This window comes from Streptomyces mobaraensis, from assembly GCF_020099395.1.
Lineage (GTDB): Bacteria > Actinomycetota > Actinomycetes > Streptomycetales > Streptomycetaceae > Streptomyces.
In genome coordinates this window covers 6451716-6563276 of the sequence record NZ_CP083590.1, presented here as the reverse complement: position 1 = coordinate 6563276, position 111561 = coordinate 6451716, and the positions used below count along the sequence as shown (strand labels likewise).

The window sequence follows — 111561 nt, the reverse complement described above, 5'->3', positions numbered from 1 at the left end:
GGCCTGACGGGAGACGGACCGGCCGGCCTGACGGAGGCACGCTCGCCGGCCGGTCTGAGGGCAGACGCGGGCCGGCCGACCCGGCAGGGACACGCGCACCGGCCGGACCGACGGAAGACGCCGACCAACCGGCCGGCCCGACAGCGGCACGCGCACCGGCCGGCCTGCCGGGCGGGGGTGCCGGCCTGACGGGCGGGGGCGCCCGGCTGCCGGGCACCCCCGCCCGTACCCGCTACCGGTTGACGTCCGCCGGGCAGAGCCGCCGCGGCTTCGCGTCGCCCTTCAGCTTGGCGTCCACACAGCCGCCCGGCAGCCCCTGGTACGCCGCCGTGCCGAAGTTGGCCGTCACGGTGAGGACGCCGTCGCCGAAGACCGTCCGCTGGACCGTGCGGTCGCCGGTGAGCGTACGGAAGTCGGTCAGCGCCTCCGTGCCCGCCGCCTTGTGCAGCGGCGAGAAGTACTTCTGCAGTGCGGCGAGTTCGGCGCCCCGCTCCTTGATGGACGGGCCGTCGAGGACGAAGTTGAGCGGGGTGTTGTAGAGCATGGCGAGCAGGGCCCGCGTCGTCTTCTGCTTCGGGAGCTTGTCGTAAGGGATCTCCCAGCGCTCGGTGTTGACGAGGGAGTCGTGCAGGGCGGTCTCGTACAGGGGGACGCGGTACGCGGGGTCGTACATCGCCTTGGCGACGTCGGCGGGGAGTTCGGCGGGCTTGAAGAAGATGCCGGGGGCCTTGGCGGGGGTGTAGCCGCCCCACTTCTCCTTGTCACGCTCGGCCTTCCACAGCCCGTCGGCCACCGGGGTGCCGGAGCCGTGGTCGAAGGCGAGGACGCCGTTGGCCCAGGCGCCGGCGGACTCGGAGCCGAGGACGAGGCGGTCGTGGCCGGCGATCCGTCCCATCCGGGCCAGCCGGTTGGCGCGGTCGCGGGCCTTGGTCATCGGGTGGGCCGGGCTGTGGTCGCGGAACAGCTCCCCGGCCGCGTCCACGTCGAGGAAGTAGCTGTCGGCGCCGTTCTTCGTCATGGCGCGGGTGCGGTCGGCGAGGTAGTGCTTGCCCGGCTCGGCCTTCTCGAACGCCTCCGAGCTGAGGTAGCAGCCGCGGTCGTGGAAGCCGGGCTCGGGCTTGCCGTCGGCGCCCCGGACGCAGAAGTCGGGGTAGACGGTGCCGGGCCAGACGGAGGTGGGGGCGTCGGAGGTCTTCGGGTCCTGGCCGTTGGCGAACGAGTCGTAGGGGCCGACGAGGTAGCCCGCCTCCTTGGCGGCGGCGACCGCCTTGGCGTCCATCGGCGTGTCGTCGGCGTCGTAGCCGAGCCACATCCGGTCCACGCCGAGGGCGCGCAGCGCGCGGACACCGTCGGCGGTGCGGGCCTGGCCCCAGGTGTAGGCGTGGAAGGCGCCCAGCAGCTTCTTGGTGGCGGGCAGGGCCTGTGCCTTGCGGCGGAGGCTGCCGAGCTGCCCGTGTTCGGCGAGCCAGGCGCGGTACTCGCGGGCGGGGGCGACCGGGGAGCCGTCGGTGAGGGCGAAGGCGACGGTGTACTCGGTGGTGGCCGCGCCGCGCGAGAAGCGGTGGGCGGCGGCGGTCCGCAGCCGGCCGCCCTCGGAGGTGACGCGCAGGGTGGTGCCGATGTCGGTGGGCACCAGGTAGCCGACGCCGCGGCCCGGCCCGAGCCCGTACCCCCACAGCGGCAGCGAGAGGCCGGAGTCCACGGCCGTCTCACCGTCCACGAGGCCGGCGCGCGGGGAGTTCCAGAAGGGGTCGGCGACGGGCAGCGAGAGCCCCTCGCCGCGGGCGAGCTGGAGGCTGGACGCGGCCCGGTCGCCGCCGGTGACCGGCCAGTTCAGCGTGGTGTCGGCGGTGCCGCCGGCCTTGACCGAGACGAGCAGCCGGCCGTGGTCGGCGCGGGCGGTGACGGCGAGTCCGGTGCGCGGGTAGTCCCAGCGCGCCCCGTCGGCAGTGGCGGTGACGCGGCCGGGGGCGCCGAGCGCGCCCGCGGCGGGGGCGGAGAGCTCGGCGGTGCCGCCGCCGGCGGTGCGGGCGGTCACCCGGAGGGTGGCGGTGTCGACGGTCGCGGTACCGCCGCGGACGGGGAGGTCGACGAGGCCGCCGTGGACGCGGGGGCCGGCCGTCGCGGCCCGGGAGGGCGCGGGGGCGGCGTCGGCGGAGGTGGCGAGGGAGACGCACGGGAGGGTCGCGGCGAGGGCGACCGCCACGGCGCGGGCGACGTGACGTGAGGTCGTGATGCTCATGGGGAGTTGATAGTGAACGGACGTAAGAAAGCGTTCTCACAATTCCGCCGCCGCCCCCTCCTGACGGCCGCCCCGGACATGGATCCGCCCGGACGTGGCACACACACAAGGTGTGGCGAGAGAGAACGATGTGGCGCAGGACGGTGGAAGAGGTCTCAGTGGCGGGACGGGCGCTGCGGCGGGCCTGGCAGGGGCCGGGCCGGGAACGGGAGCTGGTGGTCCTGGCCTTCAAGGCGACGCTGGCGGCGGTGGCCGCCTGGGCCCTCGCCGCCTGGCTGCTGACGAACACACTGGCGCTGATGGCCCCCTGGGTGGCGCTGCTGCTCGTCCGGACGACGGTCTACCGCTCGCTCGCGCAGGCGGCCCAGCAGACGCTGGCCATCGCCCTCGGGACGGTCATGGCCACCGCCGGCGGCATGCTGCTGGGCGGGACGCTGACGGCCATGGCGGTGGTGCTGCCGGTGGCCCTGCTGGTCGGGAACTGGCAGCACTTCGGCGACCAGGGGCTGGCGGGCGCCACGTCGGCGCTGTTCACCCTCGCCGGGGGCGAGTGGTCGGTGGACATCGCCGTCGACCGGGTGCTGGCCGCGCTGCTCGGCGCGGTGGTGGGGGTGGCGGTGAACGCGTTCGTCCTGCCGCCGGTCTCCCTGCGCAGCGCCCGGGACGCCATCGGCGAGGTGGTCACCGAGTGCCGGACGGTCCTCGACGCGATGGCGGAGGGGGTGGCCGAGGGCTGTGACCACGGCCGGGCGGTGGGCTGGCAGGAGCGGGTCCGGCGGCTGCCCCGGCTGCTGGCCGGGGTGCGGTCGGCGATCGGCTGGGCGGAGGAGAGCGCGCGGTTCAACCCGCACCGGCGCCGGAGCGAGCTCCTGTGGCGGGTGAAGCCGTCGTACGAGGAGACCGCGCACACCCTGGAGCACGTCGTCGACCATCTGGAGGGGCTGTCCCGCACCCTGGTCGAGGCCACGGACGCCCACCACCCCCGCCGGCTGCCCGGCCCGGACGCCACCCGCCCGTACGGCGACTTCCTGCACCGGGTGGCGCGGGCCCTGTGCGCGTACGGCCGCACGGTGACCGGGGACGACCCGGCCGCCGCCCGGGAGCAGCTGCTGCGGGAGCTGCGCGGGGTGGAGGCGGCGCACGGGACGCTGCGCGCCCGGCTGGCCGGGCAGGCGTCGACCGACCCCGAGGCGATCGAGCTGATCGGCTCCCTGCTGGCGGAGGCCCGCCGGCTCACCCAGCGGCTGCGGGTGCCGGAGGACTCGGAGGAGACCGCGTGAGGCGGGAGGCCGGAGGGCACGGAGGAGACCGCGTCAGGCGGGAGGGTACGGAGGAGACCGCGTGAGGCCGGAGGGCACGGAGGAGACCGCGTCAGGCCGGAGGGCACGGAAGAGACCGCATGAGGCCGGAGGGCACGGAAGAGACCGCATGAGGCCGGAGGGCACGGAAGAGACCGCATGAGGCCGGAGGGCACGGAAGAGACCGCATGAGGCCGGAGGGCACGGAAGAGACCGCATGAGGCCGGAGGGCACGGAAGAGACCGCATGAGGCCGGAGGGCACGGAGAAGCCCGTGTAAGGCGGTACGACGGCCGCGCCGCCCGTTCCCGGTGTCCCGGGAGGGCGGCGCGGCCGTACTAGGAGGGGCGGGGCTCAGGAGCGGTCGTCGCCCGGGCCGTCGGACGGCGGCCCGGACTCCTCGTGCGCCCGCCCCGGGTGGCGCAGGTGGAGCCAGACGTCCCTGGCCCGGCGGCCGGCCTCGGTGCGGCTGCGGGCGACCAGGCGGCGGGCCTGTTCCGGGGACTCCACCATCGGGCCCGAGCCGCGCAGCGGCTTGCCGGCCGTCTCGTGCAGGAAGAAGGCGGAGACGAAGCCGACGACGCCCGCGCCCATCAGGTAGTAGGCGGGGATCATCCGGTCCCCCGTCTGCTCCAGCAGCGCGGAGACCACCAGCGGGGTGGTGCCGCCGAAGAGCGAGACGGAGATGTTGAACGAGACCGAGAGCGCGCCGTACCGCATCCGGGTGGGGAAGAGGGCGGGGAGCGTGGAGGCGGCGGTGCCGGCGAAGACGACGAGCAGCAGCCCGAGCATCAGGCAGCCGAGCGCCGGCAGCAGCGTGCCCCCGGCCCGGATCAGGAGGATCGCCGGGATCGCCAGGGCGACCATCGCGGCGCTGCCGACCATGAACATCGGCCGGCGCCCCCACTGGTCGGAGGAGCGGCCCACGGTGGTGATGGTGAGCGCCACCACGATCATGGTGCCGAGGATCAGCAGCTGGGCCGTGGTGGGGTCCTTGCCGAGCGTCTCGGTCATGTAGGTGGGCAGGTAGGACGTCACCAGGTAGTTGGTGACGTTGTAGACGATCACCAGGCCCATGCAGATGAGCACCGCGTGCCAGTGCTTGGTGAAGATCTCGCGCAGCCGGCCGTGGCCGGACTGGCGGGCCTCCTCGGCGCCCTCGGCCACCGCCTCCTCGTCGCGGGCGGCGGGGGCGACGCCGGCCTCGGCCGCCGCGCGGAAGGCGGGGGTCTCCTCCAGCCTCATCCGCATGTACAGGCCGATCAGGCCGAGCGGTCCGGCGAGCAGGAAGGGCAGCCGCCAGCCCCAGTCCGTCATCCCGTCGTCGCCGAGGACGGCGGTGAGCACGGTGACGAGGCCCGAGCCGAGCGCGTAGCCGACGAAGGTGCCGAAGTCGAGCCAGCTGCCCAGGAAGCCGCGGCGCTTGTCGGGGGCGTACTCGGCGATGTAGGTGGTGGCTCCGGCGTACTCGCCGCCGGTCGAGAAGCCCTGCACCAGGCGGCAGAGCAGCAGCAGGACGGGTGCGGCGACGCCGATCGTCCCGTAGGTGGGGAGCAGGCCGACGGCGAAGGTGCTGACCGCCATCATGATCATCGTGGCGGCGAGGACGCGCTGCCGGCCGACGCGGTCGCCGAGCGGCCCGAACACCAGCCCGCCAAGGGGGCGGACGAGGAAGGCGGCGGCGAAGGTGGCGAAGGCGGAGATGACCTGGGCGCCCGGGGAGCTGGAGGGGAAGAAGACCTTGCCGAGGGTGGCCGCCACATAGGCGTACACACCGAAGTCGAACCACTCCATCATGTTGCCGAGCGCCGCGGCGGACACGGCACGGCGGACCTCCGGGCGGTCCGCGACCGTGACCTCCTCGATACTCAGGGGCGACTTGCTCCGCCGCAGCAGCGTGCGGAGCAGCCGGTCGGTCGACGAGGTGCCACCCCGTGCGGGGGCACCCCGTACGGTCTTCGGGGTTCGTCTGCGCTCGGCACCCATGATCACCTGTCGGAGAGTCTGGCGGGACACGTGGTCCCGTTGGTCCCTTCCGGTATGGGTACGCACTTTGGCGCCGTTTATTCGCTTATGGCTCACGCGGATGCGTCTTGCCCGGTCGTCACCCGTAAAACCTGCGCTTCCCGGGACCGCGCACCCCGCGCTACGCGCCCCCGAACAGCTCCAGCAGGTCCTGCCGGCCGAACATGCCCGCCGTCTCGACCGCCGACGGCACCCCGGCCGCCGGGTCGGCGCCGTGCGCGACGAGCAGCCGGACCACCTCGTCCTCGGACTTGAAGACCGCCCCGGCCAACGGCGTCTGCCCGCGGTCGTTGGCCCGGTTCGGGTCGGCACCCCGGTCCAGCAGGGCGGCGACGGTCCGGGGGTGCCCGTGGTAGGCGGCGAGCATCACGAGGGTGTCGCCCCGGTCGTTGGTCAGGTTCGGCGGCACCCCGGCGTCCACATAGGCGGCGAGGGTGTCGGTGTCCCCGTGCCGGGCCAGGTCGAAGACCTTGGCCGCGAGCTGGAGCACCTCAGGGTCGTGCGCGGGTTCGGCGGGGCCGGAGGCGGGCGGGGTGGGTTCAGCGCCGGGCGTCGGCTCGGGCATGGTCGGCGGTCCTCGGGGTCGGGGCCCACGGCGGGGCCGGTCGGTCCGGGCCGCTCACGGGCCCGGCGTGGGTCGGGGCCGCGGTACACGGTCCGGTTCCCGATCTTTCCCACGACCCACCCTACGTACGCCCGATCCGCCCGGAACCCCGGACGGCCCGGTCGCGGCCGGGCGGGTGAACCGGCCGCGCGTCACTCGTGCGCCTCTCCCCGGATGCGTCACTCGTGTGCCTCTTCCCGGATGTCCGGATCCGTGCTTGCTGTGACGCTGGGAGGACTCATGGTGACCGCCCCACCAACAGGAGACCTCCCATGATCCTCTCCATCTCCGGCGTCGTGCTGCTGGGCATCGTCGTGTTCCTGTTCTTCCGCAAGGACGGTCTCAAGGCCAGCCACGCCCTCGTCTGCGCCCTGTTCGGCTTCTACCTCGCCGGCACCGCCATCGCCCCCAGCATCAAGGCGGGCGGCGCCAGCCTCGCCGGACTGCTGGGCGGGCTGCGGTTCTGACCGCCCGCCGCGCGCGGTACCGGTCCGTCCCGCCGCGCGCGGCGCCCGTCCACCCCGAAGCCCCACCCCGCCCCGACGTCAGGAGGCCGCCATGGGCCGGCGCGGAGTCCCCCGCACCCTGACCGACCGAGCCCCGCTCACCCCCGGCCGGGAGCTCGCCCACAGCGTCACCGACAGCGCCCGCGACGTGCTGCACCCGGTCATCACCATCGGCCGCGGCCTGCGCTCGCTGGCGGCGGCCGGGCGGCGCGGCTGGGCCCGCACCCCCCGGGACCGGCGCGGCGCCGCGCTGCTGCTGGCCGCCTCCTGCATGCTCATCGTCGCCCTCATCCCCTACGGGCCCCCGCTGGCCGCCGCCGCGCTGCTGGCCGCCGGCGCGTGGCGCGGCCGGGACCGCGCCGGCGCCCCGACGAACCGTCAGGACCCGGTGGAGGGACGCCTCCAGGCCCTGTACGAAGCCCTCGTCCCGTACTTCTCCTCGCCGCTCGACCCGACGCCGCTCTACTCCCACGGCGGCGTCTGGCGGCAGGCGTTCGACGACCACGCCTTCGACGACGAGGGCCGGCTGGTCGCCCTGCGGCTGCGCTACCCCGCGTACTTCACCGACGGGGAGAGCGAGGCCCGCGCCCGCATCGAGCACCTGCTGCAGACCAAGGCGGGCCGGGGCCGGGAGTACCGCTTCGTCTGGGACGAGGAGGAGGGCGTCCTCGACCTGTCCGTCCTGCCCGCCCTCCCCGCCGGCATCCGGGCCCAGCGCTTCGTGACCGCCCCCGGCGAGGTCCTGCTGGGCTTCACCGACCCCGAGGCCGTCCAGCGGACCCTGCCGGTGACCGACGGGAACATCACGCGCGACGTCCCGCCGGTCATCTGGCGCACCGGCCAGCGGTCCTCCGAACCCCACCTGCTGGCCCTCGGCCGGCCCGCCAGCGGCGTCACCACGCTGCTCCGCTCGGTGCTGCTGCAGGCCCTGCACCACGGGGACGTGGTGATCGTGGACGGCGGCGGGGCGGGCGAGTACGCGTGCCTGGCCGGCCGGGAGGGCGTCCTGGCCGTCGAGTCGGCGCCGCCCGGCGCGACGGCCGCCCTGGAATGGGCCGCGCGGGAGACCCAGCGGCGGCTGGTGGCCACCAACACGGCCCGGCAGCAGGGCCGTCCGGCCCCGGAGGACGTCCGCCGCCCGCTGTGGATCGTCGTCGACCGCCCCGCGGCGCTGAGCGCCCTCGCCGCCGGCGAGGGCCGCCCCGACCCGCAGGAACTGCTCCAAGTGCCGCTGCGGCACGGCCGGGCCGCGAACGTGACCGTCGCCCTCGGCGAACAGCTGGAGAGCGAACGGCTGCTCACCGAGGCGGTGCTCGCCCACACCCGGGCCCGGGTGGTCCTGGGTCCGGTCCCCTCCGGCCAGGTGCGCGGCACGCTCGGCGAACTGCCGCAGACCACGCCCGTCAACGAGGTGCCCCCCGGCCGGGGTTACGCCCGCCTGGGCACCGGCCCGGTCCACCGCCTCCAGGTCCCGGCCACCCCCGACCCGTACGACGAGGGCGCCCCCGAACCCCACCGCCGCGCCGTCGCGGACCTCCTCCCCCCATGGCCCCCGACGGAACAGCTCGCCGCCCCGGCGCCCCACCCGTCCCCCCGCCCGCCGGAGCCCTACGCCGACGGCGCGGGAGGCGCCGGGGCGCGCCGGGGCGGCTGGGATCACGCCCCCGCGAACGGCACCGCCGGCGCACCGGCGGACGCGTCGGGCCGCCACCCGGCGGACGGCCCGGGCACGCCCTCGCAGTACGGGGCCTACCTGCCGCCGGACGGCCGGGACCACGCGTCCGCGACCGCCGGCGCACCGCAGGAAACATCGGACCGCTACGCGGCGAGTGGCCCGGCCCCCGAAGGCTCACGGTTCGCCGACGGCCCCGGCGCGGGAGCGCCCCCGCGGACCTCGGCCTACCTGCCGGAGGACGGCCCGGCGGCCCGCCCGCACGGCCGGAGCCAGGCATTCACCTCCGGCGCCGCCTCCGCGCCGCCCGCGGCGTCGGGCCACTATCCGGCGGACGGCGCGGGAGCGCTCGCGCAGAGCGGGGCCGGTCTGCCGCAGGACGGCCCGGCGGCCCGCCCGGACGGTGGGGGCCGGGCGGGCGCGAGCGGTGCCCGCCCCGCGCCGCCCGACCCGTCGGGCCGCTACCCGGGCGACGCCTCCGGCCCCTACGCGATGGATCCCCAGCTCCCGGAGAGTGCCCGGCACGCCGGCCACCCGCAGGCGTACGTCCCGGGCGGGCAACTGGCGGACGGCTCCGGCCACTACGCCGCGGGCTCCCCGGCCCACGACGGCGCTCACGTGGGGTCCGCCGGTCACCGGCCGGCGGACGGCATGGGCCACGCGCCGGTGGATGCCTCCGGGCGCTACCCGGCGGACGTCCCGGGCGGTTTCCCGGCGGACGCCTCCGCCGGCTTCCCGCCGGCCGGTCCGGGCCACGACGGCGCGTGGGACGCCGGCCACCACCGGCAGGACGCCCCGGGCCGGCCGCAGGCGGACCGCTCCGGCCACTTCCCGGTGGACCCTTCGCTCCACGCGGGCTCCCGGCACGCCGGTCACCACACAGCGGCCCCCTCGGTCCGCACGAGCACCGGCCGCCACGCGAGCCCCGCCGACCCTGCCGGCCCCGTCGCCCCCGACTCCTACGCACCGGCGCACGTCTACCCGGTCGGCGGTCAGGACCCGTACCGGGCGGACACCCAGGGCCGCTTTCCCGCAGACCCCGCCGACCCCTCAGGCCACGAACGTGCGCGGCGCGTCGGCCGCCACGGGGGCGCCGCTGGCCACCAGGCGGGCGGCCTCGGCGAGCCGGGACACCGCCTCGTCGGCGACCGGCCCGGTGACGGTGAACGGCAGCCGTACGTACCCTTCGAAGGCGCCGTCCACCCCGAACCGCGGACCGGACGGCACGCGTACCCCCAGCCGTTCACCGACCTGGGCGATCCGCGAGCCGGACAGGCCGCCGGTGCGTACCCACAGGGTGAGGCCGCCCTTCGGGACGGTGAACTCCCAGTCGGGCAGCCGCGCTTCGAGGGCCGCGACGACCGCGTTCCGGCTGTCGAGCACTTCGGCGCGGCGCGCGGCGACGGCCTCCTCCCACCCGCCGGTGTCCAGCAGCCGGGTGACGGCGAGCTGTTCCAGTACGGGCGTTCCGAGGTCGGCATAGGCGCGGGCCGCGACCAGGCTGCGGATCACCTCGGGGGCGGCGCGTACCCAGCCGATCCGCAGCCCGGCCCAGAACGACTTGCTGGCGGAGCCCACGGTGACCACCGTGCTGCCGGCCGGGTCGAAGGCGCAGACGGGGCGGGGCATGGCCAGCCCGGGTTCCAGGGCGAGGTCGGTCATGGTCTCGTCGGCGACCAGTACGGTGCCGGCGGACCGCGCCGCCTCGACGAGTTCGCGCCGCTGGGACTCGGGGGCGAGGGCACCGGTGGGGTTGTGGAAGTCGGCGATCACGTAGGCCAGCCGGGGGGCGGCGTCCCGCAGGACCTGGCGCCAGGCGGGCAGGTCCCAGCCGCCGAGCCGGTCGGCCATGCCGACGGGTACGAGCCGGGCACCGGCCTCGCGCAGCAGCTGAAGGACATTGGCGTACGACGGTGACTCGACGGCCACCCGCTCGCCGCGCCCGGCCAGCAGCCGGCCGATGGCGGCGACGGCGCCCATGGCCCCGGTGGTCACCATGATCTGCTCGGGCATGGTGGGGATGCCGCGCGCGGTGTAGCGGTCGGCGAGGGCCCGGCGCAGGGCGGGGAGCCCGGCGGGGTAGTCGCCGTGGGTATGCGCGTAGGGCGGCAGTTCCTCCAGCGCCCCCTGGAACGCCTGGGTCAGCCAGGGCTCGGGTGCGGTCAGCGCGGCGCAGCCGAGGTCGATCATCGAGCCGGCGGTCTCGGGCGGCAGCGGATCCAGGGCCCGGGTGGGCAGCGGGCTCCCGGCGGGCACGGCGGTCCAGCTGCCGGCCCCGCGCCGGGATTCGAGGAACCCCTCGCCGCGCAGCGCCTCGTAGGCCGCGGCGACGGTGGTCCGGCTGACGGAGAGGGCCGTGGCGAGCTCACGCTCGGCGGGCAGCCGGGCGGCCACCGGGACGCGGCCCTCCAGGACGAGCAGCCGGACGCGGTCGGCGAGCGAGCGGTAGGCGGGCGTGCGGCGGCCGTTGAGGGGCGTCACGCCGCCCCGGGTCTCCGGGCCGCCGCCCTGGGCGTCCAGAAGACGGGCGAGCTGCTGCGCCCCCACCGAGGCGGTCCACTGACTCACGTTTGCGGTCCACCTTTCAGAAATTGGCCATGGATCATCATCACTTACGGTCCACAGACTGCCATGCGACAGGCCACATGCACCACCACCGGGGCGCGGCCATGACTTTTGGGGAGGGGCTGTGCCCACACCGACACGGGTCACGGCGACGGCGGTCGCCGGCCGTCTCGTCCGGCTCTACACGGGCCTGGCGCTGTACGGGGCGAGCGCGGGGCTGCAACTGCGGGCGGGGCTCGGCCTCGCGCCCTGGGACGTGCTCAACCAGGGCGTGGCCCGGCACGCCGGGATCTCGATCGGGACGGCGTCGGTTTTGATCGGCGCGCTGGTACTGCTGCTGTGGATCCCGCTGCGGCAGCGCCCGGGGCTGGGCACGGTGTCCAACGTGCTGGTGATCGGGCTGGCGATGGACGCGACGCTGGGGCTGGTCCCCGCGCAGCACTCGTTCTGGACGCGGATCCCGCTGCTGGCCTTCGCCGTGGTGCTGTGCGGCGCGGCCACCGGCCTGTACATATCGGCCCACTTCGGCCCGGGCCCGCGCGACGGGCTGATGACCGGCCTGCACCGCAGGACGGGCCGCTCGGTGCGGCTGGTGCGCACCTGCATCGAGGTGGCGGTGCTGGCGACGGGCTTCGCGCTCGGCGGCTCGGTGGGCGCCGGGACGGTACTGTTCGCGGTGACGATCGGCCCGCTCGCCCAGTTCTTCCTGCGCCTCTTCGAGCCGGCTCGCGGCGCGTCGGCGGAACGCCCGCTGACGAGCGGGGAGACCGCTCCGGCGGCCGTCGGGACGGCCGGGGCCTGACCCGGTGCGCCACGGTGACCCGCGAGCCGGTAGTGTACGCCTTTGACCCACCGGATGAACCGTTACTGCGCGCTTAAGTGCCGGGAACACTGGGTGACATCTGTTGTCAGATGTGACAAACCGGGCGCTGGTGGGTACAACAAGGGGCGGCACGACGGGCGACGCATGTCCCTCAACGGGAATCTTCACCGCCGACCGGACGTTGACCGGATGACGACGACAGCGACACCTGTCCTGTGGGCGACAAGCCCGGGAGGCACGAATTCATGAGTGAGCGAGCTCTCCGCGGCACGCGACTTGTGGTGACCAGCTACGAGACCGACCGCGGCATCGATCTGGCCCCGCGCCAGGCGGTGGAGTACGCATGCCCGAACGGCCATCGATTCGAGATGCCGTTCTCTGTAGAGGCGGAGATTCCGCCGGAGTGGGAGTGCAAGGCCTGCGGCGCCGTGGCACTTCTGGTGGACGGCGACGGACCCGAGGAGAAGAAGGGCAAGCCCGCGCGTACGCACTGGGACATGCTCATGGAGCGGCGCACCCGCGAGGAGCTGGAGGAAGTGCTGGCCGAGAGGCTGGCGGTCCTGCGTTCCGGCGCCATGAACATCGCCGTGCATCCGCGGGACACCCGCAAGTCGGCCTGACCGACCGCACCGCGTACCACAAGGGCCCGGCCACCGCGAAGAAGCGGTGGCCGGGCCCTTGTGCGCCCGCGCTCCGTTCAGCGCGGCAGCTGCGGGTCGTCCGCGCGGGGAGCCGGCGGCTGGTCCTCCCGTATGACCTCGCCCTGGACGACCTTGCCGTCGGGGCGGTGCATCCGCGCCTGCCGCATGGCGTCGCCCAGCGGGTTCGCCGCGCCCGCGGCGCGCTCGATCCGGCGGGCGGCCGTCTTCCGGATCAGCGCCCGGGTGGGCGGGAACAGGCACAGCAGCCCGGCCGCGTCCGAGAGCAGGCCCGGCACCATCAGCAGCAGGCCCCCGAGCATGGTCAGGCCGTTGCCCCCGCCTTCCGCCTCCGGCGCGGCCCCCTGCGCGCCCGCGGCCTGCATCGACCGCGTCAGCCGCTGCCAGGCGCGGCGGCCGGCCCGCTTGATGACGTACGAGCCGAGGACGACTCCTCCGGCGAGCAGCGCGAAGACGGCGAGGCCGCCGGCGGCGTCCGCGACCAGGATCAGGAGCCAGATCTCCAGGACGGCCCAGGCGGCGATGGCGAGGGGGAGGAGTTTGCGCGGCGAGCGGCGCTTGGGTTGCTGCGGCGTTCCGAACGTCATGCATCCAGTGTGCCTGGACGGTGGATGAAGCCCCGGCCCCGCCCTTTCTCCCCCAGCTACCGCTGGGAGGTGCCCCCAGTTTCTTGCGGGGGCGAGCCCCCGCACCCCCGGGACGGGCTGTTCAGCCCGTCTGGGGGCACCCCCTCTGGGGGAGTTTGAGGACGAGCGGCGAAGCCGCGAAAAGGGGGTCTGGGGCGCAGCCCCAGGAAACGGCGAAATGGGGGTGCCCCCTCTGGGGGAGGGACCGGGGCACCAGCCCGCCGCAGGCGCTACCGCCCGAGCGCCTTACCCACCCGCGCCCCGACCCCCCACGACGTCACCCGCCACAACGCCTCCGCCACGATATCGCGACTCATCTTGGAGTCGCCCCGCTCCCGCTCCACGAACGTGATCGGCACCTCCACCACGTGGAAGCCCGCCTTCACCGCCCGCCACGCGAGATCGACCTGGAAGCAGTAGCCCTGGGAGGCCACCTCCTCCATGCCCAGTCCCTCCAGCGTCTCGCGCCGGAAGGCGCGGTAGCCGCCGGTGATGTCGCGCAGGCGGACGTCGAGCATCAGCCGGGAGTAGGTGGAGCCGCCGCGGGAGAGGAACTCGCGGGACTTGGGCCAGTTCACGACGCGGCCGCCGGGGACCCAGCGGGAGCCGAGCGCCAGGTCGGCGTTCTTGAGGGCGGTGAGCAGCCGGGGCAGTTCCTCGGGCTGGTGGGAGCCGTCCGCGTCCATCTCCACCAGGACGCCGTAGCCCTGCTCCAGGCCCCAGCGGAAGCCCGCCAGGTAGGCGGCGCCCAGACCCTCCTTGCCCTCGCGGTGCAGAACGTGGACGTGGTCGTCGTCCTCGGCCAGCTCGTCCGCGAGCTTGCCGGTGCCGTCCGGGCTGTTGTCGTCGGCGACGAGCACGTGCGCCTCCGGGACGGCGGCCCGCACCCGGCCGACGATGGGCTTGATGTTCTCCGCCTCGTTGTAGGTCGGGATGATCACCAAGGTCGTGCCGAGCGGACCGTATCTCCGCTGACCGCCGTCGTTCACTGCTGGCCCTTCTTGTCCGACTTGTCCGGGGACTCCACCACTCGTCCCCGACGACCGATCAGCAGCGCGGCCGCCCAGGAGAGAAGGCCCACCATAGCGAGCGTCCATTCGGGCGCCGCACCCGCACGGTCCGCGAGCGTTTTGCCGTCCCGGAGCGGGATCGACGTGGTGATGACCTCGCGGGTGAACTCGGGCGCGCGCCGCAGCACCGAGCCGTCCGGGCCGACGACCGCGCTGATGCCGCTGGTGGCGGCGGTGACCACGGCCCGGCCGTGTTCGACGGCGCGCAGCCGGCTCATGGCGAGCTGCTGCTCGGGCTGGTCGGAGTGGCCGAAGGTGGCGTTGTTGGTCTGCACCACCAGGGCGCGGGCCCCGGCGTTCACGGTCTTCCGGACGATCTCGTCGTAGGCGATCTCGAAGCAGATGACGTCACCGAGCCGGGCCGGGCCGACGTTCATGACCCCGGTGTGGTCGCCGGGGTAGAAGTCGCGGGGCACCCGCTGCAGCCGGGTGATGACCTTGCTGAGCTGCTCGCGGAACGGCACGTACTCGCCGAACGGCACCGGGTGCTGCTTGGTGTACGAGGCGCCGGGGCCGGACTTCGGGTCCCAGACGATGCCCTGGTTGAAGACGTAGCCCGGCTTGGTGGGGTGGTCGACGAGGGCGCCGACGAGCACCGGCACCCCGATCGTCTTCACCGCCAGGTCGATGCGGTCGTACGCCTCCTTGACCCGGAACGGGTCGAGGTCGGACGAGTTCTCCGGCCAGATGACGAGGTCGGGCTTCTTCGCCCGCCCCTCCTTCACGTCCTTCGCCAGCCGCAGGGTGGCGTTGACGTGGTTGTTGAGGATCAGCATCGGGCGGCCGAGGAAGTCCATGCCGGGCTTCTGGACGTCGCCCTGGACGACGGCGATGTTCACCGTGTCGTCGGCCTTGGTCGGGACCGGCACCGCGTACCCGGCCAGGATCACGGCCCCGGCCAGCGCCGTCGCCTCCACCGCAGGCAGCAGCGCCTTCACCGCGAGCGGGCCGCCGGTGCCGCGCCGCCGCCACACGGTGAGTCCCGCGAAGGCGAGCAGACCGCCGGCGAGGGCCACCGCGAAGCTCACCAGCGGGGCGCCGCCCAGCGCGGCGAGCGGGGTGAACGGCGAGTGGGTGTTGGCGAAGGCCAGCCGGCCCCAGGGGAAGCCGCCGAACGGCACCCGGTCGCGCGCCCACTCCTCGGCCACCCACAGGCAGGCCCCCCACACCGGCCACCCGCGCAGCCGGGAGGTCCGGGCCAGCCCGGCGCCGAGCGCGGCCACGAACAGCGCCTCCGCCACGGACAGGCCGACGACGGCGTCGTACCCGACGACGTCCAGCCAGCGCAGCAGCAGCACGAAGAACGGCAGGGCGAGGACGAAGCCCGTCCACGCGCCCTGGCGGGCGGTCCGGCCGTGGGTCATCAGGACCAGCGCGGCGACCCCGAGGACGGACAGCGGCCACACGTCGTACGGCGGGAAGGCGAAGGCCAGCCCGACGCCGGTCGCGGCGGCCAGGCCGGTGCGGGCGGCCTCGCGGCGGGCCAGCGCGGCCAGCCGGGCGCGCCGGCCGGGGCGGGGCGCGGCGGGCGCCGGACCGGCGTCCGGGCGGCTCGCGGCCGGGTCGCCGGCGGTCTCGGCGGTGGTGTCGGAACCCGAGGGCACGGTCGCGCCTTCCTGCAGCTCGTTCAAGGGTCACGTGACCGTACCTCGCGGTGGGCAGGGTCCGTGTCCAGGGTGCGGGAAAGCGGCGCGGAGGCCGAGAGGCGAAAGGCCCGGCCGCGGCGCGCGGGCGGGGACGGCGGGTGGGGCTCGGTGTCCTTCGGGCCGGCCGGGGAACCGCTGGCTGCGGGTCGCCCTGGAACCGTTGTCTACTGAACGTCCGGGCCCCACCCGGGTCACACCTGCCGACCCGGCGGAACGTCCCCCGCCCCCGTGCGCTGGACCTGGCTCCCAGTGGTGACGCGCCCGTGTGGCGCGCCACCCCATGGCCCAGCGGCGTTCGACGACTGCGTGGAGTTCTCCGGTCGGACGTCCTGTGGTGGACCCGGCCGAACCTACCCGCCCCGGACCGCACCCTGTCAACAGCTGCTTGACCTGCGTCGTTGTGCCAAATCAGCAGGTCAGTGCGGAGGGGGTGACGCAGCGCGACAGGCCGACCGCACGTCGTTCGGCGGTACGCGCCGCGCGGACGTCACCCGTTCGGCCGCGCTCAGGCGGTGTACACGGTCCGTCCGGCCACCACCGTGCGGACGCAGCGGGGCAGTTGGCCGCCGGGGACCAGCTCCGGCAGGCCCGGGGTGCCCGAGCGGGGATCGGTCGACCAGTTGGCGACCCGGGCGTCCGGCACCTGCACCACCAGGTCGCCGGCCTCCCACACCGCGTAGTCGGCGGGCGCCCCCGGCACCAGCACCCCCGCGTCGTCCCGGCCGATGGCCCGCCAGCCGCCACGGGTGTGCGCGGTGAAGGCCGCACGGACCGAGATCCGGTGCTCGGGAGTGTGGTGGAAGGCGGCGGCCCGGATCGTGCCCCAGGGGTCGAGCGGCGTGACGGGGCTGTCCGAGCCGAGCGCCAGCGGGACGCCGGCACGCAGCATCGCCGCGTACGGGTTGAGGGTGCGGGCCCGCTCCCGGCCCAGCCGCGCGGCGTACATGCCCTCGTCACCGCCCCAGGCGGCGTCGAAGGCCGGCTGCACGGAGGCCGTGAGCGCGAACTCCGCGAACGCGCCGATGTGCTCGGGCGTCAGCATCTCGGCGTGCTCGACCCGGTGCCGGGCGGCCCGGACACGGTCGAGGCCGACCTTCTCGGCCGCCGCCCGGACGCCGGTGACGACGGCGGTGAGCGCGGCGTCGCCGATGGCGTGGAAACCGGCCTGGACGCCGGCCTCGGTGCAGGCGGCGACGTGCGCGGCGACGGTGTCGGCGTCGAGGTGCGCGGTGCCGGTGCCTTGACCGTCCGCGTACGGCTCGTGCAGGCAGGCCGTGTGGGAGCCGAGGGAACCGTCCACGAAGAGGTCACCGGCCGCGCCGTGCGCGCCCAGCTCCCTGACCTTCGCCAGCTGGTTCGCGGAGGTGAACGCCTCGGCCCAGTAGCCGACGACCCGGGGACCCGGCTCCTCGGTGGCGAGGCGCAGCAGCCCGGTGAGGTCGTCCTCGCCGGAGATCATCGGCCCGGCGCACTCGTGCACCGAGCCGATGCCCAGCGAGACCGCGCGCGCGAGCGCGGCGCGCTGCGCCTCGGTGCGCTGGGCGGGGGTGACGGCGGCGTGCGCGGTGGCCCGGACGGCGTGGTGGGCGTCGTCCGTCAGGGGCCCGTCGGGCGTGAATCCGCGCAGGTCACGGGCGTTGGGGACGAGGTCGAGGAGGGCGGTGGTGACCACCGCCGAGTGCACGTCGACCCGGGTGAGGTACAGCGGCCGGCCGCCGGTGGCGGCGTCGAGCTCCGCCCGGGACGGCGGCCGGCCCTCGGGCCAGCGGGCGGCGTCCCAGCCGTGCCCCAACAGGATCCGGTCGCCGGGCCAGGCGGCGGCGTACGCCCGCACCCGCTCCAGCGCCTCCCCGAGCGTGGCCGCGCCGGAGAGGTCGAGCCCGGTCAGCGCGAGGCCCGTGGCGGTGGTGTGCACATGTGCGTCTGTGAACGCAGGGGTGACGAGGGAGCCCTGGAGGTCGATCACCTCGTCGACGCCGTCGGCGAAGGAGTCGGCGGCCCCTTCCGAGCCGACCCAGGCGATGTGGCCGCCTTCGACGACCATGGCGGTGGCGAAGGGGTCGGCGGGGCTGTGCACGTCGCCGTTGCGGAGGAGGGTGGTACGGGGGCGCTCGCTCATGGGAACAGTGTGGCGTGGGCGGGGGTGGGGCGGGTGCGCGGGGCCCCCGCACCCCCGGGACGGGCTGAATATCAGCCCGTCCGGCGTCTGAGGACAACCGCGCGGAGCGCGGTTCGGGGGGTGCGGGGGCTCGCCCCCGCAAGAAACTGGGGGCACCTCCCAGCGGTAGCTGGGGGAGAAAGGGCGGGACCGGGGCTCACCCCACCCGCGGCGGCCGCGCCTCGTACGGCGTCGAGAGGACGATCGTCGTCCGCGTGGACACCCCCGCCAACGACCGGATACGCGCCAGCAGATGCTCAAGCTCCAGCGGCGTCGCCACCCGCACCTTCAGGATGTAGTTCTCGTCGCCCGCGACACTGTGGCACGCCTCGATCTCGGGGATCTCCGCCAGCCGGTCCGCGATGTCGTCCGGGGCGCTCGGGTCGAACGGCTTCACCGAGATGAAGGCGGTCAGCGGCAGCCCCACCGCCTCCGGGTCGACCACCGCCGCGTAGCCGCGGATGACCCCGCGCTGTTCGAGCCGGCGCACCCGCTGGTGCACCGCCGAGGTGGACAGGCCGGTGGCCTTGCCCAGGTCGGTGTAGCTCATCCGCCCGTCCTTGACGAGCAGTTCCACGATCTCTTTGTCCAGCTCCTCCACACCGGCCAACCTACTGCGTCGCACGGCGCCCGGCACAGTCGGCGTCCCCCGCGGGCGCGCGGGACGCGTGACGAACGCCACAGGCCCGCGCCCGTGTCCCCCCGGCCGGGGTGATTACCCCGGACCGCCGACGGGAAGTGCTTGCTGTGGCCGGGGCCGAGACGCCCCTGCCAGGCCCAGCCGAGGGGGAAACGAAGATCATGCCGAGCCTGGAACGCCTGGAGAACGACGGCGACAGCAGCCCGTACGGCCTCGACGAGCCGGCGGACTTCACCACGATGTTCCGGGTGACCTGCCCGGACTGCGCCCGTCCGATCGCCCTGCTCGCGGACGAGGACGAGCTCCCGGAGCACGCGCTCTGCCCGTCCCCGTGGAATCCGTTCGGCCTCACGGTCTGCCCGGGCTCCGGGCGCGCCGTGGAGGACGCCGAGCCGGCCGGGGAGGACGAGGGCGCGCTGGAACTGGACACGGCCCTGCTGCTCACCCTGCCGGAGCGCCTGGACTGGCGGACGCAGCCGTTCTCGCACATCGGCGGGCCGGGCTCGCGCCCGGTGCGGGTGCCGGAGACGCGCGACCGGTCCTGAGCGGCGCGCGAAGCACGACGCGGACCGTCACCGTCGCCCGCCCCGACGGCGGCGGCCCGCGTACGGAGGACGGCCGGGGCACGGTCCGGGCCGAAGGCGGCGAGGCAGAGGGTGCGCGACCGCGGACTCCGTCCGCCCGCGCCGTCCCGGGTCCGCCGCCCCGCCGCCGGCCGCGGTCTACCGCCTACCGCGGCGTATCGCGTGCCGCGACCCGTTACCGCGACTCCGGCCCGGCCAGATGACGGGCGATCACCATCCGCTGGATCTGGTTGGTGCCCTCCACGATCTGGAGGACCTTCGCCTCGCGCATGTACCGCTCCGCGGGGAAGTCGGCCGTGTAGCCGTACCCGCCCATGAGCTGGACGGCGTCGGTGGTGACCCGCATCGCCGCGTCGGTGCAGAAGAGCTTGGCCATGGCCGCCTGCTGGGAGAACGGCAGCCCCTGGTCGCGCAGCCGGGCGGCGGCGAGGTAGAGAGCCCGGCCGGCCTCGATCTGCGTGGCCATGTCGGCCAGCAGGAAGCGCAGCCCCTGGAAGTCCGCGAGGGGACGGCCGAACTGCCGCCGTTCGGTGACGAAGGCCAGCGCCTCGTCCAGGGCCGCCTGGGCGACGCCGACGGCGCAGGCGGCGATGCCGAGCCGGCCGGAGTCGAGGGCCGACAGGGCGATGGCGAAGCCCTGGCCCTCCTCGCCGATGCGGCGCGCGTCCGGGACGCGTACGCCGTCGAAGTGCAGTTGCGCGGTCGGCGACCCCTTCATGCCCATCTTGCGCTCGGGCGCGGCGGGCGTCAGTCCGGGAGCGTCGCCGGGCACCAGGAACGCGGTGACGCCGTGCGCGCCCTCGCCGCCCGTCCGGGCCAGGACGGTGTAGAAGTCGGCGATCCCGCCGTGGGTGATCCACGCCTTGGTGCCGGTGAGGACCCAGTCGTCGCCGTCGCGGACGGCGCGGGTGCGCAGGGAGGCGGCGTCGGAGCCGGACTGCGGCTCGGAGAGGCAGTACGCGCCGAGGAGTCCGCCGCCGAGCATCGCGGGCAGGTGCTCCGCCTGCTGCTCCTTGCCGCCGAATCCGGCGAGGCTGTGGCAGGCGAGGGAGTGGACGCTGACCCCGAGGCCCACCGTCAGCCGCGCGGCGGCGAGTTCCTCCAGCACCTGGAGGTAGACCTCGTACGGCTGGCCGCCGCCCCCGAACTCCTCCGGATACGGCAGTCCGAGCAGTCCGGACGAGGACAGCAGCCGGAAGAGGTCCCGGGGGAAGTGCCCCGCCTCCTCCTCGGCCGCCGCCCGCGGGGCGATCTCCCGCCGCACCAGGTCGCGCACCAGCGCGAGCAGGTCCTTGGATTCCTCAGTGGGCAGCTGGCGCTCCACCGGCTGCGGGCCGTGGTCGGTCATGCGACGGCTCTCCTCCCTGTCGGGCGCTGGAACGGCGGGGGCCTGGGTGTCGGCCGGACCGCCGGTGATGCCCAGTCGACAGTCCCGTGCCGGGTCGCGGAATGGGGATGACCTGCGGCTGTGGCGCTTGGAGTATGCCTGATCGAGGGGGCCTCGTCACGGCTTGACAGATCATGGCCGGACTGCAACTGGAGGGTCCGGCCGTGGCTTTCAGGACGATGTCCCGCATATACCCCGGTCTGCAGCAAACTTCACCGGCGGCGCTCCGAATGGGGGTGCGGGGGCCGCGGCCCCCGCGGGAAACGGGAAGGGGCGGGGCCGGGGCGCCTCACCACCGCGTCCGCTCGGGCGCCGGGCACGTCGGCTCGTGTTCCTCGACCGTCCGCAGCGCGTCCCCCAACGCCCGCACCAGCAGCCCGCACACCATCTCCCGGGGCAGCTCACGGCGGGCCAGCCAGTCCAGCGTCACCCCTTCCACCGCCGACAGCCAGCCGACGAGGGCGGCCCGCGCGACGGGCGGGAGGTCGGCGCGTCCCCAGGCGGCGCGGGCCATCGCGGTGAGGAGCTGTTCGCGGACGCGGTCGCGGATCGCGAGGACGTCGGCGTCGAAGCCGACGCCGCCGGTGACGATGGCGCGGTAGGCGGCCTGGTGGTGCTGGGCGTAGCGGAGGTAGCCGTCGACGGTGTGGTGGACGCGTTCGACGGGCGGCAGGTCGTGGGTGGACCCGGCGCGCTGGACGAGTTCGGCGACGGCGTCCTCGATGATGGCGAGGTAGTAGCCGCGCTTGCTGCTGAAGTAGTAGTAGATCAGCCCCTTGGCGACGCCCGCGTGCCGGGCTATGTCGTCCATGGACAGGGCGTCGTAGGACGTGTCGGCGAACAGCTTCCGCCCGACGGCGATGAGTTCGGCCCGGCGCGCCTGCGCCCGCTCGCTTCCGCGCTGTTGACTATCGTTCAAAATCGGCCCTAGTCTCCAACTCCACGGGAACATCGGCAGTATGGCACCACCTGCACACCACGCACTTCCCTGAGTCGCGGGAGGAAGCAGTGAGCGGATCAGACCGAGACCTGCCGGAGGGCCGTACCGCCTGGCGGCGGACCGCCCTGATCGCCCTGCCGGCGGTGCTCGCGGTGGGGGCGATGGCCACGGGGATGGCACAGGGCGCGCTCGCGGCCTCGTTCGCCGTCTCCGGTACGCATTTCCAGGTGTCGTCCGGCAGGCTGACCAGCGACGGGCTGGCCTCGTACGTGCAGACCGACAAGTCCGTCGACGGCAAGGGGCATCCGGTGGCCCTGCTGGGCATCGGGAACGCCCGGCTGAGCGACATCTGTCAGGCCGCGTCCGTGCCCACGCCGCTGGGCAAGGTCACGTTCAAGCTCACGGCCGGCGGGCGGGCCGGCGAGGTGACGGCGAGCGATCTGGTCATCGACGGCGAGGACCTCGTCGGGGACGCGGAGTTCGGGACGGCGCAGATCGGCCGGGACGCGTCGACGCTCGACCGGGTGCCGGGGGTGAAGGGCGACGCCGGCGCGTTCGGGCTCCAGGCGGGGAAGGTCACGGTGGCGGGCGTGCGGTCGCACGCCTGGTCGGCCACGGGCGGCAACTTCCGGCTGAAGGGCCTGAAACTCCAGGTGAACCTGGACGGCGACCAGTGCTTCTGAGGCGGCCGCGGGCGTTCCCGAGGCTGCCGGACGGACCGGCCCGCCGGCGCTTCCGCACCTGGCGGCGGACCCGGCCCTTCTGGGCCGGCACCCTCCTCGTCCTCGGCGGGACGGAGCTGCTGGTGGTCCCGCTGTCACCGGTGACCGTGCTGGTGAGCCTGGGGCTGGGCGGGCTGGCCGCGCTGGGCATCGGGCTGGCGCTGATCGCGGCGGGGCTGTTCCTGTGGTTCCTGCCGTCGGCACGGCACTACGTGAGCGTCAACGCCCTGATCCTGTCGGTGCTGTCGTTCGCGGCCACCAACCTGGGCGGGTTCCTGGTGGGCATGGCCCTCGGCATCGCGGGCAGCGCGATGGGCTTCGGCTGGACCCCGAGGGGCGACCGTACGCTCGCCGTCGCGCTGCCGGCCGTCCTGCTGACGGTCATGGCCGGGCCGTCGGCGGACCGGGCGGAGGCGGCGGACGCACCCCCGGGACGCCCGGTGCAGCCGGTGCGGTCGGGACAGCCAGGGCAGCCGGTCACCGCGGCCGCCACTCCCCCGGCCGTCACCGCCTCCCGCTTCTCCCCGCACGGCTTCACCCTGGCCGGCGTGAGTCACGTCCCCACGGCCAAGGGCCAGTTGAAGGTCATCGTCCTCACAATGCGGGCCGCTTCGCTGAGCGACTACCGGCTGCGGACGCGCGACGGACAGGGGGCAGGGCAACTCGCTCTGCGGGCCCGTTCCTTGGAGCTGCGAGGCGAGGTGACGCTCCACCTCACCCGGTTCCACGGCTGCCTGGAGGGCCTCGTCTGCCTCACCTTCTCCCCCGACACCCTCCCCGCGCCCCCGGTGATCCCGCCTTTCGTCTTCATGACGGACGTCACGGCCGAGCAGGCCCTCGTCACGGCGGACACCATCACGGCGGACGGACTGGGGCTGCGCGCCCTGCCGGGGGCGTGAACGGCGTACACCCCGGCGCCCGGACGCTTCCGGCGGTTCACTCTCGCGGCGGAGGCCGCTCGTCCGGTCGGATGACGCCTCGCCGTCGCCGTTCCGCCACGGTGGAGCCGTGATCGAGCGATACGTGCACGCTGTCCCCCGCCGGCCGTCCCGTCCGAGGCCCGGCGCCGGGCCCGGGCTCGCCGCCGCGGTGTGGGGGATCCTCTTCGCGGTGCCGAGTTTCGTCTGGGCGACGGGCCGCACCTTCGGCGCCCGGACGACGGTGTCGCCGTCCCTGGTGGAACTCGCCCACGACCGGGTGACCTGGTTCGTGGCCGTCCTGTGGGTGACCGGGTTCCTGAAGCTCATCGGGGCGCTGCTGGGCATCGGCCTGACGCGGCGGCGCGGCCCGGGGACCGGCCGTCTCCTGGTGTTCTGCGGCGGCGGCGCCGCGGTCCTGCTCGTCTGGCACGGCGGCCTCTTCGTCCTGGACGGGGTGCTGGTGGAGACCGGGGTGCTGTCGGCCGCGCCCGGGCTCGCGGACCTGACGCTCTGGTACCTCTGCCTGTGGGGGCCGTGGTTCGTCGCCGGCGGCCTGGCCTTCGGCGCGGCCACCGCGCGGTACGTCCGCCACCGGGACACCCCGCGCGAGGTGCGCCTGTCGGGTGCCGCGGGGGCGCTCGGCGCGCTGGTCTTGTCGCTGGCGTCGACGGTCACCGGGATCGGCTGATCCGGGACGGCATCCGGTCCGCCCTTGCTGGGGGGGGCCGCCGGACCTTCCGTGAGTGATCACGCTTGGTGCACACTGCGAGCGCGGCCGCGACCGCGGCTCCCTCCCGCACGACTCCCGAGGAACCTCCCCATGCGCACCCTGATCAGCACCGCCTTCATCTCGCTCGACGGCGTCGTGGAAGCCCCGGGCGGCGAGCCCGGCTACCGGAACGCCGGGTGGACGTTCAAGGACGTGGAGTTCCTGCCCGAGGCGTTCGAGATCAAGGGTCGGGAGCAGGAGGAGGCCACCGCGATGCTGCTGGGCCGGACGAGTTACGAGGCGTTCGGCGCCGTGTGGCCGGACATGGAGGACTTCGCCGGTTACAAGGTGATGCCGAAGTACGTCGTCTCCACGACGCTCGCCGAGAGCGACCTGGTGACGAACTGGGGCGAGACCACGATCCTGCGCTCCCTCGACGAGGTCGCCGCGCTGAAGGAGACCGAAGGCGGCCCGATCATCGTCCACGGCAGTGCCACCCTGAACCGGAGCCTGTCGGACGCCGGGCTGATCGACCGCTACCACCTGCTCGTCTTCCCGCTGCTGCTGGGCGCGGGCAAGCGCCTGTTCAGCACCACGGACAAGGACACCCAGAAGCTGCGGCTGGTGGAGCACGAGGCGTACGCCAACGGCCTGCAGAAGAACGTGTTCGACGTCGTCCGCTGACCCGGATCCGCCCGCGCCTACGCTGGCCGGGACGCAGCCGTTCCGTCAGAGGCAAGACGCGGCCGTCCGTCAGAAGCAACAGGAGCAAGGAGCCGCGCATGACCGCCGCCGTCCCGCTTGACCTCGCCTTCTTCCGCCGCTTCCTCGACCGCGCCGTCGAGGTCGTCGTCACCTCCGCCGACCGCCTGACCGAGCTGGACGCCGCCATCGGCGACGCGGACCACGGCGCCAACCTCAAGCGGGGCTTCACCTCCGCCGCCGGGGCGGAGGCGGTGGCGGCGGCGGAGACCCCCGGGGCGCTGCTGACCGCTGTGGGCGCGCATCTGACGAACACGGTGGGCGGGGCGTCGGGCCCGCTGTTCGGCACGGTGTTCCGGCGGCTGGGGAAGGTGCTGGGCGAGGACGCCGAGGTGGCTCTCGAGGCGCTGGGGCAGGGCCTGGCCGCCGCCGTACGGAGCGTGCGCCGGCTGGGCGACTCGGCGCCCGGGGACGCGACGATGGTCGACGCCCTCCAGCCCGCCGCCGACGCCCTCGCCGCCTCCCTCGCGGACGGCGACGACGTGACGGCCGCGTTGCGGGCGGCGGCGCGGGCCGCCGTCGAGGGCGCGGAGGCGACCGTACCGCTCAGGGCCCGCCGGGGCCGGGCCAGTTACCTGGGCGAGCGGAGCGTCGGTCACGAGGACCCGGGCGCGGCCTCGTCCGCACTGCTGATCACGGCGCTGTACGAGGCTACGGACCCGGAGCTCGCCCCGGGGCGGCAGGAGGAGCCGGGCCGGCAGGAGGAGCCGGGCCGGCCGGTGGAGCCGCAGGCCGCCGAGGTCGCCCCGGACACCCTGAGCGCCCCGGACGCCCCCTCCGCCCCCGGCCGCGTCGGCGTCGTCCTCGTGTCGCACAGCCGGGACCTGGCCGCCGCCACGGCCGGCCTGGCCACGGCGCTGGTCGGGACCGGTGACCCGGTGCCCGTCGCGCTCGCCGGCGGGCTGCCCGACGGGGGGATCGGGACCAGCGCCGAGCTGGTCAGGGCGGCCGTCGAGGAGGCCGGTGAAGGGGCCGGCGTGGTGGTCCTGTGCGACATGGGCAGCGCGGTGCTCACCGTGAAGTCCCTGCTCGGCACCGGTGAACTGGCGGACGCCCGGCTGGTGGACGCCCCGTTCGTCGAGGGTGCCGTCGCCGCCGTGGTGACGGCCTCGGCGGGCGGCGACCTGGCCGCCGTCCTGGCGGCGGCCGAGGACGCCCGTACCTACCGCAAGCTCTAGAAAAAGCCGCCGGTCACCGGCTGAAGAGTTCGAACGCGACCGCCGGCCGGCCTCCGAAGCGCTCCCCCGCCGCCGCCATGTTGCCCTCCAGGAAGGTCCGGCAGTAGCGCTCCGGCTCCTCGTCCGTGAGCGCCTCGATGTAGGTGCGGTGGCAGAGCAGCGACGCCACCGCGCGGTCGAGGCCGGCGCTCGCGTCCACCGCGTGGGTCGGTTGGGGCGAGCCGGCGACGGCCACGTAGCGCACGCCGTTCCACGGGGTCAGGCCGTCGTCGACGAGCTCGGGGAAGATCCAGCGGTTCCCGGCGTCGGCGACGGCGTCCAGGGTGGCCCGGCCGACGGCCCGGTGGTCGGGGGTGTTCCAGGCGACCCCGCCCCAGGTGTCGTGGTGGTTGAGGGTGAGGACGAGTTCGGGGCGGTGGCGGCGGACGGCGGCGGCGATGTCGCGGCGCAGCGCGGTGCCGTACTCGATGACGCCGTCCGCGTGGTCGAGGAATTCGACGGTGTCCACGCCCACGGCCGCGGCGCTCTCCCGCTGCTCGCGTTCGCGCAGCGGTCCGGCCTCGGCGGGGCTCAGGGTGTCGATGCCCGCCTCGCCGCGCGTCGCCAGGACGTAGGCGCAGGTGCGTCCCTCGTCGAGCCAGGCGGCGATGGCGGCGGACGCGCCGTACTCGAGGTCGTCGGGGTGGGCGACGACGGCGAGGGCACGCCGCCAGTCGGTGGGCATGGGCTGGAGCTGCTGGGGGGTGGTGTGGTCCGGCATCGGTGGTCCTCCGCGGTAGTTGATCTTCCGCAGCCTATGCCGCACATCTCGCCGCCCGCCGGGAACCCGACCGGCACGCGGTCCGACTACTGGTCAGGGCCCGCATCAGCGGTCCCCGATGGAACGACCCCCTGGAGTGTTTCTCATGCGCGCTCGTGCGTGGTGCGGTGTGCTGGCCGCGGTGGCCCTGACGGCGACGGCTTGTGGCGGTGGCGGCGGTAACGACGGGGAGGCCGGGAAGGAGGGCGCTTCGGGGGGCTCGGGCGGCAAGGGCTTCCCGGTGAGCGTCCAGGACTGCGCGGGTGCGAAGACGACGTTCGACGGACCGCCGAAGAAGATCGTGACGAGCAACGCCGCGGCCCTGGAGCTGCTGCTGTGGCTGGGCGCGGGCGACCGGATCGCCGGTACGGGCTTCCCGCCCGGGAAGGGCGCGGTGCCGCAGCGGTTCGCGGACCAGGCGGCGAAGGTGCCGGTCCTGGGCAAGACGGTGATCCCCAAGGAGAAGCTGCTGGGCTCCGGCGCGGACGTCTACATCGACTCGTTCTCCTCCATGAAGAACATGCGCGGCGCCGGTGACGCGCCCACGCCGGAGGAGTTCAAGGCGGCCGGCATCAAGCACATCTTCCTCAAGTCGACGGCGTGCGCGGCCATGAACAAGTCGCCGCGCACCGACCTGTCGGGCATCGAGTCGGACATCGAGGAGCTGGGCCGCGTCACCGGCACCTCGGCGCGGGCCGCCGAGCTGGTGGCGGACATGAAGAAGAAGACGGACGGCGTCCGGGACGCGCTCAAGGACGTGCCGGAGGACAAGCGGCCGTCGTACTTCCTCTTCGACTTCGACGCCGGCACCAAGCAGCCCATGGCGGTGTGCAACCGGCAGGTCGCCAACGCCGTCATCACCCAGGGCGGGGGCCGCAACGTCTTCGCCGACTGCGACGGCGACTTCAAGCCCGTCGGCTGGGAGGACGTGGTGGCGAAGAATCCGGACTTCATCCAGCTCGCCGTGCGCAACCGGGGCAGCGACGAGGCGAACCGCAAGGCGTTCGGCGAGGCGGAGGACTTCCTCAAGTCCTTCCCCGCGACGAAGGACCTCAAGGCCGTCAAGGAGGGCCGCTTCCTGCGCATCGGGTCCGAGCGCACGACGATCGCCGGTGTGCGCAGCGCGGACACCGTGCGGGAGATCGCGCACGTTCTGCACCCGGACCGGGTCAAGTAGATGGCGACGCTCGCGGTGGCCGCGGAGAAGGAGGAACGGGAGAGCGGCCGCGAGCCGCGTACGTTCCTGGTGGCCGGTGTCCTGGTCGTCGCGCTGGTCGTTGCGCTGGTCGCCTCGGTGTGCCTGGGGTCGACCCGGGTGCCGGTGGGCGACGTGTGGTCGGCGGTGGTCCGGGGGGTGACGGGCGACGACCTGGCGCCCGGCACCCACGACCTGATCGTGTGGCGGCTGCGGGTGCCGCGGGCGCTGCTGGCGGCGCTGGTCGGCGCGGGGCTGGGGCTGGTCGGCACGGCCACCCAGGCGCTGGTCCGCAATCCGCTCGCCGACCCGTACCTGCTGGGCATCTCCAGCGGCGCGTCGCTGGGAGCGGTCGCCGCGATCGTCCTGGGGGTCGGCGCCGGCGGGGCGTTCGGCCTGGGCCTCTCGGCCGCCGCGTTCGCCGGGGCGCTGGCGTCGTTCGCCCTCGTGTGGGCGATGGCCCGGCGCGGCGGCGGCTTCTCCCCGCTGCGGCTGGTGCTGGCGGGGGTGGGCATCGGGCAGTTCCTGTCCGGGTTCACCCACTACCTGGTGCTCCAGGCGGGCGACGACCAGCAGACGCACGGGGTGCTGTTCTGGCTGATGGGGTCGCTGGGCGGGGCCCAGTGGTCGACGCTGACGGCGCCCCTGGTGGCCGTCGGCCTGGGGCTGGCCGCGCTGCTGGCCCGGGCGCGGGCGCTGGACGCGCTGCTGATGGGCGACGAGACGGCGGCCGGCCTGGGCGTCGATGTGGGCCGTCTGCGCCGTGAGCTGTTCGTCGTGACGAGTGTGCTGACGGGCGTGCTGGTGTCGGTGTCGGGGGCGATCGGCTTCGTGGGGCTGATGGTTCCGCACGTGTGCCGGATGGTCGTCGGCGGCGCCCACCGCCGGCTGCTGCCGATCGCCGCCCTGTTCGGGGCCGTGCTGCTGGTGGTGGTCGACCTGGTGGCCCGGACGGCCCTGCCGGACCAGGAGCTTCCGGTGGGCGTCGTCACCGCCCTGATCGGTGCCCCGACCCTGCTCTACCTGCTCGACCGCCGCCTGGAGAGGGGATAGCCGCATGCGCATCGCCATCGAGGAGCTGGAGGTCGTCCTCTCCGGGCGGACGATCGTCTCCGGCGTCCACCTGCTGGCCGAGGACGGCGAGATCGCGGGCCTGGTCGGCCCGAACGGCAGCGGCAAGTCCACCGTCCTGCGCACGGTCTACCGCTACCTCAAGCCGCACGCCGGGCGGGTGCTGGTGGGCGGTGCGGACATCCGCGCGCTGTCCGCCCCCGAGGCCGCGCGCCGGGTCGCGGCACTCCCTCAGGAACGCGGCAGCGACTTCGAACTGACCGTCCGCGCGGTGGTGGCCATGGGCCGCACGCCCTACAAGCGGGCGTTCGCGGGCGAGGACCGGACGGACGCGGAGGCGGTCGCCTCGGCCCTGGAACGGGTCGGACTGGCCGGCGCCGGGGGCCGCTCCTTCTCCGCCCTCTCGGGCGGCGAGCGGCAGCGGGTGCTCCTGGCCCGTGCCCTGGCCCAGGATCCGCAGGTGCTCGTCCTGGACGAGCCGACGAACCATCTGGACGTCCGTCATCAGGTCGAACTGCTCGCACTGTTGCGGGCTCAGCGGCGGACGACGTTGCTGTCCCTTCATGATCTGAACGCGGCGGCGTCGTTGTGCGACCGGTTGCATGTGCTGCATGAGGGGGCCGTGGTGGCTTCCGGGGCGCCACGGGATGTGCTGACGCCGGAGCTTCTGGCCGAGGTGTTCGGGGTGCGGGCGGTGGTGGTGGAGCATCCGCTGACCGGGGATCCGCTGATCGCTTTCGACCACCGGGAGGTGGCGGATGCCGCCGGGGGCGGCGATGTGGCGGCGGTCGCCGCTGCCGCGGGGTGAGTTCGCCCCAGCCCCGCCCCTTCCCGTTTCTTGCGGGGGCTGCGCCCCCGCACCCCCGAAACCGCGCTCCGCGCGGTTGTCCTCAAGCGCCGGACGGGCTGTATCAGCCCGTCCGGCGTTTGAGGACGCGCGCCGCAGGCGCGCTCGGGGTGCGGGGGCCGGCTCCCGCAAGAAACGGAGAAAGGGCGGGACCGGGGCTCACCCCACGAAGTGGCTCGGCCTGCCGTCCCGCACCACCAGCCGCCCGACCCGCTCGGCCTCTTCCCGCCGCACCAACCGCGCGGCACCCCCCTGGAGCAGAAGCACCGTATGCCACGGCGTGGCCCACGCATCCCCCGTCTCCAGCAGCCGGATCCCGAACTTCTCCGCCCCCGCCGGCTGCGGATGGATGGATAGCCGCACCTGCCGCGGAAAGTGCTGCGCGATGAGCTCGCCCCAGGCCCGGCTCCGGGCGATCACTTCGTACGCCCGGGCGCGGCAGTCCCGTTGGAGGGCCGACCGGCTGCCGGGGAAGTCCGCGGTGTCCTCGAAGAGGAAGCGGGTGATGCCCCGGTAGAGCCGGGCGGTCTCCTCGTCGGTGCGGACCAGGGCGCGCAGGTCGTCCACGGACGGCGCGTACGCCTCGGTCACCAGGCGCCGCTTGGTGTCGTGGTCGGCGTCCCCGTGTACCGCCCGCAGGTCGAAGGTGTCGAGGTGCCGCAGCCCCTCGGTGTCGATCATGGCGCGCAGGGCGTCGCCGTACGCGTCGATGTGCTCGTCGGGGACGTGGATGACGTCGCCGAAGATGTGCCCGTCCGAGCAGATGACGATCCGGGCTCCGGGCTCGTACACCTCGCCGACGCGGGCGCAGAGGTGGTCGAGGAAGGTCAGGGAGAGCCGTTCCCCTTCGTCGGGGAGGTGTCCCAGTACCTTGGCGGGGTTGGGCGACTTGCAGGGGAAGCCGGGGAGGGTGAGGACCACGGGGTCACCGGTGTCCGTGAATTGGCGGATCTGCCGGAGCGTCTCGGGGTGGTCGGCGGGGTCGTGCGACACCGGTCCGGTCGTCCGGTGGTACGGCAGGAGGAGGCGCAGGACCTCGGTGGCGGTGTCCGTCGCCAGGAGAGCGGTGCTGGTCGTCGTCATGACCGTCACCCCCGCCCGAACGGGCAGCGCGGCGCGTCGTACGCCACGGGGAGCGCGGCCGTGCCGCGGCCGAGGACGGCGGGGATCCAGCGCAGTTCTTCGTCGGGGACGGCCAGGCGCAGGCCGGGCAGGCGGGTGAGCAAGGTGCCCAGGGCGACCTGGAGTTCGATCCGGGCGAGGGCGGCGCCGGGGCAGAAGTGGATGCCGTGTCCGAAGGCGAGGTGGGAGCCCTGGGCGCGGTCGAGGTCGAGGGTGTCCGGGTCGGGGAAGCGCTCGGGGTCGCGGTTGGCGGCGCAGAGGGAGACGATCACGGAGTCGCCGGCCGGGACGCGGGTGCCGTGCAGCTCGGCGTCCTCGGCGAGGAAGCGCCAGGTGGTGAGCTCGAACGCGCCGTCCAGGCGCAGCAGTTCCTCGACCGCGGCGGGCATGAGGGACGGTTCGGCGCGCAGCCGTTCCAGGGCCTCGGGATGGCGGAAGAGGGCGACGAGGGCGGTGGTGATCTGGTTGGTGACCGGTTCCTGGCCGGCCACCAGGAGCTGGAAGATCATGGAGTCCAGCTCCTCGGGCGTGAGTTCGCCGGTGTCGCGGGCGGCGACCAGCCGGCTGAGCAGCCCGTCGTCGGGGGTGGCGCGCCGGTCGGCGACCACCTCGGCGATGTAGTCCTCCAAGCCGCGCAGCAGCGCCTCATAGGCGGGGCGGCCGGGGTCGGTGGGGCCCACGGGGGCCACGACGCCGCCCCACTCGCGCCGGAAGCGGGCGGCGAGGTGCGGGGGCAGGCCGATGGCCTCGGCGAGGGCGAGGAAGGGGAAGCGGGCGGCGAACGTCCCGACCAGGTCGACCGCGTCGTCGTGCGGGCCGGCGGTGGACGGGAGCGCGTCCACGAGTTCGTCCGCCAGCTCCTGGAGGCGCGAGCGCAGCGCCTCGACGCGGCGGGGGGCGAAGGTGTCGGTGATCAGGCGGCGCATGCCGGTGTGCTTCGGGGGGTCCTGGTGGAGGAGGTGCACCTGGAGGCGGGAGTGCTGGGGCTCCGGCATGATCGAGGCGCGGGCGCGCCAGCGGTCGTTGCCCAGGGCGTGGTTCTTGCCCAACCGGGGGTCGGCGAGGGTGCGCTGGGCGGCGGCGTACCCGGTGACCAGCCAGGCCGTGACGCCGCTGGGGAAGACGACGCGGTGGATCGGTCCGGCTTCGCGCAGGCGCGCGTAGAGGGGGTAGGGGTCGCGCTTGTAGGCGGCGCCGGAGAGGGGTATGGGGTCGGGGGTCGGCACGTGCGGGCTCCTCGCTGAATCTTGATCGCTGAGGAAGTCGGGTGCGCGGGGCGGTGAGTTCCCGTACGTTCGTGCGGGTTTCCACCCACGGGTGAAGGCCGGACGGGCTCTATCTCCAGGTAGTCGGCCGACCGGCCGGGGGAGTTCCCCGAAGCGGAAGGGACAATCCTCACGTGCCGTCCCGGCGCCTTCCGCTGCGGCGGACGGCCTCCGGCATGTCACGATGCGGCGATGACCGCACGTCATTCCCTCAGTCCGTACAGCCTGCTGTCCGGCTTCGTCCTGCTGCTCGCGGCCCTGTTCGGGGTCGCCTACGCCGTCGGTTCGGCGGCCGGTCCCGTCTCCCCCGGCATGCACCGCAGTGATGGCGGGGGCGCGTCCGATCCGGACTCCGGCCAGAGCGGTGGAAGCGGCGGCATGGACGGCATGCCCGGGATGGGGCACTGATGAGCGCGACGACCACCACCGCCTCCCCGGCCGCCGAGACCGAGATCATCGTCGGCGGCATGACCTGCGCCGCGTGCGTCAACCGCGTCGAGAAGAAGCTCGGCCGGCTCGACGGCGTGACCGCCAGCGTCAACCTGGCCACCGGCCGGGCCCGCGTCAGCCACCCGGAGGCCGTGACCGCCGACGAGCTCATGGCGGTCGTGGAGGGCCTCGGTTTCACCGCCGCGCTGCCCCGGCCGAAGACGGAGGAGGCCCCGGAGGAGGAGGCCGGCGCCGGGTCGTCGCCCCTCGTCCGGCTGCTGATCACCGCCGTGCTGTCGGTGCCCGTGCTGGTGCTGTCGATGGCCCCGGGGCTGCAGTTCCGCAACTGGCAGTGGCTGTGCTTCGCGCTCGCCACGCCCGTCGCCGCGTGGGGCGCCTGGCCGTTCCACTCCAAGGCGCTGCGCGGCCTGCGGGGCGCGGCGGCGACGATGGACACCCTCGTCTCCCTCGGCGTCCTCGCCTCCTACGCCTGGTCCGTCTACGCGCTGTTCTTCGGCGGCGCCGGGGACCCGGACATGCGGATGCCGTTCACACTGTGGCCCGAGGCCATGCCGGGCACGGCGGATGTCTACCTCGAAGCGGTCGTCGCCGTCCCGCTGTTCGTGCTGACCGGGCGGCTGCTGGAGTCGCGGGCCCGGGCCGGCACCGGTTCGGCGCTGCGGGCGCTCGCGTCCCTCGCCGCCAAGGACGTCGCCGTGCGGACGGCGGACGGCGAGGAGCGCCGGATCCCCGTCGCCGAACTGCGGGTCGGCGACCGCTTCCTCGTCCGGCCGGGCGAGCGCGTCGCCACCGACGGGACGGTGGTGGCGGGCAGTTCGGCCCTGGACCTGTCGCTGGTGACGGGCGAGAGCGCGCCCGTCGACGTCACGCCGGGCACGGCCGTGATCGGCGGTGCCGTCAACTCCGGCGGCCTGCTGGAGGTACGGGCGGAGGCCGTCGGCGCGGACACCCAACTCGCGCGGATCACGCGGCTGGTGGAGGACGCACAGGCGGGCAAGGCCCGGGTGCAGCGCCTCGCCGACGCGATCGCCGGCGTCTTCGTCCCGGCCGTGCTGGCGGTCGCGGTCACGGTCCTCGGGTTCTGGCTGGGCGCCGGCGCGTCCCCGCAGGCGGCGATCACCGCGGCCGTCGCCGTGCTCGTCGTCGCCTGCCCGTGCGCCCTGGGCCTGGCCACCCCGACCGCCCTGCTCGCCGCGACCGGCCGGGGCGCCGGGCTCGGCATCCTGGTCAGCGGGCCGCAGGCGCTGGAGGGGCTGCGCCGGGTGGACACGGTCGTCCTCGACAAGACCGGCACCCTGACCACCGGTTCGATGACGGTGACCGAGGTGGCGGCCCGCGAGGGCGGCTGCGGTCCCGAGGCCGCGCTGCGGTACGCGGCGGCGGCCGAGGCCGGTTCGGAGCACCCGGTGGGCCGGGCCGTGCACGCCCACGGACTGGCGGAGGCGGACGGTCCGCTGCCCGCCGCCGAGGAGTTCACGGCCACGGCCGGCGTGGGCGTCCGGGCCGTGGTGGACGGCAAGCGCGTCGAGGTCGTACGGGCGGACGCCGACGGGCTCCCCGACGCGCTCGGCGAGGCCGTGCGGCGCGCCGGGCGGGACGGCCGGACGGTCGTGGCGGTACGGGTCGAGGGCACCGCCGAGGCCGTGATCGCCCTGGGCGACACGGTCCGCGCCGGCAGCTACCGGGCCGTCGACCACCTCAAGCGGCTCGGCCTGCGGCCGGTGCTGGCCACCGGCGACGGCCCGGCCGCCGCCCGGGCCGTCGCCGCCGAACTGGGCATCGGCGAGGTGCACTCCCAGGTCACCCCGGAGGGCAAGGCGGACCTCGTCCGCGCGCTGCGCGAGCAGGGCCACCGGGTCGCCGTCATCGGCGACGGCGTCAACGACACCGCCGCGCTGGCCGGCGCCGACCTCGGCATCGCCATGGGCAGCGGCACGGACGCGGCCATCGGCGCGGCCGACGTGACGCTGGTCCGCGAGGACATGGGCGCCCTGGCCGACGCCGTGCGGCTGGCCCGCCGCACCTCCCTGACCGTGCGCGCCAACCTGGCCTGGGCCTTCGGCTACAACCTGGTGACCGTGCCGCTCGCCGCCGTGGGGCTGCTCAGCCCGATGGTCGCGGCGGCGGCGATGTCGGTCAGCTCCCTCCTCGTCGTCGGCAACAGCCTGCGGCTGCGCGGCTGGCAGCCGGCGCCCGTCCGCACGACCGCCGCCGCCCGCAAGGGCGCCCCCCGTCCCCGGAAGGCCGTCGCATGAACAACCCCGTGACGCAGGCCGCCAAGGCCGCGCTCGTCCCCGTCGCCGCCTGCGTGGTGACCCTCGGCGGCCTCGGCGCCTGGACGGCGTCCGGCGCGGCCGGCCGGCCCGCCGAGGTCGTCGCCGAGGACGCCCGTGTGCTGCTGCCCTTCGACAGCGACGACACGGCCGCGTTCGTGCGGCTCACCAACAAGGGCGACGCGGACGACGAGCTCCTGTCCGTCTCCGCGCCGTCGGCGGGCGGCGCGATGCTCGCGCGGACCGTCGTCAAGGACGGGGCGGGGAGCATGCGGATGCTCCGCTCGGTGACCGTGCCCGCCCGGGACGTCGTCGCGATGTCCCCGCACGGCACCGACATCATGATCAGCCGCCCGCCGCGGCTCGCCGTCGGCGACCGGCTGCCGCTGGTGCTGCGGTTCCGCGAGAGCGGGACGGTGCGGGTGGAGGCGGAAGTGGTGCGGGCGGGGAGCGGGGCGCTGCCGCGGGGCTGACGCGCGCTTTCTCCGTTGCCCGCGGGGGCCGCGCGGCGCAAGCCCCGTCGGCTCGAGCCTCGTCGGCTCAAGCCCCGTCAGCTCAAACCCCGTCGGCCCAAGCCCCGTCGGAGTTTTCTCCGTTGCCCGCGGGGGCCGCGCCCCCGCGGGCCGCAAGCGCCGGACGGGCTGAGTGGTCAGCCCGTCCGGCGCTTGCGCCATGTCAGGCGGCCCCCGCCCCCGCCAGCACCGGCATCCTCGCCGTGCTCTCCCGTTCCGCCGTCTCCAGCTGGTCGATCAGCGCCTCCCGCGCCCGGGCCACCCGTGAGCGGACGGTGCCGATCGGGCAGCCCGCGACCAGTGCCGCCTCCGCGTACGGCAGGCCGAGGAGCTGGGTCAGGACGAACGCCTCGCGGCGCTCGTAGGGCAGCCGGTCGAGCAGCTGCGACAGGGCGACGCCCTCGTCGAAGCCGGGCAGGACGGCGGACTGGGTGCGTTCCGCCGCCGACTGCCAGTCGTCGGTGTCCGAGAGCCGGGGCCGGGCCGCGAGGAAGCGGAGCCGGTCCACGACCGTGCGCCGGGCGATGGAGAGCAGCCAGGTGCGGGCGGAGGAGCGCCCTTCGAAGCGCGGCAGCGAGCGCAGGGCGCGCAGGTACGTCTCCTGCACCAGGTCGTCCGCGCCCTGCGGGTCGTTGCTCAGCCGGGCCACGTACCGGCGGACGTCGGTCTGCGTGGCGCGGATGAACCGTTCCACCGCGTCGGCGTCGCCGCTCCGGGCGGCCAGCGCCCAGGCCGTCACCGTCTCGTCGTCACGCACGGCGGCCTCCCGCGTGGGGGCCTTGCGCGTGGCGGCCTTGCGCGTGGCGGCCTTGCGCGTGGGGGGCGGTGGAGCGGCGCGGGCCGGTGCCGGGGACGATGGCCGGGTGCATTGCAGCGACGTACGTACCGCCCTGTCCGCCCGCATCGACGGCGAGGCGCCCCCGCCGGGCGTCACCGGTGTGGCGCTGGAGACGCATGTGCGGGGCTGTGCGGACTGCCACCGGTGGGGCGAACGCGCCCGCCGGCTGAAGGTGCTGGCCGCGCGGCTCGGCGTCGGCTGAGCGGTTCCCGTCCGGCGCGGCGGCCGAGGGGGGGGACGTGCCGGCGCGGCGCGTCCTGGTTGCGGGCAGGGGTCATTGCCCGGGGTCCTTCCTGGAATCCGGGCGTCCGGCCGCGAGGGCGGCGGACGGCCCGGGAACGTGTCACGGCCTGTCCGGCGGCCGTCGGCGGAAGCACCCCGAGCAGCACTCCGAGGGGTCCGCGCGGGGCTACCGGGCGGACACGGGTGGTCGGGGGTTCAGCGGCCGACGGCGAGGGCGGCGGGTGGACCCCTGGTGATCAGGGCGTACGCGTAGAGCAGGCGGCGCAGCCGCTGGGCGGCGCGGCCCAGACCGGCGCGGACGCGCGGCGGGCGCGGGCCGGGGGCCGGGTCGCGGAAGAGGAGGAGCAGCGGCGCGAAGAGGCGGGCGCCTACGGCCCGTCCGAGCCGGAAGGCGGCCTGTTCGCCGCCGGACAGCCAGAGGCCGCAGATCAGGGCGACGAGCACGTGGGCGGACCACATGCCGACGGGTCCGTGGAGGCCGTGGATGCCCAGCATGTCCATGTGCATGCCGCTCATGTCGTGCATGCCGTTCATGCCGCCCGTACCGCCCGTGCCGTGCGTGGCGTTCAGGCCGGACGACGGGATGCCGCTCATGGACATGCCGGACATGCCGCCCGCCCCCATGGCGTCCGCCGTCCCGCCACCCCCGTCGAGGGCCGTCGTCGGGACGGGCCCGCAGGTCAGCCGGGAGAGGAAGCTCGGGGACGGCGGCGCGCCGGGCCCGTGGCCCGCGCCGCTTCCCGCGCGGCCCGCCGCCTCGGAGACGTGCTGGGCCAGCGTGAAGAAGAAGTGCAGGGCCGTCTGTGCGCCGACGGTGGCGAGGGTGATCAGCAGCGGTCCGCGTTCGCGTCCGGCGAGGAACCAGGCGCAGCCGCCCGTGCCGGACAGCGCGGCGGCGATCGCCCACCACGGGACGTCGGTCCCGGACATGAGCGCGTGGCCGAGCGCGGCGAGCAGCACGCAGACCGCCGCGAACATCGCGGCCCGCAGTGCGCGCGGTGCCTGCCCCGCCTGCTGTGCTGCACTCATGACGTGCACATCGTTGCACCCGCGCCGCGCGGCGCGACGGCGGGGTGCGCATGTTCGCGCGTCCGGCCCCTTCTTCCGCCGTCCCCGCCGTGCTCCCGTCGCTCCCCCGTCGCGTCCGTCCCCCTGCCCCCGCCGGGGCGCGGCTCCGCCCCGTACCGTCCGCCCGGCGGTACGGGGCGGCGGGCCGCCGGCTCGGGGGGAAGACCGGCAGCCCGGTCCCGTCGCGCCAGTGGGACTCGCACGCACAGTGTCGCCCGGCGGACGGACGGTACGGAACGTGTGCGGGAGCCGGTGTGGGGTGCGCGGATCACACCCCGTGTGAAGGGAGGGGTTCCGATTGCCGCTCGGGTATGCCTGATCCTGGAACGATCGATCATCGATCATTACTCACCAATAACCATTGGCCGGCCGCACACCACCCGCCTAGCGTCAACAGCTGGCGGAATGAACATTCCGCGCACCGGAATCACCGGAACACGTCCTCCCGGCCACAGCGCACCGGGAAACGCGAGGGGGGATCACCATGTCCCAGCTCGACCAGCCGCCCGACCACGACCCGGCCGAGGTCGCCGAGTGGCTGGAGTCCCTCGACTCCGCGGCCCGGACCGGGGGGCCGCACCGGGCCGCCTACCTGCTGCGGCGGATGACCGAGCACGCCGCGCGCACCGGCGTGGACCTCCCTCCGCTCACCCAGACCCCGTCTACCGCTACCGGGAGGCGGGCGGCCCGGAGGCGGGCGGCCTGCCCGCCGACGCACCCCGGTCGCAGCTGCTGTCCTCCGGCACGGCCGTCCACTGGGCCCTGGACGCCCAGCGGCTGCTCGCCGAAGAGTGGGGCGTGGCCGCCGACGTCTGGTCCGCGCCCTCCTGGACGGAGCTGCGCCGCGACGCCCTGTCCTGCGACGCGGCCCGGCTGCGGGGCGAGGAGCGGGTCCCGTACGTCACGCGGGCGCTGCGGGGCGCCCCGGGACCGGTGGTGGCGGTCAGCGACTGGATGCGGGCGGTTCCCGACCAGATCGCGCCGTGGGTCGAACAGGACTGGACGTCCCTCGGCACGGACGGGTTCGGCCTCTCCGACACCCGCGAGGCGGCCCGCCGGCACTTCGGCGTCGACCCGGGGTCGATCGCGGTGGCCGCGCTGGAGGCGCTGGCGCGCCGGGGCGAGGTGAAGCCGGAGACGGTACGGGAGGCGGCGGCACGGTACGGCGGGACGGCGGGCTGAGCCGCGGGGGCCAACCGAGGCCGGTACGGCTCTACTTGCCGGGCCGGCGCGCCTGGCCTCCCTTCCCCGCCTTCCCCGCCTGGTCCGCCTGGTCCGTCGCCCCGGCGGCGGACCGCTTGCGTCGCCGCCGGCTCGGCAGCCACGCCACGCTGTCGTCGTCCCCGACGTACCGCCCGAGCGCTCCCTTGATCACCGAGAGGGCGGCGGGCAGGGCCGCGATGGCCGCGGCCTTGAGGGCGGAGACGTCGGTCAGGTCGAACCCGTCGGCGATGAGCAGGCCGAGAAAGGTGGTCAGGTAGGCGGCGATGGTGCGCTCGGCTATGTCGGCGAGCACCTTCTTGTTCATGGGTCCGTCCGTCTCTCTCAGTGGGGTCTGATGATGTGTACACCACATCATCGGGGCCTACGGCAAGCCGTCCGTGGGTAGCGATCCGGCGTCGCCGCCCGTGACGGCACGGGCGGCCGTGCCCGAGGAGGTGGGCCGCATGGCCCGTTACGCGTCCCCCGGCTCCCCCGACGCCGTGGTCTCGTACCGTCCGCGGTACGACCACTGGATCGGCGGCGAGTACCGCCCGCCCGCCCGGGGCGGCTACTTCGAGAACCCGACGCCGGTGAACGGCGAGCCCTTCACCGAGGTCGCGCGCGGCACCGCCGAGGACGTCGAACGCGCCCTGGACGCCGCCCACGCCGCGGCCCCGGCCTGGGGCCGCACGGCACCGGCCGAGCGGGCCGCGGTGCTGCTGCGGATCGCCGACCGCATGGAGGAGCACCTGGAGGCGCTCGCCGTCGCGGAGTCGTGGGAGAACGGCAAGCCCGTCCGCGAGACGCTCGCCGCCGACATACCACTGGCCGTCGACCACTTCCGCTACTTCGCGGGCGCGTTACGCGCCCAGGAGGGCGGTCTGTCCGAGCTGGACGAGGACACCGTCGCCTACCACTTCCACGAGCCGCTGGGCGTGGTCGCCCAGATCATCCCGTGGAACTTCCCGCTCCTGATGGCCGCGTGGAAACTGGCCCCGGCCCTCGCCGCCGGCAACGCGGTCGTCCTGAAGCCGGCCGAGCAGACACCGGCGTCGATCCACGTCTGGCTGGACCTGATAGCCGACCTCGTCCCCCCGGGGGTACTGAACGTCGTGAACGGCTACGGGGTGGAGGCCGGCAAGCCTCTCGCCTCCAGCCCGCGCGTAGCCAAGATCGCCTTCACGGGCGAGACCACGACCGGCCGCCTGATCATGCAGTACGCCTCGGAGAACCTGCGCCCGGTCACCCTCGAACTGGGCGGCAAGAGCCCCAACATCTTCTTCGACGACGTCTCGGCCGCCGACGACGACTTCCGCGACAAGGCCCTCGAGGGCTTCACGATGTTCGCCCTCAACCAGGGCGAGGTCTGCACCTGTCCGTCCCGCGCCCTGATCCAGCGCGGCCACTACGCGGACTTCCTCGCCGCCGGCATCGCCCGCACCGAGGCGATCGTCCCGGGCCACCCGCTGGACACGGACACCATGATCGGCGCCCAGGCGTCCAACGACCAACTGGAGAAGATCCTCTCCTACTTCGACATCGGCCGGCAGGAGGGCGCCCGCGTCCTCACCGGCGGCCACCGCGCCGAGCCGGGCGGCGAGTTGAAGGGCGGCTACTACGTGGAACCCACGATCCTCGAAGGCACCAACCGCATGCGCGTCTTCCAGGAGGAGATCTTCGGCCCCGTCGTCGCCGTCACCCCCTTCACCGACTTCGACGACGCCATGGCCCTCGCCAACGACACCCTCTACGGCCTCGGCGCCGGCGTCTGGACCCGCGACGGCACCACCGCCTACCGCGCCGGCCGCGCCCTCCAGGCCGGCCGCGTCTGGACCAACTGCTACCACCAGTACCCGGCCCACGCCGCCTTCGGCGGCTACAAACAGTCGGGCATCGGCCGCGAGGGCCACCGGATGATGCTGGACCACTACCAGCAGACGAAGAATCTCCTCGTGTCGTACTCGGCGAAGAAACTCGGCTTCTTCTAGGGGCGCGAAAAAAGGCGCCTGACCAGGGCTTTTGCCCGGCAGGCGCCTTCCGTTCGCCCCACTCAGAGCAGGGACCCGTTTGCGTCGTAACTCCCAGTTCGTCCCACCACCATCCCGTTCCCGACCAGCTCTTCCGGACCAGTCACGGACCAAAGACCCCGTTCACTTCGCAGGCGGCGAGCCCTGGCTGACGCGGTCCCACTCCTGCATGGACTGCTCAATGAGACGGTTGGCCTGTTCCCGGACACCGTCCAGGAACTTGGCGTAATGACGGAAGAGGACCTCAATGCTCTGGCCCGCGCGGCGAGCACATTCGGCCGGGTCCACACCGGAGTACAGCCAGAACGAGATCCCGGCGTGCCGGAGATCGTAGGGCCGCTTGGCCAGCTTGGAGGCAAGCTCCGTCCGGGTCAGCACGTACTTCCGTGCCCGCGACCACGTCGTGCCGTACGCGGCCGCGTCCACGTAGTTGCCCGCCTGGTTCCGGAACAGCCGGCCGTCCGGCGCCACGCCAAAGCGTTCGATGTGCGCTCGGAGCATGCGCACGAACTGCGGCGGAATGGGCACGGGCCGGGTTGCGGTCTCCGCTCGGCGCTTCAGCGAATGCACCTCGTGCACGGCACCGTCGTCCGTCCAGTCCTTGCCTGCGGTGACGACGCCGCCCGACAGGTTGAGCAGTCCCCACCCAGTCTCAGGCAGGTGGCACTGGTCGAAGCGGAGGTGGATGACCTCTGCCGGCCGCATTGCCGCGTAGTACATGCAGCCGAAGAACGCCTCCAGATGAGGTCCTCGCCCGCGCTGCTGAGCAACCGCAGCCAACAACCGGGCGACCTGAACCGGGTTGGGAACGACGGCCGGATCCACTTCCTCGTTGACCGCCGGAGCGTTCCACCTGAGGCCGTGGAGGGGGCTCTCTGCGAAGTAACCTTTCTCCACTGCGGTGTTGAGTACTTCGTTGAACGCAGCTCTCTTGCGCCGCGCTGTCTTGGCCGCAGCCGCCTTGCCATCCAGCTTGCGGCACAGGGCGTCCAGAGCACGTCGCAGAACATCAGCTTCCGCGAGGGCGCTGACGGGCAGGGAGTTTCGCCGCATCCAGTCAAGGGCCTTACGCCATTCCTCGCTCGGCTCTTGGGCCCACGCGTTCTTGTTGAATGCCCACGAGTACAAGGCACGCCGCAACACCCGCGCCTCCGGATAGGCTGCACCCGGGTGCACCAAGGCGGGCGTGATGGTGGCGAGTGCGTCAGCCAGTGTGCGGCGGGTGTTTCCCGGCGTACGGTCCCACCGCTGGTCGAGGTATTCGTGGGCAAGGTCATACCATGTCGTCCGCTGCTTGATAGCTCGCAGTTCGGACGCCGGCAGACCCGTATGTTCATCGAAGGGCTCACCGTCGCGCGCCGCCGTCATCAGCTTCGAGCGTCTGCTGTCGGCGAGCCCGAAGGTCATGAATGATTCGGACTTTTCGCGTCCATTAACCGTCCATCGGACCATGTACGGCTTGCGCCGGTCGAGGCGCTCGCGTATGTCCCAGAATCGGACGTTGTAGCTCATTCCCAATGTACGGAGCCCCTCTCACACGCCTCCCACCAGGCGTCCAAATCGCTTCGCCGGCATCGCAGCTCACCGTTCGGCAGTTTGATCATGCGCGGCGCCAGACCACGGGCACGTAGCCGATAAAAAGCCGACGGACTCATCCGGATTTCGGCAAGCACTTCTGCAAGTTTCAAGGCAGCCGGGCGCGCCATTGACTGTCACCTTCTAGCTCGGGGATCACGAAGAATCGGTCGGAAAGGCGTCGCATTGACCGATCAGTGCAGGCTGGCCGCTCCGGCACCTTCTTCACCGACGCCAGGCAGTCCAACCCGCTGTTCGCACGGCTCCACCGCCAAGCTCAGCCACACGCGAACGAGACCAATGATCCGGAGGACACCCGGTTTCGCTAACCGGGGATCATCAGCTATATAGCGCTCAGCGCACTTGGCCACGGGAATGTCAGCTGGCGGCTCGGGCTGGCCGCGCGGAGCGCTGGCTCCCTGCGTGATGCCAGCCATGAGGAGTCTGCCGTCGGCCAGGTTAAGGTCGCCGAGAACCGCGCCTTCGAAAGCTTCGACGGTACAAGCGGTGCGCCTCGCGTCGGCTCCGGGGCGCTTCTGTCAGGAGCCAGATGAGCCCTCGCAGCATTCAGCGCACCAAGGACAAGCAGAACGGGGCTGTTGAAGTGGAGGGTGCACATTTCAGCGCTGGCCAGTTAAAACTCCTGGTGCACTATTAAGCGGCAACGCCAGGGGCGCCGACTGCCCGGTATTTCCGGGAGCGTTGTATGTTGACATGGCTCAGCCCTTGGCTCCAGCCCTGTAGGACGGTATCCCGTCTGCCGTGAGCGAATCCGCCCCGACGTTCCCCTGCCATGAGCTGTCGTTCAGCCGGTTACTTCCAACCGTGTCGCGCGGCCCAAAGCGTCAGGCGGTTCGCTTGGGGCCTGTTATTGGTTTCCCTCCTGGTCCTCTGTGCCTCACATTGGCCGGCGTCCTGTCCATCCATTGCGGTTCTCGACGATTTGATCAGCGGGCTGGCGGGGCGTGCCGATCTCCGTGCCGGACTGCGTCCGGGATCCAGGGGGGAGCCCCGAATAGAGGGCGAGGAAAAGAGACAGGGAGGAACAACCATGGTTCTTCTGGATCTTCAGGTCATAGCTGCCGTCCGCAGGGTGTACGACGCCCAGGACGGGGCGTTCGACGGCCTTGCAGCCAGGGCGGACAGCGACGTCAGCACCCTGCTCTGCGAAGGAGCAGGCGACAGCGCGCTCAGCTTCCTGGGCTGTTGACGGCCCGGACAGGCGCCACCGGCGCCGCGAACGATCACCGCGCCGATCCCCGCGATCTGACCGTTGCCCGCTTCCAGCCCATGTCACCTCCCCTTGCGGACGCAGTACTTAGGCGGGGCCTGGCGTTTACGCCTCCTGGACGATCCGGTAGGCGGTGGTGTCGATTCTGCCCGGCAGCCGGCGGGGCACCCCCGGAGGTGCGTACGCCCACGGGCAGGCCAGTGAAGGTAAACCGGTCAGCGGGCCGATCCTGCTCAGGCTCGGCTGCGGCGTGTATCGTCCGCACCGTCCCGTGCGGGAGCGAGCAGGGCAAGCAGGTGCCGCAGCTCGGTCATCGCGTTCCGGCTGGCGCTCTCGACCGCGCTCATCGCGGCCGCCGCCTCCTCCGGCATGATGGCCAGCACCTCGTGCGCAGCGCCGACCTGGACCACCGTCAGGCTCGCGTTGTGGCTGACGCTGTCGTGGAGGTCCGCCGCGATCCGCGCCCGCTCGGCGTCGACCACGGCCTGTACCACGCTCTCCCGTTCACACTCCAGCAGCCAGTCGCGCCCTCGATGGCCGACCGGTGGCACCGCCGCACCCGGACGAGGGCCGCGCCCGGCCAGCCGGCGGCAGTGCCCGGCACCTACGGCGTCGCACTGCCCTCAGCCGCCCACCTGGGTCCCCGGGGCCATAGCCACCGGGCGGGGCAAACGCATCGCGGCGACCTGCACTCGGCTGCTGCTCCGCAGGGACTTCCGCCCCCGGCTCGTAGGCAGCGCCCCGGCCTCGGCTGCTCCCACACCCACCGAGGCGGCCACGGGGCCGCGCCGGCGCTGGATGCTGACTCGTGAGGCCCGAGGCGATGGCGAACGGCTCCCGCGCCAAGGCGCCCGATCTTGGTCTGGAACTTGGAGACCGCAGCTTGCAACACGAGAACACCACCTGCTGGCGGCTGCTATTCGCTCGCGCGCGCTCGGCGGGTGTTGCGGCAAGGGGGGCCGGATCAGCGTGTCTCCGGGCTGTCCCAGTAGTGGCGGAGCATCTCGGTCGGCCATGCCGGCGTGGTGACCGGGCCACGGGGGCCCATCTGGGGGAAGTACGGCGCGAGGTCGAGGATCGGCGTGCCGGCGACGGCGTCCAGGTCGGTGACGTGGAGGTCGCGTCCTTCGGTGCGCAGCAGGCGGGGGAAGGAGAGAGCCAGCTGGTTGGGCCTTCGGTGGTTGCGGTGGACGAAGGTGCCGGTGGCCGGCCACTGGGTGTTGCCGCGGGGGCTGCGGGCGTGGAGGGCGATGTCGTCGGGCGTGGCGAGGTGGAAGTGCCAGACGACGGTGAGGTGGGAGAACTCTTCGATGCCCTGCAGGGTCTCCAAGGGGTATTCGGGGTGGAGTCGGATGATCGACTCGACGCCGCCTTGGTGGTCGTCGATCGGTTCGACGTGGCCGCCTACGACGGTGGCGATGCTGGTGACTCCAAAGGACGTTCCGGGCACGGTTTTCCCTTCCCGCATGGCCGAGGGGCTCCCGTCAGGGGTGTCACCTCGGGCACTGTCATGGCGCGGTCAGCCTACGCGGCTGAGGACGGCGCGAGCTCTGGCGTCGAGGGCCGCTGCGGTGCTGTCGCCGCCGCTCCGGCTGCGGAAGGGCGAGAGGGACCGGCGCATCTGGACGACGGTTTCGCGGGCGCGTCCGGAGTGGATGCCGCCCATGGCGTCGAGGGCCTGGTGCCATGTGGCGCAGGCGGCTTCGAGCGAGCCCTGCCTGGCCTGGACGGCGCCGAGGTAGCCCAAGGTGACCGAGTGCGTGCGGGCGAAGGTCTGCTGGCGGCGGGTACGGACGCTGCGCCGGAATTCGCGTTCTGCTGCCGGGAGATCGCCCAGATCCCGCAGGGTGCAGGCGGTCTCGTGGGCGAGACTGGCCTCGGCGAAGAACCACACCCGCCCCGGTTCCTCGTCGCCTGGCCGGGCGTTGCTCAGGTCGTCCTCTGCGCGGAGGAGCGCGTCGAGCGCGTTCTTCTTCCGTCCGGCGGCGGCAAGGCTGCGGGCGTGCACGACCCCCAGGAGGGCCTTTTCCCGCGGGCTGGCCTGGGTGTAGCGGCCCTGCCGCAGGGAGGCGTCGGCCAAGTCGACGGCCGCGCTGGTGTGCCGGAGGTCGACGGCCTGATGGGCCATGGCGCGCAGGATGTGGCCGGCCAGGGGGGCGTCGTCCGCCTCGGCGGCCAGGCGGAGCGCCAGGGAGAAGTAGCGTTGGGCCAGGCCGTGTTCGGAGGCGTCGAAGGCGGTCCAGCCGGCCAGGTAGGCGGTCTCTCCTGCGGCGGTAAACATCTGCTGGCGCACCTGCTCGGTGGCGAAGCGACCGCTGAGGTAGGTGGCGATGTCGTTGCGGAGGTAGGCGACGAGGGCCGCGCGTCCATCCGCGCCGCCGCGGCGTTGGTCACGGCGGGAGAAGAAGGTCACCATCTCGCGGACGCTGTCCACATCGGCGTCGTCGGCGGTACGGGAGGACACCGGCTGGCGCTCCCGGGCCTGCTGGGGGGCCTTTTCCCACCAGGCGCGGTCCGGCAGCGCGAGGGCCGCCACCGAGTACGCCGTGCCCGCCAGTATCTGCCTGCGCTCCATGTCCAGATCCTTCCCCCCGACGTCGACCAGTGCACTGAGCGGATCGGCGCTCCATGGCGTGTGCGGGATGGCTTCATCGGTGGTCAGGCCGATCTCAGCCGGGGTGATCACGCGTCCGAGGCCGCGCGAGAGCGTCTCACACAAGATGCGGGGCGCGTTCCCGCTGGGCTGTACGCCGCGGACCCACTGGGCGATGTGCGAGCGTGTTGTGCCGGCCAGCTCCAGGGCGCCGGATTCTCGAGCGACCCGGGCGAAGCGCTGGGCGGTCTGCTCCTGCGACCAGCCTGCTTCCCGAATCGCCGCGGCGAGTGCGGTGTTGCGTGTGTGCGCCATGGATGCGCCCCTGTCCACAAAACGATCTTTAACAGCTTTAACGGGGCCTGCGCGCTCACGGGGGTGCCCGCGAGCGTTCGAGCGGAGTTCCCTACGCATAACGGTATTCGGCAACTACGCAGCCAGCACGGCAGATTCGCCCAATTCAGCAACGCTGAGGCGATGGGTTTCACTGCTCGCGCCGGGCTGTGTCGACCCCGAAGGACGGCATGATGACGACGACTCCCCTGTGGCCGCCCAGAACGCACGATGGCTCCGCCCTCGTACACGCTTATGCCGACCTCCTAGGCTGGCCCCTCATCGTGGGCGGGCACCGCGTCTCCGCGAAGGTTGCCGAGCAGCAACTGGCCAACAACCCGGCCACCACGGTGCGCACGATGTGCACCGCCTTCGACGCGGTCACCGTTCCCTATCCCGTGGGTCTGGCCGCGCTGGCCTGGATCGAACGCGAGTGCGCCCCCCTGTCCTGCCTGACCGAGGACCACCGCACGATGGTCTTCCTCGTCCGAGCCGGCACGGGAGCGGACCTGGGAGCCCTGGAGGGCATCCGCCTGGCCACCGGTGCCGGGCAGATCCCTCTGCCTCCGTCTCCCCAGGTGCGCTGGGACACCCCGCCCTGGAGCAGCGTCACCCGCGAACCCCTCCCCCTGTGCGCCGCGGCGGACCTCAAGCGAGGTCTGCGCGATGCGCTGCGCCTCTTCTCCGGTGCCCTGGCCAAGCCACGAACCAGCAGGTGATCCCGCCCAACGGAGTGCCCATGTCAACCGGCGCGCATCCCCGCCGCACCACCGGCGGCTTCCAGCCCCTGTGCGACATGCCGCCCTGGAGCAGCCCCGTGCCCGTCGCCGACGGGGACCGGTTCCTTATCCGGCAGGTTCGCGAACACCTGCTCGGATACCAGGCATTCTGCGACGTCGCCGATGCCGAGCGCACCTTCGACCTCCTCGACGAGGTCCTGGGCGCTTTCGCCAGCCCCGGTCCCCACCGGGTCAAAACCCTGACCGATGAGCTGTCGGCGGTGCTGGATCAGTTGGCCCGCAACACCGGATTTTTCTTCGCCCGCCACCTGGGCCACCAGACGCAGCACACGGTCGACCGGGCCCGGGAGTTGCTCGAGACCCCGCCACCGACGCACCCCGCAGCAGCCCAAGGCCACCTGCGACGTCTCGCAGGCTCTGTCGCGGCCCTGCTCGAGCTGGAGGAGGAGCCGGCCTGACCAGCACCACAACGGCCCGGCGCCCTGCACGAGCCCCGCCAGCCCGTGCCGGATTCGCTTTATTCACCCTCTATCTTCACTTCGCCCAGGAGTCCCAAGTGCCCCCGCTCGCCTCGACCGACCAGGCCGAACAGACCCCCGCTGCCACCTCGCTCGACGCTATGGCCGCCGACCTCGTGCGCCGTGCGACCGACGCACAGCGGTTGCGCGCAGCGGTCGCTCAGATGCCCGGTGCGGCGCACCGGCGGGTGGCGTTCGTCCACGCTTGCGAGAACAACACGAGGGCGCTGAAGGCGTTGGTCGGGCGTCACGGCTGGCCCACCCCCGCGCTGGTCGGGGATGAGGCGTCGGTGGCGGCGCTGCAGATCTTCCTCCATGCCCACGACACCCGCGACCTGCCCTTCAAGGTCCATTGCAAGAACCTGATCGCCGCGGCCGTGGCCAAGGGACAGTGCTCGCCGATCATCGGGGCCTACGTCGAGGACCACGTGGCCGTGGCACTGGGGCAACCGCAGCCCTTCGGCACTCGGATCAACGGTGCCCTGCGCCGGCCGTACCCGATCCGCGATACGCAACAGGTCGACGCGCGCCGTGCGGAGGCCGGCCTGCCTCCCCTGGCGGAAGCCCTCGCCGCCGTCCTCGCCACGACCGCACCCTGACCGGGCAGCCGTCCTGATTCCCGCCCCCCGCCTCGCGTCCCACCAAGCCCGAAAGACCATCCTATGCCGGCTTCACCCCACCCGTTCCCCCCTTCCTCCGTCCGTATCTGCTCCCCCGGCCGATCTCCGGCGGCCATGGGCGTGTTCGTCGCGCCACGAGACGGCGAGGCTCCGTCGGCGATCCCGCTCGTTCTCGACCCCAAGCGCGGCGTCACCTACGGCCCGCACGAGGTCCCGGGCGACCGTGACATCGACGGAACGCTCTGGCAGCGATGGGCGGGCACTCCCACGGGTGCCCTGCGGCCGGCCGAACACCACCCCGCGCGGCAGCGCATCGCCATGGAGCGACTGCTGTGTGCGGTGGGGGGAGGTCCCCCCGACCGTCAGCCGCACCGGGGCATGCTCTGGCTGCTGCCCGCCGAACCCCCGCTCTCCCTGACCAGGACCCGGCCCCGGGATGTGCTCACCGCCACGCCGCCGACCTGCATGTTCTGCGCTCACCGTGCGCTGATCACCTGCGATGCGCTCCGCCGTGGCCACCTGGCGCTCCGCGTGCCCGAGGCCGAGCCCGTGGGCGTTCGGGGGACGGTCTATTCACCGACTGGTCCCCCCGTGCGGCAACAGTTCGTGGCTTTCACCGACCCGGCGATCCGCTGGGTCGTCGCCGAGCAGCTTGTCCTCGAACTGCGCGGTGCGGTGCCCGAGAACCTCACTGTCACCCGCCGCAGCCTCCCGGGCCGACACCCGCGACCGGGCAGCCCGCACCGGGCCAACCAGGCGCCGGCCTCCCAGCTCGTCCCCGCTTACTCCTCCATTGCAGATCCGAGGAACGTCCCGCTATGACCACACGCTCCCCGCAGACAGTCCCGGAGGCCCCGACGGTCTCGGAGGCGGCCCTCGAAGAACGCCGTGCCGCAGGCCGCGCATTGGACGAAGCGCTGCGCGCCCGCGGTCTCCACCCGCTCCTGCGCATCGGAACCACCGCCGGCCATGCGGTGACGGTGACCATCACCGCCTCCACTCCTTTCTGGAACGGGCCCGAGCACGCGACCGTCCCGGCACCGGACGAGGCCCGAGCTCTCGAACAGGCGTTGCTGGCCCAGGACATCAAGGCCCAGGCACGTGCCATCGGCGATGTGGAACCCGCGATGGAGATCAGGCTCCATTCCTGCCGGGACGCACACCGTCTGGCCGGGCTCGTCATGGAGCACCTCCCTGAGGCGCACGCCGCCGCACACAGGCTGCGGACCGCCCTGGCCACGGTGGGCATCGAAGCGGAGAACCTGCGGCCCAAGGGTGGCCAGGTCGACGTGAACGTCATCAGTGCCGTCGAGGCCATTACCCTCGTGCGGGTACTGGGCTTCACCGGGTGCGACGGCCTCGACCCGCACGACGGGGCCCACCTGGAATCCATCACCACCTGTCTCGGGCAGACACTGCGGCACGTCCTCGGCTGCTTCGTCGATGTCATGGCCTGCTACGGCGCCTGCAGCAGCTGCGGCAGACCGCACGAGGTCACCGTGGGACCGGTCTCCCCCGGCACGGCATTGCAGCTCGCCGATGCCGTCACAGCCACCGCCTCCAAGCCCCTCGAAGGCGACCCGGCTGACGCAGCGCCCCGCGCGGACGACGGGCGACGGGCATGAACCCGACCCACCGCAATGTCGATCTCTGGCGTCACCACGGCCAACAGCGGGCTCTCGCCGAGGCAGCGCGCGATGCCTCCGACAGCTACCGCTGGGACCTGTACGACAGCTACGGACCGGGCCCGGAATTCCTCGGCAATGTGGCCGGCCGGAACGTCATCGACGCCGGCAGTGGCACCGGGCAGACCATCGCGCACCTGGTCCAGGAACGCGGTGCCTGTGGGGTGGGAGTGGACAACTCCCCCACCATGACTCGGCTTGCGACCGAACGCTACGGCACGATTCCCCACCTCACCTACGTCAACGACGACGCCGCGCGGTACCTGGCCCAGCGACACGGCACCTTCGACGTGTGCATCTCCCGGTTCGGTGCCTTCTGCTTCACCGACCCCCACCTCATGCTGGCCGCAGCCGCCATGGCCCTGCGTCCCGGCGGGACGCTCGTGCTGTCCACGATGGCCGAACACGCGGACGGCATTCCGGCAAGCTCGCTACCGGTCGCCAGCTCTTCGTCCCTGCCACAGGAGGGCGGCAGCGCCCGAGCCGTGCCCCGGTGGGTGCTCACCGATGCCCTGTGGCGGCAGCTGCTGGACCGCACCTTCGACGTCGAAGTGCTGGAGCGGCTGGCCAACCCTCGCCACCCCCGGCGGGCGGTGGCCACCTACCTCATCCGCGCCTCCCGCAGATGAAGTCCCCGGCCGTCCTCGTCGCCGCGCCCCCTCTTCTTGCTTCGGAGTACCCCTGATGCCGGATGCCCCCTTCCTCCCCTCCCTCGCCCCTGGCGACCGCCGCGGCAGCAGATCGCCCGCACCGCGCCGGCCGCCGGTCCGGCTGGATCTGCTGGTGTCGCTCACGCGCCTGCACCGCGAAGGCATCGCCGCCCGCATGACCCGCCGGCTCGTCCCCGACGTCGGTGAACGGCGCGCCCTGGTGCGCTGGGAGCAGCGGGCCGTGCGCGAGGTAGCGCCGATGCTGAGCAGCGTTGGGTGGCCGGGGGTGGACGTGGTCGGGGAGGTCGGCGCGGAGGCGGCGTGGTGGATCGCCCTCACCTGCGACCAGCACACCGCCTTCCAGCAGGACGCCCACCGTGCGCTCGTCGAGGCCGTCGAGGAAGGACGCGCGCCGGCGCGCCACCTGGCGTATCTGGAGGACCGGTTACAGATGCACGCTGGCGCACCGCAGGAGTACGGCACCCAGCACCTGCTCTTCGCCGACGGGTCCGTGGAACTGCACCCGGTGAAAGACCCGCGTCTGATGACCGGGCTGCGTCGGCACGCCGGCCTGCCCGTCGCCGGCTACCGGCAGGCCGACCTTCGCCTGCTCTCGCTCACCCGCGGGCCGCACGTGCAGGCCCCGGTCCCCCGCTTTCACCACTCCTGACCGTGAGGGTGGCCCCGATGTCCCCTGTCGAGCCAGAATTGCCTGATCGTTCCACCGCTCTGCGCCAGGTCCTCGCCGGCCGCGTGCCGCCCGTCGAGATTGAGGCGTTGGCGACAGCGAAGGTCTTCACCTTCGAACAGCGCGTCGTTATCACGCTGACGGCCTTGGGTGACACCCATGATCGGGCGTCGGAGTCGTTGCACCTCCCGCCGAACCGGTTGGCCCACCTGCTGCGGACCGTCAGTCATCACTTGCGCTGCCCCAACCGTGTACCGGCCATTGCCCAGGCCGCCTACCAAGCACCCGCCTTCCCGCTCCCGATTCCTGGCCCCGAGGACGGCCCGCCCCCGGCCCTCACGCCCAGGGAGTGGGCACTGCTGTGGCGGCGGGCCCGCGGAATGACGCTGCGCGAAGTCAAGGCCGAGCAGGGGATACCGGCGGCGCAGCTGCGGCAGGTGGACGAGAGCCTCGTCGCCAAGCTCGGCGCGGACAACCGCACGCATACGATCCGCCGGGCCTGGCAGCTGGAGCTCTTCGCCCGCCCTTTGACGGTGCCCAGTCAGTACCCGGCGGGCCACTCCGAGGTGGCCCGGGTGTTACGAGAGCTGGGGGCGCGGTGATGGGGCTCTTCTCGGCCGCCTCCATGGTCACGGCACCTGCGGGACCGAACGGCGGGAAAGCGGGCGAAGCCGAGCTGCGAATGGCTCACCCTCAGCCCTTTGGCCCCCTCGGCGGTGTACGTGCGAAGGGATCAGCCGGTGGGACGGTCCGGTTCGTAGCTCCACTGCCGGCCGGTTCCCCAGTATTCCTCGACAGGGAGCAGCTTCTCCTCCGGCCTCATCCGCTGGCGGTAGAGCACGCCGTTCAGATGGTCGAGTTCGTGGGCGACCAGGCGGGCCGTGGCGTGGTCGAAGCGGGAGAGGCGGGGAGTGCCGTCGAGGTCGGTGTGCTCGACGATGATGTGCAAGGGGCGGGGAACGCGACCGCGGACGTCGAAGAAGGACAAGCAGCCCTCGTACTGGACGTCTTCGTCGGCGGAGGCTTCAGCGACGGAGGCGTTGAGCAGCACGATGGGTTCAGCCCCGGTGTCGGTCGGGACGATGACGGCGGCGGAGCGGCTGATGCCGAGCTGTGGGGCGGCGATGCCCATGCCCTTGCCGAATGTGTGCAGGGCTTTGACCCGGTCGATGGCGGCCAGCAGGTCGCGGATGGTGTCTCGGGCCTGGTCGGCTTCGGCGGGCAGGTCGAAGTGCGGTGCTGTGGCCGCGAGGACGGGGTCGCCGTCCTGGATGATGCCGGCGCCGGCCATCGCCTGGCTCGGGGACAGGGTGGTCATGGTCGAGTTCTCCCCATCGGTGCTGGTGTTCAGGCGCCACTCGAGCCGGTACCGGGCGTGCAGTGGCGGGTCGACGGTGGACCAGGTGAAGACGGTCTGTCCGGCTCGGTCGCTGCGGTGCGGGGGCGTGGGCAGGGCGGCGAGTTCGGCGCTCATGGACGTCTCCGTGCCCCACACGGTGGGCTCGGTGCGGTGGGGGAAGGCAAGCTCGACGCTGAGGCGGCGGGTGGGCAATCGTACGGCGCGCTGGAACCAGCAGCCCCACTTGGTGTCGCTGACGCTGTAGCTGTAGGTGATCTCGGTTTCCTGGCCCGGGTAGAGCGGGAACCGAGTGCGGCGGTTGGCGAACTGCAGCCACAGCTCCTTGAACGCGTCCTTGTCGTGCTTGATGCTCCAGGTCATCGGTTCTGTCCCGCAGTATGCCGCGAGGGCAAGTTCTTCCCAGGACAGCGGATTTGCCCGATAGAGCGTGTTGGAGCGCTCGGGCTCGTCGGGGTAGCGGTCGACGGAGATGCGCACGAGGTAGCGGGTGACGGGTTCGGCACCCACGTTGCACAGACGGCGGCGCATGGTCAGGTGATAGGTGTTGCCGTCGTAGGAAAGCGCGGCCTCGTCGTCCAGGACCAGCAGCCCGGGCGCCAGCGAGGCCGTGTGCTTGGGTTCGCCGGCTGGTGCTGGAGTTCCGCCGTTCTGCCAGGCCGCCCACAGAGCCCCGCCTGCTTGGAGTTCGGCGTCGGCGCGACGTGCGAGGTCGGCGCTGCCGTGCTCACGGCCGGCTTCCAGGTGGCTGATGTAGGAGGGGGAGACGTTCAGCCGCTTCGCCAGCGCCGCTTTGGACAGGTCGCGCTTGGTCCGCCAGCGCCCGAGTTCTGCGGCGAACTTCGATCCTGCGTCCTTCTCGGTTCCCATGTGGGCGTCCCTCGCGTGGAGTTCGCGACGAGCGTGAGTGAGTGCCACTCATCGGTGCCTCATCCTGCCTGCCTCGGGCTGACTTGCACCAGGCTGCCGCCGCCGGCACGGCGGCCGTGCGGGCCACGGCGCCTCTACCGATTCCCCCTCCGGTCTGGTGCCGGAGAGGGCGTACACACCAAAGACCAAAGGGGATTTGAGATGACGGATCGCACGCCGCGTCATGCGGTGGTGATCGCCTCCGGCGGACTGGACAGCACCGCCGTGGCCTACCTGCTCGCAGCCCAGGGCGCCCGGGTGAGTCTGCTGTCCTTCGACTACGGCCAGCGGCATAGCCGGGAGCTGGAGTGCGCGGCGCAGATCGCTCAGCAGCTCGGTGCCGCCCACGAGGTGGTCGACCTGGTCAGCGTGGGCCGGCTGCTGCGGGGGTCGGCGCTGACCGACGACTCGATCGAGGTGCCCGACGGCCACTACAACGACGTGTCCATGCAGGCCACGGTCGTGCCGAACCGCAACGCAATCATGTTGTCGATTGCGGTGGGCGCGGCGGTGTCGGCGCAGGCGGATGCGGTGGCCTTCGGAGCACACGCCGGAGACCACACGATCTATCCCGATTGTCGGCCGGGCTTCTTTGCATGCATGGCCGAGACGGTTCGGCTGGGCAACGAGGGCTTGCTGGCCGACGATTTTGAGCTCTTGGCGCCTTTCCTGCAGGCCAGCAAGGCGGACATCGTTCAGGCCGCCGCCGGCTTGGGTGTCCCCTTCGGCCTGACGTGGTCCTGCTACAAGGGGGGCAGGGTCCACTGCGGCACCTGCGGCACGTGCTGTGAGCGCCGCGAAGCCTTCGCCCTGTCGGGTCTGGCCGACCCCACCGAGTACGCCGAACCGTGCGGGGTGACGCGATGAGCCGGCAGGATAAGCAGGAGCGCTACCGGATCGGGAAGGTCTTCCGCTTCGAGGCCGCACGCAGCGTCCCCGGCCGCGGCGCCTTGGAGGGGCACTCCTTCAGTGCCGAGGTCGTTCTTGCCGCTGACGCCCTCGTCGCGCCGGGGTTCGTCGCCGACTTCGGCGAGCTGGCACCGGTGCGGCAGTACATCGACGCCAACCTCGACCACCGGCTCCTGGACGATGCCGTCGGGGTGCCGGCCACGAACGAACGGATCGCCGACCGGCTCTACAGCTGGTGCAGGGAGTACCTGCCGCCGCACGTCGGTGAACGGCTTGAAGCGGTGGTCGTGCGCACGGGTCGCCCGCCGTCCGAGGCCGCCACCTCGGTGGGTTTCGGTGCCTCCCACCGCCTCGGCGGGCTGCCGGAGGGGCACCAATGTGGCCGCATGCACGGCCACTCCTACCTGGTCAGCCCCGTGCCCGGCGGCGCCCTGCCCCCGCAGCTCCACGCCTACGTCAGCGCGCAGCTGGCCGGCCAGGTCCTCAACGACGTCGTGCCGTTCGAGCCGACCTCGGAGCTGCTGGCCCGTCATTTGTTCGAGCAGGCCCTGGCCGCGGGCAGTCCGCCGCTGCCAGGAGTACGGGTGTCGGAGACGCCCTCGTCCTGGGCCGAATACCGGGCGGGCCGGGAATGAGCGCGCCCGGAGCCGCGGGTGCGGGGGTGAAGCGGGGGCTGTGGGTGGCAGAGACATTCGCCGGCACCGTGCAGGGGGAGGGTCCGAGCACCGGCTCGCCGGCCGCCTTCGTGCGGCTCAGCCGCTGCAATCTGACCTGCCTGCCGTGGTGCGACACCCCGTACACCTGGGACACCAGCCGCTTCGACCTCGCCCGGGAGTCCCGCCGGATGAGCGTGGCCGACGTCCTGGCGTGGACACTGCCGCAGCCGGAGGAGCTGGTGGTGATCACCGGTGGTGAGCCGCTGCTGCAGCAGCACGCCGTGATTCTCTTGGCACAAGCGCTGGCGGACAGCGGCAAGCGGGTGGAGATCGAGACGAACGGTACGTACCTGCCGTCGCGGAAGCTGATCGCGGCCGGGGCCCACTTCAACGTCTCCCCCAAGCTCTCCAACAGCACCATGCCCTACGCCCGGAGAATCCGGCCGCGGGCGCTGGAGGCGTTCGCTGCCGCCCCGCACCGGGCGTTCAAGTTCGTGGCCTGCGAAGTGGGTGATCTCGAGGAGATCGACGAACTGGTGGCCCGCCACGGCTTGAGTCCGGTGTGGGTGATGCCGCAGGGCACGACCGCCCAGGCCGTCATCGACGGAATGCGCGCCCTGGCCCCGGAGGTCGTGGCGCGCGGCTACCGGCTCTCGACTCGTCTGCACGTTCTGATGTGGGGGGACGAACGTGGCCGGTGAGCCGTGCGTGGGCGGCCTGCTGATCGTGGGGTGCTCGCGCCGCAAGATCGTCACCTCTCGCCCGGTCGCCGCCCTCGACCTCTACCAGGGGTGGTGCATTCCCCTGCTCCGCGAGCGACTCTCGCCGGAGGCGCCGCAGCGCCGGCGCGTGCTGATCCTCTCCGCCCACTACGGTCTGGTGCGCGCCGACGAGCTGGTCTCCACCTACGACCGGCGGATGACCACGGGGCGGGCCGGCGCCCTGCGCCTTCCTGTGCGTCGAGCGATGGCCGGACATCTGGCGTCCTACCCGTCCCGGGAAGCGCTGGTGCTGGTGGAGGAGCGCTACCTGACCGCCATGGGCCTGCCGTGCGTTCCCGTCGTCCACGTCATCGCCGACCCGGTCACCCATTTCGCGGCAGCTCGTCGCATCCTCGACTCCTGGAGCTGGCCATGACCTCCACCCCGCGCGTATTCGAAGGCCGCCGGATCTGGCGGCTGCCGGAGGAGACCTTCCTGAACGCCGCCCGGCTGATCGCCGAGGCGGAGGGACCGTACCGGCCGCAGGCGGTCGTCGGCATCGCCCGCGGAGGAACTCGCCTGGCCGAAGTGGTCGCCGCGCACCTGGAGGTGGACGCGATCATCGTGCACGCCCGGCACAACGTCGACGATGCCTGCGTGCTGCAGGCCACCGGCCAGGTACGCCTCGACGGCGAGCAGCCGTCGGTGGAGCGCTTCCCGCGTGGCGCCCGGTTGCTGATGGTGGACGACATCGCCGGATCCGGCGCCACCTTGCGCACCGTCCACCGCTGGCTGTGCGCCCGGATCCAGCCGGCGGTGCTGCGCAGTGCGGTGTTGTGCCGAAATTGCGGTACCGGCACGGCCCCCGACACCTGGGGGTGGGACGTGGCCGACTGGGTGCGTTTCCCCTGGGAGGGCCCGCTGAACGACGTCACCGAACCGCTCCCGGTCCTGACCACCCTCCACCACCGTCAGGACCAGACCGCACGTCGTCCGACCTGACGCCCGCGCTCGTGCACCACCCGTTTCCTTCCACGGACAGACAAGAGGAGGCAGGCCATGACCCTCGGCCTCACGCCCGGTGACCGCGTCCTGATCGTGCCGCCCCACCCCGACGACGAGACCCTCGGAGCCGGCGGCACGATCGCCCGGCTCACCTCCCAGGGCATCGAAGTGCACGTCCTTGCCGTCACCTGCTACCCCCTGCCCCGTTGGGGACAGGCGGCCAGCACCGAGCAGCGCCGCCAGGAGTTCGAAGCGGCCTGCGACGTGCTCGGCGTAGCCGGCCGGGCCATCGCCTGGGCGGACGACGAACGTGCCCGCCACCTCGAAGCCCACCTGAGCGACCTCGTCCGCCTGATCGAGGGCGGATCCGACCTCTCGCTGGACGCCCTGCGGCCCACCGCTCTGTTCATGCCGGCCGCGGGGGCCGTCCACCAGGAGCACCAGCTGGTCCACCGGGCCTGCTACGCCGCCGCCCGGCCCAGTGGCACTGCGCGTCACAGCCCGGACATTGTCCTCGGCTTCGCCGGCCCCGAGGACTACGCCTGGGCCCACAGCCCCGAGCAGCACCCGGTCGTGGTGGACATCACCGAAAGCGCCGCGGTGAAGGAGAAGGCCCTGGAGTGCTACCGCCGGGAGATGCGGGACGCGGCTCACCCTCGCAGTCTCGAGAGGATCTGGGCCATCGACGCCGCCCGAGCGGCGGCCCTGGGCACGGAGCGGGCAGAGTCGTTCGCCGCGTACCGGCTGGCCTGGTGATGGACGCTCCCGCCGTGCTGGTGGCACACCAGCCTGCCTACCTGCCGTGGCCGGGCTATTTCTCCCGGCTGCTGGATGTCGACGAACTGGTGCTGCTCGATCACGTGCAGTTCTCCGAACGCGGTTGGCAGCACCGCAACCAGGTTCGTGCTCCGGGCCGGGCCGGGCAGGTGTGGCTGACGGTGCCGGTGCAGCGCCGGTCCCGCCAGCCCATCAACGAGGTGCGCCTGGCCGATTCTTCCTGGACGTGCCGGCACTGGCGCACGCTGTCCCACGCCTACGCCCGTGCCCCGTACTGGCCGACGTACCGTGAGCAGCTCGCCTCGTTCTACGAGGCGTCGTGGGAGCGCCTCCTTCCGCTGGACGCGGCGTTGACGGGGTTCCTGCTGGATGTCCTGGGGCTGCGGGTGCGGCTGGTGTATTCCAGCAACCTGCGGCTGACCGGCACCCGCACCGCCATGCTCATGAACCTGTGCGAGCGCACCGGGCGGCAGATCCTGCGGGTCGGGTCCGGTGCGCTCGCCTACCTGGATCTGGAGCTGTTGCGCGCCAACGGTGTCGGCCTGGAGGTCGCCACCTACACCCATCCGCCTCATGGCGCCGCCCGGGGGACGGCGCCGGGCCTGAGCGTGCTGGACCTGGTGTTCCACGAAGGTCCCGCTGCCCTGGACGTGCTCCGCGCCGGTGCGCGGACCGAGAGGAAGGTCGTGGTCCCATGACGAGTCCAGAAGTCCTGCTGCCTCCGGCCCGGCGGGTGGACACCGCACGGGTCGCCGAGCTGTACCGGCAGCTGTTGGTGGCTCTCGGTGAGGATCCCGGGCGTGAAGGACTGCGCGGGACGCCGGAGCGGGTGGCCGCGTGGTGGCAGGAGTTCCTCGACCACGACCCGGGCCGCACCGACACCGTCTTCGCCCAGGAACTGACGCCGGACAGCGAGCAGATGGTCGTGGTGGGCGGGCTGAGCGCGTGGAGTCTGTGCGAGCACCACCTGTTGCCCATGCGCCTGCGGATGACGGTCGGCTACCGGCCTGACGGGCACGTGCTGGGCCTGTCGAAGGTCGCCCGCATCGTCTCCGCACACGCGCACCGCCTGCAGGTCCAGGAACGGCTCGTGGACGCGGTCGCCACCGAGGTGGCCACCGTGGCGGGGGTCGCGGACGTGGGCGTGGTCGCCGATGGGGAGCACCTGTGCATGATCATGCGCGGGGTCCGCGAGCAGCAGTCCCGCACCATCAGCTACAGCTTCCGCGGGTGCTTCGACGCCTCCCTGCTCGGGGATCGCCTGCTGACCCTCGCACGCTACGAGGCCGGCCGATGAAGACGGCGGCGCCCAGGCAGGGCCGTCTTTCGCCGGCGCCCTGCCCGCGCGTGTTGGGAAGCGGGCCACGAAGGACGCCGGGGAGCGTACCTGCTGCCCGGGACACCACCACCGTAGCGGCTCGGCTGGACGCCGTGCAGTGGGTTCGCGTCCACGGCGGCGAGTTACCGGCGGGCGAATGGCACCGGGCCCAAAGCGTGCCGGCCTTGTGGTGGTCCTCGACACCACTGGCCGACCGGGGCCTGCCCCTGACCGGGCTGTCACTGCCGGAGGCCGTCGCTCTCGCCGCTGCCCTGGGCGGCCGGATACCGACGGGGGCGGAAAGGGAGTGGATGGCCTCGGGCGGGTGCCGCCGGTACCCGTGGGGCGACCAGGAGCCGGATGACGCCCGCGCCAACCTGCGGGGAAGCGGGCCGGGTTGCTGTACCGGGGTGCACCGGCATCCGGCCGGACGTACCCCGCACGGCCTGTGGGACGTAGCCGGCAACGTCTGGGAGTGGACCACCGCCCCCGGTCGGCGCGACGGTATCGCGCTGTTACGGGGCGGTTCGTACAACTCCCTGACCCAGTACGCGGCCTGTACGCATGCCAACGACGTCCTGCCCGACCTGCGCTCTGCCGCCATCGGCATCCGCATCGTCCGCGATACCCCGCCCCCGTCCAACCCCTGCTCCATCATGACCGGAGGTCCCCGGTGAACATCGCGTTCGTGCTGCTGACACACAACCCGGACGAGCCGGCCGGGATCGAGCGCAGCATCGCCTCCCTCGCCGAGGGTCTGCGCGAAGCCGGCCACCACCCGCTGATCATCGCCGCCGGGCCCGCCACCCCTGCCGATCATGCCGGGCTGCTGCGGCTGTCCACGCTCACCCTGCCCCGACCGGCCCGGGAGGAAGACCTCCTGGCTCTGCTCGCCGACCCCGCGCCGGTCGTCCGCGAGGTTCGGCATCTACTGACGGCGCACCGCGCGGAGCTGGTCTGCTGGGCCGACGCCGTGTGGGGGCTGGGCTACCTCAGCCCCGCCCCGCCCGGCGTGGCCACCGCCTTGATGGTGCACGTGCCGCGGGCGGACGAGGCGATGCACCAGAGCCTGGCCCACGGCCCCCGAGCGGTCCTGACCACCGGCGACTTCATGATCCGCGAAATGGCCGGCGCCGACCTGGACACCAGCTCCTGGCACGCCGTACCCAACGCACTGCTGCACCTCGCCGCCCCGCCGCACCCGAGCGAGCGGGAGAAGCTGCGACGCGGAGGCGCGGTGCGGATCGTCGCCCGCGCCGAGCCGCACAAGGGGATCGCCGAACTGCTCGCCGCCCTCCCCACCGAGTTCGGCCGCCGGGTGCAGATCGTGCTGGCCGAAGCCGGGTTCGAGTACTGGCCCGGCATGCAGAACGAGACCATTGCGCGATGCCGCAAACTGGCCGCCGGGCTGCCGGAGGTCGAACTCCGCCGTGCGCTGCCCTGGCAGCAGGTGCAGCCCTTCCTGGCCGGGGCCGCGGCGACCCTGATCGGTTCCACCAGTCCGGAGACGTTCGGCAACGTCGCCGCCGAAGCCCTGTCCGTCGGCACCCCGGTCGTCGGCTACGGGCTCGGGCACCTGCCCGCGCTGGTGGGTACGGCCGGGCGGATGGTAGCCCTGGACGACGGGCCGGAGCAGATCTGGCAGACCCTGGCCGACCTCCTGGACGACCGGGAGGAGTACCACGCTTCCGCCCAGCAGGGGCCCGCGCAGGTCGCAGACCTCGCTCCCCACGCGGTCGCCGCCGCCTTCCTCGCGGCCGCCGCACCCCGGGAGACCTCGTGACGAGCACGGCGGCGGCGCATTCGCTGATGCGGCAGGTGACCGAGGTGAACCACCTCAAGCGGGCGGCCCGCCAGTGCATGAACCGCACCAGCGCCCCCGGCGCTGGCGGCATGACCTGGAAGGAATTCCGCCACCACCTCCCAGCGCGTCTGGCCGAACTCTCCCGCCAGCTGCGCGAGGGAACGTGGCGGCCGAAGCCCGTGCGCACCGCCGTGTTCGACGCCTGGGGCAAGGAGTACCAGCTCAGCATCCCTACCGTCGTTGACCGCGTGGTCCACCGGGCGGTGCGCAACGCCCTTGAGCCGGTGCTTGATCGCGACGCCTACCCGCCGTGGATGTTCGGCTGGCGCCGGCGGGCCGGACGGCCGCTGGCCGTCGCGGCGGCGGCCGGCCACCTGGAGGCGGGCCGGGCGTGGGTGGTCGACATCGACGTCGCCGCCGCCACCCGCGGCGTCTGCCTGGAACAGGCCGTCACCTCTGTGGCCCGCTTCGTCCACGACGGCACCCTCCTGGCGCTCCTGCGCCGCATCCTCGCCGGCCTGCCTAACCCGCTCGCCCCCGGCAGCGGCCTGACCCCGATGCTCACCAACCTGCGCATGAGCCCCGTCGACCGCGCCCTCGACGACGTGGCGGTCGTTCGGCTGACGGACAACTACACCGTCTTCTGCACCACCCGCACGGACGCCGAGACCGCCTGGCAGCGCACCGTCGCCGCTCTCGCGGATCACGGCATGAAACCCGCTCCCGCGAAGTCCAAGATCTGGCGCCCCAATCCCGAAGATCTCTACGCCGCCGGTTGAACACCCTTCTGGAGCTGCCCCGTGCCCAGCACCGCTGCCCTGCTGTACTGCGCCGTCAACGGCGTCGCGAACTGCACCAACGGCATCGGCCGTCAAACCAAGACCCTGCTGGCCACCCTGGAACACAGCTACCCGCACCTGGCTGAAGCCGCCGGCCCCTTCACCCCGTACGTCGCCGTCCCCGAACCCGGGCCGGCCACCTGGAACTACAACCCCGACGACCTCGCCTATGCCCGCGCGATCGTCGAAGGACTCGGCGGCCACATCCTGCCCCTGCCCTACGAAACCGACGGACCACTGTGGTGCCCGCAGACGTGGGCCCGGCTCTGCTCCGGCGCCGCCGCAGCGGCCCGCGCACTCGCCGTGCAGCACCGCCGGGTGCTCGCCATCGCCGTCGACACTCCCTTCGCCGGGCTGACCGGCCTGCTCGACGGCGCCGAGCGGATCGACGTCCTCCTCGCGCTGTTCAGCACCGCGAAGATCACCGAGCGTCCCGCACCGACACCCGCGCACGTGGCCTGGGAACAGGCGGCCATCACCGCGGTCAACCACAGCCGAAACAGCTGGGTGGCCGGCATCGGCACCTACCTCAGCCGGCACCTGCGCACCGAGTACGGGCTCGACGCGGGCCGGATCGTCCCTTGGCCTTCCGGCCTCCACCTACGCGCGGCCGACCTGGCCCCGGTTCCGGTCAGGGACGCCGAGACCACCGTCCGCCGGTTCGGCATCCCCACCGACGGGCCGATCGTGGCGGCCGTCGGGCGCACCGACGCGACCAAGGGCCTCGATCAGCTCATCGAAGCACTCGCTCCCCTGCGCGAGCACGTCCACCTCGCAGCCATCGCCGTCCGTACCGACGACGAGCGGGCCCGCCTCTTCGACACCTACCGGCATCGCAGCGCCGCGCTCGGGCTGCGGGCGACCTGGATCGGCAGCTTCGACCGGGACCTGCCCCGTGCCCTGGCCGCTCTGCCGGGCACCCGTGTCATGGCCTGTCCCAGCCGGGGCGAGACGCTCGCCAACATCGTCTTCGAAACGGGCCTGTGGGCCGAGCACCACGGCGCCATCGCCCTGGCCCCCGCACGGGACGGCTTTCCCGAACAGATCACCGACGGGCACAACGGTCTGCTCTACCCGCCCGAGCACCCTGGCGCCCTGACCGCCGCCATCGTGCGCTCGCTCAACCTCCCCCGGAGCGAGCATCAGCGCATGCGGGCCGCGGCAGCCGAGCGCGTGCGGGCCGAGCGGGACGCCACCGAACACCTCGCCACGCTGCTGACCCGCTTCTGGCGCACCACGGCACCGGCCCCCGATACACTCACCGGCCATCCGGGCGCACCGGGTACCCGTCAGCCGCGGTCACAGGCACCCACCAGCACCACCGGCACCCTGGAGGCCGCACCGTGACCACCGCCGCCCCGCTGCTCCTCGTCGACGGCCACAACCTCCTCTACCGATCCTGGTTCGGCTTCCCGTCCCGGATCCGTGCCCGCAGCAGCGACCGGGACCTGACCGGCGTCTTCGGGTTCGCCGCGCTCCTGCGCAAGGCACACCTCGCGCATGCTGACACCCACGAGGTCGTGGTCGTCTTCGACGCGGAGGACGGCTCGGCCGCGCGGGCCGGTCAGGACACCGCCTACAAAGCGAACCGGCCGACACCCGAGCCGGGGCTGATCGAGTCGCTGACGGACATCAAGCAGGTCCTCGACCTCGCCGCAGTGCGGTGGATCGAACAGGAGGGCTGCGAGGGCGACGACGTGATCGCCACCCTGGCCACCACCGCCCGCACGGAGGGTCGCGGCGTCGACATCATGAGCGTCGACAAGGACTTCTACCAGCTGCTGTCCGACCCTCTCATCCGCCTGTTGAACACCATGCTCACTGAGGGGCGCCGCCGCATCGACGGCCAATCGGTGCGACACCGCTTCGGGGTGGACGCCGACCAGTGGCCCGACTACCGGGCGCTGACCGGGGACCCAGCTGACAACATCACCGGCATCCGCGGCATCGGCCCCAAGACCGCCTCCCGGCTCCTGGCCGACGGCCGCCGCCTGGAGACCATCCCGCACCAGCGCATCCGCCCCGCCTGGCGATCCGAATGGGAGCAGGCACTGCGTTGGAGGGAGATGATCCGCCTGGACCGTAAAGTCGAACTGCCCGACAACCTGCTGACCGACCGCCCAACAGCTGCCCTTCCGCGCGCCGCCGAACTCCTCGACCAGCTGGGGCTGTGGTGAGCGGCCGGCCGACCGCGGTGTGGGGCTTCGACGGCACACTCGGACACCGACGCCAGGGCACCTGGGCCGAATGCCTGCTTGAGGTCCTCGACCGCCAGCACCCCGGACACCCCTTCAGCCAGCCGCAGCTCTTCACCGCCCTGAGGAGCGGCTTCCCCTGGCACGACCACCACCGGCCACATCCCCATCTGAACACCGCGGACCGCTGGTGGAACCACGTGACCAACGTGATCTCCAGCGCCCTTCGCGGACTGGGACTCCAGGCCGGCACCGCCGCGGCCGTGGCACACCACACCCGTGACGTCTACACCGATCCTGCGGCCTGGAGCCTGTATCCTCAGGCCATCGCGGTCCTGGAGCTGCTCACCTCACACGGGTGGGACCACATCCTCCTGACCAACCACGTCCCCGAACTTCCCGGACTCCTAGACCACCTGCAGTTGAGCGGGCACCTGCACGCGGTCATCAACTCGGCAGACACCGGTTTCGAAAAGCCCCATCCCAAGGCGTTCGCGAGCGCTCTGGCCGCGTCCGCCGGCTGCCGCTACATGGTCGGTGACAATCACCGGGCGGACATCACCGGTGCGCAGAGCGCCGGCCTCGACGCGATATGGGTCCGGCGCAACCAGCCCGACGATGTCCCAGACCTTCACACGGCCGTCCGCCTGATCCTCGGAACCGAACACCGAACCGAAACGGCAGCTCCCCGAACGTGGGAAGTCGCGCCCCTCCACTCGGAGCAGACCACGCCGACGGCACCCTTCAGCTAGGCTCGCCTCGTCCGCGAGGCGGGCACCCGGCAGCGCCCCGGCCGTGGCGTCTCCCGGAGCATGCCGTGCCGTACGTCCCCCTTCCTCAAGCCGAATGCCTCGCCGCCTTCAGTGCACTGCGCACCGGCACCCCAACGAACGCCTTCGAGATCGGCGAGGGATGCAACCGCTTCCCGCCCTCCCCCGTCCTGGGACTCCACCTCGCCGGCGTCGTGCGGCACCTGATGGAGAACGGCGGCCTTTCGGGCTACGCCGATCCCTTTCGGGGTGGCAGCCGCGGCGCCTTCGCCGAACTCGTTGGCGACTACCTGGGCTTGCACCTGCAGTCCGAGGACGTCGTCTTCGTGCGCGGCGGTACTGAGGCGATCAGCCTGATCATCGCTTACTTGGGCTGCACGGGGCACAGCCTCACCCTGCCACTGCCGAACTACTACGCGTTCGACCAGTGCGCCGCCCGCTGGCACGTCCCCGTCACCGCCTACTACCGTCACGACGGAACCCCGTACGCCACCGGTCACGGGAGCGGGCAGCACCGTGCCCTGATCGAGGTCTTGCCCAACGGCATCACGGGCAGCCTCTACACCATCCCGCCGGACGACTACGACTTCGTCCTGCTGGACGCCGTTTTCCAAGCCGGCCACTTCGGACCCAGCCCCAGCCCGGCTGCCGCGCTGCGCACGAAGATCCGCGCCCTCGACCTGGGACGCGGCGCGCTGATCATGACCGCATCCAAGGACCTCTCACTCCCCGGCATCCGGGCTGCGGCCGTCATCACCCGCGATCGAGCCCTGCGCGCGCACATCGCCTCAGACGCCTTCGATCGCGCGCCGGTCACCAGCCCCCTCGGCAGCTTGCTGATGGTCCTGTACGCGGCGCTGCTCACTGCCCTCGACAGCCCCGTCGAACATCTAGGCAAGCTCCACGCATCCGCTCAGGACACCGTCGCACGCCATCGCCTGCCGCCCCTGCCCGGCGCCGCCAACTTCCGTGACCTGTGCGCCCATGTTGAGCGGATGACCGGACACTACGGGGCCAACGCCCGCATGCTCGCCCGGGCTTCTCAGGCCCTGGCCCTTCCCGAGAGCCTCCGGCCTACTGCTGGCTACTCAGCCTTTCCGCAGCTCGCTGTCCCGCGCGCTGATTTCCTCGAATGGGTCCGAAGCTGTGCCCTGGACGGACTGCATCTCAATCCCACCGTCGTGCACGGGGGCACTGCAACCGCCTGGAGGCACCTGATGCCCGAAGGGCACCTGCGACTCAACCTCTCCGAGACGCGCTGCGCCTTCGTCGACGGGCTGCGGCGAATCGCAGAGCATCTTCCACCGCCCGCCGGTCACCTCCCAATGGAGACGCTGACATGACCCGAACCGCACTCGTCGGGGCGATTCACCGATCCGACAGTGGAGCGCTCCGTCGCGGCGCAGGCGGGGATAACCATCGGCTAAGGCTGCGGCAAAGCGATGCTCCTCACGATCGAACCGGTCGCCTCCATGTTGAGCGCACCTTGCGGCTCGTCCGCCTGTACCGACCTCGGTACTCGGCCTCCTGAGCCTCACGCCCTTATTCACGCGCCTCAGTGTCTGCTGTCACCCGGCGCGGCAGACTGGTGGCCACCGCCCGAGGGACGAGGTACTCCTGCCCATACCACCGCCGTGCCAGCCCGGTGACCGGGCACACCTCGCGGCCGCGAGGACCTTGCCGGGGCCCGGCCTGCGGTGGGTGACGAACACCGACCCCGCCTATGGTGGTTCAGTCGTCCTCGTACTGGGCGAGGGCTAGGCCGAGACCGAAGAAGGTCGGAGCCCATTCGCCCACAAAGATGCCCCAGCGGTCGGCACGGTCAATGCCGGCTGATTCGCCTTTGACGGAGGCGGCCCAGGACAGGAACGACAGCCCGATGGAGGCCAGGGCCGCGGTGTAAGCGTGTTCGCTGCGCAGCCCGGCTTCATGCAGTTTCCTGATCACGATGTGCTCCCGTGCGTGTCCGGGTATCCCTTTACGCCATGCTGGCCCTCTGCTGGCCAGACGGCGCTGTGGGCTGGGCCGAATGGGTGGATGGGCTTGCTGGGGTCAGCGTCGTCTGCGGCGCTCCGTAGGGCGGGTGCGTCAGGTGCCGGAGACGTCGGAGGGCTGGCCGACGCGAGCTGCCTCGTTCGCTTGCCAGGCAGGTGTGCATGGTGTGGTGGTCACTGTCGGACCAGTTCCGGCAGGTACCGGGCAATGACGGCTCGGGTGCGCCGGGGGTTCGCGCCCAGGACGCCGACGACGGCGACCGAGGCCATACCGGGCGCTCGGGTCACCCGAGCTACGCCGGCGCCACCAAGGCACGCACCACTGTCCGTCCAAGGCGGCCCTCCGCCGCGTAGGCGTACGCGGCTCTCAGCTGTCGGTCGGCCGGGCACCGAAGCGCCGGGCCTGCTCGTGAGCCGTCTTCCGGGCGATGCGCTCCAGCGCGGGAAGTGCTCCCGCCTTGGTGGTGTTTTCCCTGACCAGGTAGACGGTGATGTCCGGAAGGCCGCGCACCGGGACGAACGCGAGGTCGGGGCGCGCGTGGCTTTCGGCGGCGACGCCGCCGGTGATGAAGGCGCCGAAGCCGGCCGCGGTCACGTCCACCGCCTCGTCGAGGGTGCGCACTCTGTGCCTGGCCTCGGGCGCCGTGCGTCCGTTCGGCAGGGCCGCGGAGGGAAAGGAAGACTTGAGAAAGTCGTCGCCGACGAGGCTGAGGCCGTCCAGGTCGGCGACGTCCACCGCGTCCCGGCCGGCCAACGGGTGGCCAATGTGGACGCACAGCATCGGGGGCTCAACCCACAGCGGCACCGTACGGAGTCCGCCGCCCTGGAGGGCATCCGCCGAGGGTGCGAACGCGACGTCGACCTCGTTCTCGCGGAGGGCAGTGACGACCCCGGCGAAGCCCAGCTGGCGCAGTTCCCAGCGCACGGCCGGGAGTTCCCGGGCCGCCTCGGCAAGGATGAGGGAGACGATGCCGGTGCCGCCGGCGATGCCGACCCGGATCGTCTCGCCGCGGCGGCGGCGCTGCTCGGTCCACGCGGCCACCGCGTCCGTCGCCCGGATGGCCTCGCAGGCGAGGGGCAGCAGTTCCCGGCCCGCTTCCGTCAGACCGACGTGCCGCGAAGTGCGTTCGAACAGGGGGAACCCCATACGGCGCTCCAACGCGGAGACCTGCTGGCTCAGCGACGAGGTGGCGATGTGCAGGCGCTCGGCGGCCCGGGTGAAGTGGAGTTCCTCGGCGACGGCGACGAAGTACTGCAGCTGCTGAACGGTCAGGTCCACGGTTCGTCCTTCGGTGCGGTGCCGTGAGTCTAGTGAGCTGGTCCGGAGATGCGTGAGCAGTAGCGGCAGATCCGGTCGATGATCTGGTCGGCGGTCCTGGTCCACTTGAACGGGCGAGCGTCGTCGTTCCAGTGCTTGATCCAGTCCTCGAGCGCGGTCTTCAGCTCGTCGAGCGAGCAGAACACGCCGCGTTCGAGGCAGCGTCGTTCGAGCTCGGCGAACCACCGCTCGACCTGGTTGGTCCACGACGAGTAGGTCGGGGTGAAGTGCAGCTCGAAGCGGGGGTGGGCGAGCAGCCACCGGTGCACCACGGGCGCCTTGTGGGCCGAGAGGTTGTCGCAGATCACGTGCACCGCCAGGCCGGGATCTGTCTGCCGGTTGATCTCGTCCAGGAAGTCACGGAAGTCCACCGCCCGGTGCTGGGCCGACAGCTTCCCGATCACCTTCCCGGTGGCGGTGTTCAGCGCCGCGAACAAGTCCACGGTGCCGTGCCGGACGTAGTCGAAACTCCGCCGCTGCGGTGTCCCCGGCACCATCGGCAGCACGGGAGCGGTCCGCTCCAGTGCCTGGATCTGCGGCTTCTCGTCCACCGCGAACACCGCCGCGTTCGCCGGCGGCGCGAGATACAGGCCCACCACGTCCCGGATCTTGTCAATCAGCAGGGGATCCGGGGAGATCTTGAAGGTCTCGGTCCGCCAGGGCTGGAGACCGAACGCCCGCCAGATCCGCAGCACGCTCGTGGGCGAGATCCCCACTCGCCGGGCCATCTCCCGCTTCGACCAGTGCGTCGACCCCTCGGGCAGCTCTTCGAGGGTGCGGACCACCACCTCCTCCACCTGGGCATCGGTGATGGTCCGCGGCACCCCCGGCCGCGGCTCGTCGGCCAGACCGTCCAGCCGGTCCCGCAGAAACCGCGACCGCCACTTGCTCACCGTCGTCCGGTGGACACCCAGCCGGCCCGCCACAGCCATGTTGCTTCCGCCTTGCGCGCACGCCAGAACGATCCTCGCCCGCAGGGCCAGTCCCTGCGCGGTCGTGCGACGCTTCTCCCACCCCTGCAACACCACCCGCTCGAACTCCGTGAGGACGAGCGGGACCAGCCTGTTGTCACCCATGCCCGCAGCAGACCGCGAACCTCCACAGCTGTCACCAGCCCCCGGCCTGATCTGGGACAGAACACAACTCACGTGGCGACGCCGAGACTCAAGACCGGCTCACTAGGCGATCACCGACGGGTGACCAGGCGCCTTCGCAACGCCGCCCCTCTGGCCGGCACCGTTCGGTCCGCCCTCATAGTCGTTCGCCATTCGGTCATTGTGTCCCTCCGAACTGGCTTCGCATCCTTGTTTCCGTTGGCGGCGGCCACCCTGGTCGCTGTCTTCGCCGGGACGGAACGCTCGATGGCCCGTGGGGGCGGTGAGGGATGGCATGAAGGGCCGCGGAATGGTGCAGGCGGGGCCGGAGGCAGCGGCCGCGGTCCCACAAGGCCCCGCCGGGAGTGTGACTCCGGCGGGGCGGTTGCGTACGGTCCTGTCGGTGCTCGGCCCCGCGCTGGTGGTGTCCGTGGCTTACGTCGACCCGGGGAACTTCGCCACGAACATGTCCGCCGGCAAGGGCTACGGGCCGCTGCTGCTGTGGGTCGTCGTGGCGGCGAACCTGGTGGCCGTCTTCGTGCAGTACCTCGCGTGCAAGGCGGGCGTCGCGACCGGCAGGGACTTGGGCGAGTTGTGCCGTGCGTACGCTCCCCCCGTGGTCACCCGGGCGCTGTGGGTGCAGGCGGAGGTGGTGGCGATGGCCACCGACCTCGCCGAGTTCGTCGGAGGGGCCGTCGCCCTGCACATTCTGTTCGGTGTCGCCCTGCTGCCGTCCGCCTTCATCGTCGCCGTGGTCTCGCTGGTCCTGCTGGCTCTCGCGCCCGAAGGCCGCCGTCGGTTCGACATCGTGACCGCGGGCTTCCTCGTCCTCGTCCTCGCCGGCTTCCTCTACCAGGCGATTGCCGCCCACGCCTGGGACGGTGCCCTGTCCGGCTTGCGGCCGCGCTTGGCGGACTCCCGGAGCCTGCTGCTGGCCACCGGGATCTGCGGGGCCACCGTCATGCCCCACGTGATCTATCTGCATTCCGCGCTCGCGCGCACCCCGGCCTCCGCATCACCGGCCCAAAAACGGCGGGCACTGCGTGCCCACACCTCGGCGCTCGTCACGGCACTGAGCATCGCCGGCATCGTCAACGCCGGCATGCTGGGGATCGCCGCGGGCGCGTTGCGCGGCTCGGGCACCGAGGACAACCTGGAGGGCTACCACGCTGGGCTCGGCCACGTGCTCGGCTCTGGTGTGGCCCTGGCGTTCGCCCTGGCTCTGCTGGCCTCCGGCCTGGCCTCGTCCGGTGTGGGCACCTTCGCAGGCCAGGTGATCATGAACGGTTTCCTCGGCCGCCGCCTGCCGCTCACGGCGCGCCGGATCATCACCATGGCCCCGCCCCTGCTCGCCCTCGCCCTGGGCCTGGACCCGACGCGGGCGCTCATGCTGAGCCAGGTCGTGCTGTCCTTCGGCGTGCCCTTCGCACTCGTGCCCCTCGTGGTCTTCACCATGCGCAGGGACGTCATGGGAGAGCTGGTCAACCGCCCGGTCACGACGGTGGCGGCCGTGGCTGTGAGCGGCCTCGTCAGCGGTCTGAACGTCTGGCTTCTCGTACGCGGACCCTCGGTGTGACCCGCCCGGGCGGCGGGACGTGCCCCGGTCGGCGGCGCGGCTCGTCAGCGTGACGTGATCGTACGTCGTGGCCTCACGATCGTGCGGCTTTCGATAGTGGTTTCCGCCCGGCCCCCCTTCGACGATGGAGGGGAACGTCCGCGAGGAACGGGCTTGTCGGCCGATTCCTTCGCCCCGCCGTTTCCCCGGCCGCGTTCCCCCGAGGCCGACGGGTCACCCGTCGCCCTTACCCACCATTGTGATCAGGAGAATCCTGTTGAGTATCGGTCTGGAAGCGATCCACACCTTCAAGCCCGTCCGTAACGAACTGCCCGGTGAGCCCGTGCCGTACTACGTGGCCAACGGCGAGGGCAAGCGGTACGAGCTCGACGGGCAGCTGTGGACCGTCATCGCGCGTATCCAGGACACCGGCGGGCTGTTCGACGCGTCCTATGTCAGCGGCGGGCGCGGCGCGGCGACCGGTTTCCACGCCTACCGGGACCACCAGCGCTCCTTCATGGTCGTCAAGGGCAGTGTGCAGGTGTGGCTCGGCGGGGAGAGCCGCGTTCTGGTCCCGGGCGACTCCTTCAACGTCCCGGCCGGCGCGCCTCTGGCGTACCGGTTCCTCGCCCACCACACCCGCATGGTGACCTGGTCCGCCCCCGGCGGCGCCCTGGACTTCATCCAGCGGCTGGGCACCCCCGTCGACCGCCACATCCACCCCAACCGCCCGGAGCACAGCAGCTCTCCCGAACACCGCGCCGAGGTCGGCGCGCTCTTCGGCGTCACCTTCCCCACCGTGAAGGAGGTCAAGGAGAGCCTGGAATGGGACGCGACGCTGCCGCAGGGCGTCGAGCCGTACTTCCTGCGCGCCGGGGAGGGCGACCGGCTGGCCTACGACAACGGCCTGCACAGTTACCTGTCGCGGGGTCGGAACACCGATCACCAGTACTTCGCCGTGCTCAGCCAGGGCGGCCCGAGCCAGTACTTCGCCCGCCACTTCCACGAGCAGCACACGGAGAACTTCCTGTGCCTGTCGGGGCGGATCTGGATGCACGTCAACGGGGAGGAAGTCCTGCTGACCGCCGGTGACTTCCTGCACGCCCCGGCGGGCACCATCCACACCTTCGCCTTCGACGCCCACCAGACCGAACTGCTGGGCGTGCTCACCCCGGACATCTTCGAGCCGTTCTTCCCCCACATCAGCACCCCGACGCAGAACCACGTGTACGACGAGGCCTCACAGATGGCCATGGTGGGGCCGCCGCCCGTGGCCATGCTGCAGAAGATCCAGGAGGAGCTGGACCTGGTGATCGTCGGCGCACCGCCGGAACGCGAGATCGGCCTCGGCATCTGATCACCGCGCTTTCGGCGACGACGGGCTCCGGTACGCGTGACGACGCGGGCCGGAGCCCGTCGCGTACGCGCGCACGCGGCCGGCTCTCCGTGTGCGAGGCCGGGATGCCGTCCCTCACGGCGGCGGCGTCGCCGCGTCGGTGTCGGGGGCGGCCGGGCCCCAGGGGCTTTCGAGGATCCGGCGCAGGGTGGTGAGGGAGGACGGGCCCAGGCGTCGGCCGAGTTCGTCTTCCAGGCGGGCGATGAGGGTGCGGGCGAGGCGGTGCACGCGCCGGCCTTCGGCGGTCATGACGATGGTGCGGCGGCGGGCGGAGGCGGGGTCCGGGATCTGTTCCAGCAGGCCCATGCCGATGAGGGCGTGGACGGCCTGGTGGGCGCTTTGCCGGGCGACGTTCATGCGGCGGGCGAGGTCCGAGACGGTGGTGCCGTCGGGTGGCATGTGGGCGAAGACGTTCTGCTGGCCCAGGGTGATGGGCCGTTCGCCAGCGTCCGCCATGGCGGCGGCGAGCGCGGTGTCGAACCAGTGCTTGCCGTCGGCGAGGAGCTGAGGAAGGTTGCGGTCGGGGGTCATGAGACGTCCTCGCTGGTGTTGTCGGCTGTCGGCCGGCCGCCGGCGGAGTGGCGGGAGGGGGCGGGTGCGGTGCCGGCGACCCGGGCGCGGAAGGCGGTGGGCGTGGTGCCGGTACGGCGGCGGAAGAAGGCGCTGAACGCGGTGGCGTGGTGGAAGCCGACGCGTTCACCGATGGCGGCGGGGGCCAGGGCGGTGTGGGCGAGGAGGCGTTTGGCCTCCAGCAGGACCCGGTCGTCGATGAAGCGCTTGGCCCCGCAGCCGACGGCCGCCCGGGTGGCGCGGGTGAGGGTGCGCACGCTGTAACCGAGCCGGGCGGCGTAGTCCTCGGCGCGGTGGGTGTGGGGGAAGTCCTCCTCGACGGCCTGCCGGAAGCGGCGGAAAGGCTCGCCGCCGGGACCGTCGGGCGGTGCGGAGCCCTCCGGCTGGGCGAGGTGGAGCAGCAGGGCGGACAGCAGACTGCGCATGGCTTCGATGTGGGCCTCCAGCGGCAGCATGGCCACATCGCCGTAGCCCTCTTCGAGCGCCCTGCGGACGTGGCCGAGGGCGGGCGCCCGACGGACGGAGGGCCGCAGCAGGCAGCGGCGGGTGTGGTCGTCCGCGCCGGTGACGGAGACCGTGGCGGGGCTGAGGAAGCCGGACGGGAAGAGGATCGCCGTGCCCTCGGCCTGGGACAGGGGCGTGAGGAACTGCAGGACCTGCCCGGGCCGTACCCACAGCCAATTGCCGGGGGTGACATCGAAGGTGTCGAAGTCGACGGAGCAGCGCAGCACTCCGGTGGTGACGGTCAGCAGTTCGTGGAAGGCCGGGCGCCGGGGCCGGTAGGGGTCGAGGCCGTGGCCGCGCGCCCGTGCGGCGAGGCGGGGGAAGTCGAGCACCTCCACGCCCGGCGGTGAGCCGGGGGTGGGGCGGTACGGGACGGCCGCGATGCCGTCGGCCGCTCCGCTGTCCCCCGCGTGTCCGTTTCTCTTCATGGTGTGTCTCAAGTGTAGGCGATGGCCTTCCTGCTGCCGCCTTAGCGTTGAGGCGCGAGCAGGTGGCGATGAGACGGCAGGACGGAGGCCCTCCGAAGAAGCGGCGCTCCCGGATCCGCTCCCGCATCCGCTGCCGCTCGGCGACCGAAAAGCATCAGTGAGGACCGGTGGTCCGGTCCGTGTGAAGGAGGGCTGCCGTGCGGTTGATCATCGGGATGACGGGAGCGACCGGCGCGGTGTTCGGCGTCCGGCTGCTGGAGAACCTCCAGCAGCTGCCGGAAGTCGAGACGCACCTGGTCTGCTCCCGCTGGGCCCGGTCGACCATCGAGCTGGAGACGGGATACTCGGCGCGGGAGGTCGCCGCCCTGGCCGACCACGTCCACGTGCCGGAGGACCAGGGCGCGCCGATCGCCTCGGGGTCGTTCCGCGTCGACGGCATGGTCATCGTGCCGTGCTCGATGAAGACGCTGGCCGGGATCCGTACCGGTTACGCCGACGGCCTGGTGGCCCGGGCCGCCGACGTGGTGCTCAAGGAACGGCGCCGGCTGGTGCTGGTGCCGCGGGAGACGCCGCTGAGCGAGATCCACCTGGAGAACATGCTGGCGCTGTCCCGGATGGGCGCCCAGATCGTCCCGCCCGTGCCCGCCTTCTACAACCACCCCGAGAGCGTTGACGACATCGTCGACCACATCACCGCCCGGGTCCTGGACCAGTTCGGCCTCCCAGCGCCCGCCGCCCGTCGCTGGCAGGGCATGCGCGAGGCCCGCCGGGAACGGCCCGCCGCCTGAGGACCCTCGCGCGTTCGACAGCAATCCGAAGGAGCTTTTTCATGGCCTATGACGACCTGCGCAGTTTCCTCGACGCCCTGGAGCGGGAAGGCCAGTTGCTGCGCGTCACCGACGAGGTGATGCCCGAACCCGACCTGGCCGCGGCCGCCAACGCGGCCCCCCGCCTGGGCGATACGGCCCCGGCGCTGTACTTCGACAACGTCACCGGTTTCACCGACGCCCGCGTCGCCATGAACGTCCACGGATCCTGGGCCAACCACGCCCTGGCCCTGGGCCTGCCCAAGGACACCCCCGTCAAGCGGCAGGTGGAGGAGTTCATCCGCCGCTGGAACGACTTCCCCGTCGCCCCCGAGTGGCGCGAGGACCCGCCGTGGGCCGAGAACACCATGGACGGCGACGAAGTCGACATCTTCCGGGTGCTGCCCCTGTTCCGTCTCAACGACGGTGACGGCGGCTTCTACATCGACAAGGCCGCGGTCGTCTCCAAGGATCCCGAGGACCCGGAGCACAGCGGCAAGCAGAACGTCGGCATCTACCGCATCGAGGTCAAGGGCGGCCGCAAGCTGGCCCTCCAGCCCGTGCCCATGCACGACATCGCCCAGCACCTGCACAAGGCGGAGCGGGCCGGCGAGGACCTGCCCGTCGCCATCACCCTGGGCAACGACCCGGTGATCTCCATCGTGGCGTCCACCCCGATGAAGTACGACGAGAACGAGTACGAACTCGCCGGTGCCCTGCGCGGTGCCCCCGCCCCCGTCGCGCCGGCCCCCCTGACGGGGCTGCCCGTCCCGTGGGGCGCCGAAGTGGTGATCGAGGGCGTCATCGAGGGCCGCAAGCGCGAGATCGAGGGACCCTTCGGGGAGTTCACCGGCCACTACTCCGGCGGCCGCAGCATGCCCGTCATCCGCGTCGACAAGATCTCGTACCGCACCCGGCCGGTTTTCGAGCACCTCTACCTCGGCATGCCCTGGACCGAGGTCGACTACCTGATCGCCGCCAACACCTGCGTACCGCTGTACCGGCAGCTCACGGAGGAGTTCCCGGAGGTGCGGGCGGTCAACGCCATGTACACCCACGGCCTCGTCGTCATCGTCTCCACCGCCAAGCGCTACGGCGGCTTCGCCAAGGCCGTCGGCCTCCGCGTCCTGACCACGCCCCACGGCCTCGGCTACGCCACCACCGTCATCGTCGTCGACGAGGACGTGGACCCCTTCGACCTGCCCCAGGTCATGTGGGCGCTGTCGACCAAGATGAACCCCTCCGGAGACCTGATCCGCATCCCCAACCTCTCGGTCCTCGAACTCGCACCGCAGGCACAGCACCCCGGCATCACCGACAAGCTCGTCATCGACGCCACCACCCCCGTCGCCCCCGACCACCGCGGCAACTACGGCAACCAGGTCCGCGACCTGCCCGAGGCCGCCGCCTGGCTGGACCGCCTCCGGCGACTCGCCGCCCACCGCTGACCCGGGACCGTCGGCCGCTCCGGCCGTCCCGCCCCCCGACCGCACAAGGAGTCTCATGTCCGAGAAGACGCCCGGGAATACGTCCGAGAAGACCGTTTGCCCCCGCTGCGCCCACCCCGCGATCGCGCGGCTGTTCACCTCCCCCGTCCCCGGGGTGTGGGACGTCCTCCAGTGCGAGCAGTGCCTGTACTGCTGGCGCACCAGCGAGCCGGCACGCCGCACGTCCCGCGCCGCCTACCCCGACGGTTTCAAGCTGACTGCCGAGGACATCCGCGACGCCCCGGAGGTGCCCGCCGTACCGCCGCTGCGCGACGCGCGTTAGCCATCTCACGGCAGCAGAGACTGGTCCACATCCCCCTTATGTCAGGTAACCTGACACAAGGCTTCCAGTGGCCTTCAGTGAGGAGAGAACCTTGACCATCGAGTACGCCACCCGGTACCGAACCCACTCGCAGATCCCCGCCGAGCCGGGCGTCCCCTACTTCATCGAGAAGGGCATGGGCGACCGCGCCCACCTCTTCGGCGACCTGTTCACGATCTACGCGGGCGGTGAACAGACCGAGAACACCTTCAACTTCTTCACCGTCGAGGGCCCCAAGGGCGACATCATCCCGGCCCACTCCCACCCCGACACCTACGAGGTCTTCTACATCACCGACGGCGCGGTCCGGCTGTTCGTCGAGGACTTGCAGGGCAACCAGCACGAGAAGCTGCTCACCCCCGGCGACTTCGGCTTCGTACCCAAGAACTGCCCGCACGCCTACCGCATCGAGCGGCACCACAGCCGGGTCGTCGGTGTGGCCGCCGGCCCCGGCGGCACCTTCGAGCGCTTCTTTGAGAACCTGGGCGCCCCGACCGACGAGCTGACTCTGCCGCGGGAGCCCGTCGTCCCCGCCCCGGAGAAGTTCGCCACCGTCCCCCAGCAGTACGACGTGCACTTCATGCCGCACCACCAGTGGCGCACCGGCAGCTGAAGCGGAGCTGAGGTCCCTTGCCCTTCGTGAAAGCCCTGCTCGCAGGGGTGCTGGTGGGGGTCCTGTACGTGGTGGTGCGGGTGAAGTCCCCCGCACCACCGCCGGTCGCCCTGTGCGGCCTGCTGGGCATGCTGCTCGGCCAGAGTGCGCTGGGGGCGCTGTGAGGGCCCCCGGTGCGGGCCGCGCCGCCCCGGCCGCCGGGCGGGCCGGGGCGGCGTTCACGGCCGGACTGCTCATGGGGGCCGTCTACTGGGCCCTGGACATCGCCTCGCCCGCCCCGCCCCTGGTCGGCCTGGCCGGCCTGGCTGGCATCGTCCTGGGAGAACGCGCCGCGACCGCCGCCCGCCGGCACCTCGCTCGGCACCGCTCCTCCTCCGTCCCCTCCTTTCCCGACCCGCACTCCGATGCGCACCCCGACCGGTATCGCGCCCCCCAATCCGTCCCACAGGAAGAGGAAGAACGCCATGACGTCCAAGCACCTCACTGACGAGCCCGGTCTCGTCGACGTGCACGCCCATTTCGTCACCGACTCGTACGTCCGCCAGGCCAAGGCCGCCGGCCACCAGAATCCGGACGGCGTCCCCGCCTGGCCCTCCTGGTCAGCCCGGGAGCACATCGCGCTCATGGACCGTTGCGGGATCGACACCGCGATGCTGTCCATCTCCTCTCCCGGCGTGCACTTCGGTGACGACACCGCCGCCCGCCGCCTGGCCCGCGAGGTCAACGAGGCCGGCGCCGAGGCCGTCCGGGACCATCCCGGCCGCTTCGGCCTCTTCGCCTCACTCCCTCTCCCCGACGCCGACGGCGCGCTCGACGAGATCGCGTACGCCTTCGACACCCTCGACGCCGACGGCGTGGTCCTGGAGACCAACACCCATGGCACCTACCTGGGCGACCCGAAGCTGGAGCCGGTCCTCGCCGAACTCGACCGGCGCGGCGCGGTCGTCTTCCTCCACCCCACCTCGCCTGTCTGCTGGGAGCAGTCCGCCCTCGGCCGCCCCCGGCCGATGATCGAGTTCGTCTTCGACACCGCCCGGACCGTCACCGACCTGCTCATGGCCGGCGCCCTGGAACGCCACCGCAACCTGAAGATCATCGTGCCGCACTGCGGCGGCGCCCTGCCGGTCCTGGCCGACCGCATCAACGGGTTCATGAAGATGTTCATGCCCGCCGGCACCCAGGCCCCCGATGCCGTCGAGCAGCTGCGGCGCCTGTACTACGACCTCGCCGGCCCTGCCCTGCCCCGTCAGCTCCCCGCCCTGCTCTCCCTCGTCGAGCCCGGGAACGTGCTGTACGGCAGCGACTACGTCTGGACGCCCGCGGCGGGCGTGGAGGAGCACGTCAGGAGCATCGACAGCGCCGCCGCCCCGGAGGGCGCCACCAACTGGCGGGCCCTGACCACGGCCAACGCCCAGCGCGTCCTGCCCCGCCTTGACCGCCGATCCGGGAGGTGAGCGATGACCGCCACCGGCCCCTCGGCCTTCCCCATGCACCTGCTGGCCCCGGCCGATCCCGCCAAGCGGCCCCTGCCGCCCGCCGCGAACCCCGCGCCGGGGGTGCGGCTCCTCCGGGCGGCCGAGTACGCCGTACCCGACGGCAACCGGCCCCTCGTGGTGGACCTGTGGCTGCCGGAGGACGCCGGCGAGCCGCTGCCGCTGATCGTCTTCGTGCACGGCGGCGGCTGGCGCACCGGGCAGCGGGACGACCTCGGACCACGCTTCCGCTCTTGGCGGCCGGGGCCCTTCGCCCGGCTGGCGCGGGCCGGATTCGCCGTCGCCTGCCCCGACTACCGCCTCAGCGGGGAAGCCGCGTACCCCGCCCAGAGAGACGACCTGGCCGACGCCCTCACCTGGCTGCACACACGCGCCGGCGAACTGGGGCTGGACACCTCCCGCACGGTCCTATGGGGCGAGTCCGCAGGCGGCCACCTGGCCGCGCTCACCGCCCTCACCCACTCCGCCCGCACCGGCACGGCCACCGTCACCGGCTGCGTCACCTGGTACGCCCCCACCGACCTCACGGCACTCGCCGCCGACCTCCCGCCGGGCGCCTACGACGCGGAGGACCCCGGCTCGTACGAGGCCCTGATGCTCGGCGGCCCGCCGGCCGGCATACCGGAGATCGCCCACGCCGCCAGCCCCGTCACCCACGTAACGGCACAGGCACCGCCCTTCCTGATCCTGCACGGCACCGCCGACGCGGTCGTCCCCGCCCGCCAGGCCGTCCGCCTCGCCCGGGCGCTGCACGACGCAGGCGCCGGCCCCGACCTGCGCCTGCTGACGGGGGGCAACCACCTGTGGGTCGGCCTGACGGACACGGACGTCGAGGACTGCTTCACCCGCACCCTCGACTTCGCCCGCAGCCGCACCGCCGCAGCGGATGCCGACGCCCGGCCGGCCGAGGGAACGCCGCTCCCGTGACGGGCTCTCAGCCTCCGCCGTGCTCGGCGGCGGCCGTGGCGTCGGCCAGGCCGCGCTCCATGGCCTCGGCCAGGCGGCCCAGCGCCTGAAGCACCTCCGCACGGTGCTCTCCGAGCGCCTCCAGCAGCCGGGCCTCGACCTCCAGCTGGCGGGGGAACAGGGCGTCCATCGCCGCCTTGCCCGCCTCGGTGACGGTCACCAGGGAGGCGCGCCGGTCGGCGGGGTGGGACGTGCGCTCGACGAAACCTCGCTTCTCCAGCTTCGCCAGCGCCTTGCTGACGCCCGCCCGCGACATCCCCCGGTGCTCGGCGATGCGGCGCGCGATGACCGGCTCGTCGAGATGGCGCAGCGGCACGAGCAGGTCGACCTCGGGGGCGGTCAGCGGCGCCCCCTCGTACAGCGGCTCCACAGCGCTGTCACGCAGAGCCATGATGCGCTTCAGGAGGCCGACGATCTCCATCGGCGAGGTGTCGAGCCCGTCGCCGCGGGCAGCCCACTGGGCGCGGGCAGAGGATTCGGAGGGGAGCACAAGAACCACCTTTGTAAACCGGTGAACCACTTGTTACCGTTACGGGCATGGTATCCAGTCCCCCCTCCCCCACAGACACCCGGAAGCCGGGCCGTGCCGCCGCCCGCTCCGCCCCCTCCCAGCGGACGGGCGGGCTCCTGGCCGTCCTCGGCGCCCTGACCGCGATCGCCCCGCTGGCCACCGACATGTACGTGCCGGGCTTCCCCGCCATGGGCACCGCACTGCACACCGGCAGTTCCACGGTCCAGCTGACGATGACCGCGTTCCTGGTGGGCCTGGTCATCGGCCAGCTCCTCCTGGGCCCCCTCAGCGACAGCATCGGCCGCCGCCGGCTGTTGCTCGGCGGCTGCGCCGGCTTCGTCCTCTTCTCCCTCGCCTGCGCCGCCGCGCCGAACGTCTACGTCCTGATCGGCGCCCGCTTCCTGGAGGGTGTGGCGGGGGCCGCCGGCATGGTCCTCGCCCGTGCGGTGATCACCGACCGGTTCGCCGGCCCGGACGTCCCCCGCTACTTCGCGGTCCTCTCGCAGATCCTGGGTGTGGCCCCCGTGGCCGCCCCCGTCCTCGGCGGCGCGATCCTGGCCGTCTCCACCTGGCGGGCCGTCTTCGGCGTCCTGAGCCTCGTCGGCGTCCTGCTGCTGCTCGGCGTGCTCACCAAGGTGCCCGAGTCCCTGCCGCCCGAGTGCCGCCACACCGACGGCATAGCGGGCACGTTCCGCGCCATGGGCCGCCTCCTGGGCAACCGTCCCTTCATGGGCTACGTCGCCGTCCTCGGCACGGCCTCGGCCGCCCTGTTCGCGTACATCAGCGGTTCCAGCTTCGTCTTCGAACGCGTCCACGGCGTCTCCACCGGCACCTACTCGCTGATCTTCGCCGTCAACGCCGTGGGCATGCTGCTCGCCGGCACCACTTTCGCCAAGCTCTCCCGCCGCTTCCGGCTCAACACCCTGCTCAGTCTGAGCGTGGCCACCGCCGCCACCGGCGCGCTCGCCCAGGTACTGGTCGTCGCCACGCTGGGCGAGACCTTCGCCGGAACGTGGATCACCCTCTTCATCGTCACCTCGGGCATCGGCATGCTCTTCCCCGCGGCGATGAGCCTGGGCCAGAACATCGGCCGCCCCGCCCCGGGGGCCGCCTCCGCCCTCCTGGGCGGCCTGCAGTTCCTCTGCGGGGCGGTCGCTTCCCCGCTGGTCGGCCTCTTCGGCGAGGACGGCTCCCTGCCCATGGCCACCATCATGCTCACGGCCCTGGCTCTGGCCGCCTTGGCCCTGCTCCTCCTCGTCCGCCCCCGGCAGGGCCACGGCGAAGTGATCACAGAAGCCCCCTGACGAGGACACCTGGGAGAGATCGGTCCCCAATCGACTCTCCTCAGGCAGCAGCACCCGGTGCCGGCCACCTCCCGGTCGGGTGAGCGCTGCGTGGGAATGGACACGTTGATGACGGCGCGGCCGCGGGCCGTGGTTGATGACGTGGAAAGAGGGGCTTCGTAAGGCCGAGCAGCGGCGCCTCCGGTACGCGGCCATCGCGCAGATCGGGAGCCGCAAGTCGAGCGCCATCGGGCCAGGGTCCTGGTCGAGCAAGCGGAGGTACTACACCGGGGCCGACAAGGTCCGCGCCTGCTGCCGCACGGCGCGCCCGAGCCGGGGTGCTTGGCTCCGGCGGAGGAGCTGGCACGGTTGCGGTGAGCGGAAGGTTGATCCGCTGCGTGCGCCGCTGGCGTCTCCGTCCGCTGCGCTGGCCAGCCGTGGGCCCCTGCGTGAACCCTCCAAAGCGCTCTTTTGCGTGCGGCCGTCGTCGGCGTCGAAGCCGAGAAGGGTACGGGAGCGTCCCGAGGTCCAGCACCTCCTGCGGTACCTGCCGGCGGCTCCGCGGCAGGGACACGGACGTGGGAGCGGCCCGTGCCGGTGCGCAGGTCGACGACCGGGAGTTCCCCTATGGCGATAAAGCGGTGGACAGTCCGGCGAGCGACGTCCAGGGCAGCGGCGACAGTGGGGACAGAGAGCAAACGTGCAGGCAAGGAAGGGTCCTTGACGATGAAGGCGGTGAGCACCCGGCAGGCAGCAGCTGGGCCATCGACTGGTCCAGAGACGTAGATCGACCAGCCCTGCAAGGGCAGGGGGATCGCCGTCACGCAGAGACCTTCGGGGAGGGATGAATCACGTGACGGCGTCGTCGAAGCGAGGGGACCGCCGAAGCTCGGACTCGACGCGCCCGGTGCCGTCTCTCGGCCGCGAAGATCACCCGCAGCAATGCTAGGTGCCGACCCCGCACGTACACCAGCCAGCGCTGCCCGGGTCCGCCCCTTGACGAGGCGGCCCGTCCCCGCGCGGACCGTGGCTGCGCGGGGGCGGACTCAGCCCGGCGCGCGTCTCACCCCAGTGCCCGGTCGAGGTTGAACGCGGCGCTGATCAGCGCGAGGTGGGTGAAGGCTTGGGGGAAGTTGCCGATCTGTTCGCCGGTGCGGCCGATCTCTTCGGCGAAGAGGCCGAGGTGGTTGCCGTAGGTGAGCATCTTCTCGAAGGCCAGCCGGGCCTCGTCCACCCGGCCGGCGCGGCAGAGGGCCTCGACGTACCAGAAGGAGCAGATCGAGAAGGTGCCCTCCTCGCCCTGCAGGCCGTCCGGACTGCGCTGCGGATCGTAGCGGTAGACCAGGGAGTCGGAGACCAGGCCCTCGCCCAGGGCGTCGAGGGTGGCAAGCCACTTGGGGTCGGTGGGCGAGATGAATTTGGTCAGCGGCATCATCAGGACGGCGGCGTCGAGGACGTCGTCGCCCTCGTGCTGGATGAACGCCCGCCGCTCCGCGGACCAGCCGCGCTGCATGATCCGCCGGTAAATCGCGTCACGGACCCGGATCCAGCGCAGCATGTCCGCCGGCAGGCCCCGGTGGCGGGCGATCCGGATCGCCCGCTCGATCGCGACCCAGCACATCAGCTGGGAGTAGAGGAAGCGCCGGGTCTTCCCGCGGGTCTCCCAGATGCCTTCGTCCGGCTGATCCCAGTGGTCGCAGACCCAGTCGACCAGCGCGCCGACGGTGTACCAGTCGTTGCTGGAGAGCGGCTCCCCCCATTTGTCGTAGAGGTAGAGGGAGTCGATGAGGGCTCCGTAGATGTCCAGTTGGAGCTGTGTGACGGCGTTGTTGCCGATACGGACGGGGGAGGAGCCCAGATGGCCCTCCAGGTGGGGCAGTTCCTCCTCTGGGAGCTCGCTTCTGCCGTCGATCCCGTACATGATCTGCAGCGGGCCTTCAGCCCCGGCCCCGGCCCCGGATCCGCATCCGGCGCGGATGATCCCGGACAGGAAATCGACGAACGCCTTGGCCTCGTCGGTGAATCCGAGCCGGAGTAGTGCGTAGATGCAGAACGCGGCGTCCCGCACCCACACATAGCGGTAGTCCCAGTTGCGCTCGCCGCCGACCTGTTCGGGCAGGCTGGTCGTCGGCGCGGCCACGATGGCGCCGGTCGGGGCGTACGTGAGGAGCTTGAGGGTGAGCGCGGAACGGTGGACCGTCTCCCGCCAGCGCCCCCGGTAGCGGGAGCGCGAGAGCCATCGGCGCCAGTACCGCACCGTGGCACCGAACATCTCCTCCGCCTCAAGCGGAGTGCAGCCCCGCGGCTCCACCCCCTCGCAGATCCGGTCCAGCGTGAACACCGCCGCCTCGCCCTCCTCCAGCGTGAAGGAGGACCGGGCGTCCGGACCGTCGGTCCCGACCGGGACGCTGGACGTAAGGCCCAGGCACAGGCCCGGGGACGCGAAGACCGTATGGCCGTCCCGGACGCTCACGGTGTGCGTCTGCCGCCCGTAGTCGAAGCGCGGTGCCACCCGGGCGCTGAACGGCAGCGCCCCGCGGACGCACAGCACCCGACGGATCAGACGGTGGCGGTCCGCCTCCCGCGAGTCGTCGACGATCGGCATGAAGTCCTGGATCTCGCCGACGCCGTGGTCCGCGAAGAACCGGGTGATCAGGATGTTGGTGTCGGGGAAGTAGAACTGCTTCGTCCGGGCGGGCACGTCCGGGGCGAGTTCGAAGGCCCCGCCGCGGTCCGCGTCCAGGATCGCCGCGAAGACGCTCGGTGCGTCGAAACGCGCGCAGCAGTACCAGTCGATCGTGCCGTTAGTCCCGATGAGCGCGGCCGTACGCATGTCGCCGATGAGGCCGTGCTCGGCGATGGGCAGGTAGCGGGGCGCGTCGGCCCTGCTGGGGCGGGGGCTCCCGCGGGTCATCCGGCGGCCTCCCCGACACCGGCACCGGGGGTACGGCCACCGGCAGGGTGATGCACGGGCCACCGCTTCGCCGAGCCGGTGCGGCCGGGCGGAGGGGGATGCTCCGGGCGGGCGGGCGTCACGCGCTCCTCCTGCCCTCCGCGATCGCCGCCTCGACCTCTTCCCTGACCCGGTCCGCAGGGTGCCGTACGGGCGTCCCGTACGGCGCGAGCGCCTCGTCCGCCGCCTCCGGGCCGTCCTCGGCGACCTCCGCCACCAGGACCGTGGTGTCCGGTGGCACTTCCTCGGTCAGCAGCTGGAGGGCGACGTTGTCCGCGGTGGCCCGCCGCGCGTCCCGGGCGCCGCCGATGAGACCGCCAGCTCCGAAACCGGCCATGACACCGAGGGGCCCGCCGAGGATGCCGACGAGGCCGCCGATCAGCCCGCCTGCGAGGAAGCCCCGGGCGGTGCCGGTGGTGTCGAGGGTGTCGGGGAAGTCGACGGAACCCTCCGCGTCCCGGGTGATCACGGTGGCCCCGCGCAGGGTGAGGGCGCCGTCGGCGTCGGCGCGGCGCAGCCGCTCCAGCGCCTGGTGTCCCGTGCCGGCGTCTTCGGCCCTCATGAACAGCACGTTCTCCATACGGCTCATGGACGCCATTGTCAGGCCGCGTCACCGTGCCCGCACCTCACGACCGACCCGCACCCCTGCCCGGCGGCACCCGTACCTGCCGCATCACCGCCTCGACGGCGCTCCCGCGCACCGGCAGACCAGGGAGCCTTTCCGGAGTGAAAGGTCACCTCGGATCGGATACGGCTCAGTAAGCGGCCAGTGGCTGCGGGTGCGCCCGCAGGCCGTTCGCGACGCTCCCGTGGGGTCGGTCGGCGACGTCGTCGATGGGGACCGGCCCGACGGTCCGCGAGGGCTCTGAGGCCGGGATGTCGGGCCGTGGCGCAGGACCCGATGGGGCCACCGTCCTGGTGCGCCGGCCCCGCCCGGCACAGCGGCGTCGTCACCCTCGCCGGGGCTGAAGGAGCCCTCATTCACGGTGCGCCCCCCGGACCTGGGCACATGCCGCGCCGGCCCTGCCTTGCAGGCGGAGGTGCCCGATTTGTGACGGCATGAGCGGGCGCTCAGGAAGCCGGGCGTGCGGAGGCCGTCTCGTGGCGGGCGAGGAGTCCGGAGGCGGTTACCTGCGCCGTGCGGCGCACCAGGTCGGCGAAGTCCAATCGCAGGGGGGCCAGCGCCGGGTCGGAATCGTAGGCAGCCAGTAGCGCCTCCGAGGGGCGGCTGCACGGCCAGGCCGCCATGGCCGTGAGCACGGTCGTCTCCACCAGTTGGGCCGCACCCTCGGTGCCGAGTTCGGGAAGGAGCCGCCGGACCAGCTCGACCAGGGCCTGTGTGTTCTGCCAGGCCGCGCGCTTGTGCCGGACGGCGACCTCGGTGGAGATGTTGTGTTCCAGCACCGCAGCCTGCGCGGCCAGCAGGTCGCACATCACCGGCCGCCGTGCCAGGGAGGCGGCCAGGGTCTCGGCCAGCCGGTCCCCGCGCTCGCGCGGTGTTCCGCCGCCCGGAGGGGCCGCACGCTCCAGCTCCGCGACCCAGTCCCGCATCTCGGCCAGCAAGAGTTCGAGCAGGACTGCCTCGCGCGACTCGAAGTAGCGCAGTACGTTGGATTTGGCCAGCCCTATCCGGCGGCTCAGCTCGTTGAGGCTGAGCTTGGCGACCGGCATCTCGGTCAGCATCACGGCTGCCGTCGACAAGATCTGCCGGCGCCGTTCGAGTCGCTGCTCGGCACTGCGTGCGCGCTGGAATTCCACCCTCCCATCGTAGCTACCCGCCGGTCTCTTAATACGAGACCGGCGGTCTGTTACCGTTGACGGTATTAGAGTCCAGCAGTCTTTTAGGAGGCAATGATGTACCAGGTTCCCGATCAACACGGAAAGCTCGCCGTCGTGACCGGCGCGAACAGCGGCATGGGCGAAGAGGCCGCCAAACGCCTGGCCGCGGCCGGAGCACACGTGGTGCTCGCCGTGCGTACCCCGGCCAAGGGCGAGCAAGCGCGAGCGGAGATCCTCGCCGCGCACCCCGACGCCGAGGTCGAGGTCCGCCGGCTCGACCTGGCCGACCTGGCTTCGGTCCGCGAGTTCGCCGACAAGCTGATCGCCGACGGCAGGCCGCTGGACCTGCTGCTCAACAACGCAGGAGTGGCGAACGTGCCCAGCCGGCACGAAACGGCGGACGGATTCGAGCTGCAGCTGGGCAGCAACTTCCTGGGCCCGTTCGCGCTCACGGTGAAGCTGTTGCCGCTGCTGCTGTCGGCCTCCGCGCCACGCGTGGCCACGATGAGCAGTCTCGGCGCCGCCGGGGGCCGGATCGACTTTGACGACCTCCAGTCCACCCGCCAGTACAGCCCCACCAAGGCATACCACCAGTCCAAACTGGCCGACCTGATGATGACCCTGCACCTGGCGGACATCGCAGCCCAGCGCAACTGGCCGCTCCTGTCGGTCGGCGCGCACCCCGGCAACACCCGCACCAACCTACTGAACGCGGGACCGACCCTCGGCGGCGGCCGACTCGACCGGTTCACCTCGCTGGGCGCCAAGATCATGCCCTCCCAGGGCCCGGAACAAGGCGCGGAACCGCTGCTGTACGCGGCAACCGGCCCCGACGTCACGCCCGGTGGCTACTTCGGCCCGCGCTGGGTCATGACCGGCCCCCCGAAAGTCACCCGCCCACCGCGCCGAGCCCAGGACAAGGCCGTCGCGGCACGCCTGTGGACCGAAGCCGAACACCTCACCGGCATCAGCGTCGCCGACCAGCTCTGACCAGCCCGCCCCGCCACTCACGGCGCCTTGCGGTGCGGTGCGGGTGCGCCGTCCGTTTCGTCCGGCGTGAGCAGAACCGTCGGGCAGCGCCGCAAGCGCACATTTCAGTGATCCCGGCACAGCCGGGTACCATGCACTGCATGGAACACGGTGGCGCCAGTAAGGTAATGAGCCAGCTACGCCGAGGCGTGCTGGAGTACTGCGTGCTCGCTCTGCTGCGCGATGGCAGCCGGTACGGCGTCGAGCTGCTGCGTGAGCTGGGGCAGATGGACGTCATGGTCACCAGCGAGGGGACCATCTATCCGCTGCTGTCCCGGCTGCGCCGCGAGTCGCTGGTGGAAACCACCTGGCAGGAATCAAGCAGCGGGCCGCCGCGGCGCTACTACCAGCTGACACCTGCCGGTCATCGCGCGCTTGACGAGTTCACCACCGAGTGGCCCCGCTTCCACGATGCAGTCCAGTACTTCCTCTCCAAGAACGAGGCACCCCAGCCATGACCGTTGACCTGCCCCCCAACCCGATCGCCGAGAAGTACCTCGCCGAACTGGAACATGCCGCAGCCGACCTGCCGGCGGGCCGACGGGCCGAGCTGCTGGCCGACGTCCGCTCCCACATCGCCGTCGCCAGAGCCGAAGCCCGCACCGGCAACGCACCGGAGGACGGCGATGACCCGGCGGTCCGCGCCATCCTCCGCCAGCTCGGCGACCCTCAGGAGATCGCCGCCGCCGCGCGCGCCGACCTGCCGGCCACTGACACCCGGGCAGCGGGCTCCGCGAAAAAGGACACCGTGGCCCTGACCCTGCTGATCGCCGGAGGAGTGCTGTTCTGGCTGATCCCGGTCCTGTCCTGGATCGCCTGGCTCATCGGCCTGGTGCTGCTGCTCCGCTCCCGCCGCTGGACCGCCGGCGACAAGCTGGCCGGTGTCGCGGGGACCGCTCTCGCCCCTGTGGTCCTCTCAGGGACCGCACTGTTCGTGTCGATGCCGGGCCCCTTCCTCGTTCTCGCGGTGGTCGCCCTGCTGGCGGTGGTCATCTTCACGACCGTCCACCTCGCCCGGCGGACCCGCCACAGTTGAAGCACATGCCCTGCCGCACGAGAGCAGGGCGGAGCGAAGCGCCCCTGGGGAGGGGGCGGCGGAACCTCGGCTCTGACGCCGACGGGGGGCCGCTCCACTGAAGGTGCAGGTCTGCTTTCGCAAGATCTGCACGGTGCCAAACCGGCAGCGCAGCTTCTCTCAGCGGCGGCCGGCAGCAGAGCACTTGCCAGGACGACGCACCGGACTGCACATGCCGCAGGCGTCCAAGGCCGAGCCGTGAGCGGCGATTCGGCGCGGCATCGCGGCGGCATGCCGATGCCGACCCTGATCGCAAGTCCGGCGGGACGTGGCGGACGGTACGGAAGGCGGTTCACGACGATTCGCGTACCGCGCGCGGCTACCGCCACAGGATATGCAAGATCCAACGATACGAATCGAGCTCCCACCGGGCTTCGCGGTCCTTCATCCCACAGATCAGCACCGCACGCGGATGCAGCGATGAACGTCAACGGACACGAATCGAGATCGCCAGGCTTCCCTTGGAGAACGCTGCACGCACCACCCCGCACCGTCTCCGCCGGAGTCCCGCCCAACCCCATCGGCTGCAACGACACCGCACCCCACATGGTGCGGGCGGCGTCCGCGATCACTGCGGCATCTTTCGCGTCGGTCTTGGCCTCGCCCGGGTAGAGGTCGGCAATCCACCGCATGGCACGCCCTGGCAGATAGGCGACCTTGCAGCCCGTGTCCCTCACGACTGGCAGCGGCAGGGCGCCGATCGAGGCGGGCTGATCCACCGTCACCAAGACGGTGCCGAACTTCGCGGCCAGCTTGGCGAAGGCGGCCCCCAGTTTCGGTTCGCTGTTGGGCAGGGGTTTGTCGAAGACCTTCTTGCCGGCCGGAGTGGGCCCGTGGCCGTTGTGGGCGGTCTTGCCAACGTCCAGGCCGAGGAAGATGTCCACGTCGCCGCTGTCGAACATCGTGCTCTCAGCTTCTTTGGCGCGGCTGGCCTTGGCGCCGGTGTCGTACGCGCGCATCCATGTGATGCAGACCTGCCGTCCACGAACTGGCCGGCGTTGCGCCGGACCGGACGGTGGTCGGGCCTCTTCAAGTACCTCCGGCAGCTCGGGCTCTACGGCTTTACCGGATCAGCACTCGGCCTGTTCCGGCGACGACTCCCCCAGGGGCCGCTGGAGCGAATGGAAGGCGTTGAGATGCTCCGCTTCGTCGAGCACGGCCACAGTGTGCGCATGCTCGGCGTCGCGGACGAAGGGGTAGCGGTCGACACTCCCGAGGACCTTGCGAGGGCCAGGTCCCTCCTGGGTTAGGGCCTGCTGTACCGCGCCAGAAAGTCTTGTTCGTCCTCGGAGAGGCGGCGGGGCCGGCCGGTGTTGAGGTTGTAGGCGACGATCGTGGTTGTCGCCTCGGCATACAGGCGATCGTCGTCTCGGATTTCGTAGGCGAGGTCGAAGGTTGCCGCGGCGCCCTTGGTGACCCAGACGTGCACCTCGACAGGCTCGTCCCGGTAGTCCAGGGGGGCTCGGTAGTCCACTACCGAGCGGGCGACGACGAACGCGTTCCGGCGACGGCCGTCCTCATCGGTGGGCAGCACTTGCCGGAACATCCTCGTGCGCGCCTCCTCCATGTACCGGAGGAAGACGGCGTTGTTGATGTGGCCGTTGGCGTCAGCGTCAGCCCATCTCAGCGGGCAGGCGTAGGTGAACCTGTTCACGGGGGCTCGTTTCCACAAGAAGATCAGATGGCGGCGGGGAGTCGGTCACGCCGACTTCGGGGGTGGCCTGGTGCCCGGCAGCAGCAGGCCACGTCCCGGTTCAGAGCTGCTCGCCCGCGCCTTCGAGGTCGCGCGAGGCGTCATGCTGAGCCAGCTCCTGTTGTATTTCGAGGAGGAGGCGCTGTTCCTCGTCGAGTTCGCCGAGGAGTTGCTCGACTCGGGATGCGGCGGCTTCGCGGGGAGCCGGCAGGGCGATCCGGGTCAGCATCTTCATCTCGGCTCGGGCCTCGGCCGACATCATCCGCGGTACCCGGGCGATCACCGTGGCGGGAGAGACCTGGGTGACGCCCCATTCTCCGGGCGCTTCCTCGACGGCCCAGACCACGTTGCGCCGGGACGGCGAGAGGGTCAGCCGGCAGTCGGACGCGACGAGGCGGCTGAGGGCGGGCAGGGGAATGCCACCGCGGCCTGCTTGCTCCGCGGCCTCCTCCGCGCTGCCCACCACGAGACGGGCGGTGTGGACGTCGGCCGCGCGGCGGCGTTCGGCCTCGGCGATCCGCTCCTGGGCCCGGTCCCGCTCGCGCGGGGTGTTGTGCGTCTCGTGGACCCAGGCGTTGCGCACGCCGCCCAGCGCGTCGCGCTTGCTGTCCGACTCGGCTTTCGCTTCGACCCAGGTCATGACCACGAACTTGCAGTCGGGCATGACCGCGGGATAGGCCACGTGGCTGACGATCTCGATCGTCCTCCAGCCCAGCGTGGGCACGGTGGCCAGGAAGACATGCCCGTCGCGGTGCTCGACCAGGTCGTCGTCCGACTCCCAGATCCGCTCGACCTCGGGGTTCTTTCTGACGTCCTCGATCAGTTCCCGGAGATCCGCGTCGTCGCCGTGCGTAGAAAGCGCGAACCGGAGCATCCGCACGAAGACCGTGGCGTGTTTGTGCCAGTCGTGATAGGTAGCACGCCCCTCGGCGGTCGTGAGAGCCCAGCGGATCAGGTTAGCCCGCGGCTCCATCACCCACGGCCACAACTCGGCCATGGCCTGGTTGTACGCGAGGATGTTCCAGTTGCGGTCCGACAGGTAGGTGGGGCTGGGCATCTGGCCGTCCATCAGCAGCCTCAACGCGGACGGCACCTCCTGGCGGCCCTCCGCCGGCGCCCGAAGATACGTTCCCACGTTGTGAAGGAGCAGGGCGTGGCGCTCTTCGCGGTCGAGCCCCAGCACCTCGGCGAGGGAATCGCACTGGGCCTGGGTGAAGCGCGGCGTGGCGCCCCGCTCGATGTTGCGGTAGGTCCTGACGCCGATGCCCAGGGCGCGCGCGGCGGTCGGCTGGATGATACCGGCGGCCTTGCGCCAGCGTTTCAGCATGGCGCCGAAGCCCATGTACTGACCGGCGACTCCGTCGGGACGTACCGCAAGGACCTCCCTCCCGACAGCGTCGTTACTTCTGTCGGATCGCATCTGCGCGACCATCAGCCCTCGCTCTCGTATTGCCGCCGTGGTGAGACAGACCCGATTTCGGGCATGAAAAAAGGGGCAGCGTAATCGCCGGCCCCCGCCCTGTCGTGTCTGCCTAGACAATACGCAATATTCAAATGATCTTTGCCCCCGGCACCGCGGGCCGTGCGGCTCCCGGGAAAGACGCGGTTCGGGATTAAACAATCCACTGGCGCCGATCGCCCGGAAACGGACATCTCCACCCTCCCGGGCGAGCCCGGTCTCGAAAACGGCAAATCCTTGCCGCTTTTCACCCAGGCCCCCCATGACCGGACTAGACCACTCGCCAGGAACCCCCTCACAGGCATGCGGAATTCCTCATTCCCCTTGCCGCGTAGGCCACTTGAGCACCTGCGGCAGGTCGACAAGTCGACACCACGCGGCCAACCCGTGCGGACAAAACGGTCAAACAGATGCGATTGACGGTCTTGAGACGCTTGGCTTAAATCCTTCTGACCAGCCGGTTCGGCGTGACGTTGCAACACCAGACAGGGGTCCACGAGTGAAGATCATCTCCGAGATACTCGGGAAGCCCTCACCGATGCCCGCGCTCGGACCGCCCGCCCCTCTCCCCGGACGCGCAGGGCGCCGCCCCGCAGGCCGAGTTGTGGAGGATCTCTTAGCTAAGTCTGGATCTTGAGGCGGCTCCCGCATATGTTCGTCGTCCGCCCGCCGGGCTCCTCGCCCGGTGACAACGTCGATTGGAGCGATATGCGGGGCACGCAGTCCAGCCGAACGAGATAGCCCCCGAAAACAGCGACGGCGTCCGAGAGCTGCAACTCCGGACGCCGAACGCTATGGCACTCCTGCCCCTGCAAGGGCCGGAGTTTTACCCACCTTCACCGCACCGGCCCTTTCCACGGGGCATACCGGAGCGGCTCACTTCGATGGAGAGTGTCGCATGCCGACTGCTCTGCGCAAAAGGCCGGAGAACACGGCCCGCGCGGCAGCCTGCTTCCCTTCCCCTTGCGTCGAGCGGGGGCCGGTATCCCGCCGGCTCCCCGGACGGCCTGGCGGGGGTGTCGTCTGATGCCCCGGATTCGTACGATCAAGCCGGAGGCTTTCGAGTCCGAGGACTTGGCCTCGGTCAGTGTCACCGCGGAGCGGACCTTCTTCGGTCTGCTGACGCAGGCGGACGATGCCGGACGGTTCCGGGACAACGCGGCGGTCATCGCCGGTCGGCTCTGGGCTCTGCGCCCGGAGCACACGGCCACGCATGTCGCCCGGGATCTGGAGGAGCTGGCCGCCGCCGGCCTGATCTGCCGGTACACCGGCTGTGACGGGCGGGCCTGGCTGCACATCGTGACCTGGGATCAGCACCAGAAGATCAGCAAGTCCACCGCCTCCCGCGTGCCGGGCTGCCCCCGTCACCAGAGCAGCCACCGGTGCGGCCGGTGCCAGACGGCGGACTGCCGCGGTGCCGGCAAGCCCACCGCCGCACCCGCGACCGTTCCCGGAGGTCTCCGGGAGCCCTCCCACACCGCTCCGGGAGACCTCCACCAGCCGCTCCGGCCGGCACCGACGCCGGGTACGCACTCGGCGGAGGCGCCCTGCGAGGTTCCGCCCACGGGAGCGGCCCGCGCCGACGCCGTAGTCGACGGAGCGAAGGAAACCGCAGGTCAAACGGCATTCCGGGAGGACTCCCGGAACGCTCCGGGAGTCCTCCCGGAGGGCTCCGGGTCTGGATCTAGGATCATGGATCCTGGATCTGTCCTTACGGGGCGCGAGGCGCCCGCGCCCGCCGCCTCCCCCGCATCGGTCTCCGCCAAGGACCTGGTGGCCGAGTACGTCAAGGGCTGCAGCCGGCGACCGCCGGAGGACTTCCTCGGCCTGCTGGGCCGCAAGATCAACGTCCTGCTGGACGAGCGGTTCGCGCCGCAGGACATCCGCGTGGCCATGGACCGCCTGCGGGCCAAGGGCCTGCACGCCAGCGTGCTGCCGAGCCTGGTGAACGAGGTCGTCAACGCCGCGCCGAACGCCGGCTCTCCGCCGTCGTCCGCCTCCGGCGCGGGGCCCTGGGCCAGCAACCGCTCGGCCTACACCCCCTACCTCAACCCGACCCAGCCCGAGCCGACCACGTTCGGAGGCCGCCTGTGATCCGCGCCCGACTCGCCGACCCGCAGCCTGCGGTCTCCGACCGCCTTCGCCTCCGGCTCGAGGCGAAGCTCGCCGAGCGCGGCATCGAACCCGCCGCCGGGCCGGTGCCGGACTCCCCCGAGCCGATCCCCGCCCTGGAGGCGGCGCAGTCCCGCATCCCCGTCGCCTACCGCGAGGCGATGCCCGCTCACCCGGAGGTGATCCGGTGGGTGCGCGCCATCGCCGAGAGCGCCGTCGCGCCGCACGCCGGTGACCTGCACCCGCATTTCGGCAGCACGGGTCGTCGTCAGGTCGCCCACGGGCGGTCGCTGCTGCTGTGGGGGACCACCGGCGTGGGCAAGACCCACGAGGCGTTCGGGGCGATCCGGGCGCTGACCGCCGCGGGGTGCGGCGTGCGGTGGCACGCGACTACGGCGGCCGACCTGTATGCCGAGATGCGGCCCCGCGCCGGGGTGGACCCCGAGTACCTGCTGCGCCGGATCGTCCGCGTGCCGCTGCTGCTCCTGGACGACCTCGGTGCCGCGAAGGGCTCGGAGTGGACCGAGGAGATCAACTTCCGGCTGCTGAACTGGCGTGCCCAGAATGCCCTGCCGACGATCATCACCAGCAACCTGCCCCCGGTCCGCACCCAGGCGATGGACCCGCGCCAGCCGGTGCTGCGCGACAAGGTCGGCGACCGCGTCCTGAGCCGCCTGTCCGGCATGTGCGTCGCCCTGGAGTTCACCGGCCCGGACCGCCGCTTCCAGCGCGCCTGACCCCGCCTGCCCCCTGCCGGCGCGGACGGCACCGCCCTCCCGCCCCCGCGTCCCCCTGCTCCGCCTCACCCGCCCCGTCGCGCGCGGATCACCACCCGCCCGCCGGCCGTGAGGCGTACCCCGGAGATCACCTTGCGCTACATCACCACCGACGACGCCCCGCCCACGCCGCTGCGCGGCATCGCCGACCACAGCTGGCACGTGCGCGGCCTGTGCCACGGCATGACGCCCGAGGACGCCGACGAGATCTTCTTCCCCAAGCCGCGGGACCACCAGGCCATCGCCGAGGCCAAGTCCCTCTGCGGCCGGTGCCCCGTCAAGCGCGAGTGCTTCAACCACGCCCTGGACAACGCGATCAAGGACGGGATCTGGGGCGGCCTGACCGAGGCCGAACGCCGGCCCTGGCACGCCAAGGTCAACAAGCGGCTGGACTACGCCCGGATTCGCGCCGCCTTCGCCGGCCGCGACGTCCACCTCAGCGACGCCGAACGCGCCGCCGTCACCCGCCACGCCTACGTGCGGGGCTGGACGCCCGAACGCCTGGCCCACACCCTCCAGCTCGACCTCGACTACGCCCGCGACCTGATGCGTGAAGCCGCCCACGCCGTCGCCGACCGCGACCGCTACTGGGACCTCTACGGCAGCCAGGACGAGCACACCGCCCCCGACCAGAGCCGCGATGACGAGGACGAGCCCGCCTCCTCGCCCGTCACCCGCCAGGTGCACACCCGCGCCCTGATCGCCGCGCTCGGAAAGGCCGCATGACCCACCACCCCAGCACTCCCCCGCCGGTCGCGCCCGTCGGCGCCTGGGACCGCCTGGCCATCGTCGCCCTCGGCTCGGCCGGCTGCGCCCTGAGCTACGACGCCCTGCAGCAGATGGCCGTAGCCATCCACGTCCGCGGATTTCTGACCTACCTCTTCCCGCTCGTGATCGACGGCTTCATCGCCTACGGCGTCCGCGCCCTGATCCTCACCCGCACCGCGCCCTGGCACGCCCGCGCCTACGTGTGGACGCTCTTCGGCACCGCCACCGCGGCGAGCATCTGGGCCAACGCCCTGCACGCCGTCCGCCTCAACCAGCAGACCGAGCACGACGGTCTGCGCCTGGGCGACACCGTGGTGGCCATCCTCTCGACGCTCGCCCCGCTCGCCCTGGCCGGTGCGGTCCACCTGTACATCCTCATCACCCGCCACCACCCCCAGCCCACCCCGGTCGGGGACGCGGCAACAGACGGGGACGGAGAACGACCGGCTCTCGTCCCCGAGCAGGCCGCCGACGAGGGCCCCCGTCCCCACCGCCTCCACCTGGTCCCCGACTCGGTCGCCGGTCCCGGCACCGACCGGTGCGCGGTGGGGGACCGTCCCGCCGGAACGCCGGCGGGACCGCGCTCGGAGAGTGCCGTCCCCAGCACGGCCGGGGACCGGGACCGTCCCGCCGCCCCTGCGATGCACCCCGCTGACGGGGACCGGACAACCCCTCGCCAACGTCCGTCCCCCAGCGACCGGGGACCGCGAAGCGGCGCCGTCCCGGACATGGCAGGGGACGGCATCGCGGTCCTCGCGGGGGACGGGGACGAGGGCGTAGCGGACGCCGCCGTCGGGGACCGGACCACGACGGACCCCGCTCGCGGCGCCGAGTCCGCCGGGGAACCGGGGACGAAGTCCGGCGGTCCCCATGAGCCCCTGGGGGACCCGGACGGCGCGGTCCCCGGCACCGGACAGACCACCAACACCTCCACCCCGCCCTCCAGGAACGACCGGACCGGGGACCGGGACCGTCCCCGCCCGGTCCCCGCGAGGCAGGACGGGGACCGGAGCAGCCCGGTCCCCGACCAGGCATCGGGGACGAAGGACACCGGCGCCACCTCGGCGAGGGGGACCGGGGACCGGTCCCGTAGCAGCGCGGGCAAGCGGTCGCCGCAGCTGACGGAGGACGAGATCGTCCGACGCCTGCGTCCCCACATTCCCGCCGCCCTTGCGCGGGACGGCAACAGCGAGGTCACCCGCGTCCAGCTGCGGCAGATCATGCGCGCCCAGAACATCGCCATCCGCAACGACCGGCTCACGCCCGTCCTGCAGCGCCTGCGCAGCGAGGCGGCCGGCACCACCACGACGACGAGGAACAGTGCCCGATGAAGACCTGTGAGCGCTTCACCCGGATCAAGGCCGGCTACGAGCAGGACATCCGCTTCCTACGCAGTTACGCCGAGCGGAACCCGGGGACCGCGCCGGCGAAGACGAGCGAAGAACGCGTTCACGGTCAAGCGGAGCATGGCCCGGGCGCTGACCCGGCATGTCGACCGCTGCCTGCAATGCGGCTGAGCTCGCAAAGCCGCAGGTCAACCACCGCTTTCTGAACATTCGTTGCGGTGGCCCGGGGACCTCCGGGCCACCGCCCCCGCTGAAAGTAGGGTCCGTCATCCACTCTCGACTCCCGCGCGCGAGCGGGGTGAGCGACGCCGAGGCCGGCGCCTGGGCGGAGGTCCTGGTCCGCTACCGCCTTCTCCACGCCGCCGTCCGGACCCCGAACGGCCAGTGGCTCGTCCAGCACACGGCCGACGCGCAGGTCCGTGTCCTCGACGGGCCGGCCGCGGTGGTCGCCCTCGCCGCCGACATCCAGCACCGTATCCGCACGACCAGGACCCGTATCCGATGACGAACCCGAAGACGCCCGCCACCCCCGCGCCGGGTGAGCCGGAGTCCAACTCGACCTGGACGCGAGCAAGTTATCGCAAGAGCATTGCTCCCGGTGGAAGCAATGCTCTTGCGTCCCCCGCCCCGGCAACGGCGGGAGCGGACCGGCACCGGGGGGCGCCGGTCCACCGGGATGCGGCCGAGGGCGGACCGCATCCGGAAGGGGAACAGCAGCACATCTGTCACACCGCGCGCTGCACGCACGCCGCGCCCCCGCAGCCACCCGTGCGCCAGCGTGAGCGCCTGCGTGACGAGAACAAGCGCATGCGCCAGCCCAGCTGCCGCATGAACGACGACGAGTACCAGCTCCTGCTGCGTGCCGCGTCCGCCTGCCGCATGAGCGTCGCCGGTTTCCTCGCCCACGCCGCGCTCAAAGCCGCCCGCGATCTCGACCGCACCGCCGCCGAGATCGCCACCGAACGCGAAGTGGTCAGCGAGCTGTTCGCCCTGCGCCGACACCTCGGCCAGATCGGCAACAACCTCAACCAGGTCGCCAAGGCCACCAACGCCGGTGCCGACGTCCCGCACACCCGAGCGGTCCTCGAGGCCGTCCACCGCGCCGCCAAGCGGGTCGAGACCTTCACCCAGCACTACCTGGACGACCAGAGCCACGCCGCATGATCCCCAGAGTCCACAAGCGCGGCACCCGCACCCTCGGCCTGCTCTACTACCTGTACGGGCCCGGCAGCCACGAGGAACACATCGACCCGCACCTCGTGGCGGCCTGGGACAGCCTCGCTCCCGACCCCGGCCGCGCCCCCCAGGCCACGTACGCGGAACTGCAGCGACTCCTGGACCAGCCGGTCGACGCCCTGACCAGGAGCCGCCGCCCGGCCAAGCACGTGTGGCACCTGTCCGTGCGCGCCGCGCCGGAGGACCCGGTGCTGTCCGACGAGCAGTGGGGCGAGATCGCCCGGCGCATGGTCGCCGCCACCGGCATCGCCCCCGACGGCGATGACGCCGGATGCCGGTGGGCGGCGGTCCGCCACGCCGACGATCACATCCACATCATCGCCACCCTCGTGCGCGAGGACGGCCGCCGGCCCCGCCTGCACAACGACGCAGGCCGCGCCCAGGCCGAAGCCCGCCTGATCGAGGCCGACTACGGGCTCAAGCGGCTCAACACCGGGGACGGGACCGCCGCCCAGCGGCCCACCAGCGCCGAACGCCACAAGGCCGAGCGCCAGCAGCGCGAGCGCACTCCGCGCGAGGAGCTGCGGGAGGCCGTCCGCCGCGCCGTGGCCGGCGCCGGCGGCGAGAAGGAGTTTTTCGACCGGCTGGGCGCCGCCGGCGTGCTGGTCCGGCGCCGCATCGCGCCCTCCGGCGACGTGCTCGGCTACACCGTCGCGCTGCCCGACGACCTCAACAAGGACGGCGAACCCGTCTTCTACTCGGGGACCAAGCTCGCCCCGGACCTCTCGCTCCCCCGCATCCGCGAACGCTGGTCCGCCGACGCCGGCCGGGAACCTCGTACGGGTGCGGCCGGCCCTGCCGACGCGCGCCGCCGTGCCGCCACCGCCGCGTGGCAGGCCGTGCTGATCATCGATCGCGGTGACGACGCCGCGGTCGCCGCGCAGATCGCGGCGGCCGGCGAGGTCCTGGACGCGCTCGCCAAGACCTCCGCCGCCCACACCCGCGTCCAGCTGCGCGAGGCCGCGTTCGCCTTCGAGCGCGCCTCCCGCTCGCACGTCCGGGCCGAGCGCGGCCACGACCGGGCCTTGCGGCAGGCCGCCCGCGACCTGGTCTACAGCGGGCCGGCACTCGGCCGCGGGGAGGACGGGACCACCACCGCGATGCTGATCGACATGGCCTTCTTCCTCGTCGTCGCCGCCGCGCACTGGCACGGGAAGAAGGAGCACGCCCAGCAGGCCGCCGCCGCCCGCCAGGCCGCCGAGCACCTGCGCGCCGCCTACCGAGCAGCAGCCGTTACCCCCATGGCCGCCCTCCACCAGCGAGGCCGCCACCTCTCCCAGCCCCTTCAACGGCGGCACGCGGCCACGGTCCGAACGGCCCTGCCCCACCTCGCCGAGCGAGTCCTCGCCGAGACCGGCTGGTACGCCCTGGCCGCCACCCTGGCCGACGCCGAAGCCGCCGGCCACGACCCCGCCGCCCTGCTCGCCGAAGCCGCCACCCGCCGGGAGCTGACGACCGCCGAGTCCATCAGCGATGTGCTGGTGTGGCGGCTGCGTCGCATGGCCGACCTGCCCGCCGACGCCTCCGCGGCACCCTCCGCCGGCCAGGGCACCCCGAAGCAGCGGGCACCCCACGCCGCTCGCCCCGCCGGGGCTCGTCCCGACCGGCGCCGCGGGCGCAGGTGAGTTATGGCATTCGTGAGTTGCAGCAGGTCAATGGGGTGAGGCACGCTCTGTGCGGCCCACGAGGACGACGTGAGGGAGATGGGGATGTTCGGCCGCAAGCGCGCCATACAGGAACTGCGGGATATCCAGCAGGAGACGGCGCAATGGCTCCAGGCGCACACGCAGTCGCCTTTCTCCGAGGCCCCCGCGCCGACGACGACGTCCGGTCCGGTCGGTGCTCCGGCCGCGGAGGTCGACGACTTCCTGCCGCCGGATCTGCGCGTGCCGTCCCGGGAGGAGATCGCTGGGATGATGATGCCCTTCGACAAGCCGCTCGTCATCGATGGCGAGGTCCGTTCCTGCCCGCAGTGCGGCGCGTACCGGGACTGGGTGCTGCTGAGCGTCCGCGACGAGGTGTGGCTGCGCTGCCGCGCCGGCCACGAAACGCTCGAACCCCGGCTCGACGCCGCCTGGTACAACCGCCATTCCGGCCCGATGGACCGGTGGCACCCCACCCTCGAAGACGGCCTCAAGCACCTCGGTCACTGACCCCCACCTCGTCCGTTCGCCGGCCTACGACGGTCCGGCCCACAGCCAGCCTTTCCGCACCACCCCCGGGGGTCCCCTCATGCGCCTTCGCACCACCGCCACCGTCCTCGGCCTGACCAGCCTCAGCCTCCTGACGCTGCCGGGCTGCTCCGGCAGCCACTCCTCCCCCGCCGCCCCCGCGGCGTCGTCATCCTCGTCCGCCGCCCGACCGCACGACGGTGCGAACGCCAAGCCGGCCGCGGCCCCGCCACTGACTTCCGCCGCCCTGCGCGAGCGGCTGCTGGACGAAAGCGACCTGGGGCCCGGCCCGGCTATACCCTCAAGCCGGAGGACACCTCCGACCACGACGACGTCACCGTCACCGGCTGCCCGGCCCTGGAGAAGCTGGGCGGCGACGCGGCGGCCGGCGGCTCCCTCGACTTCCCCAACCAGGCGAAGGCGTTTTTCACCTACACCGGCACCAACGACTCGGAACTCTCCGAGGAGCTCTACAACGACACCGAGGCCCAGGCGTCGCACAGGAAGCGGCAAATCTTCGACGCCATGACCTCCTGCCCCACCTACCAGGTCGTGGTGGGCAACGCGCCCATCGCCATGACCACCCAGAAGGCGCCCGCCCCGAAGCTCGGCGACGAGCAGTGGAGCCAGATCCTCACCTTCACCGTCGACGGCCGCGCCACCATGGTGAAGCAGACGGCCGTCCTTATCTGGGGTTGTCCAGAGGATGCAGGCATGTGAGGGACCGGCTCAGTGGGCCCGCGTGTCTCACGGATATCCGGGGGGTTCGTGAGGCACGTACGGCACGGCGACGGGCAACCTTTTCGACCAAAAAGCTTGGATCATCAGTCCGAAGGGTTTCGACCGAAACGCTTGCCCGCCCGCGTGGCCTGTACGGCGCTGTCGTACTCGGTGGCGAAGGCGGGAGGCGCGCATCCTGCCGCCGGCTCTGCGGGCGGCGGCCGGTGGCGGCAACATCTTCCCGCCGCGGTTCGCCCGTTTCGGTGGTCTGTCCAAGGTCATACCGAACGAACCGCCACTACACATGGGAGCTTGGCTTGGGGTGACGCACCCCGGGGCAGTGAGTGTCTTATCTCGGGTCTGCGCCACCGGCACACGAAGCTACGACACGAAGGACTGATGCGATGACAGACGTCACGGCAGGCACCAAGGATCTGATCAGCGCGCACAAGGTCGTGATCTTCAGCAAGTCCTGGTGTCCCCACTCCACCAAGGCCAAGAAGCTACTTAGCGAGCGGGTACCCGAGGAGGATCTGGCGATCGTCGAGCTCGACGAGCGTGAGGACGGCGACGAGATCCAAGACGAGCTGCACAAGATGACTAAGCAGCGGACCGTCCCGAACATCTTCATCAATCAGGCGCACATCGGCGGCAACGACGATCTGCAGAAGCTTCACCAGTCCGGAAAGCTGGCGACGCTCCTGAACGCGTGATGAGGCGTCAGGGACCGACTCCGGGCGACGCCGACCGGCACACCATGCCGGCGGCGTCGCACCCTGGCCTGCCGAGGGCTTAAGCACCAAGATCATCCCGTGGCGGCTTTTGGGTTCACCTTGGCTGGACCCCATCTGGGCCCGGCTGCGGCCGGTGAACACCCGGAGGTGGACCAGGCGCTCGCGCTCGACCGTGCACAGGCCGGCCGGTGTGGTGCCGACGGCGGCCGCCAGTCGCGGCAGCGCCTCCGAGCGCGGGGTCCGGGTGCCGGCCAGGTAGAGGCTCACGCACGTTCGGTGATACCGACCGCGCGAGCGATCCGGGCGACGGAGGCCCCGGCGGCGGTGCAGGCGGCCCGCAGCTTCGCCGCGTCGAAGCCGTACGGGGTGGTGCTCACCGTCTCCTACCCGCTGCCGTACCGGGAAGTCCGTTCACCCTGAACGACTGGCCACGGACCCGGGGCGATGGAGGTTCGTTCAGGGCTGCATCCCGTCGGGCGGCCCCGGTGACGTGCCTAATGTGCCTTAATCAGCCGAAGCCCCGTTGACCTGCCAATATCCTGAGCTGACCCCAGATAACCGTCCGCACCGGCACAACCGTCATGGTCGTCGCCGGCTCCCCCGGTCTGGTCGACACCCACCTGGCCACGGCACTCAAGAAGGCCCAGACCGGTCGCTGACGTCCGCCCATGCAGACACCCCTGCCCGATAGCGGGCAGGGGCGTCGTCTATATATGGGCACTACAGCGGAGAGCCGCCGTCGCGGAAGCGACGGCGGCTTGAGCAGGGTGATCATCGGCGTCAGCCGGCCGGGATGACGATGAGCCGCCCCTCCGTGCTCTCGGGCAGCGAGCGGCGTACCACGGGGACCGGTGAGGCGAGTGAGGAGGCGAAGGCGGCGACCAGGTCGTGCGGGACGCTGGCGGTGAAGGTGGCGCACCACAGGTAGCTCTCTCCCAGCACCGGTTCGGCCCATGCCTGCCAGCCGGCGAGGTCGGGGCGGGGGTCGGCGTCGTGGACGAGGTCGGGCAGCGGCTCGAGGGAGACGCTGGAGGTGAAGGCCGGATCTGTGGCGGTGGTGGTGGGCCGGTCGATGTCGCGGATCCACCCTTGGGTGGTCAGCGCGTCGAGGACCGTCTCGGGTTCGTCGAAGCCGGCGTCGGGTTGGGCGCGGGCGTCGAGGGCGAGGAGGAAGTCCACTATCGCTTCGTGCGGGGTGCCGGTGGTGAAGTAGGCGTTCCACACGGTCATGGCGCTGGCGGGGTGGGCGCGGGCGGAGATCTGCCAGGCCACGGGCAGCCCGCCCAGCTCGAAGGGGTAGCTGGCCAGGATCCACTCGGCGCCGCGGAGTTGGTCCGGGCTGATGTAGAGCAGGGTGTCGCGGGCGGTGGGCCAGTTTCTCCAGCCGGCGTTGGTGAGGTGGGTGCCGATCTGCTCGGCCAAGTGGCCATCGTCGCCGGCGAGGTGGCGGGGGCTGACCCAGTACGCCGGTTCTGCGGAGCCGGGGGTGGACGAGTCGAAGGAAGGGTGCGGGTTCAGGGGCGCCTCCGGAGCGTCGGGATGGTCACTGACCGTTGTCGACGGGACGGATCGTGCCACGTCGCCTTCGCGACGGTGCGTCGACGGGTTCCTGCCAGGTGAGCCGGACAGCGATGTCGGGCGGGAGGTGTCCGTGCTGCTCTCCCTCCGTGTCTTCGGCGATGAAGACCACTGGCTGCCCGTTCTCATCCAGGGCTTGGATCACGTCGGCGACCTGGTGAGCCATGGGGAAGAAGGGGTTGATGGCCAGGCGGACCGTCGCCGAGCGGTCGCACGCGGACAGGCGGTCGATCAGCTCGCCGACCGTCATCTGCGGGATGTGCGGGTTCAACTCGTTACTCCCTGCGGTGGAGGTTCCGGGTCGGACGGGGAAGTCAAGCGCCAGCGGGTGGCGCGATGGCCTCACAGCGGGCGGGACGTGGCCAGGACGCAGGCCACGGTGGCGGCGACGACTTCGGCGGGGGTCTCGGTGTCGAAGGAGACGTGGTAGCCGGGTGCCTTGGCGGTCCCGGTGACGGAAAGGTGCCAGCCCTCACCGTCGCTGCCGGGCCGGCCAGCGGGGAAAAGGCCGAGATAGAAGCGGCCGTCCTTGCTGCCGATGTGAACATCAGCGCGGTCGTCCACGATCAGGTGGAAGTCCTCCGACCCGAATTGGTCCGTCACGAGTTCCGGTCGCCCAGGACCCAGCCGCCACTGGCGCAGTCGCAGCGCGTCAATGCTCGTCGAGAATCCGGGGCGGGATACATCCACGGTCATGGCGCAATCACCTCTCTGACCTGCGGTTTTTCACGAAGGCGTCTAAGTTGACATGCCTCGCCAGCCTTGGCCAGACGTTCCGCGATCTTTCCTGTCTGCCCGAGGCGAACTGCTAGGCCGCGCCGGGCCGACAGCCTTGCGCCTCCCCCCGGGTGCTGGCCTCAAGGAGGCTGATCAGTCTTGCGGGACGGGCCTGGCCCATAACGCGATCAGCTCTGAACATGGAGCGACACGCTTCTTTTTGCCGCGCGACAAGATGTGTGCCATTGCGGTCGTGGGCGCGTTCATCCGTCCGTCGGAGGGCACTGTGGGCGGGTGAGCGTACAGGATGTGCACACCGCCGTCACGGCGCTGGGGGCGGTCTTTTCAGGGGTGGCGGCCCTCGCTGCGGTCATGGTGGCTCGATGGCAGGCCACGTTCGGGCGTCGCCTTGCCCTGGAGTCGATGAGCGCGCAGGCCGCCGTGGAGCGGCGGCTGCGGTTGGATGCAGAACGGTGCGAGGCATGGAAGGCGTTTCTACGCGCTTCGGACGCGTTCGCCGACACGGTATGGAGGCTGAAGGAGTTCGACCCGCGCTCCCGGGCGGAAGAACTGCGGACCAAGAGCCAGGAGCTCACACAGGCGTGTTCGGGACTGCGGGTACTCGGCCCTGACGCCGTCGTCCGGCACGCGGAGGAACTCCGGGAACGGTGCGGGCACATGGAGCGGTACGCGGTCAGGCGTGCCGTTGTCCGATCCGCGTTGGACGCCCTGAAGCGAAGGTGGTGCCCGGGGAACGCGGAGAGGTGTGAGGAACGGTGCGGGGGCAACGACGCGCACGGTTGCGCTTGGCTGGCGCACGAGATGCTCGAAGGCTGGGGCGATCGAGACGAGGACGACCGCCCCGACGACCTCGACCACCTGGAGTACCTAGTCAGGGAGAGTGGCGTCCTTGCGGACGACGGCGCACCGGCGGAGGGCGACACGCTGACCGAGGAGGACCTGCAGCAACTTCTGGCCATCACCCGCAATCCCGCGTCGTGGGGCCTCCTGTCCGCCGAGGACCGCTGGTTTCGCCCCCGCACCGGCTATGACGAGGGCCGCAGCGCACTCGTCAGCTCGGTGCACACCTTTCTGGACGGCACCGGCGAGGCGACGACAGGGATCTAACCGGGCTGTCCTGTGCCATCGAACCTTGAGCGCGTGACATCGAAGTTTAGGGGCGGCGCCGCCCGCCGCGGGCGGCCCGTGAGTGATCTGGGCGTGCCGCTTTCGCGGTGCTCCGAGTGTGTGGCACAAAGGGCAGGTGGGGAGTATCGGATCGGCTGTGCACCGCAGCCCGCGTGGCACCTCAAGTAAGGATCTGCACTCATGGCAGCTGGCACGGTGAAGTGGTTCAACGCGGATAAGGGGTTCGGCTTCATCTCGCAGGACGACGGCGGCCCTGACGTGTTCGTGCATTTCTCCGCCATTGCGGTATCTGGCTACAAGTCCTTGGAGGAGAACATGCGGGTCACGTACGACGTCACCCAGGGCCCCAAGGGTCCGCAGGCGGAGAACGTGGTGCCCGAGAGGTAGAACCGCCCGCCCCTTGGTTCCCGCCCGTGAGGAGCCTCCGCCGCCACGATCGGCGGGGGCTTCCGTGGCTGCGGGGCGGCCAAAGTTCGATGGCACAGGACAGGGGCTGCGGACATCGGATTGATCGGTTCGCCGAGAAAATCGAACACATGGTCTACTTTTGGGGTGCCACGAACGCTGTTCCCCGATGATCTTGTGCAACTCGATGCCGACTGGGTCCGCACCTACGAGGCCCTCGCCCTGAGACCCGCCACGGCTGGCACCACCCGGTTGAGGAGGCGCCTGATCACCCTTTCCTGCCGCCTGGCCGGTCACTCGTTCTGGGAAGCCGACCGGCCATCGCCGGCTCGGGTTGAGCTGCGGCGCCGGACGCGCGCCGCCGGCCTGCCGGATACTCGGTGACGAACGTCTCTCAGACCCAGGCCCGTGTGCTGCGCGCCGTGCGCGAGCACATCGCCGAGCGGGGTGAGGCGCCAACGATCCGGGAGCTGTGTCGGCGGGTGGGCCTGTCGAGTACGTCGTCCGTGGCCTATCACCTGGTGCGGCTGGAGGAGATGGGGTTGATTAGCCGGCGGCGATCCCGTCATCGCTCGATCCGTCTCGACGGTTGATCCGGCGATCACCAGTCGGCCGCCTTCCGGGGCACCGACCGCGGCGCGTTCTTCGGCAGGACATGCGACAGCCCCCGGGATCTGCTCAGATCCCGGGGGCTGTGTCAGCGGTTGGTCAGGTGATGTCAGCTTTCGGCCGGGTGGTCGTCGCTCTCGTCGCCGGTGCGGCGTCGGCGCAGCGCGAAGGTCGCTCCTGCGCCGGCGGCGATGAGGAGGCCGGCTCCGCCGAGCAGCCAGGGGGTGCTGTCGGCGCCGGTGTGGGCGAGGGAGCCTTCGGGTTCGGTGGCCGTGGGAGAGCTGGAGGCGGTCTCATCGGTGGCCGGGGTGCCGGTGGCGGACGGGGAGGGGGCGGTGGTGGTGGGCTTGTGCGGTGTCGGCTTGTCCGACGGCTTATCGGGTGTGGGCTTGCCCGGGGTGGTGGTGTCCGGTGAGGCCGGCGGGGTGGGCGGCTTGGTCGGCTGGTTGTTCGCGGTGTCGGCGAGGGTGACGGTGACCGGCGCGCCGGGTTTCGCGGTGATCTTTGCCGGTGTGGCGTCCAGCCGGTAGCCGGCGGGGGCCTTGGTCTCCGTGGCCGTGTATCCGGTGCCGGTGCGGGAGGAGACGGTGAGCTTGGCCGAGGCCGTGCCGTCCTTGCCCGTGGTCAGGGTGATGGAGTCGCCCTTGTCGGTGGGTGCGATGTTGATGACGGCACCGGCCAGGGGCTTGCCGGTGGCCTTGTCGGTCTTCTTGACCGTCAGCTCGGCAGGCTTGAACGGGTCGATGATCGTCAACGGGGTGTCCTGGCCGGCGGTGACGATGACGTCCTGGTCCGGGACGAGCTCGTGCAGGGCGCTGCCGGTGGAGATCTCCTTGAGGCGGTAGACGCCGGGGGCGATGTTGCCGAAGCGCAGGGCGCCGTCGCCGTTGGTCTTGCCCTGGAGGGCCTTGGTGCCGTTGACGGTGTCGAGGAGGCTGAACTGCGCGCCTTCGAGGACGGCTCCGCCCGGGTCCTTCTTGATGATCTTTACCCCTCCGGTCGGTGTGTCCGGCGCGGTATGCGCGGGGGCTGTCGCGGTGGGGGTGGGTTCGGTGGCGTGGGCGGAGGCGGTCGGGGCCCAGGCCAGGGTGCCGGTGACAGCGGCGGCAACGGTGAGGACCGCGGCAGGAAGACAGCGGGCGAAAGGGGTGTGCACGGAGGAACTCCAGGGAGGGGGCAGAGCGCCCGGGAAGGGTGAGGGTGGTCAGCGGGTCCGGCTGGGTCCGGGGAGCGCAGGTGGCGTGGCGACCGGCGAGGAGGTGGCCAACTGCTTGGCCGGGGTGGTCACCGCGATGTGGACGTGGCGGCGGGTCTGGAGGGGGACGTCCTTCATCGCGCGGGTCACCGGTTCTGTTGAGACCAGTGATGTGGTGAAGGCCGCGACCAGCGCCGTGGGCGTGCCGTGGGAGAACTGGGCGCGCCAGTGGGGCTCGCCTGGGTATCCGCCCCAGGCCGTCCAGGTCGGTGCGTTGGTGCTGGTGATGGCGTAGCGGTGCTGGAGGACGCCGAGGGGGTCGGGGTCGCGGAAGAACTGTCTGCCGTCGGTCTTGATTTCGTGGTTCCAGCCGCAGGCGAGGAGCAGTGCGTACGCCTCGTGCGGTGCTGTGTCGTCGTCGAGCAGCGGGTCGCGGTCGCTGTGGCGGCCTTCGAGGTAGAGGTCGAGCAGTTCGGCGTGGAAGTCCTGCAGCAGCTCGACGGGGGTGGTGGCGTCGAAGGTGATCTGCCAGGCGCCGGCGCCGAAGGGGGCGCGGTTCGCGGTGACGGTCCACTTCCCCCTGCGGGAGCTGTCGGGGTCGGGGACCATGCCGGTGAACAACCGCAGGCAGGGGCTGGTGGCGAGGGCTGCCCCGCCGTCGGCCTGGTGCAGGGACCAGTCCTCGGGGAAGGGCCAGACCGTCCGGAGGTCGGCTGCTCCGGGTCCGGCGAGATGGCGGGGGAGGACCTGCACCTGCTGGTCCGGGGCGAGGTGGGTGAAGGGATCGGTCGACATGGGAGGTCCTCGGGTGCGGCGGGTGGGGTGAGCCCGGCAGAACAGTGCGGGGGGGGCGGGTCGTGTACCCGGCTGGCGGCGCTCATCGGGAGGTTTCGTCTGCCCCGGTGGGTCAGCGGCGGGGGCCGGTGGTGTGGCTCACGGGCGGGGCGGCGGGTCGTGAGGTGGTGCTCCAGCGGGGGACGCTGACCGTGCCGAGGGCCGGTGGGCGGCGGGCAGCGGTGCGGCGAACGTCGAGCGGGGTGGGCGCGGGCGGCGGTGGCGGCATGACGGGGGTGAGCTGAGCTGCCTCGCGCAGGGCGCGGGGCATCGCGGCCTTCCAGCGCGGAAGCGGGGCCGGGTCGCCGACAGCCGTAGTGATCGCGGTGACCAGGGGGACGGGGGTGTGGGTGGAGGCGGTGGCATACCAGCGGGCTGCGCCCACACCGCCCCATAGGTACCAGCGGGCCTCCGTCGTGGTGAGTTCGCGGGCGGGGTCGACCTGGGTGATGGCGTACTCCAGGCCGGCCATGCCGTCGGCGCTGTCCACTTTGATGACGCCCTCGCGTGGTGGCTGCAGTGTCCAACCGCGAGTGATCAGGGGCGCTACGGCGTCGAACGCCGACGGCCTGCGTCCCGCCGAACTGCTGAGGTAGGTGTCGGGACCGTCGGTGTACGCCTGGGCGAGGGCGGTGGTGAAGGCGGTGACGAACTCGGTGGGCACGGTGTCGCTGAAGCACACGCCCCAGTGCGGCTGGGCGAACACGTCGTCGTAGGCGGAGATCCGCCACAGCCCGTCGTCCTCGCCTTCGGGAAGGTAGCCGAGGCGGACCTTGCTGTCGGGCGAGGAGAGGTAGACGTTGCCGTCCTCGTCGTGACGCGTCCGCCAGCCCAGGGCGAGCAGGGGCCTGAGAGCCGGGTCGCCGGTGAACGTGCTGCCGGCGAGGTAGCGCGGGGAGACGTAGACGTCCCCGTCGACGGCGAGGTCATCAGACATAAGCACCTAAAAAGTGGTCAGGCCGTGGACCGGCGGGGAGGAGCGCACGTCAGCTGCACAGCGGGGCACCGCCCGGCCGGAGCTTCGTGGTGTGCGGGCCGGGAAGGGTGCGCAGCCGAGCGAAGGTCGCGGTGAGGCCGAGCGTCTGGATCACGGCGCAGGCGGTGACGACGCTGCCCAGCGCGGAGGCTGGGGTGAGGGCGACCAGGAGGCCGGCGAGGGGGAAGGGCAGCAGGAAGATCAGGATGGTGATGCCGAGGGTGGCGCCGAAGGTCTTGGGCGGGATGAGGCAGGAGCGCAGGGTGCGCAGGACCACGGACATGCCGCCCTCGCCGGCCATGAGGACGGCGACCACGATCAAGTAGGCGGTGTAGGTGTGCGCGACGGTGGCGACCGTCAGACCGGCGCCACTGACCACCGCGGCGGAGGTGGCCCCCACGGCCCACAGTCCGTACCGCTCGATCGCGGTCCGGCACACGGCGATGGCAAGGAGGGAGATGAGGGCGGCGGCCGACCAGATCAGGCCGACGTCGGCGCTGGAGTGGCCGAGCTGCTTGACCACGATGACCGGGGCGGCGGCCTGCATGAGGCCGACGCCGAGGTTCGCCAGGGTCATGCCCGTCACCAGCCATGCCAGGGCCGGCAGGGACCGCAAGGTATCCCACCCGGTCCGCAGCCCCTTCATCACCGAAACCGGCTCGCCTGTGGGCTGGTGGGGTCGGCGGGGGGCGAGAGCGGCGGCGGCCAGGGAGAAGGCGGCGAGGGTGGCCAGCATGCCGGCGGCGCCGGTGTGCTGCAGCAGCAGGCCGGCGAGGGCCGGTCCGGCCAGGGTGGCGGCCTGGTCGATGCCCAGGAGCACCGTCTGCACGCGATGTGCCCGCTCGCCCGCCTCGCGGCTGGCGGCGGCGCCCGCGCTTTCGCCCGCGATGTAACTGAACTCGGTAAGCACACCGGTGACCGCGGCCAGCAGCATGACGGTGGCCGTCGCCGCGACCCCTGTGGAACAGGCCGGGAGCATCAGGGCGGCGGCCAGAACCACCAGGGCCCGGGCCACCGAGGCGTAGCGCATGACGCGCGTGGTGCCGTACTGGTCCACCATCGCGCCGGCGAGGGCGAACGCGCTGAGGCGGGGAAGCCACTCCAGCGCGAACGCCAACCCGGTCAAGCTGGCGGAGTCGGTGGTGGCCAGCACGAGCAGCGGGATGCCGTACGTCGTCATCGCGAAGGCGCCGGCGTCGGCGCTGCGCGGCAAGTAGACGGCGCGCGCGATGCTGGAGACCGGACGGCGGGCGTGCCGTGGCCCGGAGCCAGATCTCAACGGATGCTCTCCCCCCGGGCCGCTGCGGAGGAGCGGCGGGTGGAGCCGACGAGGACGGAGGAGTTCGCTGACAACCAGGCGGAGACGGCCTCCCGTGGCCGATGCAGGCTCGGCGCCTCATCGGCGTCGGGGAGCAGGGGGCCCTCAACTGCGTGCGGCGCCTGGGGCGGGCCGGCGGTGTTGTCGGTCGCGGTGCTCACGACGAGGTCGTGGCGGAGCAGTGCGAGGGTGTGCTGGACGCGGGTGAGGAAGTCGCTGGCCGACGCGGGCGCCTGCTGGGCGCGGGCCCAGCGGGCGAGGGTGTCGTAGACGTCGGCGAGGTCGGTGCCGCGGGTGGTGAGCGCGTAACACGGTTCGCTGCGGTGGCCGGCGCGCAGGAGCTGGTGGGCGCGTGCGATGTCCAGCGCGGAGCGGACCTGGTGGCGCGGTAGGTCGGAGAAGGTCCGCCCCAGCAGGCGGCGGTGGAGGGGGCCGTTGTCGTCGATATCGGTGACCAGCCGGATGAGCCCCGGGTGGGAGAGCACGGTGAGGGCGCGGGCCACCTGAGCGGCTGGGAGCGCGAGCACGGGGGTGGTCACCGGCGGTGGCCTCCTGCCGGTGGGGCCGCGATCGGGCGCGCGGGTATCTGGTGGGAGAACAGGTCGCCGGGCTGCCACCGGGCTGCCGGCCGCTGTGTCGCCGGCACCGCGGGGGCCGCGGCGACTGCGGACGCCCGTGATGCCGGATGGCGCTCGTGATGGGTGACCCACGTTCCCGTCTGCCCCTGGGACGGGGGCAGCGCCGGCCCCCACAGCGTATGGGCGGGGGCGGTGGCCACCGGGCGTCCGGCTGCCCACGCGGACAGGGCGCTGTAGACCGGGGCCAGGGCCTGGCCGGTGGCGGAGAGCCGGAAGGCCGACGCGTCAGTGGCCTCGACGAGGCCGTCGTCGATGAGCTGGCGCAGCGGCGGGTAGACGGTGCTGAGGTTGTAGCCCGGCATCGCGTCGGCGGCCAGGGACTTGGCGCTGGCGGAACCGCGGGCCTTCAGCGTCCACAGCAGCGGGGTGGCGTGGCGGGGGGTGATCAGGACGAGGGCGTCTTCGACGGTGTCGGCCGCCGCGATGCGCTCTGCTTCCAGTTCGCCGGTCTTCGCGTTGGGCACCAGGTCCTTCTCCAGGTGCGTGTTGCCCCACGTGGCGATCACGGCCAGGACGGGCATCAGCTCGGCGCCGCGGCGGGTGAGGCCGTAGGTGACGTGCCGGGGGGCGTATGCGGTGCGCTCGACCAGGCCGGCCTCGGTGAGCTTGCGCAGGCGGGGGTGGAGCTGGCCGTCGGCGAGCCACGGCAGCTTCGGCTTGATCTCCGCGTAGCGCAGGGGCCGTTCGGCGAGCGTCATCAGCACCCAGACACTCCAGCGCGGGGCGATCATCTCCAGCGTCTCGGTGACGCGGGCGAGGTCGGTGTGCGTGGTGGGAGGCAGACCGGTGGTGGCCAAAGGGGGGGACTCCTGGAGGAAAGGGGGGCGGGGCGTTCAGCGGGCGCGGGTGGCGGCAGGTGCCGGTACTGCCGGCGGGGCCGCCGTCGGGATCGTGGTGTCCGCAGTGGGGAGGCGGCGCAGGCTCGCGAGGACCGCGTTGATGCTCTTGGCGTGGGCGTCGCGGGCAGCGACGGATTCGGTGATGCGGCGGGCGCAGTCGAGGATGTGGCCGGCGTCGAAGTGGCCGATCTCGCGGTTGGCCTCGGTGAGTTGCCGTAGCCGTTCGAGCTGGAAGGCGATGTTCCGCTCGGCGAGGGCGAGGTCGGCGTGGCTGCCGAGGAGGGCGGCCAGCATGCTGTCGTGCGCCGTGGCGGCGGCGTGGGCTTCGAGGACGGCCAGCGGCTGCCCGTAGAGCGCTTCGATGCGTTCGGCGACGGCCTGGGACGTGATGTGGGGCAAGCAGCTGTCTTTCACGGACGCCGGGTCCGCGCCGCCCCGGCACGGCCAGGTGCCGTGGCGGCCGGCGGAAGGGCGGTGGTGGCCTTCGGCTGGACCAACTGCACGAGCCGCGGCCGGGCGGGGAGCGATGAGGGCATGGTGCGCAGGAGTTCGTCCAGGGCGACGCGGTAGCCGTCGCGGGCGTCCAGCGCC

General features: G+C 72.2%; 114 protein-coding genes and 5 pseudogenes (1 of these 119 cut by a window edge). 73 read left to right on the top strand and 46 right to left on the bottom strand.

Annotated features, from left to right (window positions below):
* Nucleotides 1-232: 232 nt before the first annotated feature.
* The gene (locus K7I03_RS29190; protein ID WP_221903683.1) at nucleotides 233-2242 is read right to left on the bottom strand and encodes a glycoside hydrolase; all 2010 of its coding nucleotides are present in this window, start codon (nucleotides 2240-2242) and stop codon (nucleotides 233-235) included.
* 143 nt (nucleotides 2243-2385) lie between these two features.
* Here K7I03_RS29190 and K7I03_RS29185 point away from each other — a divergent pair, with 143 nt between their 5' ends.
* Complete coding sequence (locus K7I03_RS29185) at nucleotides 2386-3522, top strand: FUSC family protein (RefSeq protein ID WP_185946009.1); 1137 nt, start codon at nucleotides 2386-2388, stop codon at nucleotides 3520-3522.
* A gap of 371 nt (nucleotides 3523-3893) precedes the next feature.
* Here K7I03_RS29185 and proP read toward each other — a convergent pair whose 3' ends face one another.
* Both proP and K7I03_RS29175 read right to left on the bottom strand, forming a co-directional pair.
* Nucleotides 3894-5525, bottom strand: coding sequence for a glycine betaine/L-proline transporter ProP (gene proP, locus K7I03_RS29180; RefSeq protein ID WP_185946008.1), 1632 nt, complete (start codon nucleotides 5523-5525; stop codon nucleotides 3894-3896).
* 160 nt (nucleotides 5526-5685) lie between these two features.
* On the bottom strand, nucleotides 5686-6129 hold the full coding sequence (locus K7I03_RS29175) for an ankyrin repeat domain-containing protein (RefSeq protein ID WP_185946007.1): 444 nt from the start codon (nucleotides 6127-6129) through the stop codon (nucleotides 5686-5688).
* 311 nt (nucleotides 6130-6440) lie between these two features.
* Between K7I03_RS29175 and K7I03_RS29170 the strand changes: the two genes are divergently transcribed.
* Together K7I03_RS29170 and K7I03_RS29165 are read left to right on the top strand one after the other, a co-directional pair.
* Complete coding sequence (locus tag K7I03_RS29170; RefSeq protein WP_004948848.1) at nucleotides 6441-6635, top strand: hypothetical protein; 195 nt, start codon at nucleotides 6441-6443, stop codon at nucleotides 6633-6635.
* 91 nt (nucleotides 6636-6726) lie between these two features.
* Nucleotides 6727-8256: pseudogene (locus K7I03_RS29165) on the top strand (hypothetical protein); the annotation flags it as partial.
* Between the two features lie 1140 nt (nucleotides 8257-9396).
* On the opposite strand, the gene K7I03_RS29160 reads toward K7I03_RS29165, so the two are convergent.
* Nucleotides 9397-10914 (bottom strand): SCO1417 family MocR-like transcription factor, encoded by a 1518-nt coding sequence (locus K7I03_RS29160; protein ID WP_185946005.1) that lies wholly within the window; start codon nucleotides 10912-10914, stop codon nucleotides 9397-9399.
* Between the two features lie 121 nt (nucleotides 10915-11035).
* Here K7I03_RS29160 and yczE point away from each other — a divergent pair, with 121 nt between their 5' ends.
* A complete protein-coding gene (gene yczE, locus K7I03_RS29155; protein ID WP_185946004.1) occupies nucleotides 11036-11713 on the top strand; it encodes a membrane protein YczE in 678 nt (225 codons plus the stop codon).
* 266 nt (nucleotides 11714-11979) lie between these two features.
* Complete coding sequence (locus tag K7I03_RS29150) at nucleotides 11980-12354, top strand: RNA polymerase-binding protein RbpA (protein WP_004948858.1); 375 nt, start codon at nucleotides 11980-11982, stop codon at nucleotides 12352-12354.
* Between the two features lie 77 nt (nucleotides 12355-12431).
* Here K7I03_RS29150 and fxsA read toward each other — a convergent pair whose 3' ends face one another.
* The 5 genes from fxsA to K7I03_RS29125 form a co-directional block, all read right to left on the bottom strand.
* Nucleotides 12432-12980: an FxsA family membrane protein gene (gene fxsA, locus K7I03_RS29145; RefSeq protein ID WP_185946003.1), complete on the bottom strand. Its 549-nt coding sequence runs from the start codon at nucleotides 12978-12980 to the stop codon at nucleotides 12432-12434.
* Between the two features lie 269 nt (nucleotides 12981-13249).
* A complete protein-coding gene (locus tag K7I03_RS29140; protein WP_185946000.1) occupies nucleotides 13250-14008 on the bottom strand; it encodes a polyprenol monophosphomannose synthase in 759 nt (252 codons plus the stop codon).
* Complete coding sequence (lnt, locus tag K7I03_RS29135) at nucleotides 14005-15720, bottom strand: apolipoprotein N-acyltransferase (RefSeq protein WP_185946001.1); 1716 nt, start codon at nucleotides 15718-15720, stop codon at nucleotides 14005-14007. The genes K7I03_RS29140 and lnt overlap by 4 nt, the downstream gene beginning before the upstream one ends.
* A gap of 520 nt (nucleotides 15721-16240) precedes the next feature.
* Nucleotides 16241-17854, bottom strand: coding sequence for an amidohydrolase (locus K7I03_RS29130; RefSeq protein WP_185946002.1), 1614 nt, complete (start codon nucleotides 17852-17854; stop codon nucleotides 16241-16243).
* 196 nt (nucleotides 17855-18050) lie between these two features.
* The gene (locus K7I03_RS29125) at nucleotides 18051-18494 is read right to left on the bottom strand and encodes an Lrp/AsnC family transcriptional regulator (protein WP_004948875.1); all 444 of its coding nucleotides are present in this window, start codon (nucleotides 18492-18494) and stop codon (nucleotides 18051-18053) included.
* A 200-nt stretch (nucleotides 18495-18694) separates the two neighbouring features.
* Here K7I03_RS29125 and K7I03_RS29120 point away from each other — a divergent pair, with 200 nt between their 5' ends.
* Nucleotides 18695-19078, top strand: a complete 384-nt coding sequence (locus tag K7I03_RS29120) for a hypothetical protein (RefSeq protein ID WP_185945717.1) — start codon at nucleotides 18695-18697, stop codon at nucleotides 19076-19078.
* Nucleotides 19079-19292: 214 nt separating this feature from the next.
* Here K7I03_RS29120 and K7I03_RS29115 read toward each other — a convergent pair whose 3' ends face one another.
* Both K7I03_RS29115 and K7I03_RS29110 read right to left on the bottom strand, forming a co-directional pair.
* Nucleotides 19293-20465, bottom strand: a complete 1173-nt coding sequence (locus K7I03_RS29115; protein WP_185945718.1) for an acyl-CoA dehydrogenase family protein — start codon at nucleotides 20463-20465, stop codon at nucleotides 19293-19295.
* A 328-nt stretch (nucleotides 20466-20793) separates the two neighbouring features.
* A complete protein-coding gene (locus K7I03_RS29110) occupies nucleotides 20794-21423 on the bottom strand; it encodes a TetR/AcrR family transcriptional regulator (RefSeq protein WP_224347270.1) in 630 nt (209 codons plus the stop codon).
* Nucleotides 21424-21512: 89 nt separating this feature from the next.
* Between K7I03_RS29110 and K7I03_RS29105 the strand changes: the two genes are divergently transcribed.
* The 6 genes and pseudogenes from K7I03_RS29105 (at nucleotide 21513) to dhaM (ending at nucleotide 25735) form a co-directional block, all read left to right on the top strand.
* Nucleotides 21513-22127: a DUF6230 family protein gene (locus K7I03_RS29105; RefSeq protein ID WP_185945720.1), complete on the top strand. Its 615-nt coding sequence runs from the start codon at nucleotides 21513-21515 to the stop codon at nucleotides 22125-22127.
* On the top strand, nucleotides 22118-23065 hold the full coding sequence (locus K7I03_RS29100; RefSeq protein WP_185945721.1) for a DUF6114 domain-containing protein: 948 nt from the start codon (nucleotides 22118-22120) through the stop codon (nucleotides 23063-23065). The genes K7I03_RS29105 and K7I03_RS29100 overlap by 10 nt, the downstream gene beginning before the upstream one ends.
* A gap of 109 nt (nucleotides 23066-23174) precedes the next feature.
* Entirely contained in the window at nucleotides 23175-23774 is a 600-nt protein-coding gene (locus tag K7I03_RS29095; RefSeq protein ID WP_185945722.1) for a DUF3995 domain-containing protein, read from the top strand.
* A 132-nt stretch (nucleotides 23775-23906) separates the two neighbouring features.
* The gene (locus K7I03_RS29090; RefSeq protein WP_185945723.1) at nucleotides 23907-24479 is read left to right on the top strand and encodes a dihydrofolate reductase family protein; all 573 of its coding nucleotides are present in this window, start codon (nucleotides 23907-23909) and stop codon (nucleotides 24477-24479) included.
* A 98-nt stretch (nucleotides 24480-24577) separates the two neighbouring features.
* Nucleotides 24578-25207 (top strand): annotated as a pseudogene (gene dhaL / locus K7I03_RS29085) (dihydroxyacetone kinase subunit DhaL); the annotation flags it as partial.
* Between the two features lie 69 nt (nucleotides 25208-25276).
* The gene (dhaM, locus tag K7I03_RS29080) at nucleotides 25277-25735 is read left to right on the top strand and encodes a dihydroxyacetone kinase phosphoryl donor subunit DhaM (RefSeq protein WP_224347706.1); all 459 of its coding nucleotides are present in this window, start codon (nucleotides 25277-25279) and stop codon (nucleotides 25733-25735) included.
* A gap of 13 nt (nucleotides 25736-25748) precedes the next feature.
* Here the strand turns inward: dhaM and K7I03_RS29075 are convergent, their stop codons facing one another.
* Nucleotides 25749-26495, bottom strand: coding sequence for a PIG-L deacetylase family protein (locus tag K7I03_RS29075; RefSeq protein WP_185945725.1), 747 nt, complete (start codon nucleotides 26493-26495; stop codon nucleotides 25749-25751).
* A 145-nt stretch (nucleotides 26496-26640) separates the two neighbouring features.
* On the opposite strand from K7I03_RS29075, the gene K7I03_RS29070 reads away from it, so the two are divergent.
* From K7I03_RS29070 to K7I03_RS29060, 3 genes are read left to right on the top strand one after another with little or no spacing between them, the layout of a single operon-like run.
* The gene (locus tag K7I03_RS29070; RefSeq protein WP_185945726.1) at nucleotides 26641-27711 is read left to right on the top strand and encodes an ABC transporter substrate-binding protein; all 1071 of its coding nucleotides are present in this window, start codon (nucleotides 26641-26643) and stop codon (nucleotides 27709-27711) included.
* Nucleotides 27712-28782 carry a FecCD family ABC transporter permease gene (locus K7I03_RS29065; RefSeq protein WP_185945727.1) on the top strand — a complete coding sequence of 357 codons (1071 nt, stop codon included), beginning with the start codon at nucleotides 27712-27714 and terminating at the stop codon, nucleotides 28780-28782. It abuts the gene before it with no gap.
* 4 nt (nucleotides 28783-28786) lie between these two features.
* Nucleotides 28787-29608, top strand: coding sequence for an ABC transporter ATP-binding protein (locus K7I03_RS29060; protein ID WP_185945728.1), 822 nt, complete (start codon nucleotides 28787-28789; stop codon nucleotides 29606-29608).
* A gap of 198 nt (nucleotides 29609-29806) precedes the next feature.
* Here K7I03_RS29060 and K7I03_RS29055 read toward each other — a convergent pair whose 3' ends face one another.
* On the bottom strand, nucleotides 29807-30730 hold the full coding sequence (locus tag K7I03_RS29055) for an L-tyrosine/L-tryptophan isonitrile synthase family protein (protein WP_185945729.1): 924 nt from the start codon (nucleotides 30728-30730) through the stop codon (nucleotides 29807-29809).
* Between the two features lie 5 nt (nucleotides 30731-30735).
* On the bottom strand, nucleotides 30736-31995 hold the full coding sequence (locus K7I03_RS29050; protein ID WP_185945730.1) for a cytochrome P450 family protein: 1260 nt from the start codon (nucleotides 31993-31995) through the stop codon (nucleotides 30736-30738).
* A 231-nt stretch (nucleotides 31996-32226) separates the two neighbouring features.
* Between K7I03_RS29050 and K7I03_RS29045 the strand changes: the two genes are divergently transcribed.
* The 3 genes from K7I03_RS29045 to K7I03_RS29035 are packed head-to-tail and all read left to right on the top strand — an operon-like array spanning nucleotide 32227 to nucleotide 35230.
* Nucleotides 32227-32442 carry a hypothetical protein gene (locus tag K7I03_RS29045; protein ID WP_185945731.1) on the top strand — a complete coding sequence of 72 codons (216 nt, stop codon included), beginning with the start codon at nucleotides 32227-32229 and terminating at the stop codon, nucleotides 32440-32442.
* A complete protein-coding gene (locus tag K7I03_RS29040; RefSeq protein WP_185945732.1) occupies nucleotides 32442-34739 on the top strand; it encodes a heavy metal translocating P-type ATPase in 2298 nt (765 codons plus the stop codon). The genes K7I03_RS29045 and K7I03_RS29040 overlap by 1 nt, the downstream gene beginning before the upstream one ends.
* Nucleotides 34736-35230, top strand: a complete 495-nt coding sequence (locus tag K7I03_RS29035) for a copper chaperone PCu(A)C (RefSeq protein ID WP_185945733.1) — start codon at nucleotides 34736-34738, stop codon at nucleotides 35228-35230. The genes K7I03_RS29040 and K7I03_RS29035 overlap by 4 nt, the downstream gene beginning before the upstream one ends.
* Before the next feature lie 202 nt (nucleotides 35231-35432).
* Here K7I03_RS29035 and K7I03_RS29030 read toward each other — a convergent pair whose 3' ends face one another.
* Nucleotides 35433-36026: a sigma-70 family RNA polymerase sigma factor gene (locus K7I03_RS29030; RefSeq protein WP_185945734.1), complete on the bottom strand. Its 594-nt coding sequence runs from the start codon at nucleotides 36024-36026 to the stop codon at nucleotides 35433-35435.
* Nucleotides 36027-36132: 106 nt separating this feature from the next.
* On the opposite strand from K7I03_RS29030, the gene K7I03_RS29025 reads away from it, so the two are divergent.
* A complete protein-coding gene (locus K7I03_RS29025; RefSeq protein WP_185945735.1) occupies nucleotides 36133-36309 on the top strand; it encodes a zf-HC2 domain-containing protein in 177 nt (58 codons plus the stop codon).
* Between the two features lie 236 nt (nucleotides 36310-36545).
* On the opposite strand, the gene K7I03_RS29020 is transcribed toward K7I03_RS29025, so the two are convergent.
* On the bottom strand, nucleotides 36546-37379 hold the full coding sequence (locus K7I03_RS29020) for a hypothetical protein (protein WP_185945736.1): 834 nt from the start codon (nucleotides 37377-37379) through the stop codon (nucleotides 36546-36548).
* 702 nt (nucleotides 37380-38081) lie between these two features.
* Between K7I03_RS29020 and K7I03_RS29015 the strand changes: the two are divergent.
* Nucleotides 38082-38600: pseudogene (locus K7I03_RS29015) on the top strand (transketolase-like TK C-terminal-containing protein); the annotation flags it as partial.
* Between the two features lie 31 nt (nucleotides 38601-38631).
* Here the strand turns inward: K7I03_RS29015 and K7I03_RS29010 are convergent.
* Entirely contained in the window at nucleotides 38632-38946 is a 315-nt protein-coding gene (locus K7I03_RS29010; protein WP_185945737.1) for a holin, read from the bottom strand.
* A gap of 139 nt (nucleotides 38947-39085) precedes the next feature.
* On the opposite strand from K7I03_RS29010, the gene exaC reads away from it, so the two are divergent.
* A complete protein-coding gene (gene exaC / locus K7I03_RS29005) occupies nucleotides 39086-40609 on the top strand; it encodes an acetaldehyde dehydrogenase ExaC (RefSeq protein WP_185945738.1) in 1524 nt (507 codons plus the stop codon).
* A 162-nt stretch (nucleotides 40610-40771) separates the two neighbouring features.
* On the opposite strand, the gene K7I03_RS29000 is transcribed toward exaC, so the two are convergent.
* Both K7I03_RS29000 and K7I03_RS28995 read right to left on the bottom strand, forming a co-directional pair.
* Nucleotides 40772-42160, bottom strand: coding sequence for a site-specific integrase (locus K7I03_RS29000; RefSeq protein WP_185945739.1), 1389 nt, complete (start codon nucleotides 42158-42160; stop codon nucleotides 40772-40774).
* Entirely contained in the window at nucleotides 42157-42354 is a 198-nt protein-coding gene (locus K7I03_RS28995; RefSeq protein ID WP_224347269.1) for a helix-turn-helix transcriptional regulator, read from the bottom strand. The genes K7I03_RS29000 and K7I03_RS28995 overlap by 4 nt, the downstream gene beginning before the upstream one ends.
* Nucleotides 42355-43274: 920 nt before the next feature.
* Between K7I03_RS28995 and K7I03_RS28990 the strand changes: the two genes are divergently transcribed.
* Nucleotides 43275-43433 carry a SapB/AmfS family lanthipeptide gene (locus K7I03_RS28990; protein ID WP_185945740.1) on the top strand — a complete coding sequence of 53 codons (159 nt, stop codon included), beginning with the start codon at nucleotides 43275-43277 and terminating at the stop codon, nucleotides 43431-43433.
* A 254-nt stretch (nucleotides 43434-43687) separates the two neighbouring features.
* On the opposite strand, the gene K7I03_RS28985 is transcribed toward K7I03_RS28990, so the two are convergent.
* From K7I03_RS28985 to K7I03_RS28975, 3 genes are all read right to left on the bottom strand, one after another.
* The gene (locus tag K7I03_RS28985) at nucleotides 43688-44005 is read right to left on the bottom strand and encodes a histidine kinase (RefSeq protein ID WP_221903615.1); all 318 of its coding nucleotides are present in this window, start codon (nucleotides 44003-44005) and stop codon (nucleotides 43688-43690) included.
* 413 nt (nucleotides 44006-44418) lie between these two features.
* The gene (locus tag K7I03_RS28980; RefSeq protein WP_224347268.1) at nucleotides 44419-44904 is read right to left on the bottom strand and encodes an SAM-dependent methyltransferase; all 486 of its coding nucleotides are present in this window, start codon (nucleotides 44902-44904) and stop codon (nucleotides 44419-44421) included.
* 69 nt (nucleotides 44905-44973) lie between these two features.
* Nucleotides 44974-46362 (bottom strand): Tat pathway signal protein, encoded by a 1389-nt coding sequence (locus K7I03_RS28975; RefSeq protein ID WP_185945742.1) that lies wholly within the window; start codon nucleotides 46360-46362, stop codon nucleotides 44974-44976.
* Nucleotides 46363-46574: 212 nt separating this feature from the next.
* Here K7I03_RS28975 and K7I03_RS28970 point away from each other — a divergent pair, with 212 nt between their 5' ends.
* The 8 genes from K7I03_RS28970 (at nucleotide 46575) to K7I03_RS28935 (ending at nucleotide 51883) form a co-directional block, all read left to right on the top strand.
* Nucleotides 46575-47099: a hypothetical protein gene (locus K7I03_RS28970; RefSeq protein WP_185945743.1), complete on the top strand. Its 525-nt coding sequence runs from the start codon at nucleotides 46575-46577 to the stop codon at nucleotides 47097-47099.
* A 20-nt stretch (nucleotides 47100-47119) separates the two neighbouring features.
* Complete coding sequence (locus tag K7I03_RS28965) at nucleotides 47120-47578, top strand: DUF6415 family natural product biosynthesis protein (RefSeq protein WP_185945744.1); 459 nt, start codon at nucleotides 47120-47122, stop codon at nucleotides 47576-47578.
* Between the two features lie 98 nt (nucleotides 47579-47676).
* Nucleotides 47677-48237 (top strand): DUF6624 domain-containing protein, encoded by a 561-nt coding sequence (locus K7I03_RS28960; RefSeq protein WP_224347267.1) that lies wholly within the window; start codon nucleotides 47677-47679, stop codon nucleotides 48235-48237.
* A 135-nt stretch (nucleotides 48238-48372) separates the two neighbouring features.
* Entirely contained in the window at nucleotides 48373-49080 is a 708-nt protein-coding gene (locus K7I03_RS28955) for a hypothetical protein (protein ID WP_185945745.1), read from the top strand.
* Nucleotides 49077-49883 (top strand): hypothetical protein, encoded by an 807-nt coding sequence (locus K7I03_RS28950; RefSeq protein ID WP_185945746.1) that lies wholly within the window; start codon nucleotides 49077-49079, stop codon nucleotides 49881-49883. The genes K7I03_RS28955 and K7I03_RS28950 overlap by 4 nt, the downstream gene beginning before the upstream one ends.
* Nucleotides 49880-50572, top strand: a complete 693-nt coding sequence (locus K7I03_RS28945) for a class I SAM-dependent methyltransferase (protein ID WP_185945747.1) — start codon at nucleotides 49880-49882, stop codon at nucleotides 50570-50572. Before K7I03_RS28950 ends, K7I03_RS28945 begins: the two co-directional genes overlap by 4 nt.
* 55 nt (nucleotides 50573-50627) lie before the next feature.
* Complete coding sequence (locus tag K7I03_RS28940) at nucleotides 50628-51263, top strand: DUF6624 domain-containing protein (protein ID WP_185945748.1); 636 nt, start codon at nucleotides 50628-50630, stop codon at nucleotides 51261-51263.
* Nucleotides 51264-51301: 38 nt separating this feature from the next.
* A complete protein-coding gene (locus tag K7I03_RS28935; RefSeq protein ID WP_185945749.1) occupies nucleotides 51302-51883 on the top strand; it encodes a helix-turn-helix transcriptional regulator in 582 nt (193 codons plus the stop codon).
* 131 nt (nucleotides 51884-52014) lie between these two features.
* On the opposite strand, the gene K7I03_RS28930 is transcribed toward K7I03_RS28935, so the two are convergent.
* A complete protein-coding gene (locus K7I03_RS28930) occupies nucleotides 52015-53508 on the bottom strand; it encodes a peptide deformylase (protein ID WP_185945750.1) in 1494 nt (497 codons plus the stop codon).
* Nucleotides 53509-53709: 201 nt separating this feature from the next.
* On the opposite strand from K7I03_RS28930, the gene queC reads away from it, so the two are divergent.
* The 15 genes from queC to K7I03_RS28850 all read left to right on the top strand — a co-directional run bounded on the left by queC (nucleotide 53710) and on the right by K7I03_RS28850 (nucleotide 65864).
* Nucleotides 53710-54414 (top strand): 7-cyano-7-deazaguanine synthase QueC, encoded by a 705-nt coding sequence (gene queC, locus K7I03_RS28925; RefSeq protein ID WP_185945751.1) that lies wholly within the window; start codon nucleotides 53710-53712, stop codon nucleotides 54412-54414.
* A complete protein-coding gene (locus tag K7I03_RS28920) occupies nucleotides 54411-55091 on the top strand; it encodes a 6-carboxytetrahydropterin synthase (protein WP_185945752.1) in 681 nt (226 codons plus the stop codon). Before queC ends, K7I03_RS28920 begins: the two co-directional genes overlap by 4 nt.
* A 44-nt stretch (nucleotides 55092-55135) precedes the next feature.
* Nucleotides 55136-55813, top strand: coding sequence for a 7-carboxy-7-deazaguanine synthase QueE (locus K7I03_RS28915; protein WP_224347266.1), 678 nt, complete (start codon nucleotides 55136-55138; stop codon nucleotides 55811-55813).
* On the top strand, nucleotides 55803-56249 hold the full coding sequence (locus tag K7I03_RS28910; RefSeq protein ID WP_185945754.1) for a DUF6884 domain-containing protein: 447 nt from the start codon (nucleotides 55803-55805) through the stop codon (nucleotides 56247-56249). The genes K7I03_RS28915 and K7I03_RS28910 overlap by 11 nt, the downstream gene beginning before the upstream one ends.
* Complete coding sequence (locus tag K7I03_RS28905; RefSeq protein WP_185945755.1) at nucleotides 56246-56815, top strand: phosphoribosyltransferase; 570 nt, start codon at nucleotides 56246-56248, stop codon at nucleotides 56813-56815. Before K7I03_RS28910 ends, K7I03_RS28905 begins: the two co-directional genes overlap by 4 nt.
* 57 nt (nucleotides 56816-56872) lie before the next feature.
* Entirely contained in the window at nucleotides 56873-57574 is a 702-nt protein-coding gene (locus K7I03_RS28900) for a PIG-L deacetylase family protein (protein WP_185945756.1), read from the top strand.
* Nucleotides 57574-58293 carry a WbqC family protein gene (locus K7I03_RS28895; RefSeq protein ID WP_185945777.1) on the top strand — a complete coding sequence of 240 codons (720 nt, stop codon included), beginning with the start codon at nucleotides 57574-57576 and terminating at the stop codon, nucleotides 58291-58293. Before K7I03_RS28900 ends, K7I03_RS28895 begins: the two co-directional genes overlap by 1 nt.
* Entirely contained in the window at nucleotides 58290-58892 is a 603-nt protein-coding gene (gene folE, locus K7I03_RS28890; protein ID WP_185945757.1) for a GTP cyclohydrolase I, read from the top strand. Before K7I03_RS28895 ends, folE begins: the two co-directional genes overlap by 4 nt.
* A 197-nt stretch (nucleotides 58893-59089) precedes the next feature.
* Entirely contained in the window at nucleotides 59090-59590 is a 501-nt protein-coding gene (locus K7I03_RS28885; RefSeq protein WP_185945778.1) for a formylglycine-generating enzyme family protein, read from the top strand.
* Nucleotides 59587-60696 carry a glycosyltransferase family 4 protein gene (locus K7I03_RS28880; protein ID WP_185945758.1) on the top strand — a complete coding sequence of 370 codons (1110 nt, stop codon included), beginning with the start codon at nucleotides 59587-59589 and terminating at the stop codon, nucleotides 60694-60696. The genes K7I03_RS28885 and K7I03_RS28880 overlap by 4 nt, the downstream gene beginning before the upstream one ends.
* Entirely contained in the window at nucleotides 60693-61496 is an 804-nt protein-coding gene (locus K7I03_RS28875) for a reverse transcriptase domain-containing protein (RefSeq protein WP_224347265.1), read from the top strand. Before K7I03_RS28880 ends, K7I03_RS28875 begins: the two co-directional genes overlap by 4 nt.
* Before the next feature lie 21 nt (nucleotides 61497-61517).
* Nucleotides 61518-62903 (top strand): glycosyltransferase family 4 protein, encoded by a 1386-nt coding sequence (locus tag K7I03_RS33955; RefSeq protein WP_185945759.1) that lies wholly within the window; start codon nucleotides 61518-61520, stop codon nucleotides 62901-62903.
* Nucleotides 62900-63733: a 5'-3' exonuclease gene (locus tag K7I03_RS28860; protein ID WP_185945760.1), complete on the top strand. Its 834-nt coding sequence runs from the start codon at nucleotides 62900-62902 to the stop codon at nucleotides 63731-63733. The genes K7I03_RS33955 and K7I03_RS28860 overlap by 4 nt, the downstream gene beginning before the upstream one ends.
* Nucleotides 63730-64503, top strand: a complete 774-nt coding sequence (locus tag K7I03_RS28855; protein ID WP_185945761.1) for an HAD family hydrolase — start codon at nucleotides 63730-63732, stop codon at nucleotides 64501-64503. The genes K7I03_RS28860 and K7I03_RS28855 overlap by 4 nt, the downstream gene beginning before the upstream one ends.
* Before the next feature lie 65 nt (nucleotides 64504-64568).
* The gene (locus tag K7I03_RS28850) at nucleotides 64569-65864 is read left to right on the top strand and encodes a PLP-dependent aminotransferase family protein (protein ID WP_185945762.1); all 1296 of its coding nucleotides are present in this window, start codon (nucleotides 64569-64571) and stop codon (nucleotides 65862-65864) included.
* A 388-nt stretch (nucleotides 65865-66252) separates the two neighbouring features.
* On the opposite strand, the gene K7I03_RS28845 is transcribed toward K7I03_RS28850, so the two are convergent.
* From K7I03_RS28845 to K7I03_RS28835, 3 genes are all read right to left on the bottom strand, one after another.
* A complete protein-coding gene (locus K7I03_RS28845; RefSeq protein ID WP_185945780.1) occupies nucleotides 66253-66471 on the bottom strand; it encodes a hypothetical protein in 219 nt (72 codons plus the stop codon).
* 411 nt (nucleotides 66472-66882) lie between these two features.
* Nucleotides 66883-67794: a LysR family transcriptional regulator gene (locus K7I03_RS28840; protein WP_185945763.1), complete on the bottom strand. Its 912-nt coding sequence runs from the start codon at nucleotides 67792-67794 to the stop codon at nucleotides 66883-66885.
* A gap of 29 nt (nucleotides 67795-67823) precedes the next feature.
* On the bottom strand, nucleotides 67824-68909 hold the full coding sequence (locus tag K7I03_RS28835; RefSeq protein ID WP_185945764.1) for an IS630 family transposase: 1086 nt from the start codon (nucleotides 68907-68909) through the stop codon (nucleotides 67824-67826).
* A 421-nt stretch (nucleotides 68910-69330) separates the two neighbouring features.
* On the opposite strand from K7I03_RS28835, the gene K7I03_RS28830 reads away from it, so the two are divergent.
* Together K7I03_RS28830 and K7I03_RS28825 are read left to right on the top strand one after the other, a co-directional pair.
* Nucleotides 69331-70503, top strand: a complete 1173-nt coding sequence (locus K7I03_RS28830) for an Nramp family divalent metal transporter (RefSeq protein ID WP_224347264.1) — start codon at nucleotides 69331-69333, stop codon at nucleotides 70501-70503.
* A gap of 256 nt (nucleotides 70504-70759) precedes the next feature.
* On the top strand, nucleotides 70760-71839 hold the full coding sequence (locus tag K7I03_RS28825; protein ID WP_185945765.1) for a quercetin 2,3-dioxygenase: 1080 nt from the start codon (nucleotides 70760-70762) through the stop codon (nucleotides 71837-71839).
* 114 nt (nucleotides 71840-71953) lie between these two features.
* Here the strand turns inward: K7I03_RS28825 and K7I03_RS28820 are convergent, their stop codons facing one another.
* A complete protein-coding gene (locus K7I03_RS28820; protein ID WP_185945766.1) occupies nucleotides 71954-72409 on the bottom strand; it encodes a MarR family winged helix-turn-helix transcriptional regulator in 456 nt (151 codons plus the stop codon).
* On the bottom strand, nucleotides 72406-73380 hold the full coding sequence (locus K7I03_RS28815) for a helix-turn-helix domain-containing protein (protein ID WP_185945767.1): 975 nt from the start codon (nucleotides 73378-73380) through the stop codon (nucleotides 72406-72408). Before K7I03_RS28815 ends, K7I03_RS28820 begins: the two co-directional genes overlap by 4 nt.
* A gap of 197 nt (nucleotides 73381-73577) precedes the next feature.
* Here K7I03_RS28815 and K7I03_RS28810 point away from each other — a divergent pair, with 197 nt between their 5' ends.
* The 8 genes from K7I03_RS28810 to K7I03_RS28775 all read left to right on the top strand — a co-directional run bounded on the left by K7I03_RS28810 (nucleotide 73578) and on the right by K7I03_RS28775 (nucleotide 79028).
* Nucleotides 73578-74168: a non-oxidative hydroxyarylic acid decarboxylases subunit B gene (locus K7I03_RS28810; RefSeq protein ID WP_224347263.1), complete on the top strand. Its 591-nt coding sequence runs from the start codon at nucleotides 73578-73580 to the stop codon at nucleotides 74166-74168.
* 41 nt (nucleotides 74169-74209) lie between these two features.
* Complete coding sequence (locus tag K7I03_RS28805; RefSeq protein ID WP_185945768.1) at nucleotides 74210-75634, top strand: non-oxidative hydroxyarylic acid decarboxylases subunit C; 1425 nt, start codon at nucleotides 74210-74212, stop codon at nucleotides 75632-75634.
* 55 nt (nucleotides 75635-75689) lie between these two features.
* Entirely contained in the window at nucleotides 75690-75956 is a 267-nt protein-coding gene (locus tag K7I03_RS28800; RefSeq protein ID WP_185945769.1) for a non-oxidative hydroxyarylic acid decarboxylases subunit D, read from the top strand.
* A 91-nt stretch (nucleotides 75957-76047) separates the two neighbouring features.
* The gene (locus tag K7I03_RS28795) at nucleotides 76048-76608 is read left to right on the top strand and encodes a quercetin 2,3-dioxygenase (protein WP_185945770.1); all 561 of its coding nucleotides are present in this window, start codon (nucleotides 76048-76050) and stop codon (nucleotides 76606-76608) included.
* 26 nt (nucleotides 76609-76634) lie between these two features.
* Nucleotides 76635-76772, top strand: coding sequence for a DUF1427 family protein (locus K7I03_RS28790; protein WP_224347697.1), 138 nt, complete (start codon nucleotides 76635-76637; stop codon nucleotides 76770-76772).
* A complete protein-coding gene (locus K7I03_RS28785) occupies nucleotides 76769-77095 on the top strand; it encodes a XapX domain-containing protein (RefSeq protein ID WP_221903618.1) in 327 nt (108 codons plus the stop codon). The genes K7I03_RS28790 and K7I03_RS28785 overlap by 4 nt, the downstream gene beginning before the upstream one ends.
* Nucleotides 77073-78062, top strand: coding sequence for an amidohydrolase family protein (locus tag K7I03_RS28780; protein ID WP_185945772.1), 990 nt, complete (start codon nucleotides 77073-77075; stop codon nucleotides 78060-78062). The genes K7I03_RS28785 and K7I03_RS28780 overlap by 23 nt, the downstream gene beginning before the upstream one ends.
* 3 nt (nucleotides 78063-78065) lie before the next feature.
* Nucleotides 78066-79028, top strand: a complete 963-nt coding sequence (locus K7I03_RS28775; RefSeq protein WP_185945773.1) for an alpha/beta hydrolase — start codon at nucleotides 78066-78068, stop codon at nucleotides 79026-79028.
* 7 nt (nucleotides 79029-79035) lie between these two features.
* On the opposite strand, the gene K7I03_RS28770 is transcribed toward K7I03_RS28775, so the two are convergent.
* The gene (locus tag K7I03_RS28770; protein WP_224347262.1) at nucleotides 79036-79557 is read right to left on the bottom strand and encodes a MarR family winged helix-turn-helix transcriptional regulator; all 522 of its coding nucleotides are present in this window, start codon (nucleotides 79555-79557) and stop codon (nucleotides 79036-79038) included.
* Between the two features lie 47 nt (nucleotides 79558-79604).
* Here K7I03_RS28770 and K7I03_RS28765 point away from each other — a divergent pair, with 47 nt between their 5' ends.
* Nucleotides 79605-80882, top strand: coding sequence for a multidrug effflux MFS transporter (locus K7I03_RS28765; protein WP_185945774.1), 1278 nt, complete (start codon nucleotides 79605-79607; stop codon nucleotides 80880-80882).
* A gap of 1042 nt (nucleotides 80883-81924) precedes the next feature.
* Here the strand turns inward: K7I03_RS28765 and K7I03_RS28760 are convergent.
* From K7I03_RS28760 to K7I03_RS28750, 3 genes are all read right to left on the bottom strand, one after another.
* On the bottom strand, nucleotides 81925-83775 hold the full coding sequence (locus K7I03_RS28760) for a glycoside hydrolase family 15 protein (protein ID WP_224347261.1): 1851 nt from the start codon (nucleotides 83773-83775) through the stop codon (nucleotides 81925-81927).
* Between the two features lie 118 nt (nucleotides 83776-83893).
* Nucleotides 83894-84403, bottom strand: coding sequence for a DUF1269 domain-containing protein (locus K7I03_RS28755; RefSeq protein WP_185944559.1), 510 nt, complete (start codon nucleotides 84401-84403; stop codon nucleotides 83894-83896).
* Between the two features lie 482 nt (nucleotides 84404-84885).
* Entirely contained in the window at nucleotides 84886-85572 is a 687-nt protein-coding gene (locus tag K7I03_RS28750) for a TetR/AcrR family transcriptional regulator (RefSeq protein WP_185944558.1), read from the bottom strand.
* 93 nt (nucleotides 85573-85665) lie between these two features.
* Between K7I03_RS28750 and K7I03_RS28745 the strand changes: the two genes are divergently transcribed.
* From K7I03_RS28745 to K7I03_RS28735, 3 genes are all read left to right on the top strand, one after another.
* A complete protein-coding gene (locus K7I03_RS28745; RefSeq protein ID WP_313772168.1) occupies nucleotides 85666-86583 on the top strand; it encodes an SDR family oxidoreductase in 918 nt (305 codons plus the stop codon).
* Between the two features lie 140 nt (nucleotides 86584-86723).
* Nucleotides 86724-87080, top strand: coding sequence for a PadR family transcriptional regulator (locus tag K7I03_RS28740; RefSeq protein ID WP_185944556.1), 357 nt, complete (start codon nucleotides 86724-86726; stop codon nucleotides 87078-87080).
* Nucleotides 87077-87658, top strand: coding sequence for an HAAS signaling domain-containing protein (locus K7I03_RS28735; RefSeq protein WP_185944584.1), 582 nt, complete (start codon nucleotides 87077-87079; stop codon nucleotides 87656-87658). The genes K7I03_RS28740 and K7I03_RS28735 overlap by 4 nt, the downstream gene beginning before the upstream one ends.
* Before the next feature lie 584 nt (nucleotides 87659-88242).
* Here K7I03_RS28735 and K7I03_RS28730 read toward each other — a convergent pair.
* Nucleotides 88243-88599: pseudogene (locus tag K7I03_RS28730) on the bottom strand (IS110 family transposase); the annotation flags it as partial.
* Between K7I03_RS28730 and K7I03_RS28725 the strand changes: the two are divergent.
* Nucleotides 88531-88947 (top strand): glycosyltransferase family protein, encoded by a 417-nt coding sequence (locus tag K7I03_RS28725; RefSeq protein WP_224347761.1) that lies wholly within the window; start codon nucleotides 88531-88533, stop codon nucleotides 88945-88947. The pseudogene K7I03_RS28730 and the gene K7I03_RS28725 sit on opposite strands and share 69 nt — an antisense overlap.
* On the opposite strand, the gene K7I03_RS28720 is transcribed toward K7I03_RS28725, so the two are convergent.
* Together K7I03_RS28720 and K7I03_RS28715 are read right to left on the bottom strand one after the other, a co-directional pair.
* Complete coding sequence (locus tag K7I03_RS28720) at nucleotides 88944-89351, bottom strand: acyl-CoA thioesterase (protein WP_185944555.1); 408 nt, start codon at nucleotides 89349-89351, stop codon at nucleotides 88944-88946. The two genes, K7I03_RS28725 and K7I03_RS28720, sit on opposite strands and share 4 nt — an antisense overlap.
* 100 nt (nucleotides 89352-89451) lie before the next feature.
* A complete protein-coding gene (locus K7I03_RS28715; protein ID WP_224347260.1) occupies nucleotides 89452-90822 on the bottom strand; it encodes a helix-turn-helix transcriptional regulator in 1371 nt (456 codons plus the stop codon).
* A gap of 1053 nt (nucleotides 90823-91875) precedes the next feature.
* Here K7I03_RS28715 and K7I03_RS28710 point away from each other — a divergent pair.
* The 10 genes and pseudogenes from K7I03_RS28710 (at nucleotide 91876) to K7I03_RS28665 (ending at nucleotide 100691) form a co-directional block, all read left to right on the top strand.
* Entirely contained in the window at nucleotides 91876-92943 is a 1068-nt protein-coding gene (locus tag K7I03_RS28710) for a hypothetical protein (protein WP_185944554.1), read from the top strand.
* Nucleotides 92943-93698 carry an ATP-binding protein gene (locus tag K7I03_RS28705; RefSeq protein ID WP_398858582.1) on the top strand — a complete coding sequence of 252 codons (756 nt, stop codon included), beginning with the start codon at nucleotides 92943-92945 and terminating at the stop codon, nucleotides 93696-93698. The genes K7I03_RS28710 and K7I03_RS28705 overlap by 1 nt, the downstream gene beginning before the upstream one ends.
* 132 nt (nucleotides 93699-93830) lie before the next feature.
* Nucleotides 93831-94463 (top strand): WhiB family transcriptional regulator, encoded by a 633-nt coding sequence (locus K7I03_RS28700; protein ID WP_185944582.1) that lies wholly within the window; start codon nucleotides 93831-93833, stop codon nucleotides 94461-94463.
* Nucleotides 94460-94892 (top strand): annotated as a pseudogene (locus tag K7I03_RS34535) (DUF2637 domain-containing protein); the annotation flags it as partial. The gene K7I03_RS28700 and the pseudogene K7I03_RS34535, both read left to right, overlap by 4 nt.
* 1257 nt (nucleotides 94893-96149) lie before the next feature.
* Complete coding sequence (locus tag K7I03_RS28690; RefSeq protein ID WP_313772167.1) at nucleotides 96150-96356, top strand: hypothetical protein; 207 nt, start codon at nucleotides 96150-96152, stop codon at nucleotides 96354-96356.
* Between the two features lie 302 nt (nucleotides 96357-96658).
* A complete protein-coding gene (locus K7I03_RS28685; protein ID WP_224347259.1) occupies nucleotides 96659-97015 on the top strand; it encodes a plasmid mobilization protein in 357 nt (118 codons plus the stop codon).
* Nucleotides 97012-98712, top strand: coding sequence for a relaxase/mobilization nuclease domain-containing protein (locus tag K7I03_RS28680; protein WP_185944551.1), 1701 nt, complete (start codon nucleotides 97012-97014; stop codon nucleotides 98710-98712). Before K7I03_RS28685 ends, K7I03_RS28680 begins: the two co-directional genes overlap by 4 nt.
* 84 nt (nucleotides 98713-98796) lie before the next feature.
* Nucleotides 98797-99240 carry a hypothetical protein gene (locus K7I03_RS28675; protein ID WP_185944550.1) on the top strand — a complete coding sequence of 148 codons (444 nt, stop codon included), beginning with the start codon at nucleotides 98797-98799 and terminating at the stop codon, nucleotides 99238-99240.
* A gap of 543 nt (nucleotides 99241-99783) precedes the next feature.
* Entirely contained in the window at nucleotides 99784-99978 is a 195-nt protein-coding gene (locus tag K7I03_RS28670; protein WP_185944549.1) for a hypothetical protein, read from the top strand.
* A 404-nt stretch (nucleotides 99979-100382) separates the two neighbouring features.
* Nucleotides 100383-100691 carry a glutaredoxin gene (locus K7I03_RS28665; RefSeq protein ID WP_185944548.1) on the top strand — a complete coding sequence of 103 codons (309 nt, stop codon included), beginning with the start codon at nucleotides 100383-100385 and terminating at the stop codon, nucleotides 100689-100691.
* Between the two features lie 801 nt (nucleotides 100692-101492).
* Here K7I03_RS28665 and K7I03_RS28660 read toward each other — a convergent pair.
* From K7I03_RS28660 to K7I03_RS28650, 3 genes are all read right to left on the bottom strand, one after another.
* Nucleotides 101493-102290 (bottom strand): DUF317 domain-containing protein, encoded by a 798-nt coding sequence (locus K7I03_RS28660; RefSeq protein WP_398858125.1) that lies wholly within the window; start codon nucleotides 102288-102290, stop codon nucleotides 101493-101495.
* Nucleotides 102256-102561, bottom strand: a complete 306-nt coding sequence (locus K7I03_RS28655; protein ID WP_398858123.1) for a hypothetical protein — start codon at nucleotides 102559-102561, stop codon at nucleotides 102256-102258. The genes K7I03_RS28660 and K7I03_RS28655 overlap by 35 nt, the downstream gene beginning before the upstream one ends.
* Before the next feature lie 71 nt (nucleotides 102562-102632).
* The gene (locus K7I03_RS28650; RefSeq protein WP_185944547.1) at nucleotides 102633-102986 is read right to left on the bottom strand and encodes a DUF317 domain-containing protein; all 354 of its coding nucleotides are present in this window, start codon (nucleotides 102984-102986) and stop codon (nucleotides 102633-102635) included.
* Between the two features lie 330 nt (nucleotides 102987-103316).
* On the opposite strand from K7I03_RS28650, the gene K7I03_RS28645 reads away from it, so the two are divergent.
* The 3 genes from K7I03_RS28645 (at nucleotide 103317) to K7I03_RS28635 (ending at nucleotide 105154) form a co-directional block, all read left to right on the top strand.
* Nucleotides 103317-104135, top strand: a complete 819-nt coding sequence (locus K7I03_RS28645; protein WP_185944546.1) for a hypothetical protein — start codon at nucleotides 103317-103319, stop codon at nucleotides 104133-104135.
* A gap of 201 nt (nucleotides 104136-104336) precedes the next feature.
* Nucleotides 104337-104543: a cold-shock protein gene (locus tag K7I03_RS28640; protein WP_185944545.1), complete on the top strand. Its 207-nt coding sequence runs from the start codon at nucleotides 104337-104339 to the stop codon at nucleotides 104541-104543.
* Nucleotides 104544-104941: 398 nt separating this feature from the next.
* A complete protein-coding gene (locus K7I03_RS28635) occupies nucleotides 104942-105154 on the top strand; it encodes a LexA family protein (protein WP_185944544.1) in 213 nt (70 codons plus the stop codon).
* A 125-nt stretch (nucleotides 105155-105279) separates the two neighbouring features.
* On the opposite strand, the gene K7I03_RS28630 is transcribed toward K7I03_RS28635, so the two are convergent.
* The 8 genes from K7I03_RS28630 to K7I03_RS28595 form a co-directional block, all read right to left on the bottom strand.
* Nucleotides 105280-106326, bottom strand: a complete 1047-nt coding sequence (locus K7I03_RS28630; protein ID WP_185944543.1) for a SpaA isopeptide-forming pilin-related protein — start codon at nucleotides 106324-106326, stop codon at nucleotides 105280-105282.
* A gap of 48 nt (nucleotides 106327-106374) precedes the next feature.
* Complete coding sequence (locus tag K7I03_RS28625; protein ID WP_185944542.1) at nucleotides 106375-107160, bottom strand: DUF317 domain-containing protein; 786 nt, start codon at nucleotides 107158-107160, stop codon at nucleotides 106375-106377.
* Between the two features lie 112 nt (nucleotides 107161-107272).
* On the bottom strand, nucleotides 107273-108136 hold the full coding sequence (locus K7I03_RS28620) for a DUF317 domain-containing protein (protein WP_185944541.1): 864 nt from the start codon (nucleotides 108134-108136) through the stop codon (nucleotides 107273-107275).
* Nucleotides 108137-108185: 49 nt separating this feature from the next.
* Complete coding sequence (locus K7I03_RS28615; protein WP_224347258.1) at nucleotides 108186-109454, bottom strand: MFS transporter; 1269 nt, start codon at nucleotides 109452-109454, stop codon at nucleotides 108186-108188.
* The gene (locus tag K7I03_RS28610; RefSeq protein WP_221903328.1) at nucleotides 109451-110032 is read right to left on the bottom strand and encodes a hypothetical protein; all 582 of its coding nucleotides are present in this window, start codon (nucleotides 110030-110032) and stop codon (nucleotides 109451-109453) included. The genes K7I03_RS28615 and K7I03_RS28610 overlap by 4 nt, the downstream gene beginning before the upstream one ends.
* Nucleotides 110029-110928, bottom strand: coding sequence for a winged helix-turn-helix transcriptional regulator (locus K7I03_RS28605; protein WP_185944540.1), 900 nt, complete (start codon nucleotides 110926-110928; stop codon nucleotides 110029-110031). Before K7I03_RS28605 ends, K7I03_RS28610 begins: the two co-directional genes overlap by 4 nt.
* Nucleotides 110929-110964: 36 nt before the next feature.
* Complete coding sequence (locus K7I03_RS28600) at nucleotides 110965-111369, bottom strand: hypothetical protein (protein WP_185944539.1); 405 nt, start codon at nucleotides 111367-111369, stop codon at nucleotides 110965-110967.
* An 11-nt stretch (nucleotides 111370-111380) separates the two neighbouring features.
* A protein-coding gene (locus K7I03_RS28595) for a hypothetical protein (RefSeq protein WP_185944538.1) crosses the window boundary here: on the bottom strand, nucleotides 111381-111561 show its 3' portion. Its footprint extends 266 nt past the window's final position; the window shows 181 of its 447 coding nt (coding positions 267-447); its start codon lies off the right edge, out of view; it ends in the stop codon at nucleotides 111381-111383.

What these genes read in the sequence shown, in the direction of transcription:
- K7I03_RS29190 (WP_221903683.1), bottom strand. Translation starts at nt 2,242, where the DNA reads ATGAGCATCACGACCTCACGTCACGTCGCCCGCGCCGTGGCGGTCGCC.
- proP (WP_185946008.1), bottom strand. Translation starts at nt 5,525, where the DNA reads ATGGGTGCCGAGCGCAGACGAACCCCGAAGACCGTACGGGGTGCCCCC.
- K7I03_RS29175 (WP_185946007.1), bottom strand. Translation starts at nt 6,129, where the DNA reads ATGCCCGAGCCGACGCCCGGCGCTGAACCCACCCCGCCCGCCTCCGGC.
- K7I03_RS29170 (WP_004948848.1), top strand. Translation starts at nt 6,441, where the DNA reads ATGATCCTCTCCATCTCCGGCGTCGTGCTGCTGGGCATCGTCGTGTTC.
- K7I03_RS29150 (WP_004948858.1), top strand. Translation starts at nt 11,980, where the DNA reads ATGAGTGAGCGAGCTCTCCGCGGCACGCGACTTGTGGTGACCAGCTAC.
- fxsA (WP_185946003.1), bottom strand. Translation starts at nt 12,980, where the DNA reads ATGACGTTCGGAACGCCGCAGCAACCCAAGCGCCGCTCGCCGCGCAAA.
- K7I03_RS29130 (WP_185946002.1), bottom strand. Translation starts at nt 17,854, where the DNA reads ATGAGCGAGCGCCCCCGTACCACCCTCCTCCGCAACGGCGACGTGCAC.
- K7I03_RS29120 (WP_185945717.1), top strand. Translation starts at nt 18,695, where the DNA reads ATGCCGAGCCTGGAACGCCTGGAGAACGACGGCGACAGCAGCCCGTAC.
- K7I03_RS29115 (WP_185945718.1), bottom strand. Translation starts at nt 20,465, where the DNA reads ATGACCGACCACGGCCCGCAGCCGGTGGAGCGCCAGCTGCCCACTGAG.
- K7I03_RS29090 (WP_185945723.1), top strand. Translation starts at nt 23,907, where the DNA reads ATGCGCACCCTGATCAGCACCGCCTTCATCTCGCTCGACGGCGTCGTG.
- K7I03_RS29075 (WP_185945725.1), bottom strand. Translation starts at nt 26,495, where the DNA reads ATGCCGGACCACACCACCCCCCAGCAGCTCCAGCCCATGCCCACCGAC.
- K7I03_RS29070 (WP_185945726.1), top strand. Translation starts at nt 26,641, where the DNA reads ATGCGCGCTCGTGCGTGGTGCGGTGTGCTGGCCGCGGTGGCCCTGACG.
- K7I03_RS29065 (WP_185945727.1), top strand. Translation starts at nt 27,712, where the DNA reads ATGGCGACGCTCGCGGTGGCCGCGGAGAAGGAGGAACGGGAGAGCGGC.
- K7I03_RS29060 (WP_185945728.1), top strand. Translation starts at nt 28,787, where the DNA reads ATGCGCATCGCCATCGAGGAGCTGGAGGTCGTCCTCTCCGGGCGGACG.
- K7I03_RS29055 (WP_185945729.1), bottom strand. Translation starts at nt 30,730, where the DNA reads ATGACGACGACCAGCACCGCTCTCCTGGCGACGGACACCGCCACCGAG.
- K7I03_RS29045 (WP_185945731.1), top strand. Translation starts at nt 32,227, where the DNA reads ATGACCGCACGTCATTCCCTCAGTCCGTACAGCCTGCTGTCCGGCTTC.
- K7I03_RS29040 (WP_185945732.1), top strand. Translation starts at nt 32,442, where the DNA reads ATGAGCGCGACGACCACCACCGCCTCCCCGGCCGCCGAGACCGAGATC.
- K7I03_RS29035 (WP_185945733.1), top strand. Translation starts at nt 34,736, where the DNA reads ATGAACAACCCCGTGACGCAGGCCGCCAAGGCCGCGCTCGTCCCCGTC.
- K7I03_RS29020 (WP_185945736.1), bottom strand. Translation starts at nt 37,379, where the DNA reads ATGAGTGCAGCACAGCAGGCGGGGCAGGCACCGCGCGCACTGCGGGCC.
- K7I03_RS29010 (WP_185945737.1), bottom strand. Translation starts at nt 38,946, where the DNA reads ATGAACAAGAAGGTGCTCGCCGACATAGCCGAGCGCACCATCGCCGCC.
- exaC (WP_185945738.1), top strand. Translation starts at nt 39,086, where the DNA reads ATGGCCCGTTACGCGTCCCCCGGCTCCCCCGACGCCGTGGTCTCGTAC.
- K7I03_RS29000 (WP_185945739.1), bottom strand. Translation starts at nt 42,160, where the DNA reads ATGAGCTACAACGTCCGATTCTGGGACATACGCGAGCGCCTCGACCGG.
- K7I03_RS28995 (WP_224347269.1), bottom strand. Translation starts at nt 42,354, where the DNA reads ATGGCGCGCCCGGCTGCCTTGAAACTTGCAGAAGTGCTTGCCGAAATC.
- K7I03_RS28990 (WP_185945740.1), top strand. Translation starts at nt 43,275, where the DNA reads ATGGTTCTTCTGGATCTTCAGGTCATAGCTGCCGTCCGCAGGGTGTAC.
- K7I03_RS28975 (WP_185945742.1), bottom strand. Translation starts at nt 46,362, where the DNA reads ATGGCGCACACACGCAACACCGCACTCGCCGCGGCGATTCGGGAAGCA.
- K7I03_RS28970 (WP_185945743.1), top strand. Translation starts at nt 46,575, where the DNA reads ATGACGACGACTCCCCTGTGGCCGCCCAGAACGCACGATGGCTCCGCC.
- K7I03_RS28965 (WP_185945744.1), top strand. Translation starts at nt 47,120, where the DNA reads ATGTCAACCGGCGCGCATCCCCGCCGCACCACCGGCGGCTTCCAGCCC.
- K7I03_RS28955 (WP_185945745.1), top strand. Translation starts at nt 48,373, where the DNA reads ATGGGCGTGTTCGTCGCGCCACGAGACGGCGAGGCTCCGTCGGCGATC.
- K7I03_RS28950 (WP_185945746.1), top strand. Translation starts at nt 49,077, where the DNA reads ATGACCACACGCTCCCCGCAGACAGTCCCGGAGGCCCCGACGGTCTCG.
- K7I03_RS28945 (WP_185945747.1), top strand. Translation starts at nt 49,880, where the DNA reads ATGAACCCGACCCACCGCAATGTCGATCTCTGGCGTCACCACGGCCAA.
- K7I03_RS28940 (WP_185945748.1), top strand. Translation starts at nt 50,628, where the DNA reads ATGCCGGATGCCCCCTTCCTCCCCTCCCTCGCCCCTGGCGACCGCCGC.
- K7I03_RS28930 (WP_185945750.1), bottom strand. Translation starts at nt 53,508, where the DNA reads ATGGGAACCGAGAAGGACGCAGGATCGAAGTTCGCCGCAGAACTCGGG.
- queC (WP_185945751.1), top strand. Translation starts at nt 53,710, where the DNA reads ATGACGGATCGCACGCCGCGTCATGCGGTGGTGATCGCCTCCGGCGGA.
- K7I03_RS28920 (WP_185945752.1), top strand. Translation starts at nt 54,411, where the DNA reads ATGAGCCGGCAGGATAAGCAGGAGCGCTACCGGATCGGGAAGGTCTTC.
- K7I03_RS28905 (WP_185945755.1), top strand. Translation starts at nt 56,246, where the DNA reads ATGACCTCCACCCCGCGCGTATTCGAAGGCCGCCGGATCTGGCGGCTG.
- K7I03_RS28900 (WP_185945756.1), top strand. Translation starts at nt 56,873, where the DNA reads ATGACCCTCGGCCTCACGCCCGGTGACCGCGTCCTGATCGTGCCGCCC.
- K7I03_RS28895 (WP_185945777.1), top strand. Translation starts at nt 57,574, where the DNA reads ATGGACGCTCCCGCCGTGCTGGTGGCACACCAGCCTGCCTACCTGCCG.
- folE (WP_185945757.1), top strand. Translation starts at nt 58,290, where the DNA reads ATGACGAGTCCAGAAGTCCTGCTGCCTCCGGCCCGGCGGGTGGACACC.
- K7I03_RS28835 (WP_185945764.1), bottom strand. Translation starts at nt 68,909, where the DNA reads ATGGGTGACAACAGGCTGGTCCCGCTCGTCCTCACGGAGTTCGAGCGG.
- K7I03_RS28820 (WP_185945766.1), bottom strand. Translation starts at nt 72,409, where the DNA reads ATGACCCCCGACCGCAACCTTCCTCAGCTCCTCGCCGACGGCAAGCAC.
- K7I03_RS28815 (WP_185945767.1), bottom strand. Translation starts at nt 73,380, where the DNA reads ATGAAGAGAAACGGACACGCGGGGGACAGCGGAGCGGCCGACGGCATC.
- K7I03_RS28805 (WP_185945768.1), top strand. Translation starts at nt 74,210, where the DNA reads ATGGCCTATGACGACCTGCGCAGTTTCCTCGACGCCCTGGAGCGGGAA.
- K7I03_RS28800 (WP_185945769.1), top strand. Translation starts at nt 75,690, where the DNA reads ATGTCCGAGAAGACGCCCGGGAATACGTCCGAGAAGACCGTTTGCCCC.
- K7I03_RS28780 (WP_185945772.1), top strand. Translation starts at nt 77,073, where the DNA reads ATGACGTCCAAGCACCTCACTGACGAGCCCGGTCTCGTCGACGTGCAC.
- K7I03_RS28775 (WP_185945773.1), top strand. Translation starts at nt 78,066, where the DNA reads ATGACCGCCACCGGCCCCTCGGCCTTCCCCATGCACCTGCTGGCCCCG.
- K7I03_RS28765 (WP_185945774.1), top strand. Translation starts at nt 79,605, where the DNA reads ATGGTATCCAGTCCCCCCTCCCCCACAGACACCCGGAAGCCGGGCCGT.
- K7I03_RS28760 (WP_224347261.1), bottom strand. Translation starts at nt 83,775, where the DNA reads ATGACCCGCGGGAGCCCCCGCCCCAGCAGGGCCGACGCGCCCCGCTAC.
- K7I03_RS28755 (WP_185944559.1), bottom strand. Translation starts at nt 84,403, where the DNA reads ATGAGCCGTATGGAGAACGTGCTGTTCATGAGGGCCGAAGACGCCGGC.
- K7I03_RS28745 (WP_313772168.1), top strand. Translation starts at nt 85,666, where the DNA reads ATGATGTACCAGGTTCCCGATCAACACGGAAAGCTCGCCGTCGTGACC.
- K7I03_RS28740 (WP_185944556.1), top strand. Translation starts at nt 86,724, where the DNA reads ATGGAACACGGTGGCGCCAGTAAGGTAATGAGCCAGCTACGCCGAGGC.
- K7I03_RS28735 (WP_185944584.1), top strand. Translation starts at nt 87,077, where the DNA reads ATGACCGTTGACCTGCCCCCCAACCCGATCGCCGAGAAGTACCTCGCC.
- K7I03_RS28715 (WP_224347260.1), bottom strand. Translation starts at nt 90,822, where the DNA reads ATGGTCGCGCAGATGCGATCCGACAGAAGTAACGACGCTGTCGGGAGG.
- K7I03_RS28710 (WP_185944554.1), top strand. Translation starts at nt 91,876, where the DNA reads ATGCCCCGGATTCGTACGATCAAGCCGGAGGCTTTCGAGTCCGAGGAC.
- K7I03_RS28685 (WP_224347259.1), top strand. Translation starts at nt 96,659, where the DNA reads ATGCGCCAGCCCAGCTGCCGCATGAACGACGACGAGTACCAGCTCCTG.
- K7I03_RS28680 (WP_185944551.1), top strand. Translation starts at nt 97,012, where the DNA reads ATGATCCCCAGAGTCCACAAGCGCGGCACCCGCACCCTCGGCCTGCTC.
- K7I03_RS28675 (WP_185944550.1), top strand. Translation starts at nt 98,797, where the DNA reads ATGTTCGGCCGCAAGCGCGCCATACAGGAACTGCGGGATATCCAGCAG.
- K7I03_RS28670 (WP_185944549.1), top strand. Translation starts at nt 99,784, where the DNA reads ATGACCTCCTGCCCCACCTACCAGGTCGTGGTGGGCAACGCGCCCATC.
- K7I03_RS28665 (WP_185944548.1), top strand. Translation starts at nt 100,383, where the DNA reads ATGACAGACGTCACGGCAGGCACCAAGGATCTGATCAGCGCGCACAAG.
- K7I03_RS28650 (WP_185944547.1), bottom strand. Translation starts at nt 102,986, where the DNA reads ATGACCGTGGATGTATCCCGCCCCGGATTCTCGACGAGCATTGACGCG.
- K7I03_RS28640 (WP_185944545.1), top strand. Translation starts at nt 104,337, where the DNA reads ATGGCAGCTGGCACGGTGAAGTGGTTCAACGCGGATAAGGGGTTCGGC.
- K7I03_RS28625 (WP_185944542.1), bottom strand. Translation starts at nt 107,160, where the DNA reads ATGTCGACCGATCCCTTCACCCACCTCGCCCCGGACCAGCAGGTGCAG.
- K7I03_RS28620 (WP_185944541.1), bottom strand. Translation starts at nt 108,136, where the DNA reads ATGTCTGATGACCTCGCCGTCGACGGGGACGTCTACGTCTCCCCGCGC.